Source organism: Amycolatopsis sp. NPDC024027, assembly GCF_040638975.1.
GTDB lineage: Bacteria > Actinomycetota > Actinomycetes > Mycobacteriales > Pseudonocardiaceae > Amycolatopsis.
Window position 1 is genome coordinate 1 of the sequence record NZ_JBEZYY010000025.1, and the last position, 113,032, is coordinate 113,032.

At 71.7% G+C, this 113,032-nt stretch carries 106 protein-coding genes and 1 pseudogene (1 of these 107 cut by a window edge); 40 read left to right on the forward strand and 67 right to left on the reverse strand.

The features are described from left to right. Positions 1–242 precede the first annotated feature (242 nt). Entirely contained in the window at positions 243–1,805 is a 1,563-nt protein-coding gene (dgt, locus tag AB0F52_RS41830; protein ID WP_360183289.1) for a dGTP triphosphohydrolase, read from the reverse strand. Positions 1,806–1,879: 74 nt separating this feature from the next. Between dgt and AB0F52_RS41835 the strand changes: the two genes are divergently transcribed. Further along, a complete protein-coding gene (locus tag AB0F52_RS41835; protein WP_360183527.1) occupies positions 1,880–2,245 on the forward strand; it encodes a PASTA domain-containing protein in 366 nt (121 codons plus the stop codon). Here AB0F52_RS41835 and AB0F52_RS41840 read toward each other — a convergent pair. Together AB0F52_RS41840 and AB0F52_RS41845 are read right to left on the reverse strand one after the other, a co-directional pair. After that, positions 2,242–2,877 carry an SRPBCC family protein gene (locus AB0F52_RS41840; RefSeq protein WP_360183291.1) on the reverse strand — a complete coding sequence of 212 codons (636 nt, stop codon included), beginning with the start codon at positions 2,875–2,877 and terminating at the stop codon, positions 2,242–2,244. The two genes, AB0F52_RS41835 and AB0F52_RS41840, sit on opposite strands and share 4 nt — an antisense overlap. Then, a complete protein-coding gene (locus AB0F52_RS41845; protein WP_360183293.1) occupies positions 2,874–3,224 on the reverse strand; it encodes a metalloregulator ArsR/SmtB family transcription factor in 351 nt (116 codons plus the stop codon). Before AB0F52_RS41845 ends, AB0F52_RS41840 begins: the two co-directional genes overlap by 4 nt. A 128-nt stretch (positions 3,225–3,352) precedes the next feature. Between AB0F52_RS41845 and AB0F52_RS41850 the strand changes: the two genes are divergently transcribed. Then, positions 3,353–5,020 carry a GGDEF domain-containing protein gene (locus AB0F52_RS41850; RefSeq protein WP_360183295.1) on the forward strand — a complete coding sequence of 556 codons (1,668 nt, stop codon included), beginning with the start codon at positions 3,353–3,355 and terminating at the stop codon, positions 5,018–5,020. A gap of 8 nt (positions 5,021–5,028) precedes the next feature. On the opposite strand, the gene AB0F52_RS41855 is transcribed toward AB0F52_RS41850, so the two are convergent. Then, a complete protein-coding gene (locus tag AB0F52_RS41855; RefSeq protein ID WP_360183297.1) occupies positions 5,029–5,658 on the reverse strand; it encodes a helix-turn-helix domain-containing protein in 630 nt (209 codons plus the stop codon). Positions 5,659–5,706: 48 nt separating this feature from the next. Between AB0F52_RS41855 and AB0F52_RS41860 the strand changes: the two genes are divergently transcribed. Continuing rightward, positions 5,707–6,918 (forward strand): glycosyltransferase, encoded by a 1,212-nt coding sequence (locus AB0F52_RS41860; RefSeq protein WP_360183299.1) that lies wholly within the window; start codon positions 5,707–5,709, stop codon positions 6,916–6,918. 32 nt (positions 6,919–6,950) lie between these two features. On the opposite strand, the gene AB0F52_RS41865 is transcribed toward AB0F52_RS41860, so the two are convergent. Genes AB0F52_RS41865 through AB0F52_RS41880 form a run of 4 tightly spaced genes read right to left on the reverse strand, consistent with a single transcriptional unit; the run spans position 6,951 to position 10,571 of the window. Continuing rightward, entirely contained in the window at positions 6,951–8,111 is a 1,161-nt protein-coding gene (locus AB0F52_RS41865; RefSeq protein ID WP_360183301.1) for a sulfotransferase, read from the reverse strand. A gap of 8 nt (positions 8,112–8,119) precedes the next feature. Next, positions 8,120–8,908, reverse strand: a complete 789-nt coding sequence (locus tag AB0F52_RS41870; protein ID WP_360183303.1) for an SDR family oxidoreductase — start codon at positions 8,906–8,908, stop codon at positions 8,120–8,122. Continuing rightward, on the reverse strand, positions 8,905–10,095 hold the full coding sequence (locus AB0F52_RS41875) for a hypothetical protein (protein WP_360183305.1): 1,191 nt from the start codon (positions 10,093–10,095) through the stop codon (positions 8,905–8,907). The genes AB0F52_RS41870 and AB0F52_RS41875 overlap by 4 nt, the downstream gene beginning before the upstream one ends. Further along, complete coding sequence (locus tag AB0F52_RS41880; RefSeq protein WP_360183307.1) at positions 10,092–10,571, reverse strand: nuclear transport factor 2 family protein; 480 nt, start codon at positions 10,569–10,571, stop codon at positions 10,092–10,094. Before AB0F52_RS41880 ends, AB0F52_RS41875 begins: the two co-directional genes overlap by 4 nt. Positions 10,572–10,610: 39 nt before the next feature. Here AB0F52_RS41880 and cysD point away from each other — a divergent pair, with 39 nt between their 5' ends. The 3 genes from cysD to AB0F52_RS41895 are packed head-to-tail and all read left to right on the forward strand — an operon-like array spanning position 10,611 to position 13,758. Next, positions 10,611–11,543: a sulfate adenylyltransferase subunit CysD gene (gene cysD, locus AB0F52_RS41885; RefSeq protein WP_360183529.1), complete on the forward strand. Its 933-nt coding sequence runs from the start codon at positions 10,611–10,613 to the stop codon at positions 11,541–11,543. Beyond that, entirely contained in the window at positions 11,543–13,354 is a 1,812-nt protein-coding gene (gene cysC, locus AB0F52_RS41890) for an adenylyl-sulfate kinase (protein WP_360183309.1), read from the forward strand. The genes cysD and cysC overlap by 1 nt, the downstream gene beginning before the upstream one ends. 32 nt (positions 13,355–13,386) lie before the next feature. Further along, positions 13,387–13,758, forward strand: coding sequence for a VOC family protein (locus AB0F52_RS41895; RefSeq protein ID WP_360183311.1), 372 nt, complete (start codon positions 13,387–13,389; stop codon positions 13,756–13,758). Between the two features lie 3 nt (positions 13,759–13,761). On the opposite strand, the gene AB0F52_RS41900 is transcribed toward AB0F52_RS41895, so the two are convergent. Genes AB0F52_RS41900 through AB0F52_RS41915 form a run of 4 tightly spaced genes read right to left on the reverse strand, consistent with a single transcriptional unit; the run spans position 13,762 to position 16,884 of the window. Then, the gene (locus AB0F52_RS41900; RefSeq protein ID WP_360183313.1) at positions 13,762–14,466 is read right to left on the reverse strand and encodes a class I SAM-dependent methyltransferase; all 705 of its coding nucleotides are present in this window, start codon (positions 14,464–14,466) and stop codon (positions 13,762–13,764) included. A gap of 19 nt (positions 14,467–14,485) precedes the next feature. After that, entirely contained in the window at positions 14,486–15,139 is a 654-nt protein-coding gene (locus AB0F52_RS41905; protein WP_360183315.1) for a response regulator transcription factor, read from the reverse strand. Next, positions 15,136–16,362 (reverse strand): histidine kinase, encoded by a 1,227-nt coding sequence (locus AB0F52_RS41910; RefSeq protein WP_360183317.1) that lies wholly within the window; start codon positions 16,360–16,362, stop codon positions 15,136–15,138. Before AB0F52_RS41910 ends, AB0F52_RS41905 begins: the two co-directional genes overlap by 4 nt. Before the next feature lie 57 nt (positions 16,363–16,419). Continuing rightward, positions 16,420–16,884, reverse strand: coding sequence for an Lrp/AsnC family transcriptional regulator (locus AB0F52_RS41915; RefSeq protein ID WP_360183319.1), 465 nt, complete (start codon positions 16,882–16,884; stop codon positions 16,420–16,422). 110 nt (positions 16,885–16,994) lie between these two features. On the opposite strand from AB0F52_RS41915, the gene AB0F52_RS41920 reads away from it, so the two are divergent. Further along, a complete protein-coding gene (locus AB0F52_RS41920; RefSeq protein ID WP_360183321.1) occupies positions 16,995–17,912 on the forward strand; it encodes a DMT family transporter in 918 nt (305 codons plus the stop codon). Here AB0F52_RS41920 and AB0F52_RS41925 read toward each other — a convergent pair. Beyond that, positions 17,906–18,448 (reverse strand): snapalysin family zinc-dependent metalloprotease, encoded by a 543-nt coding sequence (locus AB0F52_RS41925; protein WP_360183323.1) that lies wholly within the window; start codon positions 18,446–18,448, stop codon positions 17,906–17,908. The two genes, AB0F52_RS41920 and AB0F52_RS41925, sit on opposite strands and share 7 nt — an antisense overlap. A 184-nt stretch (positions 18,449–18,632) precedes the next feature. Here AB0F52_RS41925 and AB0F52_RS41930 point away from each other — a divergent pair. Then, a pseudogene (locus AB0F52_RS41930) lies at positions 18,633–20,656 on the forward strand (AarF/UbiB family protein). Here the strand turns inward: AB0F52_RS41930 and lepB are convergent. Both lepB and AB0F52_RS41940 read right to left on the reverse strand, forming a co-directional pair. Next, a complete protein-coding gene (gene lepB / locus AB0F52_RS41935) occupies positions 20,580–21,359 on the reverse strand; it encodes a signal peptidase I (RefSeq protein ID WP_360183325.1) in 780 nt (259 codons plus the stop codon). The pseudogene AB0F52_RS41930 and the gene lepB sit on opposite strands and share 77 nt — an antisense overlap. A 29-nt stretch (positions 21,360–21,388) precedes the next feature. Beyond that, entirely contained in the window at positions 21,389–21,721 is a 333-nt protein-coding gene (locus AB0F52_RS41940) for a YnfA family protein (protein WP_360183327.1), read from the reverse strand. A 17-nt stretch (positions 21,722–21,738) separates the two neighbouring features. Here AB0F52_RS41940 and AB0F52_RS41945 point away from each other — a divergent pair, with 17 nt between their 5' ends. Further along, positions 21,739–22,533 carry a DUF4184 family protein gene (locus AB0F52_RS41945; RefSeq protein WP_360183329.1) on the forward strand — a complete coding sequence of 265 codons (795 nt, stop codon included), beginning with the start codon at positions 21,739–21,741 and terminating at the stop codon, positions 22,531–22,533. Here the strand turns inward: AB0F52_RS41945 and AB0F52_RS41950 are convergent. From AB0F52_RS41950 to AB0F52_RS41980, 7 genes are read right to left on the reverse strand one after another with little or no spacing between them, the layout of a single operon-like run. Beyond that, entirely contained in the window at positions 22,523–22,924 is a 402-nt protein-coding gene (locus tag AB0F52_RS41950) for a metal-sulfur cluster assembly factor (protein WP_360183331.1), read from the reverse strand. The genes AB0F52_RS41945 and AB0F52_RS41950 overlap by 11 nt on opposite strands. Further along, a complete protein-coding gene (gene sufU, locus AB0F52_RS41955) occupies positions 22,921–23,370 on the reverse strand; it encodes a Fe-S cluster assembly sulfur transfer protein SufU (protein ID WP_360183333.1) in 450 nt (149 codons plus the stop codon). The genes AB0F52_RS41950 and sufU overlap by 4 nt, the downstream gene beginning before the upstream one ends. After that, complete coding sequence (locus tag AB0F52_RS41960) at positions 23,367–24,656, reverse strand: cysteine desulfurase (RefSeq protein ID WP_360183335.1); 1,290 nt, start codon at positions 24,654–24,656, stop codon at positions 23,367–23,369. Before AB0F52_RS41960 ends, sufU begins: the two co-directional genes overlap by 4 nt. A 37-nt stretch (positions 24,657–24,693) precedes the next feature. Then, positions 24,694–25,464: a Fe-S cluster assembly ATPase SufC gene (sufC, locus tag AB0F52_RS41965; protein ID WP_360183337.1), complete on the reverse strand. Its 771-nt coding sequence runs from the start codon at positions 25,462–25,464 to the stop codon at positions 24,694–24,696. A 32-nt stretch (positions 25,465–25,496) separates the two neighbouring features. Next, positions 25,497–26,669: a Fe-S cluster assembly protein SufD gene (sufD, locus tag AB0F52_RS41970; RefSeq protein ID WP_360183339.1), complete on the reverse strand. Its 1,173-nt coding sequence runs from the start codon at positions 26,667–26,669 to the stop codon at positions 25,497–25,499. A 2-nt stretch (positions 26,670–26,671) separates the two neighbouring features. Beyond that, entirely contained in the window at positions 26,672–28,120 is a 1,449-nt protein-coding gene (gene sufB, locus AB0F52_RS41975; RefSeq protein WP_360183341.1) for a Fe-S cluster assembly protein SufB, read from the reverse strand. Continuing rightward, on the reverse strand, positions 28,117–28,968 hold the full coding sequence (locus AB0F52_RS41980; RefSeq protein ID WP_360183343.1) for a metalloregulator ArsR/SmtB family transcription factor: 852 nt from the start codon (positions 28,966–28,968) through the stop codon (positions 28,117–28,119). Before AB0F52_RS41980 ends, sufB begins: the two co-directional genes overlap by 4 nt. Positions 28,969–29,088: 120 nt before the next feature. On the opposite strand from AB0F52_RS41980, the gene mptB reads away from it, so the two are divergent. From mptB to AB0F52_RS42000, 4 genes are all read left to right on the forward strand, one after another. After that, on the forward strand, positions 29,089–30,720 hold the full coding sequence (gene mptB, locus AB0F52_RS41985; protein WP_360183531.1) for a polyprenol phosphomannose-dependent alpha 1,6 mannosyltransferase MptB: 1,632 nt from the start codon (positions 29,089–29,091) through the stop codon (positions 30,718–30,720). A gap of 6 nt (positions 30,721–30,726) precedes the next feature. Continuing rightward, complete coding sequence (locus AB0F52_RS41990) at positions 30,727–31,653, forward strand: ABC transporter ATP-binding protein (protein WP_360183345.1); 927 nt, start codon at positions 30,727–30,729, stop codon at positions 31,651–31,653. Further along, complete coding sequence (locus AB0F52_RS41995) at positions 31,650–32,435, forward strand: ABC transporter permease (RefSeq protein WP_360183347.1); 786 nt, start codon at positions 31,650–31,652, stop codon at positions 32,433–32,435. The genes AB0F52_RS41990 and AB0F52_RS41995 overlap by 4 nt, the downstream gene beginning before the upstream one ends. Positions 32,436–32,522: 87 nt before the next feature. Continuing rightward, positions 32,523–32,717: a hypothetical protein gene (locus AB0F52_RS42000; protein WP_360183349.1), complete on the forward strand. Its 195-nt coding sequence runs from the start codon at positions 32,523–32,525 to the stop codon at positions 32,715–32,717. Positions 32,718–32,776: 59 nt separating this feature from the next. On the opposite strand, the gene AB0F52_RS42005 is transcribed toward AB0F52_RS42000, so the two are convergent. Then, positions 32,777–33,628: a hypothetical protein gene (locus AB0F52_RS42005; RefSeq protein WP_360183351.1), complete on the reverse strand. Its 852-nt coding sequence runs from the start codon at positions 33,626–33,628 to the stop codon at positions 32,777–32,779. 143 nt (positions 33,629–33,771) lie between these two features. Between AB0F52_RS42005 and AB0F52_RS42010 the strand changes: the two genes are divergently transcribed. From AB0F52_RS42010 to AB0F52_RS42020, 3 genes are all read left to right on the forward strand, one after another. Next, positions 33,772–34,059, forward strand: a complete 288-nt coding sequence (locus AB0F52_RS42010; RefSeq protein WP_360183353.1) for a hypothetical protein — start codon at positions 33,772–33,774, stop codon at positions 34,057–34,059. A gap of 84 nt (positions 34,060–34,143) precedes the next feature. Further along, a complete protein-coding gene (locus AB0F52_RS42015; RefSeq protein WP_360183355.1) occupies positions 34,144–35,109 on the forward strand; it encodes a COX15/CtaA family protein in 966 nt (321 codons plus the stop codon). 63 nt (positions 35,110–35,172) lie between these two features. Further along, positions 35,173–36,099 (forward strand): acyl-CoA desaturase, encoded by a 927-nt coding sequence (locus AB0F52_RS42020; protein ID WP_360183357.1) that lies wholly within the window; start codon positions 35,173–35,175, stop codon positions 36,097–36,099. A 21-nt stretch (positions 36,100–36,120) separates the two neighbouring features. On the opposite strand, the gene AB0F52_RS42025 is transcribed toward AB0F52_RS42020, so the two are convergent. After that, entirely contained in the window at positions 36,121–37,338 is a 1,218-nt protein-coding gene (locus AB0F52_RS42025) for a hypothetical protein (RefSeq protein ID WP_360183359.1), read from the reverse strand. Between the two features lie 186 nt (positions 37,339–37,524). Between AB0F52_RS42025 and AB0F52_RS42030 the strand changes: the two genes are divergently transcribed. After that, positions 37,525–37,701 carry a hypothetical protein gene (locus AB0F52_RS42030; RefSeq protein ID WP_360183361.1) on the forward strand — a complete coding sequence of 59 codons (177 nt, stop codon included), beginning with the start codon at positions 37,525–37,527 and terminating at the stop codon, positions 37,699–37,701. Here the strand turns inward: AB0F52_RS42030 and AB0F52_RS42035 are convergent, their stop codons facing one another. After that, complete coding sequence (locus AB0F52_RS42035; protein ID WP_360183363.1) at positions 37,702–38,562, reverse strand: hypothetical protein; 861 nt, start codon at positions 38,560–38,562, stop codon at positions 37,702–37,704. Further along, a complete protein-coding gene (locus AB0F52_RS42040) occupies positions 38,559–38,861 on the reverse strand; it encodes a hypothetical protein (protein WP_360183365.1) in 303 nt (100 codons plus the stop codon). Before AB0F52_RS42040 ends, AB0F52_RS42035 begins: the two co-directional genes overlap by 4 nt. Before the next feature lie 91 nt (positions 38,862–38,952). On the opposite strand from AB0F52_RS42040, the gene AB0F52_RS42045 reads away from it, so the two are divergent. Further along, entirely contained in the window at positions 38,953–39,921 is a 969-nt protein-coding gene (locus tag AB0F52_RS42045) for a quinone oxidoreductase (RefSeq protein WP_360183367.1), read from the forward strand. Positions 39,922–39,969: 48 nt separating this feature from the next. On the opposite strand, the gene AB0F52_RS42050 is transcribed toward AB0F52_RS42045, so the two are convergent. The 5 genes from AB0F52_RS42050 to AB0F52_RS42070 all read right to left on the reverse strand — a co-directional run bounded on the left by AB0F52_RS42050 (position 39,970) and on the right by AB0F52_RS42070 (position 44,921). Next, positions 39,970–40,527 (reverse strand): FKBP-type peptidyl-prolyl cis-trans isomerase, encoded by a 558-nt coding sequence (locus AB0F52_RS42050; RefSeq protein WP_360183369.1) that lies wholly within the window; start codon positions 40,525–40,527, stop codon positions 39,970–39,972. Between the two features lie 10 nt (positions 40,528–40,537). After that, positions 40,538–42,787, reverse strand: coding sequence for an ATP-binding domain-containing protein (locus AB0F52_RS42055; RefSeq protein ID WP_360183371.1), 2,250 nt, complete (start codon positions 42,785–42,787; stop codon positions 40,538–40,540). Positions 42,788–42,844: 57 nt separating this feature from the next. Further along, positions 42,845–43,444: a hypothetical protein gene (locus tag AB0F52_RS42060; protein ID WP_360183373.1), complete on the reverse strand. Its 600-nt coding sequence runs from the start codon at positions 43,442–43,444 to the stop codon at positions 42,845–42,847. Between the two features lie 8 nt (positions 43,445–43,452). Further along, positions 43,453–43,863 carry a hypothetical protein gene (locus tag AB0F52_RS42065; protein ID WP_360183375.1) on the reverse strand — a complete coding sequence of 137 codons (411 nt, stop codon included), beginning with the start codon at positions 43,861–43,863 and terminating at the stop codon, positions 43,453–43,455. 77 nt (positions 43,864–43,940) lie between these two features. Beyond that, a complete protein-coding gene (locus AB0F52_RS42070; RefSeq protein ID WP_360183377.1) occupies positions 43,941–44,921 on the reverse strand; it encodes a heme o synthase in 981 nt (326 codons plus the stop codon). Positions 44,922–45,216: 295 nt separating this feature from the next. On the opposite strand from AB0F52_RS42070, the gene tkt reads away from it, so the two are divergent. The 7 genes from tkt (at position 45,217) to AB0F52_RS42105 (ending at position 55,112) form a co-directional block, all read left to right on the forward strand. Beyond that, positions 45,217–47,325, forward strand: coding sequence for a transketolase (gene tkt, locus AB0F52_RS42075; RefSeq protein ID WP_360183379.1), 2,109 nt, complete (start codon positions 45,217–45,219; stop codon positions 47,323–47,325). Between the two features lie 58 nt (positions 47,326–47,383). Further along, entirely contained in the window at positions 47,384–48,496 is a 1,113-nt protein-coding gene (gene tal, locus AB0F52_RS42080) for a transaldolase (RefSeq protein ID WP_360183381.1), read from the forward strand. Positions 48,497–48,504: 8 nt separating this feature from the next. Next, positions 48,505–50,127: a glucose-6-phosphate isomerase gene (locus AB0F52_RS42085; protein WP_360183383.1), complete on the forward strand. Its 1,623-nt coding sequence runs from the start codon at positions 48,505–48,507 to the stop codon at positions 50,125–50,127. Next, positions 50,124–51,647, forward strand: a complete 1,524-nt coding sequence (gene zwf, locus AB0F52_RS42090; protein WP_360183385.1) for a glucose-6-phosphate dehydrogenase — start codon at positions 50,124–50,126, stop codon at positions 51,645–51,647. The genes AB0F52_RS42085 and zwf overlap by 4 nt, the downstream gene beginning before the upstream one ends. Next, positions 51,644–52,714 (forward strand): glucose-6-phosphate dehydrogenase assembly protein OpcA, encoded by a 1,071-nt coding sequence (gene opcA / locus AB0F52_RS42095; RefSeq protein WP_360183387.1) that lies wholly within the window; start codon positions 51,644–51,646, stop codon positions 52,712–52,714. Before zwf ends, opcA begins: the two co-directional genes overlap by 4 nt. Continuing rightward, positions 52,711–53,490: a 6-phosphogluconolactonase gene (gene pgl / locus AB0F52_RS42100; protein WP_360183389.1), complete on the forward strand. Its 780-nt coding sequence runs from the start codon at positions 52,711–52,713 to the stop codon at positions 53,488–53,490. Before opcA ends, pgl begins: the two co-directional genes overlap by 4 nt. 422 nt (positions 53,491–53,912) lie before the next feature. Continuing rightward, positions 53,913–55,112: a histidine kinase gene (locus AB0F52_RS42105; protein ID WP_360183391.1), complete on the forward strand. Its 1,200-nt coding sequence runs from the start codon at positions 53,913–53,915 to the stop codon at positions 55,110–55,112. Between the two features lie 585 nt (positions 55,113–55,697). Here the strand turns inward: AB0F52_RS42105 and AB0F52_RS42110 are convergent. The 6 genes from AB0F52_RS42110 to AB0F52_RS42135 all read right to left on the reverse strand — a co-directional run bounded on the left by AB0F52_RS42110 (position 55,698) and on the right by AB0F52_RS42135 (position 61,185). Then, positions 55,698–56,042, reverse strand: a complete 345-nt coding sequence (locus AB0F52_RS42110) for an RNA polymerase-binding protein RbpA (protein ID WP_360183393.1) — start codon at positions 56,040–56,042, stop codon at positions 55,698–55,700. A gap of 107 nt (positions 56,043–56,149) precedes the next feature. Next, positions 56,150–56,380 (reverse strand): preprotein translocase subunit SecG, encoded by a 231-nt coding sequence (gene secG, locus AB0F52_RS42115; RefSeq protein WP_013224669.1) that lies wholly within the window; start codon positions 56,378–56,380, stop codon positions 56,150–56,152. Positions 56,381–56,507: 127 nt separating this feature from the next. After that, complete coding sequence (gene tpiA, locus AB0F52_RS42120; protein ID WP_360183396.1) at positions 56,508–57,293, reverse strand: triose-phosphate isomerase; 786 nt, start codon at positions 57,291–57,293, stop codon at positions 56,508–56,510. Further along, positions 57,293–58,507 (reverse strand): phosphoglycerate kinase, encoded by a 1,215-nt coding sequence (locus AB0F52_RS42125; RefSeq protein ID WP_360183398.1) that lies wholly within the window; start codon positions 58,505–58,507, stop codon positions 57,293–57,295. Before AB0F52_RS42125 ends, tpiA begins: the two co-directional genes overlap by 1 nt. A 4-nt stretch (positions 58,508–58,511) precedes the next feature. Next, positions 58,512–59,516, reverse strand: a complete 1,005-nt coding sequence (gene gap, locus AB0F52_RS42130) for a type I glyceraldehyde-3-phosphate dehydrogenase (protein WP_103336099.1) — start codon at positions 59,514–59,516, stop codon at positions 58,512–58,514. Positions 59,517–59,988: 472 nt separating this feature from the next. Next, a complete protein-coding gene (locus tag AB0F52_RS42135; RefSeq protein ID WP_360183400.1) occupies positions 59,989–61,185 on the reverse strand; it encodes a winged helix DNA-binding domain-containing protein in 1,197 nt (398 codons plus the stop codon). A gap of 72 nt (positions 61,186–61,257) precedes the next feature. Between AB0F52_RS42135 and AB0F52_RS42140 the strand changes: the two genes are divergently transcribed. Further along, positions 61,258–61,902 carry a LysE family translocator gene (locus AB0F52_RS42140; protein WP_360183402.1) on the forward strand — a complete coding sequence of 215 codons (645 nt, stop codon included), beginning with the start codon at positions 61,258–61,260 and terminating at the stop codon, positions 61,900–61,902. Here the strand turns inward: AB0F52_RS42140 and AB0F52_RS42145 are convergent. After that, positions 61,883–62,227: a helix-turn-helix domain-containing protein gene (locus tag AB0F52_RS42145; RefSeq protein WP_103336278.1), complete on the reverse strand. Its 345-nt coding sequence runs from the start codon at positions 62,225–62,227 to the stop codon at positions 61,883–61,885. The two genes, AB0F52_RS42140 and AB0F52_RS42145, sit on opposite strands and share 20 nt — an antisense overlap. A gap of 35 nt (positions 62,228–62,262) precedes the next feature. Between AB0F52_RS42145 and AB0F52_RS42150 the strand changes: the two genes are divergently transcribed. Beyond that, entirely contained in the window at positions 62,263–62,745 is a 483-nt protein-coding gene (locus AB0F52_RS42150; protein WP_360183404.1) for a nuclear transport factor 2 family protein, read from the forward strand. Here the strand turns inward: AB0F52_RS42150 and AB0F52_RS42155 are convergent. Genes AB0F52_RS42155 through AB0F52_RS42170 form a run of 4 tightly spaced genes read right to left on the reverse strand, consistent with a single transcriptional unit; the run spans position 62,742 to position 70,339 of the window. Beyond that, positions 62,742–63,533 carry a TIGR03620 family F420-dependent LLM class oxidoreductase gene (locus AB0F52_RS42155; protein WP_360183406.1) on the reverse strand — a complete coding sequence of 264 codons (792 nt, stop codon included), beginning with the start codon at positions 63,531–63,533 and terminating at the stop codon, positions 62,742–62,744. The genes AB0F52_RS42150 and AB0F52_RS42155 overlap by 4 nt on opposite strands. 37 nt (positions 63,534–63,570) lie before the next feature. Continuing rightward, positions 63,571–68,052, reverse strand: coding sequence for a hypothetical protein (locus AB0F52_RS42160; protein ID WP_360183408.1), 4,482 nt, complete (start codon positions 68,050–68,052; stop codon positions 63,571–63,573). Positions 68,053–68,079: 27 nt separating this feature from the next. Then, positions 68,080–68,880 (reverse strand): hypothetical protein, encoded by an 801-nt coding sequence (locus AB0F52_RS42165; protein ID WP_043788290.1) that lies wholly within the window; start codon positions 68,878–68,880, stop codon positions 68,080–68,082. Between the two features lies 1 nt (position 68,881). After that, complete coding sequence (locus AB0F52_RS42170; RefSeq protein WP_360183533.1) at positions 68,882–70,339, reverse strand: hypothetical protein; 1,458 nt, start codon at positions 70,337–70,339, stop codon at positions 68,882–68,884. Between the two features lie 86 nt (positions 70,340–70,425). On the opposite strand from AB0F52_RS42170, the gene AB0F52_RS42175 reads away from it, so the two are divergent. From AB0F52_RS42175 to AB0F52_RS42185, 3 genes are all read left to right on the forward strand, one after another. After that, complete coding sequence (locus AB0F52_RS42175; RefSeq protein ID WP_360183410.1) at positions 70,426–70,863, forward strand: PPOX class F420-dependent oxidoreductase; 438 nt, start codon at positions 70,426–70,428, stop codon at positions 70,861–70,863. Positions 70,864–70,902: 39 nt separating this feature from the next. Then, entirely contained in the window at positions 70,903–71,736 is an 834-nt protein-coding gene (locus AB0F52_RS42180; protein WP_360183412.1) for a coproporphyrinogen III oxidase, read from the forward strand. A gap of 250 nt (positions 71,737–71,986) precedes the next feature. Further along, positions 71,987–74,551 (forward strand): PQQ-dependent sugar dehydrogenase, encoded by a 2,565-nt coding sequence (locus AB0F52_RS42185; protein ID WP_360183414.1) that lies wholly within the window; start codon positions 71,987–71,989, stop codon positions 74,549–74,551. A gap of 54 nt (positions 74,552–74,605) precedes the next feature. Here AB0F52_RS42185 and AB0F52_RS42190 read toward each other — a convergent pair whose 3' ends face one another. Continuing rightward, complete coding sequence (locus AB0F52_RS42190; protein ID WP_013224654.1) at positions 74,606–74,974, reverse strand: hypothetical protein; 369 nt, start codon at positions 74,972–74,974, stop codon at positions 74,606–74,608. Positions 74,975–75,147: 173 nt separating this feature from the next. On the opposite strand from AB0F52_RS42190, the gene AB0F52_RS42195 reads away from it, so the two are divergent. Then, positions 75,148–76,266, forward strand: a complete 1,119-nt coding sequence (locus AB0F52_RS42195) for a hypothetical protein (RefSeq protein WP_360183416.1) — start codon at positions 75,148–75,150, stop codon at positions 76,264–76,266. 71 nt (positions 76,267–76,337) lie between these two features. Here AB0F52_RS42195 and AB0F52_RS42200 read toward each other — a convergent pair whose 3' ends face one another. After that, on the reverse strand, positions 76,338–76,946 hold the full coding sequence (locus tag AB0F52_RS42200; protein WP_360183418.1) for a TetR/AcrR family transcriptional regulator: 609 nt from the start codon (positions 76,944–76,946) through the stop codon (positions 76,338–76,340). A gap of 70 nt (positions 76,947–77,016) precedes the next feature. Between AB0F52_RS42200 and AB0F52_RS42205 the strand changes: the two genes are divergently transcribed. Continuing rightward, positions 77,017–77,877, forward strand: a complete 861-nt coding sequence (locus AB0F52_RS42205; RefSeq protein ID WP_360183420.1) for a sterol desaturase family protein — start codon at positions 77,017–77,019, stop codon at positions 77,875–77,877. 3 nt (positions 77,878–77,880) lie between these two features. On the opposite strand, the gene AB0F52_RS42210 is transcribed toward AB0F52_RS42205, so the two are convergent. The 5 genes from AB0F52_RS42210 to uvrC all read right to left on the reverse strand — a co-directional run bounded on the left by AB0F52_RS42210 (position 77,881) and on the right by uvrC (position 83,886). Continuing rightward, complete coding sequence (locus AB0F52_RS42210) at positions 77,881–78,885, reverse strand: glucosyl-3-phosphoglycerate synthase (RefSeq protein WP_360183422.1); 1,005 nt, start codon at positions 78,883–78,885, stop codon at positions 77,881–77,883. A 159-nt stretch (positions 78,886–79,044) separates the two neighbouring features. After that, positions 79,045–80,037 carry a DNA-binding protein WhiA gene (gene whiA, locus AB0F52_RS42215; protein WP_086849884.1) on the reverse strand — a complete coding sequence of 331 codons (993 nt, stop codon included), beginning with the start codon at positions 80,035–80,037 and terminating at the stop codon, positions 79,045–79,047. Continuing rightward, positions 80,037–81,029 carry a uridine diphosphate-N-acetylglucosamine-binding protein YvcK gene (gene yvcK / locus AB0F52_RS42220; RefSeq protein WP_360183535.1) on the reverse strand — a complete coding sequence of 331 codons (993 nt, stop codon included), beginning with the start codon at positions 81,027–81,029 and terminating at the stop codon, positions 80,037–80,039. Before yvcK ends, whiA begins: the two co-directional genes overlap by 1 nt. A 1-nt stretch (position 81,030) precedes the next feature. Further along, entirely contained in the window at positions 81,031–81,888 is an 858-nt protein-coding gene (gene rapZ / locus AB0F52_RS42225; RefSeq protein WP_014466867.1) for an RNase adapter RapZ, read from the reverse strand. Between the two features lie 42 nt (positions 81,889–81,930). Beyond that, a complete protein-coding gene (uvrC, locus tag AB0F52_RS42230) occupies positions 81,931–83,886 on the reverse strand; it encodes an excinuclease ABC subunit UvrC (RefSeq protein ID WP_360183424.1) in 1,956 nt (651 codons plus the stop codon). A 168-nt stretch (positions 83,887–84,054) separates the two neighbouring features. Between uvrC and AB0F52_RS42235 the strand changes: the two genes are divergently transcribed. Beyond that, the gene (locus tag AB0F52_RS42235; protein ID WP_360183426.1) at positions 84,055–84,786 is read left to right on the forward strand and encodes a trypsin-like serine protease; all 732 of its coding nucleotides are present in this window, start codon (positions 84,055–84,057) and stop codon (positions 84,784–84,786) included. A 66-nt stretch (positions 84,787–84,852) separates the two neighbouring features. Then, on the forward strand, positions 84,853–85,629 hold the full coding sequence (locus tag AB0F52_RS42240) for an exodeoxyribonuclease III (protein ID WP_360183428.1): 777 nt from the start codon (positions 84,853–84,855) through the stop codon (positions 85,627–85,629). A gap of 17 nt (positions 85,630–85,646) precedes the next feature. On the opposite strand, the gene AB0F52_RS42245 is transcribed toward AB0F52_RS42240, so the two are convergent. The 5 genes from AB0F52_RS42245 to rpe form a co-directional block, all read right to left on the reverse strand. Next, positions 85,647–86,090, reverse strand: a complete 444-nt coding sequence (locus AB0F52_RS42245) for a PH domain-containing protein (protein ID WP_360183430.1) — start codon at positions 86,088–86,090, stop codon at positions 85,647–85,649. Next, entirely contained in the window at positions 86,087–86,593 is a 507-nt protein-coding gene (gene ribH / locus AB0F52_RS42250) for a 6,7-dimethyl-8-ribityllumazine synthase (protein WP_360183432.1), read from the reverse strand. The genes AB0F52_RS42245 and ribH overlap by 4 nt, the downstream gene beginning before the upstream one ends. Continuing rightward, a complete protein-coding gene (locus AB0F52_RS42255; RefSeq protein ID WP_360183434.1) occupies positions 86,590–87,918 on the reverse strand; it encodes a bifunctional 3,4-dihydroxy-2-butanone-4-phosphate synthase/GTP cyclohydrolase II in 1,329 nt (442 codons plus the stop codon). The genes ribH and AB0F52_RS42255 overlap by 4 nt, the downstream gene beginning before the upstream one ends. Next, on the reverse strand, positions 87,915–88,544 hold the full coding sequence (locus AB0F52_RS42260) for a riboflavin synthase (protein ID WP_103336063.1): 630 nt from the start codon (positions 88,542–88,544) through the stop codon (positions 87,915–87,917). Before AB0F52_RS42260 ends, AB0F52_RS42255 begins: the two co-directional genes overlap by 4 nt. A gap of 93 nt (positions 88,545–88,637) precedes the next feature. After that, positions 88,638–89,309, reverse strand: coding sequence for a ribulose-phosphate 3-epimerase (gene rpe / locus AB0F52_RS42265; RefSeq protein WP_360183537.1), 672 nt, complete (start codon positions 89,307–89,309; stop codon positions 88,638–88,640). 122 nt (positions 89,310–89,431) lie between these two features. On the opposite strand from rpe, the gene AB0F52_RS42270 reads away from it, so the two are divergent. The 4 genes from AB0F52_RS42270 (at position 89,432) to AB0F52_RS42285 (ending at position 94,071) form a co-directional block, all read left to right on the forward strand. Next, entirely contained in the window at positions 89,432–90,631 is a 1,200-nt protein-coding gene (locus AB0F52_RS42270; protein ID WP_360183436.1) for a histidine kinase, read from the forward strand. After that, on the forward strand, positions 90,628–91,287 hold the full coding sequence (locus AB0F52_RS42275) for a response regulator transcription factor (protein WP_360183438.1): 660 nt from the start codon (positions 90,628–90,630) through the stop codon (positions 91,285–91,287). The genes AB0F52_RS42270 and AB0F52_RS42275 overlap by 4 nt, the downstream gene beginning before the upstream one ends. Before the next feature lie 165 nt (positions 91,288–91,452). Continuing rightward, positions 91,453–92,859 carry an alkaline phosphatase gene (gene phoA, locus AB0F52_RS42280; protein ID WP_360183440.1) on the forward strand — a complete coding sequence of 469 codons (1,407 nt, stop codon included), beginning with the start codon at positions 91,453–91,455 and terminating at the stop codon, positions 92,857–92,859. A 102-nt stretch (positions 92,860–92,961) separates the two neighbouring features. After that, positions 92,962–94,071 (forward strand): serine hydrolase domain-containing protein, encoded by a 1,110-nt coding sequence (locus tag AB0F52_RS42285; RefSeq protein WP_360183442.1) that lies wholly within the window; start codon positions 92,962–92,964, stop codon positions 94,069–94,071. A gap of 44 nt (positions 94,072–94,115) precedes the next feature. Here AB0F52_RS42285 and AB0F52_RS42290 read toward each other — a convergent pair whose 3' ends face one another. The 4 genes from AB0F52_RS42290 to ggt all read right to left on the reverse strand — a co-directional run bounded on the left by AB0F52_RS42290 (position 94,116) and on the right by ggt (position 99,149). Continuing rightward, positions 94,116–94,622, reverse strand: a complete 507-nt coding sequence (locus AB0F52_RS42290; protein WP_360183444.1) for a flavoprotein — start codon at positions 94,620–94,622, stop codon at positions 94,116–94,118. Beyond that, the gene (locus tag AB0F52_RS42295) at positions 94,619–96,043 is read right to left on the reverse strand and encodes a transcription antitermination factor NusB (RefSeq protein WP_360183446.1); all 1,425 of its coding nucleotides are present in this window, start codon (positions 96,041–96,043) and stop codon (positions 94,619–94,621) included. The genes AB0F52_RS42290 and AB0F52_RS42295 overlap by 4 nt, the downstream gene beginning before the upstream one ends. Further along, a complete protein-coding gene (gene fmt, locus AB0F52_RS42300; protein WP_360183448.1) occupies positions 96,040–96,966 on the reverse strand; it encodes a methionyl-tRNA formyltransferase in 927 nt (308 codons plus the stop codon). Before fmt ends, AB0F52_RS42295 begins: the two co-directional genes overlap by 4 nt. Positions 96,967–97,352: 386 nt before the next feature. Beyond that, positions 97,353–99,149 carry a gamma-glutamyltransferase gene (gene ggt / locus AB0F52_RS42305; protein ID WP_360183450.1) on the reverse strand — a complete coding sequence of 599 codons (1,797 nt, stop codon included), beginning with the start codon at positions 99,147–99,149 and terminating at the stop codon, positions 97,353–97,355. A gap of 126 nt (positions 99,150–99,275) precedes the next feature. On the opposite strand from ggt, the gene AB0F52_RS42310 reads away from it, so the two are divergent. Together AB0F52_RS42310 and AB0F52_RS42315 are read left to right on the forward strand one after the other, a co-directional pair. Next, a complete protein-coding gene (locus tag AB0F52_RS42310; protein WP_360183452.1) occupies positions 99,276–100,640 on the forward strand; it encodes a hypothetical protein in 1,365 nt (454 codons plus the stop codon). A gap of 151 nt (positions 100,641–100,791) precedes the next feature. Then, complete coding sequence (locus tag AB0F52_RS42315) at positions 100,792–102,450, forward strand: CotH kinase family protein (RefSeq protein ID WP_360183454.1); 1,659 nt, start codon at positions 100,792–100,794, stop codon at positions 102,448–102,450. A 2-nt stretch (positions 102,451–102,452) separates the two neighbouring features. On the opposite strand, the gene AB0F52_RS42320 is transcribed toward AB0F52_RS42315, so the two are convergent. The 9 genes from AB0F52_RS42320 to carB form a co-directional block, all read right to left on the reverse strand. Next, positions 102,453–103,328 carry a hypothetical protein gene (locus AB0F52_RS42320; RefSeq protein ID WP_360183456.1) on the reverse strand — a complete coding sequence of 292 codons (876 nt, stop codon included), beginning with the start codon at positions 103,326–103,328 and terminating at the stop codon, positions 102,453–102,455. 41 nt (positions 103,329–103,369) lie between these two features. Next, positions 103,370–105,469 (reverse strand): primosomal protein N', encoded by a 2,100-nt coding sequence (locus AB0F52_RS42325; protein ID WP_360183458.1) that lies wholly within the window; start codon positions 105,467–105,469, stop codon positions 103,370–103,372. Positions 105,470–105,559: 90 nt separating this feature from the next. Further along, positions 105,560–106,762, reverse strand: a complete 1,203-nt coding sequence (gene metK / locus AB0F52_RS42330; protein WP_360183539.1) for a methionine adenosyltransferase — start codon at positions 106,760–106,762, stop codon at positions 105,560–105,562. A gap of 93 nt (positions 106,763–106,855) precedes the next feature. Then, complete coding sequence (gene coaBC, locus AB0F52_RS42335; protein ID WP_360183460.1) at positions 106,856–108,076, reverse strand: bifunctional phosphopantothenoylcysteine decarboxylase/phosphopantothenate--cysteine ligase CoaBC; 1,221 nt, start codon at positions 108,074–108,076, stop codon at positions 106,856–106,858. Beyond that, the gene (gene rpoZ, locus AB0F52_RS42340; protein WP_013224624.1) at positions 108,069–108,338 is read right to left on the reverse strand and encodes a DNA-directed RNA polymerase subunit omega; all 270 of its coding nucleotides are present in this window, start codon (positions 108,336–108,338) and stop codon (positions 108,069–108,071) included. The genes coaBC and rpoZ overlap by 8 nt, the downstream gene beginning before the upstream one ends. Then, entirely contained in the window at positions 108,335–108,991 is a 657-nt protein-coding gene (gmk, locus tag AB0F52_RS42345; protein WP_014466863.1) for a guanylate kinase, read from the reverse strand. Before gmk ends, rpoZ begins: the two co-directional genes overlap by 4 nt. After that, positions 108,988–109,305, reverse strand: coding sequence for an integration host factor, actinobacterial type (gene mihF / locus AB0F52_RS42350; protein ID WP_013224622.1), 318 nt, complete (start codon positions 109,303–109,305; stop codon positions 108,988–108,990). Before mihF ends, gmk begins: the two co-directional genes overlap by 4 nt. 107 nt (positions 109,306–109,412) lie before the next feature. Further along, entirely contained in the window at positions 109,413–110,270 is an 858-nt protein-coding gene (gene pyrF, locus AB0F52_RS42355) for an orotidine-5'-phosphate decarboxylase (protein ID WP_360183463.1), read from the reverse strand. After that, a protein-coding gene (gene carB, locus AB0F52_RS42360; protein ID WP_360183465.1) for a carbamoyl-phosphate synthase large subunit crosses the window boundary here: on the reverse strand, positions 110,267–113,032 show its 3' portion. It continues 564 nt past the right edge of the window; the window shows 2,766 of its 3,330 coding nt (coding positions 565–3,330); its start codon lies off the right edge, out of view; the stop codon is at positions 110,267–110,269. Before carB ends, pyrF begins: the two co-directional genes overlap by 4 nt.

A 113,032-nucleotide genomic window follows, 5' to 3' on the forward strand; every position in this document is an offset into this window, starting at 1 on the left:
GGGGCAGGCGGCACCCTGGGCGATGCGGCGCGCGACGGGCGCAGTCCGAGGCGGGCGCGGTGGGCGGGGTGCGGCGGCAGTGCGGCTGACGGCACCGCCACCGGCGGGCGGCGCGGTGGCGCGCGGTGCGGTGGGCAGCGGGAGGCGATGCGGTGCGCGGCGGTGCCGTGCGCGGCGGTGCGGCAGCGCAGCGCCCGAGCGAACCCGAATCCGGTCTCAGCCCCGCCGCCCGACCAGCCCGCTCAGAGAACGAACGAATCCGACCACGGCTGAGAAGCCCGCCCGGACAGTGCGTCCAGCAGCGTCACCGCCTGCTTGTCGGTCAGCGAGGCCACGAAGTCGACCACCGCCCGCCCGCGCGCGAGCCCGCGCACCGCGTCCGCTCCCGTCACCGGCTCGCCCGTCGCCCCCACCAGCAGCTCCGGTGCCGAGCGCGCCAGCCCGGCGTACTCCGCCCGGGCCAGCTCGACCAGGTCGTGCAGCCGGCGCGGCAACCGGGACACCTCGTCGCGGTCGAGCAGCCACGCGTCGAGCGCGTCGACCAAGCTCGTCACCACCCCCGCCTGGCCGCGCTGGTGCAGCGCGAGGTCGGGGCGCAGCAGCACGAACCGGCGGTGCACGAATTTCAGCACCTGGACCTCGTGCCACTGGGCGGGCCGCAGCGAGACGTGCCCGGTGCGGGTGGACGGCGAGGGCAGCAGGAACACGCCGTCGACCAGGCGGGCCGTCCAGTTCGCGGAAAACGCCGCCGTGGCCTGTTCCGCCTCGATCGAGCCGTCGAACTCGCCGGCCAGGAGCCCGTCGACCAGCTCCGCGCGCACCCGCGCTACCGCGGCGGCGAACGCGTCGTCGTCAACGATCCAGGCGTCCTTGGCGTGCATGCGGCGGCGGAGGCGTTCGAGCGAGCGGCCCGGGCGGCGCAGGTCCGCGTGCAGCGTCTCGTCGTCCAGCGACGCCAGCTCCGCCGCGTGCTCGAGCCACTCCCCCAGCTCCGCGGCGACCGGCGCGTGCTGCAGGACGCCGATGCGGTGGAAGTCCTGCAGGTCGTGGATGGCGTAGGCGATGTCGTCGGCGGTGTCCATCACGGACGCTTCGACCGTCTGCTGCCAGCCTTCGACGCGGCCCGCGAAGGCCGCGCGCGCCTGCTCGAAGTCGTCGAGTTCGGTGGCGTAGGCGGAGAACTTGGCCGCGCCGGTGCCCGGCAGGTCGCCCGGCTCGGCCGCCCCGCGCGGGGGCACCGCCAGCCCGGACGGGTGCGGGGCGGGGTGGTGCAGCCGCAGCCACGGGTACTTGAGGACGGCGGCGCGCACCGCGGCGGTCAGGTCCAGCCCGATCGCCGACGGCCCGCGCACGTCCGTCGTGGTGATGATCCGGAACGTCTGCGCGTTGCCCTCGAAGCCGTCGGCGAGGCCGAAGCGGTGGCGGGCGATCCGGTCGAGCGTCTGCTCCCCGAGGTGCCCGAACGGCGGGTGCCCGAGGTCGTGGGCGAGCGCGGCGGCCTCGGCGACGTCGGGGTCGCAGCCGCCGAGCTTGTCGGCCAGCCCGGCGTCCGGCCCGCCGGTGACGCGCTCGGCGATGGCCCGCGCGACCTGCGCGACCTTGAGGCTGTGGGTGAGCCGGTTGTGCAGCAGCCCGGCACCGGCGGCGCTGACGACCTGCGTCACCCCGCCGAGCCGCGCGAAGAACGGCGACGCGGCGATCCGGTCGCGGTCGATCCGGAACGGGCTGGTCGCCAGGTCGGTGAACCCGCCGACGTTCGCCACGGGATCGCGCCGGGCCGTCCGCGGGTCGGTCTCCTGATCCATGCGCCCGACCTTATCCGCAGGTTCACCTGAACGGCGGGCAGGCGCGTGGGTACCCCGGAAGCATGTCCCGACGGATGGTCACGACACTGGCGGCGCTCGCTTTCACCACGGCCGCGTGCGGCACCCCGCCCGGCTCGCCCGGCACGACGACCTCGACAGCGACCTCGACTTCGATCACGACCTCGGCTCCGGCGTCGGCCTCGGCTCCGGCGAAGCTGATCAAGGTCCCGGACGTCTCCGGCATGAACCACCAGGACGCCCAGAACGCGATGCAGCGCGCCGGGCTCTACAACCTGCGTGAGGTCGACGGCACCGGACAGGGCCGCGCGCTGGTGATCGACCGCAACTGGCGCCAGACCGGCCAGGACCCGGCGCCCGGCACGGAGGTCCCCGCCGACGCGGTGATCACCTTGACCGCGGTCAAGTACGACGACCGTTAACCCTCCGGCGGAGTCGTGTACGCCTTCAGCGTGCGATCGGCCGCCGCGCGCGCCTTGGCCGGGTCCGCGCCCGCCGCGACGTCGGCTTCGTACCAGGCCTCGTTCGAAGCCGTCATGAAGCGGATGCCGTCGGGCGACATCATCCAGGCCATCGCCGCCTCCGGGTCGACGGCCGTGCCCGGCGCGGACAGGTGCAGGACCAGGCCGACCAGCGCCCCGTCCCAGCCGATGCCGACCGCGCCCGGGCCGAACTCGTCCCAGCGCTCGTCGACGTGCGCCACGTGCTCCAGCTCGAACCGCGTGCCCGGACCCTCCGGCGTCAGGCGGACCTCGATCCAGCTGACGTTGCCGCCGAACTCCCACGTCGCGGCGAAGCTCTTCGGCGGGTCGCAGCGCTCGACCGTGCCGCCCGCGTTGCCTTCCAGCTGGTACTTCCCGCCGACCTTCAGCTCCCCGCTGACCGGCAGGAACCAGCGCGGGATGCGCTCGGGGTTCGTGCAGGCGTCCCACAGGTCGTCGAGATCGGTGTCGTAGACCTGGCTGATCGTGAGGACGCGGGCTTCCTTCCCCTCGAGCACCCGGTCGCCGAGCGTCCGGCGGACGGCACTGATCTGGTGGCTGACGTCGATCACGAACCTTCTCCTTCTTCGATGTGGCGCCGGGCCCGCTTGCCCCGGGCGATTTCGGTGGCCAGCGCGTCCAGCGGCGGTGTCCAGTACCGGCGGAACCGGTCCAACCAGACGTCGACGTCGCGCAGCGGATCGTGCCCGACCGCGTACAGCCGCCTCGTCCCGTCCTGGCGGACGACCGCGAAGCCGTTGTCCCGCAACACCTTCAGGTGCTGGGACACGGCCGGCTGCGAGATGCCGAACTCGGCCCGGATCACCTCGGTCACCGCGCCGGCGGCCCGCTCGCCGTCGGCCAGCAACTCGAGGATCCGGCGGCGGACCGGGTCGCCGAGGACGTCGAACGCGTGCACCAGACCAAGATACAAGCTTCAACTTATATAAGTCAAGGCTGAAACAGCTACGCCGATGTGGGTAATCCCCGGTGAACATCAGCCGACATCGGTTCCGCTGCGCCGCGCGACCCGCGACGATCGGGGCCGTGAAGTCGCCACGCGCGGTCCGCTTCGCCTTCCAGCCGCTGTACAGCCTCCACACGGGAGGTGTCGTGGCGCACGAAGCGCTGGCCAGGCCCGGCCGCGGCACCGTCCCCGAGCTGCTCGCGCAGGCGCGCCGCGACGGCCGGCTCGCCGAAGCCGACCTCGGGCTCGCCGTGGCCGCCGTCCGGCAGGACGCCGAAAACCCGACGTCGCTCCCCCTGCACCTGAACCTCTCCGCCCGCACCCTCGCCGCGCCACCGGCGATGTACGACGACCTCCTCGAAGAGCTCGGCGACGCGGGCCGCCGCACCCGCGACGTCGTCCTGGAGATCGGGCCGCCGTTCGCGCCGCTGCCGGCCGGCCGCGCGCTCGCCGGCATGCGCGAGCTCACCGAACTCGGCTTCCGGCTCGCGCTCGACGGACTCGGCCGCGGCGACCTGCCGCTGGGCCTGCTCGTCGAGGCGCCGGTCGACCTGGTGAAGCTCGACCGGACCGTGCTGCGCGGGCTGCCGGACGACCCGGCGTCGGCCGCGGTGGTCGAGGCGCTGCTGCACTACACGAACCGCACCGGCACGCGGCTCGTCGCGACCGGCGTGGAGACCGGCGCGCAGCTCGACGCCGTCCGCGGCCTGGGCGTCCGGATCGCGCAAGGGCACCTGCTCGCGCCGCCGACCGCCGCCGGGCCCGCGCCGGCCCTGCTCACGCGCGGCCGTCCCTCGACCGGGGCGCCGGCACCGTGCGTCGGCGACTTCCTCCGCCCGGCGACGACCCTGCCGGAAACGGCGACGTGCGACGAAGTCCGCGCGGTGCTCGCCGCGGCGGACGCGCCTTCGGGCGTGGTCGGCGTGGACGAGCTGCACCGACCGCGCTGGTCGGTCGACCGGACCCGGTTCCTGGTGGCGGTCACCGGCCCGTACGGGCACGCGCTGCACGCGAAGCGCCCGGCGGCCCGGCTCGCGGACACCCCGCACACGATCGAGGCCCGCGCCGGCGCGATGGAGTTCCTCGAGCTGGTCACCGACGCCGACTGGGGCCGCACGGGCGACGACGTCGTCGTGGTCGACGAGCTCGGCCGCTGCCTCGGCGTGGTGCTGGTGACCGAGGTGGTCCGCGGCGTGGCCGAGGCGAAGGTCGAGGCGGCCGCGGCGCTGAACCCGCTGACGCGCTTGCCGGGCAGCGACACGATCGCCCGCGACGTCGCCCGCCGCATCACGATCGGCGAGCCGTTCGTCGCGGCCTGGCTGGACATCGACAGCTTCAAGGCGATCAACGACACGGCGGGTTTCGCGGCGGGCGACAACCTGATCCGCGAGCTGGGCGCGGCACTGACCGAGCTGGCCGGTGGCCTGCGGCGGATGCGCGTGAGCCACGTGGGCGGCGACGACTTCCTGGTGGTCTGCGACGTCGACGAGATCGCCACGGTGGCGGGGGCGTTGCTGGACCGCGCGTGGTCGGCGGAGGGGCGGCCGGTGACGGTGTCGCTGGCGACGCTGGTCTGCGCGAGCGGGGCGATCGGGTCGTACCAGGAGGTTTCGCGGCTGCTGGCGCCGCTGAAGAAGCGCGCGAAGGCGGTTCCGGGGTCGAGCTGGGTGCTGAGCCGCCCGGGCTCGGAGCGGGTGGAAGTGCTGCGCGGCATCGGAACCCGCGGCCTGCAGGCCGCCGCGGGCTGAGCCGGCTCTCACTCCCAGTCAAGGGTGAGCTGCGCCTGGATCGCCGCCGCCGCCCACCCCACGTACTCCTCGTGCCGCCAGCCGCACACGTCCGTCAGGTGGTCGTAAGCCTCGTGCGACATGATCAGCCCGATCGCGTCGGCGAGCCGTCCCACCGAACCCCCTTCCGGCGCCAGGCCCGCCGCCGAGAGCCGGCCCGCGATCTCCGCCCGCCGCGCCACCGCCAGCTCCGCGCGGACCGCCGCCACCTCCGCGTCCGCCGCGGCCGCGGTCGTGAACGCGCGCCAGATCGGCAACGATCCGCGCACGCCCGCCGCGACCCGGGACACCACCGCCGGCAGGTCCGCCGGTCCGGCCGGGCCCGCCAAGGCGTCCAGGTTCATCGCGTCCGGGTCGCCCGCGAAGCCGGCGCGGAACGCGGCCAGCAGCAGCTGCGGCTTGCGGCCCGCCTGCGTCACCGTCTCCAGGCTCACTCCGGCCTCCGCCGCGATCTGCCGCATGCTCGTGCCCGCGTAGCCGCGCGAGGCGAACAACTTCCCCGCGGTCGCCACCACGTGGGCCCGGGTGCGCCGGGCGCGGGCCTCGCGCACCGGCGACGCGTAACGGCGACGCGCGCCGCCGGAATCCGGTATCGTCATCGCTATTGGATGGTACAGCGTATCGCCCAATATCGGGAGGGAGGGGCCATGACCCGGGTACTCGTCTGCGTGCAGCCCGCGCGCGGGCACGTCGGGCCGACCAAGCCGATCGCCGAGGCGCTCATCGCCGCCGGGCACGAGGTCACCGTCGTCACCGGCACGCGGTACCGGGAGACGTTCGAGAAGCTGGGCGCCACCGTCGCACTCCTGCCGCCCGAAGCCGACTTCGACGAGACCGACCTCGACGGCACGATCCCCGGCCGCGCGGGGCTGCGCGGCTTGGAGCTCGCGCGGTTCGAACTGACCCACTTCGTCCGCGCGATGCCCCACCAGCTGAGCGTCATCGACGCCCACGATGCCGACGTCGTGCTGTGCGACCCGCTGGTGATGGCCGGGCTGGCCCTGGTCCGGCGCGACCGGCGGCCACGCCTGCTGACGCTGGGGTTCCTGCCGTTCATGCCGCCGGTGCCGACCGGCCCGCCCGGGCACCCCCTGCGCGGCACCCTCCTCAAGACGCTCGTGCCGTGGGTGACCGGGCCGGCGCGGAAACTGGCGAAAGACCTGCTGGGCGGCGACCCCGGCCTGCTGTTCACCGACTGGCCCCTGCACAGCGACGGCGTGCTCCAGATGACCTGCCCGGGCTTCGAGTACCCGCGCCCCGGAGTGCCGCTGCACTTCATCGGGCCGACGACGGTCAGCGCGGCGAGCGAGCACCCGCTGCCGCCGTGGTGGGCCGACCTGGACGGCGGCCGGCCGGTGGTGCACGTGACCCAGGGGACGGTCGCGAACGACGACCTCGGCCGGCTCGTCGAGCCTGCCATCGACGCGCTGGCCGATGAGGACGTCCTGGTCGTCGCGACGACGTGCGGCGCGCCGCTGCGGCCCGGCCCGCTGCCGGCGAACGTCCGCGTGGCCGATTTCCTGCCCTACGACGAGCTGCTCCCCCGGTGCGCCGCCGTCGTCAGCAACGGCGGGTACGGCGGCGTCAACCACGCCCTCCGCTACGGCGTGCCGCTGGTCGTGGTCGGGGCGAGCGAGGACAAGCGCGAGGTCGCCGCGCGGGTCACCTGGTCCGGGGCCGGGATCGGCCGCGCCCGCGCCTCGGCCGCGCCGAGGACGCTGCGGCGGGCCGTCCGCACCGTCCTCGACGACCCGCGCTACCGCACCCGAGCGCAGGAGCTGGCCGCGGAAATGGCCACCGGCCCGACGATGGACGAGGTGGTGCAGCTCATCACGGCGCCCCGCCGCGGCTTGTCGTGAGTGGTAAGGCTGGTCCTAACCCGCCTTACCACTCACGAGCCGTGGGCCGACAGGTAGCTCGCGAACCGCTCGTCGACCTCCTCGGCCGTCAAGCCGAAGTCCGCGAGGCTGTACCGGTGCACCGGTTTCCGCTCCCCCGTCCGGCTCGCCCCGTGCACCGCCGTCATCGCCGCCCGCGCCTCCGGGGTGAACTCCAGTCCGAAGTGGTCGTACACAGTGGACACCGTGCCGATCGGGTCGGCGACGAAGTCCTCGTACCGCACGTCGCAGAACTGCGCCGGGTTGTGGCGCGCGCGGGCCCAGCTGAACTCGTCGGCTCCGCGTGCCCACAGGTCGAGCTGCCCGCGCCCGATCACTTCGCCCCGGAACTTCGAAGACCAGCCGTCCGCGGCCTTCTCGGCCAGGCTGCACATCGACGCCATGATCGTGCTCGGCGCCCGGTGCGTCTGGATCACCAGCGCGTCCGGGTAGTTCGCCATCAGCGCGTCCAGCGCGAAGAGGTGGCTGGGGTTCTTGAGCACCCAGCGCTTGCCCGCGTCCGGCAGCCCGATCAGCTGCAGGTTGCGCTTGTGCCGGGCGTAGGCGTCGGTCCAGTCCTGCTTGGCCAGCCAGCGCGAGTACCGCGGCAGGTGCGCGAGGCATTCGAAGGACACCGACCGCATCGACTGGCGCAGCAGCTGCCAGCACTCCTCCACCTGGTCGGCGGACATGTGGTGCACACCCATGAACTCCGGGTGCTCGACGTGGTGGCGTTCGTAGCCGGCCTGGATCCCCTGGAAGATCGGGTTGTCCGCCCACGACGACCGCGGCGGCCGCGGCTGCGGGACCTCGGCGAGCCACACCTCGAGACCCTGGTGCGCGGGGTCCTCGGCGAGCAGCCGGTGCAGCGCGGTCGTGCCGGTGCGCGGCAGCCCGGTGACGAAGATCGGCCGCTCCAGGCGGACGTCCGCGTACCCCGGGTTCTGCTTCCACGACGCCTCGCTGAGCAGCCGCGCCACGAGCGCGCCGCGCAGGAACGCCCGGTGCACCTTGTTGCCGTACGGCGTCAGCTCTTCGTCCGCCTCGTACGACTCCAGCAGCACGCGCAGGCCTTCGAGGTACTCGTCGGCGCCGAAGTCGTCGAGCCCGGTGAGCTTCGACGCCGAGGCGTGCAGGTCCTCGACGGTGCCCACGTCTTCGCGGCCGGGAAGCATCGATCCTCCTAGTGGTGGTACTCGCCGCCGTTGACGTCGAGGCACTGCCCGGTGATCGCGCGCGCCATCGGCGAGGCGAGGAACACCACCGCGTCGGCGATCTCGTCGGGCTCCGGCAGCTTGCGCAGGTCTGTTGTGGACGCCGTCTCGGCGTAGACTTCTTCCGGCGTGATGCCGCGTTCCTTGGCCAGGTAGGCGAAGTACCACTGGAGGTTCGGTCCCCAGATGTACCCGGGCGCCACGGTGTTGACGCGCACGCCGTCCGGCCCCAGCTCGCTGGCGAGGCTCTGGGACAGCGACAGCAGCGCCGACTTCGCCATCTTGTAGGCGCCGAACGTGCGCCGCGAGTGCCGCAGCACGGCGGAGTTGATCATCACCAGCGAGCCCTTGCTCTCCTTGAGCGCGGGCAGGAACAGCCGGGTCAGCCGGAGCACGGAGATGGCCGCGGTCTCGAAGCCCGCGCGGACGGCGTCGAACTCCACCTTGGCCAGGTCGGTCAGCGGCGGGACGGCGAAGGCGTTGTGCACCACCGTGTCCACCCGGCCGAACGCATTGACGGCCTCGCTCACCAGGTTCGCGGCGGAGTCCGCGTCGTCGATGTCGGTGCGGACCGCGACCGCCCGGCGGCCGAGGTCGGTCACCTCCTTCGCGACCTCGCCGAGCCGCGACTCGGTGCGCGCGGCGAGCACGACGTCCGCGCCCGCCTGCGCGCTGCGCACGGCGATCGACCGGCCGAGCCCGGGACCGATCCCCGAGACGACGACCACCTTGCCCTGCAGCACGTTCTCCACGCTCACCCCAGCATCCGGGCGGCGACGGCGTCCTGCCGGGCCGCGATCCTCGCCGTCCACTGCTCCGGCGTCACGCGCGCGTCGGCGTGGTAGGGCAGCCGGTCGGGCAGTTCGTCGGTCTTGACCACCTCGACGACCGGGCCGTCGTCCGGGCCGAGGTCGCGGGCGAGCCGCTGCCAGCGGATCTGCACGTACCCGCGCTCGTGCCCGGTCAGCTCCAGCCAGTTCGCCAGGCCGGGGTCGCGCTCGGCGAGCACGAACCGGATCTTGCCGTCCGGGTCGACGCGGGCCTGGTCGGCGGTGAGGCTCGTCTGGTGGTTGATGTAGTCGAGCGAGACGTACCAGAGGCTGCCGAGCTGGATGCCCTGGTACGGCGCGTCCGCGCAGCGCGGCACGGTGACGATCATCGCCTCTTCGACGCCGAGCTCGTAGTGCCCGGCCGAGGAGAACTGGGTGGTGAGCCCGCCCGGGGTCGAGCGCGGCTCGGTCATCGTGTTCACCGGCAGGTTGTCGTAGAACCACTTCGGGAAGGCCAGGAACGTCCTGAGCCGGCTCAGCAGGATCTTGCCGGTGACGCCGTAGCGCTTGGCCAGCGCGGACCGGTCCGGCACCGGCGGCGCCTGACCGGCCGTGTCGACGCACTGGATGCGGATCTCGCCGCGGCGTTCGGTGGCCCAGTCGCTGTGGACCTCGCGGACCACGAGCATCGACGAGCCCTCGCCGAGGACGAAGTAGTTCGGCCCCGGGTTCTCGCGAGCCGGGCCGAACCGCAGCTCGAACCGGCCGTCCGGGCCGATCTCGATCGCCCGGTCGTCGAACGCGGCGAGGCTGTCGGGCACCTCCACCGGCGAGTAGTCGCCGTTGAGGACCTGGAAGCTCAGGTCGGCGGTGGTGCCGCGAACCCCGGTGACGAGGTACTCGCGGTCGGCGCGGATGTTCGCGTTGAAGTACAGCGTGTCCGGGTTGTCCAGGCCCATCTTCGTGTAGGGGCCGGTGGACGCGGTGAAGTACGGGAAGTCGCGCTGGTAGGCCCAGGCCATCTGCAGCGACGCCCGGATGCTGCCCGCGAGGTAGTCGTAGCCCTCGAGCAGGCCCTGCTCGGTCTGCGCCGGCGGGGCTTCGGCGATCAGCTTCTCGGCCTCGACGATGGCGTCGGCGAACGACCGGGTCAACGAGAACTCGTTCTCGATCATGCCGGGACGGCCCAGCGGTTGGCGATCAGTTTGAAGCCCGGGATGGCGTCGAAGGACGTCATCGACTCGTAGGTCCGGACGTACCCGATGTGCGACATCCGCCAGACGCCGCCGCTCTCGCGGCGGTAGGTGTCTTCGTAGAACGCGGCGCCTTCGATGATCACCTTGTGGTCGGGCACGATGACCCGGTCGGTGAACGACCACCGCCCGGTCGCGGTGTCGCCGTCGACGTCGATTTCCGGTTGAGCCGCGTGGTGCACGGTGATGATGCCGTTGCCGAGGCTCTGGGTGAGGAATCCGACAATGGCGTCGCGGCCTTCGAACTGCTTCCCGTCCCCGCCCACGGCGTGCGTCCCGTAGTTCGCCGTGGCGTCGGCGGTGAACGTGTCGGCCACCTCGTCCCACAGTTTCAGGTCCACCCCGCGCAGGTACCGGTACTTCAGCCGCTTGATCTCTTCGAGTACGACCAGGTCCATGCCCCCAGGGTCCCCCACCGCTTGACCGATGACAAGAACATGTTCTACTTTTTTCCGGTGTCCGTGACCTCGTACGAGCTCTCGCACCTGGCCGCGCTCGAAGCGGAGGCCGTGCACGTCTTCCGCGAAGTCGCGGCGACCTTCGAGCGCCCCGTCCTGTTGTTCTCCGGCGGCAAGGACTCGGTGGTGATGCTGCACGCCGCCGCGAAGGCGTTCTGGCCCGCGCCCCTGCCGTTCCCCGTGCTGCACGTCGACACCGGCCACAACTTCGACGAGGTGCTGCGGTTCCGCGACGAGACCGTCGCCGCCCTCGGCCTGCGCCTGGAGGTGGCGAGCGTGCAGGACGACCTCGACGCCGGCCGCGTCGTCGAGGAGACCGGGCCGCGGGCCAGCCGCAACCGGCTGCAGACGGTGACGCTGCTGCGGGCGATCCGCGAGGGCGGCTTCGACGCCGTGTTCGGCGGCGCCCGCCGCGACGAGGAGAAGGCCCGCGCCAAGGAGCGCGTGTTCAGCTTCCGCGACGAGCACGGCCAGTGGGACCCGCGGGCGCAGCGCCCGGAGCTGTGGAACCTCTACAACGGGCGGCACCGCCGCGGCGAGCACATCCGGGTCTTCCCGCTGTCGAACTGGACCGAGCTGGACATCTGGCAGTACATCCGGGACGAGCGGATCGCGCTGCCGCCGCTGTACTACGCGCACAAGCGGTCCGTGGTCCAGCGCGACGGCATGCTGCTGGCGGCCACGCGTTTTCTATCCCTTTTGGACGGTGAGACGCCGTACGAGGCGACCGTGCGCTTCCGGACCGTCGGCGACGCCACGTGCACCGGCTGCGTCGAGTCGTCGGCGGCGACCCCGTCCGAAGTGGTCGCCGAGGTGGCCGCCACCCGCGTCACCGAACGCGGGGCGACGCGGGCCGACGACCGGATTTCCGAAGCAGGCATGGAAGACCGCAAGCGGGAAGGCTACTTCTGATGCAGCTGCTGAGGATCGCCACGGCAGGAAGCGTGGACGACGGGAAGTCCACGCTGATCGGCCGGCTGCTGTTCGACTCGAAGGCGATCTTCACCGACCAGCTCGCCGCCGTCGAACGCGCCAGCCGGGACCGCGGCGAGGACTACCCGGACCTCGCCCTGCTCACCGACGGGCTGCGGGCCGAGCGCGAGCAGGGCATCACCATCGACGTCGCCCACCGCTACTTCGCCACACCGCGGCGGAAGTTCATCATCGCGGACACGCCGGGGCACCTGCAGTACACGCGGAACATGGTGACCGGCGCGTCCACCGCCGACCTGGCACTGGTCCTCGTCGACGCGCGCAAGGGCGTGCTGGAGCAGTCGCGGCGGCACGCGTTCCTGGCGTCCCTGCTCGGGATCGGGCACCTCGTGGTGTGCGTGAACAAGATGGACCTCGTCGGGTGGTCGCAGGAGCGGTTCGACGAGATCCGCGAGGACTTCCGCCGGTTCGCGATGAAACTCGACGTCGCAGACCTGACGTTCGTGCCGGTCTCGGCGCTGCACGGCGACAACGTCGTCCACCGCAGCGCGAGCATGCCCTGGTACGAAGGCACTTCGCTGCTGCACCAGCTCGAAGAGGTGCACGTCGCTTCCGACCGCAACCTCATCGACGCGCGGTTCCCGGTGCAGTACGTGATCCGCCGGTCCGACTTCCGCGGCTACGCGGGCACCATCGCGGGCGGGGTGTTCAAGCCGGGTGACGAGGTCGTGGCCCTGCCGTCGGGGTTCACGTCGAAGGTGCGCGCGGTCTGGGGACCCGGCGGGCAGCCCCTCGAAGAGGCGTTCACCGGCCAGGCGGTGGCGGTGGAGCTGGCCGACGACCTGGACCTCGGCCGCGGGGCGATGCTGTGCCGCCCGGGCAACCGCGCGGAGTCGGCCCGCGAGGTCGACGCCCTGGTCTGCTGGTTCTCCGAGCGCGCCGCGCTGACACCGGGCGCGACGTACGCGGTGCGGCACACGACCACCGAGACGCGGGGCACGGTCGAGCGGCTGGAATACCGCCTCGACGTCACCACCCTGCACCGCGACGAGACGGCGGAAGCGCTGTCCTTGAACGACATCGGCCGCATCCGGCTGCGCACGCGTTCGCCGCTGCTGTTCGACCCGTACCGCCGCAACCGGGCCACCGGCGGCTTCCTGCTGGTCGACGAGCACACCGGCGACACGGTCGCGGCGGGCATGATCACCGGGGCACCGGTGTCCCCGGTCGTCTGGCACACCGCGGCGGTGCGGCGCGAGGACCGCCCGACCCGCGGCGCGACCGTGTGGCTCACCGGGCTTTCGGCGTCGGGCAAGTCGTCGGTGGCGGTCGAGCTGGAACGCCGGCTGGTCGCCGCGGGCCGCCCGGCCTACCTGCTCGACGGCGACAACCTGCGCCACGGGCTCAATGCCGGGCTGGGATTCAGCCCCGAGGACCGGGCGGAGAACGTCCGGCGCGTGGCGGAGGTGGCCCGCCTGTTCGCGGACGCGGGCGTGGTGGCGATCGCGTCCCTGATCAGCCCGTACTCGGAGGACCGGGCCCGGGCCCGGGCGGTCCACGACGGGCTGCCGTTCGTGGAGGTCTTCGTCGACACGCCCCTGGAGGTCTGCGAAGCCCGCGATCCGAAGGGCATGTACGCGAAGGCGCGCGCCGGGGAGATCACCGGCTTCACCGGCATCGACGCCCCCTACGAGCGCCCTGCGTCGCCCGATCTGGTGCTGCGCCCGGGCGACGGCGACCCGGCGGCGATGGCGGCGGCGATCCAGGTCCTCCTGGACGACCTGGGCTGAATTCGCTTGCTCGTGCCCCTAGGGTGGGCTGCATGACGTCGGTCAGGCAGGTCCAGGTCACCTTCGACTGCGCGGAACCCGAGCGCGTCGCCCGGTTCTGGTGCGAGGTGCTCGGGTACGAGCTGCACAGCTCGGGCCTCGCCTGCAGTGATCCCACGGGCGTGGGCCCGCGGCTGTACTTCCAGCGCGTGCCGGAAGGCAAGGTGGTCAAGAACCGCGTGCACCTCGACGTCCGGGTCGGCACCGGGCTCGTCGGTGAAGAGCGCCTCGCCGCGCTCGAGGCCGAGTGCGCCCGCCTGATCCCGCTCGGCGCGGTCCGCGGGCAGCTCCTGCTCGCCGACGAGGACAACGAATCGTGCCTCAACATGCAGGACGTCGAGGGCAACGAGTTCTGCTTGGACTGAGCCCTACTCGGCTTCCAGGACGAAGAAGAGGAAGCTCGGGAAGGTGTCGAGGATTTCGAAGTCGCCGGGGAACAGCTCCCGCGCGGCCGGCACCGGGTGCGGTTCGCTGACGACGGCGATCCGGAAGCCCGCCGCGGTGAACGCGTCGGTCATCGCGTGCAGCGGCTTGTTCCAGAAGGTCATGCGGGCTTTCTCGCCGTGGAGCTCGAACTCGTCGGTCCAGGTGTAGGCCTCGAAGTAGTCGGGCCGGGGCCCCTCGTGGCGGTGCGTCAGGTTGATCATCATCGGGTGGTTGACCGAGGCGATGAGCCGGCCACCGGGTTTCAGGACGCGCCGCAGCTCGGCGAGCACCGGGTCCCAGTCCCGCAGGTAGTGCAGCACCAGCGACGCCACGACGTCGTCGAACTCGCCGTCGGCGAAGGGCAGGGGGCCGGCCAGGTCGGCGACCCGCAGGTCCGCGCCGTCGCCGAGGCGCCGCCGGGCGTGCGCCAGCATTTCGGCGCTCTGGTCGATCCCGGTCACGACCGCACCCTGCTCCCGCAGCGCCGCGAACAGCGGGCCGGAGCCACAGCCGGCGTCGAGGATCCGCCGTCCGGTCGCGTCGCCGACGAGCGCCAGGGTCGCGGGCCGTTCGTAATAGGCGTTCATCAGGCTGTTTTCGTTTTCGGCCGTGTACGCCTCGGCGAAGTCGTCGTATGCGGCAGTCATGCGGCCCATCTTGCCCGAATCAGCGCGACGGCGTCACGAAGCCCGAGTCGTACGCCCGGATCACCGCCTGGGTCCGATCCCGCGCGCCGAGTTTCGCCAGCACGTTGCCCACATGGGTCTTCACCGTCTGCACCCCCACGTACAGCGCAGCCGCTATCTCCACATTGGACAGTCCGGCGGCCACCAGCCGCAGCACTTCGCGCTCGCGTTCGGTCAGCCCGGCCGAGGCCAGGCCGTCACCGGCCGGGCCGGGGGCGCGCTGGGCGGCCAGCCGGCGGATCGCCGCCGGGAACAGCAGCGATTCACCGGCCACGACGGTCCGGATCGCCGCGACGATCTCCTCGGGCCGGGTGCGCTTGAGCAGAAAACCGCTGGCTCCCGCGAGGAGTGCGTCGTAGACGTAGTCGTCGTTCTCGAAGGTGGTCACCACGATCACCTTCGGCGGTTCGTCCACAGTAGACATCAGGTGGGTGGTGGCGCGGATGCCGTCCACCGCGGGCATCCGCACGTCCATCAGTACGACGTCGGGGCGCAGCCGAGCCACCAGCCCGGGCACCTCCGCGCCGTCGGCGGCCTCCCCGACCACCGAAAGGCCGTCCTCGCTGTCGATGATCGCCCGGAGCCCGGCCCGGATCAGCGGTTCGTCGTCGACCAGCAGCACGCGCACGCTCATCGCCTGCTCCCCCACGGCACCCGCACCACGACCTCCCACTGCCCGTCCACCGGTCCGGCCGACAGCTCACCGCCGAGCACCGCCACCCGCTCGGCCATCCCGCGCAGGCCCCGGCCGCCCCCGGCCCGGCGCGAACCGCTCCCCAGCGGGTTGGCGACCCGCGCGCGGAGCTCGTGCGCCGCGACACCGACGACCACCGTCACCGGGACCTTACCGGCGTGGCGCACCGCGTTGGTCAGGCCTTCCTGCAGGATCCGGTACACCTCGCGGGACACCACCGGCGGCACGGCGGCCAGGTCGCCGCCGAGGTCGGCGGTGACGTCGGTGCCGGCGAGCCGGGTCGTTTCGAGCAGGGCGGGCAGCGCGGCGAGCGTCGGCAGCGGCGTCCGGCCGGCCGCCTCCTCCCGCAGCAGGCCGAGGACGTGGTCGAGGTCGTCGAGCGCGGTGCGGGCGGACTCCTCGATGGCGCCGAGCGCCCGCTCGGTGAAGTCCGGGTCGGTGCGCAGCGTCCGCCGGGCGGCGCCCGCCTGGACGGTGACGACGCTCAGCGCGTGCCCGACCGAGTCGTGCAGCTCCCTGGCCAGGCGGTTGCGCTCGGCGAGCTGCTCGGTCCGCCGTTCGAGCCGGGCGATCCGGTCGGCGGCGGTGGCCCCGAGCAGCCCGGTCGCGGCCCGGCGCAGCAGGCCGCCGGCCACGCTGACGGCGTAGATCAGCAGGACCAGGCCGAACAGGAGGGCCACCGGCAGCCAGACCGAGGCCCAGCCCACCGGCACGGTGACGGCGTCGCCCTCGCCGGTCTGGAAGAGCTGCCCGGTGAACACGGCGCTGATCGACAGCCCGATCGCGACGGGGGCGGCGAGGCTGAAGAAGCTGACGACGAACCCGGCACCCACGTGCAGCACGAACATCACCGCGGCGCGCAGCCGGCCCCGGCGGGTGTGCGGCTTCGCGGGCGCGTCCGGCACCGGGTCGTCGAGCAGCTCGCGGACCGCGGTGGACTCCAGGACGTGGACGGCGGGCAGGAACGCCGTCCCGGCCAGGACGGCCAGGGTGAGCAGGCCGCCGACGACGATGGCCCGGTCCGGCGTGGTGACGAACGGCAGCAGCGACGGCACGGCGACCGCGGAGAACAACAGGTAGGGCACGCTGATGGCGCCGCCGAGGACGAGGTAGACCCAGCGGCGGTAGGTCGCCTTGCTCGTCAGGGGCCCGAAGATGCGCACCGGCCGATCTTCGCAGCCCGGCACCCGGGCGCGCCTCCCTCTCGCGGTGGAACCGCCTCACCCCTCGCCGTCGGACGGCGTCACCACCGTGCGGCGGAAGTGGTTGAAGATGACGGAGGTCCGGACGTCGACGATCTCCCGGCGCTGGGTCAGCCGGTCGAGGACGAACCCGCTCAGCTGGTCGTTGTCGGCGACCGCGATGTGCAGCAGGAAGTCGTCGCTGCCGGACATGACGAACACCGAGAGCACCTCGGGCAGGCCGGTCACGAAGGCGCGGAAGGACTCGATCACGGCGCGGTCGGGCGGTCGCAGCCGCACGGCGACCATCGCCTGCACGGGCCGGCCGATCTTCTTCAGGTCGACGTCGACGGTGTGCCCGCGCACGATCCCGCGCCGGGTGAGGTCCCGCACCCGTTCGAGGCAGGTGGACTGCGCGATGTGCAGGCGGCGGGCGAGTTCCTTGTTGGTCTGCTTGGCGTCCTCCTGGAGGAGGGTCAGCAGGGCCGTGTCAAGTTCGTCCATCGGGCTCTTGCTCTCGATTTCTCATCGTGCGATTCGGCATTTTGGTTGTCCCGCCGAATCTAACACGGCGTTCGTCGTCGTGGCGCTGGCTGTTGTTTACCGTCGGCGCCATGATCACCGATTCGCCTCGTGTGGGCTCGTCCGTCTCCGCCGTCCTGGGCGCGGCGCTGATCTGGAGCAGTTCGTTCGCGGTCACCAAGGTGGCGCTGGCGGAGATCCCGCCGATGACGCTGGGCGCGCTGCGGTTCGTGCTGGCGGCGGCGGTCCTGGGAGTGGCGGTGCACACGGGCCCCGACCGCCGTCGGCTGCCCTCCCCCCGGCAGCGGCTGGCCATCGGCGCCGCGGGCCTGCTGGGGATCACGGCGTACTTCGCGCTGGAGAACGTCGGCGTCGACCTGGCGTCGGCGTCCGACGCGACGCTGATCGTCGCTTCGTACCCGATTTTGACGCTGGTCCTGTCCGGCCGCGCGGCCTTCTCCCCCGCCCGGCTGACGGGCATGCTGGTGGCGGTCGCGGGAGTGTGGCTGGTGGTCCAGGGACAACCGGGCGACTCTCACTCCCTGTGGGGCGACGGGTTCCTCATCGCGGGCGGAGTGGTCTGGGCGGCGTACAACATCCTGGCCCGGCGGGACGGCTCCGGCGCTTCGCCGATCGTGGTGACGTACTACCAGACCCTCGCGGGAGCGGGCGGGTTCGTGCTGCTGTCACTGTCCGAAGTGGACCGGTGGAGCACGCCCAGCGGGGGAACCGTGCTGCGGATCGGGTTCCTGGCCGGATTGTGCTCGGTGGCGGCGTTCCTGCTGTACAACCACGGGCTCCGGGGGCTCGATCCGAGTGTCGCGGTGAACCTGCTGAACGTCGTGCCGGTGGCGGGCCTGGTCTGGGCGGTCGTGCTGGCCGGCGAGACACTCACGATCACCCAGGTGCTCGGCGGCGCGGTCGTCATCGCCGGCGTCACCGTGGGCCTGCACCGGAAGAACAGAGGTGGCCTCCGGCGCACCGGAGGCCACCACGAACCAGCTCAGTAAGCGACCGCGCGGGTTTCGGCCGCCCGGGCCACCAGCCCGTTCACCCACAACGACTGCACCTTCGCCGCCTCGGCCGCCGAAGGCTTGGCGTTCTTGCACGCCGTGCCCGGCCCGTGGCCCGACATCAGCTCCGTGCACGGGCCGCTGTAGTGGTCCGGCAGGCCGAGGTTGTGCCCCAGCTCGTGCGCCGCGATGCGGGTCGGGTCGAAGCCCTCCGCCACCTGGCTCGTGTCCAGGTAGATCTGGCCGCGGCCGTGGCCGTTGGTGTTCGTGTACGAGCCGCCGCTGTGGATCTCGTGGAACACGATCGTGGCGCTCGTGTTCCGCTTGACCAGCTTCACGTCGGTGACGGCGGTGTTCCAGTTGGCCGCGCCCTGGTCGATTTGGGCGAGGTAGTCCGGGGCACCCGACGAGCTGTAGTACAGCGTCGTGACCGCGGCCGCCGAGGCGGCCGGAGCGGTGGCCAGGCCCAGGCCGAGCGGGGCCGCGACGGCCGTGGCCAACGCCACGACCCGGCCGATCACGCGTCCGTTCATCGTGTCTCCTTCGTCCGGTTCGCCGGAGCTCTTCACCGTGGTACGCGCGATCAGGTTAGAAGGCAACCACCGCCGCGGCCACGGCCGAAAGTCGTTCCCCCACGGGAGGGAGCCCCCTCCCGCCGCCGCGTGAGCCGCCGGTGGCGGCCGCCGTGGTCTGCTCGTTCCCGGCGAAAGGGAACCGATGGACATCCTGCTGGGCCTGCTGACCCTCCCCCTGTACGTGCTCCTGCTGTGGCCGCTCGTCGCCGCGGCCCGGCGCGTGCTCGGCGTCCGGATCGGTGCCGTGCGTGCCCTGTGCGCCGCCGCCTTCGGGTGGCTCGTCGCCGGCGGCATCGCGCAGGCGTTCCCCGGTTCGCTGCTGCACAACGGCGGCGCGGCGATCGGCCTGCTGATCCCGTTGGCGGGCAGCGCTTTCCTCGCGACCCTGATCTTCCTGTTCGTCGTGGAAATGGCGCTGCCGCACGGCGTCGGGCTCGGCCGGCTGCGGGGCCGGCTCGCCCGCACCCGCCGGTACGCGCAGATCAGCCGGATCGCGGTCAAGCACGGCCTCGGCCGCTACCTGACCGGCCGGCGCGAACCCGGCCTCGCGCGGGGGCGGCACGCCAAGCTCGCGCGCTCCCTGCGCCACGCGCTGGAGGAAGGCGGCGTGACGTTCGTGAAGCTCGGCCAGCTGCTCTCCACCCGCGCGGACCTGCTGCCCCCGGTGTTCACCGACGAGCTCGCCCGGCTCCAGGACCAGGTCGCCCCCGCCCGCGCCGACGCCGTGTGGGCCCTGCTGGCCGACGAACTCGGCGGCTCCCCCGACGACGTCTTCGCCGAGTTCGACCCCGAACCGCTGGCCGCCGCGTCGGTCGCGCAGGTCTACCGCGCGAAGCTGCGCAGCGGCGAAGACGTCGTGGTCAAGGTGCAGCGACCGGGTGTTCGGGAGCAGGCCGAACGCGACATCGCCATCGTCCGGCGCGTCGCCGCGGCGTGCGAGGACCGCGCGGACTGGGCGCGGTCGCTCGGCGTCGCCGAACTGGCCGACGGGTTCGCCACCGCGCTCGCCGAGGAACTCGACTTCACCATCGAAGCCCGCAACATCACCGCCGTCGCCGCCACCGGCTCCCCGGACGTCGGGCTGCCGAAGGTCCACAAGGGACTCTCCACCGATCGCGTGCTGGTCATGTCCCGGCTGGCCGGCCGGCCGCTCACCACGGCGAAGGACACGCTGCCCGCGGCCGAGCGCAAGCGGCTGGCGCGCTCGCTCCTGCGCTGCCTGCTCGACCAGGTGATGATCGGGGGCGTCTTCCACGCCGACCCCCACCCGGGCAACCTCATGCTGCTGAGTGACGGCCGCCTCGGCCTGCTCGACTTCGGCTCGGTCGGCCGGCTCGACAGCGGGCTGCGCGGCGGCCTGCAGAACCTCCTGCTCGCCCTGGACCGCGGCGACCCGGCGGGCCTGCGCGACGGGCTCCTCGAAATCGTCGACCGCACCGTCGAAATCGACGAACAGCGCCTCGAACGCGCCCTCGGCGCCCTGGTCGCCCGGCACTTCGGCCCCGGCCGCACGCCGGACCTCGACCTGTTCACCGGCCTGTTCCGCGTGGTCGCCGACTTCCGGCTCAGCGTGCCCCCGCCGGTGGCCGCGGTGTTCCGCGCGCTGGCCACGGTCGAGGGCACGCTGGCCGCGCTGGATCCGGGCTTCGACGTCGTCGCCGAGTCCCGCGCGTTCGCCGTCGAGCAGGTCGGCGCCGGGCTGCGGCCGGGCTCGCTCGGCCGCACGGCGGTCGGCGGTCGGCGGTCGGCGGTCGGCGGTCGGCGGTCGGCGGTCGGCGGTCGGCGGTCGGCGGTCGGCGGTCGGCGGTCGGCGAGCTGACCGCGCTGCTGCCGGTGCTGCGCCGCATCCCCCGCCGCATCGACCGGATCGGCGCGGCCCTGGAGGAGGGCCGGCTGTCGGTGAACGTCCGGCTGTTCTCCGACGAACGCGACCGCGACGTCGTCACCGGCCTGGTCCACGAAGCCCTGCTGGCCTTCGTCGGCGCGGCCACCGGGCTCATGGCGGTGTTCCTGCTGACCGGTTCGGGCGGCCCGCGCATCGCCGCGGACCTGACGCTGCACCAGGTGTTCGGCTACAACCTGCTGGTGATCAGTGCCCTGGTGGGCCTGCGGCTGCTGTTCGTCGTCTTCCGGCGCTCCGGACGAGCGTCACGATCAGCCCGATGAAGCCGGCGAAGAACAGAACGGCGCCGCCGAGCAGCCACCAGCGCAGCGCGGGGTACATCCGGTCTTCGAACGGCGCGCCCGGCAGGCCCGCGTCGGTGAAGGCGGTGGTGCGCGGCAGTGGCGCCGGGCGGAAGGCACTCCCGGTGCCGGCCACGAAGCCGGTGACCGCGGAAAGCGGCACGACGCCGAGGAAGCGCGAATCGCGGGCTCTGCCCCGCTCGTCCCCGAGCAGGAACACCTGACCTTCGTGCATGCGCACGAGGTACGGCATGGCGGCCGCCGCGTCGTGCGCGTACTCGTCTTGGCTGAGGTAGGTCTCGGTGATCGGCCGGCCGTCCACCGACAGCCGCCCCTCGGTGCAGCAGGCGACGACGTCCCCGGCGACCGCGACGACCCGGAAGACACTCAACCCGGAACTGTCCGGGTGGGCGAACGCACCGCGGTCGAACATGACCACGTCCCCGCGGTGGACCTCTTCGCCATCGCGGGCGCGCACCACGACCTCGCCGCCGGGCTTGAGCGCCGGGCTCATCGCCGGCCCCGGAACCCGGTAGGCCCGGTAGCTCAAGAAACCCGTGCCCACACCGGCCACCGTCACACCGAGGCCCAGCAGGGCGACGACGATGCCCACCACGAGGGCGGGCGAGATCCGGCGCTGCTTCGGCAGTTCGGGCGGCGCGGGCGGGAACGCGAGGTCGGTCACGACGATCTATCGCCCGCCCCCTTGCGCCGTTACCCCGCGCGCGGCGCGTACATGACCACCGCGACCCCGGCCAGGCACAGCAAAGCGCCGATGACGTCGTAGCGGTCCGGGCGGTAGCCGTCCGCGACCACGCCCCAGGCCAGCGACCCCGCCACGAACACCCCGCCGTACGCGGCGAGGATGCGGCCGAAGTGGGCGTCCGGCTGGAGGGTCGCCACGAAGCCGTACACGCCCAGCGCCACGATCCCGCCGCCGATCCACAGCAGACCCCGGTGTTCGCGGATGCCTTGCCAGATCAGCCAGGCGCCGCCGATTTCGCACACCGCCGCGGCCAGAAACAGGAGGATCGACCGCAGGACCACCCGGGGATACTAACCCCGTGCCGTTCACGCTGAGTCATCCCGCCGCTGTGCTCCCCTTGGCGCGACGTCCGCTGGTGCCCTCGGCGCTCGTCGCCGGGTCCGTCGCGCCCGACCTCTTCTGGTTCGTGCCGCGGCTCCACAGCGTGGGCCTGACGGACACCCACGAATTCACCGCGGTCCTGTGGCTCGACCCGCTCATCGCGCTCGTCCTGCTGGCCGTGTTCCACGTCCTGCTGAAGCGGCCGCTGCTGGCATTGGCGCCCGGACCACTCGCCGGTCGGCTTCCCCGCCACTTCGACTGGCGGAAGCCGCACTGGATCGCCCTCTCGCTGGTGCTCGGCGCCGCCACGCACGTCGGCTGGGACGCCTTCACCCACGAGAGCGGCGGGCCGGCGTTCCTGCGGACCCCGCTCGTCACCGGCGTCGACGTCGGCCGGCTGATCCAGCTGGTCAGCACCATCGCCGGTGCCGCGATCCTCGCCTGGTGGCTGTGGCGCTGGTACCGCACCGCGCCGGTCGCGCCGGCACCGCCGGGCACCCGCCACCGCAGGGCCGTCGCCGCGTTCCTGGCGGCCGGCACGCTCACCGGCGGGCTCGTCGAAGCGCTGCCGTTCCTGGCCCACCACGACCCGATGACCCGCGCCGGTGTGGTCGGCAACGCGACCTACCTGCTCGTCACCGGTGCCTGCAGCGGGTTCTTCGCCACGCTCGGGCTGTACGCACTGGCCTGGCACGCGCAGTATAGGGCGTTATACGTCGAGCGGACCACCTCGGAAGGTGACCCGCTCGACGCGAACGAACTCAGACGGTGAAGCCGAGGGCGCGCAGCTGCTCGCGGCCGTCCTCGGTGATCTTTTCCGGGCCCCACGGCGGCATCCAGACCCAGTTGATCCGGAAGTCCTTGACCAGCCCGCCGGAGGTCAGCGCCGCCGACGTCTGGTCTTCGATGACGTCGGTCAGCGGGCAGGCCGCGGACGTCAGCGTCATGTCGATGGTCGCGGTGTTGTCCGGCTCGACGCGGATGTCGTAGACCAGGCCGAGGTCGACAACGTTGATGCCGAGTTCCGGGTCGACGACGTCGCGCATGGCCTCTTCGACGTCTTCGAGCTTGGCGAGGTCGAGGTCCTGCGTCGCGGTGGTTTCCGCGTCCAGGTCGGCGGCGGTCCGGCCCTCGCGAGCTTCGGTGGCGGTGTCTTCGGTCATGCCTGTCCATCTCCACTGGTCGTCCGGGCGACGGCGTCCTTGAAAGCCATCCAGCCGAGGAGGGCGCACTTCACGCGGGCCGGGTACTTGGCGACGCCCGCGAAGGCGATCCCGTCCTCCAGCACGTCCTCGTCCGGCTCGATCTTTCCCTTGCCCTGCATCAGTTCCACGAAGGCGTCCATGGTGGTGAACGCCTCCTCAAGCGTGTGGCCGACGACGAGATCCGTCAAGACCGACGTCGAGGCCTGGCTGATCGAGCAGCCCTGGCCGTCGTAGGAGACGTCGGCGACCTTCCCGTCGTCGATCTTCACCCGCAGGGTCACCTCGTCGCCGCAGGTCGGGTTGACCTGGAACGACTCGGCGTCGAACGGGTCGCGCAGGCCGCGCCCGTGCGGGTGTTTGTAGTGGTCCAGGATGATCTCCTGGTACATGCTCTCCAAGTTCACTGGGCCACCCCGAAGAACTTCTGCGCCTCGCGGACCCCGGCCACCAGGGCGTCCACTTCGGACAGGTCGTTGTAGAGGTAGAACGACGCGCGCACGGTCGCCTGGGCGTTGCAGGCCCGGTGCAGCGGCCACGCGCAGTGGTGGCCGACGCGGACCGCGATGCCGAGGCTGTCGAGCACCTGACCGGCGTCGTGCGGGTGCACGCCGTCGATCACGAACGACACCGTCGCGCCGCGGTCCTTCAGATCGGTCGGCCCGATGATCCGGACACCCGGGATGGCGCCGACGCCCTCGAGGGCCGCCGCGGCGAGCTCGTGCTCGTGGGCCGCGATCCGGTCCATGCCGATGGCGGAGAGGTAGTCGACGGCCGCGCCGAGGCCGATGGCCTGCGACGTCATCGGGACGCCGGCCTCGAACCGCTGCGGCGGCGGCGCGAAGGTGGAGCCCTCCATGCGGACCATCTCGATCATCGACCCGCCGGTGAGGAACGGCGGCATCGCTTCGAGCAGCTCGGTGCGCCCGTAGAGGACGCCGATGCCGGACGGGCCGAGCATCTTGTGCCCGGAGAACACCGCGAAGTCGACACCCAGCGCGTGGAAGTCGACGGCGAAGTGGGGCACCGACTGACAGGCGTCCAGCACGGTGAGCGCGCCGACGGCCTTGGCCTTCTCGACCAGCAGCGAAACGGGGTTGACCGTGCCGAGCACGTTCGACTGGTGCGCGAACGCGACCACCTTGGTGCGCTCGGTGATCAGTTCGTCCACATCGGACAGGTCGAGCCTGCCGTCCGCGGTCACCTTGAACCACTTCAGCGTGGCCCCGGTGCGCTGGCACAGCTGCTGCCACGGCACGAGGTTCGCGTGGTGCTCCATCTCGGTGATGACGATCTCGTCACCCGGGCCGACCACGAAACGCGAAGCTTCGGGGCCGGCCGTGGCGGCGTTGCTCATCGAGTACGCGACGAGGTTGATGCCCTCGGTCGCGTTCTTGGTGAACACCAGCTCTTCGGGGTCGGCGCCGACGAACTCCGCGATCTTCGCGCGCGCGGACTCGTAGGCGTCGGTCGCTTCTTCGGAGAGCTGGTGGGCACCGCGGTGGACGGCGGCGTTCGACGTGAACACGTACTCGCGTTCGGCCTCGAACACCGCGGTCGGGCGTTGCGAGGTCGCCCCGGAGTCCAGGTACACCAAGGGTTTCCCGTCGCGGACGGTGCGCGACAGGATGGGGAAGTCGGCCCTGAGGGCCGCCACGTCGAGTGGCACAGAGCTGGCCGAGGTGGTGGTCATCGGGCCGACTCCTCTCTTCTCGGTGTAGTGGTACGTATCAGAGGGCCGCGGGCTCGGGCTTGCCCACGTACTTGACGTAGCCGTTCTCCTCGAGCTCGTCAGCCAGCTCGCGACCGCCCGACTCGACGATCTTGCCGCCGGCGAAGACGTGCACGAAGTCCGGCGTGATGTGCCGCAGGATCCGGGTGTAGTGCGTGATCAGCATGACGCCGACCTCGCTCGAAGCCTTGTACTGGTTCACGCCTTCGGAGACGACGCGCAGCGCGTCGACGTCGAGACCGGAGTCGGTCTCGTCGAGGATGGCGAACTTCGGCTTGAGCAGCGCCAGCTGCAGGATCTCGTGGCGCTTCTTCTCGCCGCCGGAGAAGCCCTCGTTGACCGAGCGCTCGGCGAACTCCTGCGAGATCTCGAGCTTGCCCATCTCCTCCTTGACCTCCTTGACCCAGTGGCGCAGCTTGGGAGCCTCGCCACGGACCGCGGTGGCCGCGGTGCGGAGGAAGTTGGACATGGACACGCCGGGCACCTCGACCGGGTACTGCATGGCCAGGAAGAGGCCGGCGCGGGCGCGCTCGTCGACGCTCATCTCGAGCACGTTCTCGCCGTCGAGCAGCACCTCGCCGGAGGTCACCTGGTACTTGGGGTGACCGGCGATCGCGTAGGACAGGGTGGACTTGCCGGAGCCGTTGGGGCCCATGATCGCGTGGGTCTCGCCCGACTTGATCGTCAGGTTCACGCCCTTGAGGATCTCCTTGGCGCCTTCGTCGGTTTCGACCGAGGCGTGCAGGTCCTTGATTTCCAGGGTAGCCATTCTTCGTTTCCTAAAGTCTGCGGTGGACGGCGTCAGGCGCCAACGGCTTCGAGCTCGGCCTCGATCGCGGCTTCGAGGCGCTCGCGCACCTCGGGGACGTCGATCTTCACCAGGATCTCGTGGAAGAACCCGCGCACGACCAGCCGGCGGGCGGCTTCTTCGGCGATCCCGCGCGACTGCAGGTAGAACAACTGCTCGTCGTCGAACCTTCCCGTCGCGCTCGCGTGGCCGGCGCCTTCGATCTCACCGGTCTCGATCTCGAGGTTCGGCACGGAGTCCGCGCGGGCACCCGGCGTGAGCACCAGGTTGCGGTTGAACTCGTAGGTGTCGGTGGCCTCGGCCGCGGCGCGGATCAGCACGTCGCCGATCCAGACGGTGTGCGCGCCCTCGCCCTGCAGCGCGCCCTTGTAGCCCACGCGGGACTTGCAGTTCGGCACCGCGTGGTCGACGAAGAGGCGGTGCTCCTGGTGCTGGCCGCCGTCGGCGAAGTAGACGCCGAGCATGTCGACGTCGCCGCCCTTGTCGGTGAAGGTCGCCGTCGGCGAGACGCGGACCAGGTCACCGCCCAGGGTGATCACGGTGTGCCGCAGCGCGGCGTCGCGGCCCAGCTTCAGGTGCTGCTCGGAGACGTGCACCGCGTCGTCGGCCCAGTCCTGGACGCTGACCACGGTGACCTTGGCGCCGTCGCCGATGACGAACTCGACGTTGTCGGCGTAGGTGCCGGAGCCGACGTGGTCGAGCACGATGACGGCCTCGGCGAACGGCTCGGCGCGGACCTGCAGGTGCCCGTAGGCGACCTGGCCCTCGCCCGGGCCGTGGATACGCAGCACCGACGGCTTGGACGCCTTCGTCTCCTTGGGCACCGTCACGATGGTGGCCTTGGTGAACGAGGAGTACGCCTGGGCGGCGATCCGGTCGCTCGGGACGCCGGCCTGGCCCAGCCGCGGGTCGTCGCGGCCGACGGTCACGATGCCCAGCTCGGGCGCGGCGTCGGCTTCGAGGGTGATCTCGCCGGTGGCGACCGCGCTGCCGTCGTGCAGGCCGCGCAGCCGCTTCATCGGCGTGAAGCGCCAGTTCTCCTCACGGCCGCCCGGGACCTCGAAGGCCTCGACGTCGTAGGAGGTGAAGCGCTCCGCGCGGGAGGCCGCCGGAATGACGGCCCCCTCGCGCAGCGCGCCGGAAACGTTGTTCTCGGTTACCGACATGACTAGCCGACGGACCCTTCCATCTGGAGCTCGATCAGGCGGTTCAGCTCGAGCGCGTACTCCATCGGCAGCTCGCGCGCGATGGGCTCGACGAACCCGCGCACGATCATCGCCATGGCCTCGGCCTCGTCGAGACCGCGCGACATCAGGTAGAACAGCTGCTCTTCGCTGACCTTCGACACGGTGGCCTCGTGGCCCATAGACACCTCGTCGTTGCGGATGTCCACGTACGGGTACGTGTCCGAGCGCGAGATCGTGTCCACCAGCAGCGCGTCGCAGACCACGCTGGAGCGCGAGTGGTGCGCGCGCTTCGCGACGCGGACCAGGCCGCGGTACGAGGTGCGGCCACCGCCGCGCGCCACCGACTTCGACACGATCGTCGAGGAGGTGTACGGCGCGAGGTGCTCCATCTTGGCGCCCGCGTCCTGGTGCTGGCCCTCGCCCGCGAACGCGACCGAGAGGACCTCACCCTTGGCGTGCTCGCCCATGAGGAAGACCGACGGGTACTTCATCGTCACCTTGGAACCGATGTTGCCGTCGATCCATTCCATGGTCGCGCCCGCTTCGCACTTGGCGCGCTTGGTGACCAGGTTGTAGACGTTGTTCGACCAGTTCTGGATGGTCGTGTAGCGGCAGCGGGCGCCCTTCTTGACGATGATCTCCACGACCGCCGAGTGCAGCGAGTCGGACTGGTAGATCGGCGCCGTGCAGCCCTCGACGTAGTGCACGTAGGCGTCTTCGTCGACGATGATCAGGGTGCGCTCGAACTGGCCCATGTTCTCGGTGTTGATCCGGAAGTAGGCCTGCAGCGGGATGTCCACCTTGACGCCCTTGGGCACGTAGATGAACGAGCCGCCGGACCACACCGCCGTGTTCAGCGCGGAGAACTTGTTGTCCCCGGCCGGGATGACCGAGCCGAAGTACTCCTCGAACAGCTCCGGGTGCGTCTTGAGCGCGGTGTCCGTGTCCAGGAAGAGCACGCCCTGCTTCTCGAGGTCCTCGCGGATCGAGTGGTAGACGACCTCGGACTCGTACTGGGCCGCGACACCGGCGACGAGGCGCTGCTTCTCCGCCTCGGGGATGCCCAGCCGGTCGTAGGTGTTCTTGATGTCCTCGGGAAGGTCTTCCCAGCTCGCAGCCTGCTTCTCGCTGGAGCGGACGAAGTACTTGATGTTGTCGAAGTCGATCCCGGAGAGGTCGGCCCCCCAGTTGGGCATGGGCTTCTTCTCGAAGAGCTTGAGCGCCTTCAGTCGCGCTTCGCGCATCCACTCCGGTTCGGACTTCTTCCCGGAGATGTCGGTGACGACATCTTCGTTCAGCCCGCGGCGGGCGGTCGAGCCCGCCTCGTCGGAGTCGGCCCAGCCGAACGCGTACTTGCCAAGGGACTCGATGGTCTCTTCCTGGCTCAGTGGCGCGGTGGTGGGAGTGCGCTGCTCGGCAGCGGCAGTCATGCGGGTTTCCCTCCATTCGGGATCCGTGCTTCCTCCGGGGACCGCAGCTGGGCCGCCCTCGGAGGCTCTGTGCTTACCGGCTCGGGATGGGCCGGCTGACCCGCCGTGACGGGTACGTGGGTGGTGCACGCGGAGTCACCGCGTGCGATGGTCGCCAGCCGCTGGACGTGGGTGCCCAGCAGCTTGGCGAACGCCTCCGTCTCGGCCTCGCACAGCTGCGGGAACTCCGCGGCCACGTGGGCGACCGGACAGTGGTGCTGGCAGAGCTGGGCCCCGGTGTTCTGCCCCGGCGCCTGCTTTTCGAGGGCACCAGCGCCGATCTGGCGGGTCGACGCAGCGTAGCCTTCCCTGCTCAGCGCGGTCGCGAGGGCCTCCGCGCGGGCCGCCGGATCACCCGGTCCGGTGATCGCGGAGCGGTGCGGGCCGACCAGCTTCTCGATGCGCTGCTCGGCGAACGCGCGGACGGCGTCTTCACCGGCGTGCTCGGCCAGGAAGCGGATGGCGGAGACGGCCAGGTCGTCGTAGGCGTGCCCGAAGCGGGCGCGGCCGGGCTCGGTCAGCAGGAAGAGCTTCGCCGGGCGACCCCGGCCCCGGGGTCCTCGCCGCGGCGCGTCCCGCGTCTCGGCTTCGCCATCCGCGAGAAGCGCGTCCAGGTGCCGGCGGACGGCGGTGGGGCTGATCCCGAGCTGCTCGGCGACCACGACGGCGGTCATGGGACCCTGTTCCAGCAGCAGCCGGGCGACCTCCTGGCGGGTCTTGCCCTCGGCGCTGACCTGCGACGGAACGTGCGGGTGCGCGGCACGCGGCAGATCGCCGCCCGCCTGGTCGCCCGTCGCCGTCTTTTTCACAACACAAGTGTGTCTTATTTCCCCGCGGTCGGCAAAGGTGGGGTGTCCGGCAGTGACCCGACTCACTCGGGGGCGGACCGATACCCTGCACGCGTGGCAGTGGGCGAACAGGAGCAGCAAGTGGCACGGCTCGAAGCCGGAAGTGCCCACCCGGTGACGCTCTCCCCGGTCCACCCCCGGGAACCGCTCCCCCTGGAAGCCGGTGAGCAGCGGGGGCTGAACGTCGTCCGCCGCTTCGGCACGGTCGGGTCGCTCTTCCTCGCGCTCGGCTCCCTCGGCGCCGGCGCCGCCCCGGTGATCAACCCGGTGCAGGAGATCCCGGTGCTGCGGCTGTTCACCCGGATCCCGACGGTTTCGCTGGCCATCGCCATCTCCGGGATGGGCATCCTGGTGCTGAGCTGGCTGATGCTCGGCCGGTTCGCCCAGCCCAGCCGCACGCGCCTGGCGTCACAGGGCCAGCTCGCGCGCACCATCGCGCTGTGGGTGCTGCCGCTGCTGGTCATCCCGCCGCTGTTCTCCCGCGACGTCTACAGCTACCTGGCGCAGAGCGAGATCGTGCACCGCGGGATGGACCCCTACACCCTCGGCCCGGCGCAGGCCCTCGGCGTCGCGGACAAGTTCACCGCGGGCGTGTCGAACATGTGGCGGGAGACGCCGGCGCCGTACGGGCCGGTCGTGCTGCGTCTCGGCGGCTGGCTCGCCCCGCTGGCCGGCAACAGCATCGCGGTCGGCGTGCTGCTGCAGCGCGTGCTCGCGCTGGCCGGCGTGGTCCTCATCGTCTGGGCGCTGCCGCGGCTGGCCCGGCGGTTCGGCGTCCAGCCCGCGACCGCGCTGTGGCTCGGCGCCCTGAACCCGCTGCTGATCTTCCACTTCGTGGCCGGTGCCCACAACGACGCGCTCGCCGTCGGCCTGATGCTCGCCGGGCTGGAGGTGGGCATCCGGCGGCTGCCGATCCGGGTGAAGGGCGACACCCCGCCCCCGCTCGCGCGCGGGGAGTTGCTGTACATCGGGCTCGGCGTCGCGATCATCACCCTCGGCGTCGCGGTGAAGCTGCCCGCGGTGTTCGCGCTGCCGTTCTTCGCCGTGATGGTGGCCCGGCGCCGGCACGGCCGGCTCAAGGACCTGTTCGTGGCCGGCGTGCCGATGGCGCTGTGGTTCGGCGTGGTCCTGGTGGCCGTCTGCTTCGGCACCGGGCTCGGCTTCGGCTGGTTCGGGGCGACGTTCAACACCCCCGGCCTGGTCCGCTCCTGGATCTCCCCGACCGCCGAGCTGGCCAACCTCTCCGGCGTCCTCGGCATCGCGCTCGGGCTCGGCAACCACACGAACGCGCTGGTGCCCATCCTCGGCGCGCTCGGCTACCTCGTCGCCGTCGGGATCACCTTCAAGTTCCTGTGGGACAGCTTCAAGTGGCGCTACCGGCCGATCATCGGGCTCGGCGTCTCGATGGGCGCGGTGATGATCCTGCAGATCAACCTCCAGCCCTGGTACGTGCTCTGGGCGGTGATCCCGCTCGCCGCCGCGGCCGGGACGTCGCGGTTCCGGGTGGCGGCGGCGGTGCTGTCGGCCGCCCTGCCGTTCCTCCTCCCGCCCACCGGCAGCACCTTCGACGGCCGCCCGTACGTGCTGCCGTTCGCCTACGTCGCGGCGATCGTCGTCTGCGGCGCGGGAATGCTGATCGTGCGGCGGCTCGCTCCCGTGTTGCTCGCCAAGCCGTCCCCGCGGGTGCCCGAGCCGGTCGACGCCGTATCGTGACCCGATGTGAGCGTCCCTGCCGTCGAGATCACCGGGCTGGTCAAAAGCTACGGCTCCACCCGCGCGGTCGACGGCCTCGACCTGCGGATGGAGCGCGGCAGCCTGCTCGCCCTGCTCGGCCCGAACGGGGCCGGCAAGACCACCACCGTCGAGATCTGCGAAGGCTTCCTCAAGCCTGACGCGGGCACGGTGCGGGTGCTCGGCCTCGACCCGGTCCGCGAGTCTTCGGCGCTGCGTCCCCGCGTCGGCATCATGCCCCAGGGCGGCGGCGCCTACCCCGGCGTCCGCGCCGGCGAGATGCTGCGCCTGGTGGCGTCCTGCGCCGCCAGCCCGCTGGACCCGGCGTGGCTGCTGGACGTCCTCGGGCTGGCCGCGGTGCGGCGGACGCCGTTTAAGCGCCTCTCCGGCGGCCAGCAGCAGCGGCTTTCGCTGGCGTGCGCCCTGGTCGGGCGCCCGGAGCTGGTGTTCCTCGACGAACCGACGGCGGGCATGGACCCGCAGGCCCGGCACCTGGTGTGGGACCTGCTGGGCGCGCTGCGCGCCGACGGCGTCTCGGTGCTGCTGACCACGCACCTGATGGAGGAGGCCGAGGCGCTGGCCGACACGGTCGTGATCGTGGACCACGGCAAGGTCGTCGTGTCCGGCGCACCGCAGTCGCTGACGACGGACGAGACGGGCAACGCGGGGCTGCGCTTCAAGGCCCGCACGCGGCTCGACACGGCCCTCCTGACCGCGGCACTGCCGGAGGGCTACGCGGTGCGCGAGTCGGCGCCGGGGACGTACACGGTGGTGGGCTCGGTCGACCCGCAGGTGGTGTCGACGGTGACGGCGTGGTGCGCGCAGCAGGGCGTGCTGCCGGAAGAACTGCAGGTCGGCAAGCGGACCCTGGAAGAGGTCTTCCTGGAGCTGACCGGACGGGAGCTGCGGGCATGAGCGTTTTCGAGCCCGGCGTCTTCACACCGGCACCCGGCCGGGGGTCCCTGGGCCGGATGCTGCGGACGCACGCCCGCGTCGAGGTGAGCCTGACGTTGCGCCACGGCGAGCAGGTGCTGCTGACGCTGCTGATCCCGCTGGCTCTGCTGATCGGGCTGTCCCTGCTGGACATCCTGCCGGCGTCCTCGCTCGGCTCGACGTCCAAAGTGGACTGGATCACCCCCCGGATCCTGGCGCTGGCGGTGATGTCGTCGGCGTTCACCGGCCAGGCGATCGCCCTCGGCTTCGACCGGCGCTACGGCGTGCTGAAACGCCTCTCGGCAACGGCGTTGCCACGCTGGCTGCTGGTGGCGGGCCGACTGGCGGCGGCGCTGGTGGTCGTGGCCCTGCAGTCGGTGATCATCGGCGTGGTGGCGGCGTTCCTGGGCTGGTCGCCGTCGCTGTCCGGGCTGTTGTCGGCGGTGCTGCTGCTGGTGCTCGGGACGCTGGCGTTCGGGGCGCTCGGCGTGCTCCTGGGTGGCGCGTTGCGCGCGGAAGCCGTGCTGGCGCTGGCGAACATCGTGTGGTTCGCGCTCCTGCTCGCGGGCGGGATCCTGCTGGCGCCGGCTTCCCTGCCTCCGGGGCTGGCGCGCGTGGTGGAGCTGCTGCCGTCGGGCGCGCTGGCCGAGGGGATGCGCGCGGCGCTGGTGGACGGGTCGTTCGCGCCCGGGCCGCTCGCGGTGCTCGCGGTCTGGGCGGTGGTCGCGGGCGCGGTGGCTTCCCGGACGACGAAGCTCACCTGAAATCCCGGGTAGAAGTGACCTCACGAACCACGCCCCACCTCTGAGAAGGTCGGCCGGACCACAGCCGGACCCGAGGGGGCAGTTCACATGGTCTCGAAAACCCGCGTCTTCCTGATCATGCTGCTCCTGCTCGCGGTGGCGATCGGGGTGCTCGTCCTGCTGATCAAGGTGGACGCGGGAACGTTCTGGCTCCGGACGGTTCCTTTGGCCGTGGTGGGGTTCGGCGCCGTCTTCGCGCAGTCGATGGGCTTCTTCCAGAAGAAGCAGAAGAAAACCGAGTGACCTTGGTCCCTTGCGCCCGCCTCGCCGGCAGCACTTCGGCAAATCGCAGGTGGACCTGATCAATCCCACCGCCAGACTATGGCGATTCTGGCTCCCGGCGGCAGATTCCGCGCCGGCAACTCGGCGTAATTCGACGACGATACGGTCAACGCCCAGGGCGACCCGACGGGCGGCTCCTCGTACATCTCCGACTCGGAACCGCCCACGTACCCCCAGCACCTACGAGGAACACTGTCGGCGGAGAATTGTACGCGAATCAGCACTTCCCGGGCACCCTGACCACTGATGGTCGTTTCGGAGAAACTGGTGTATTGCGCGGGGTGTTCATATCGGGACCGGGTGGCGATGAATCCGTACTCCCCTTCGTCCAGCGGAGTCGCCAGCAGCACGTCGATCAACAGCACATCGCCTTCCTCGGACGCGGTGACGAGCTTGACCTTGCCGAGGGTGCAGTTGAGGTAGGGCTGCACGTGGACCTTGCCGCTACCGAGGTGCGTCTCCCCTCTCCGCGCCGCAGCCCTGACGACATAGCGATCGACCCCGTCGCCCGTCGCCCTGATCCATCGTTCGGTGGTACGGGTTTCTCGCGTCCCCTTCCCGCTCACGAACGAAGTGACCACCAGGCGATCCAGGTAGATCGGGTCCCAGAGGCCGTTGTGAGCTTCACCGCGCGGAAGTGGCGTCTTCTGCGTCGCCATCCACAAGGCCCGCAACTCGTCCACGTCGCCGGCCAAGAAGCGACCGACCTTCTCGACGAGGTTCCACGTTGGCACCCGTGCCCCCCGGAGCATCTCGTTGACCGTGGTGTGACTGATGCCACCGATCCCACCGGCGATCTTTCGGGTGCTCGGCTTCCCCGCCTGAAGATGCAACTTCCGCAAGGCTGCGGCAAGGGATTCTTCGGGAGTCATAGCCGACACCTCCGCGGAGACATCGCAAATTGTAACGGCTTGTAAGATCATCGTAAACAACTGTAAGAATGATTCTTTTACATTGATCTTTCCTGGCCGCCATGCTTGGTTCGCATACTTCGCCGCGAACAAGGAACCGGCCGATGACCAAGAAGAATCGATCTTCGACCCGAGCCAGTCAGCCGCACACGTTGGTCACCGCCGGCGGAGTGGCGGTCGTCTCACTCGGCGTGACGGCATGTCTGCTGGCGTGGCTGAGCGGGGAATCGCTCCCACTCGCGATCTTGACGTCCGGAGCCGTGATCGCGGCTTCGATGAACGCTCTCGTCGCCGTGGCCACTTTCCTCGCCGGCCACCCTCGTGACGACGAAGTCCGGGGTGAGCACGGCGCGCGGAAGAACCCGACACCGGAGTCCGGCAAAACCGAGTGACCTTGGTCCCTTGCGCCCGCCTCGCCGTTCTGGGCGCCCGGACCTGCCGAAAGCGCGTTTTCCGCGCGCTCTACCATCGATGCCGTGCCGTTCACCAGCCTCGTCGCCCGCCTGCCGTACCCCTCCGCCGCCGTGCAGCGGGCCGTCGGGATCGCCGCGGTCCTCGCGCAGGCGCTGATCGGCGTCACCGGATCCATCGTGCGTGTCACCGGGTCCGGGCTCGGCTGCCCGACCTGGCCCGAGTGCGTCGCCGGCAGCCTCGTGCCGAAGCACGACTCCGGGATCGACGCGCTCAACCAGTGGATCGAGTTCGGCAACCGGCTGCTCACCGGCGTCGTCATCCTGGTCGCCGCCGTCGCGGTCGTCACGGCGTGGCGCGTGCAGATCGACCACCCGGGCCGCAAGCGCCTGGTCAAGCTGGCTTGGACGATGCCCGGCGGCGTCGTGCTGCAGGCCGTGGTCGGCGGGCTCACCGTGCTCGCGAAGCTGGAGTGGTGGACCGTCGCGATCCACTTCCTCGCGACGACCCCGCTCGTCTGGCTGGCCGTCCTGCTGCTGCGCGCGTTCCGCGAAGGCGACGAACCCGCCCGCCCGCTGGTCCCGGCGGCCGGCCGCACGATCCTGGTCCTGCTCGCCGCCGTGATGTGGCTCGTGCTGGCGGCGGGCACCACGGTGACCGGCGCCGGGCCGCACAGCGGCGACCTCAACACCCACCGCCTCGACGCCCCGGTGGAGGCGCTCGCCCAGGTCCACGGCGGACTGCTGGTGCTCTACCTGCTGCTGCTCGCGGTGTTCGGCCTCCAGCTGCTGCGTGTCGGCGCCCCGAAGAGCCTCTGGCGGCGCTACACGGTGGTGTGGGTGGTCGCCGTCGCGCAGGGGGGTCTCGGCTCGCTGCAGTACGCGCTGGGCGTGCCGGAGGCGATGGTGTCGTTCCACGTCCTGGGCGCGATGGCGGTCATCGTCGCGACGGCGTCCCTGTGGACCGGCAGCCGCGACCGCGGCCCGGTGACATCGCTGGCAGCGGCGCCCCGGGAGCTCACCGCCGCCTGACGTCAACGCGGGCTTAACTCCGCGTCGGCGTGCGCGTCCCGGCCGTGTATTACTGTTCGCGCCATGACGTCGCGCACCGCGCCCAAGCCGCTGATCTCCCACCGCCGCGGCACCGGCGAGATGATCGTGCTCAAGACCTTCCTGCTGGTGCCGTTCGCGGCACTGCTCATCGCGGTCCCGCTGGTGTGGGGCTGGGGCATGAGCTGGATCGACCTCATCCTCGCGGCGGCGTTCTACACGTTCGCGACGCTCGGCGTGACGGTCGGCTTCCACCGGTACTTCACCCACGGCGCGTTCAAGGCATCGCGTCCCCTGCGGGTGCTCCTGGCCATCGCGGGCAGCATGGCGGTGCAGGGCTCGGTGATCTTCTGGGTGGCCAGTCACCGCCGCCACCACGCGTTCGCCGACCGCGAGGGCGACCCGCACTCGCCGTGGCTGTTCGGCACCTCCCCGTCGGCCCTGCTGCGCGGCTTCTGGCACGCGCACATGGGCTGGATGTTCGGCCGCGAGGTGACCAACGCCGACCGCTTCGCCCCGGACCTGGTGGCGGACTCGGACCTGCGCTGGGTGAACCGCTACTTCTGGCTGTGGATCACGTTGAGCCTGGCCCTGCCGGCAATCCTCGGCGGCCTGATCTCCTGGTCCTGGTGGGGCGTCGTGACGGCGTTCTTCTGGGCGGGCCTGGTGCGCATCGCGTTCCTGCACCACGTGACGTGGTCGGTGAACTCGGTCTGTCACCTGATCGGCGAGAGGCCGTTCGCTTCGCGTGACAAGGCGGCGAACTTCTGGCCGCTGGCGATCCTGTCGATGGGCGAGTCTTGGCACAACTCGCACCACGCGGACCCGACTTGTGCGCGGCACGGGGTGCTGCGGGGGCAGGTGGATGTTTCGGCGCGGGTGATCTGGGCGTTCGAGCGGTTCGGGTGGGCGACCGATGTGCGGTGGCCGCGGGCCGAAAGGTTGGCCGCCAAGCGGGTCACGACTCCGTAGGGATCCGGCCGACCGGGCAAGTCACTCGTGCGGCCACTTGAAGACGATCCCGTAGCCCTCACGCGGTTGGCACGGTTTTTCGAAAGTGTGCTCCACGAAGCCGTCGGCGACCTCGAGGAGATGGCGATCGCCGTCCGGTGGTCGTCTCAACCGTTCGGGTTCGGTCTGCTCCGCATACCACCAGCAGGCATCGGGCAGGCACTGCGGATCGAAGTTCACTTGCACCGTCAGTCCGGCGATGGGGCGGCCGTGGTCGTCGAAGGCTCCTGGCGCGATGCCGTGGTGATCCACCACCACACCGATCCGTCTCTTCCAGTCCTTGGGGTCGTCGTCCCAGGTCTCGGAAACGAAGTGATGCCGGTCTCCTCGGCGAAGCACCTTCGGGAATCGAAGTCGCGCCGGGGCCGGTGACTTGGCACGCGGCGTCGAGAGACGGCAAGCCCAGAGCGCCTTCACCGGCAATTCGGACAGGTCGGCCGTCCGGCCGGCCGACGCCAGGACCTCGAACCCGTCGACTCCGTCTTCACGAGCGACGATGTCGCGTTCCGTCATGCGTCGAGAGACCAGGCGGCGACGCATGACCACTCTGATGAGCATGCGTTCCACGAACACCGGTTGCGCGCCGGGCGACGGTGCTCGGAATGGCGATTCGGCACCGCTTCGCCGATCCGAGGAGAGACGGCCAGATGCCTGCTCCGCCGCTTTCCGGCCGATCTCGGCGTAGTCCTGCCACTCCCGGCCGTCTTGCCCCAACAACTCCAGCTTCTCCGCCAAGCAGTCCGCCAGTTTGCCGACTGCCCGCCGCCACGCCTTGTGCATGGGCGTCGTCGTGGTCGGCGGCGGATCACCGAACACCCCCGGGAGTCCGGTCAACTGGCGGAAGCGGTCGTCGAGCGTGGCCTTCCATCCGGTGTCCGGGGCCTGCGGCAGCCGGAACGCTGCCATCAAGGTGTTGCGGCGGCGTGAATCCTCAGCCGATCCCAGCTTGCTGATTTCGTGGGCGATCAGCCCCCACACCGCGAACGCCCGCGGCTCCGGGGTCGCCTCCGGCATGGTCGCGGTCGGTTCGACAAGGCAGCCCAGCACCAGTGCCGACTCGCTCGCCGGGTCTTCGAGCGCGTACCGGAGGAACCGCAGCGGCTCACCTTCCTTGCGGATCGCCAGCCACCGCAACGCGGTTTCGATCACCGACGACGCTTGGGCCGGTCTCGCGACTTCGCGGTCGATCTCGACGGTCACAACGTCTCCTCCACCTCATCGTGGCGTACGACAACCCGCGACAAGAGCAGACGACGGCGCAACCGGCAACGGCACCCGCCCGGCAACGAAAGACTCCCGACGGACACAAAAGATCATGCCCGGCAACGGCTTCCGTCGGCCATCATCTACCCAGGCGTACTAGTACACCACAAAAGGGGTAGCACAGTGGCCAAGAAAATCACAGACCCGGACCGAGGCAGCTCCCGGCGAGAGCTGCCCGAGTTGGTCAAATCCGGCTTGGCCGGGATCGGCGGGCTCTACCTCGTCACCGGCTCACTGGCCGTGACGGTGATCGGCGCGGTCGTCGCGCTCGTCCTGGTGGCCGTGCAGGTGGCCCGCTGACTACGCCAGCTGCTGCCGCACCGCCGAGGCGAACCGCATGGCCGCGGCCGGGTCCGTCTGGCGGAAGCCCAGTGATGGCTCCGTCAGCTCCAGTTCCAGCAGCAACGGCTTCCCGTCCGCCCCGCGCACCAAGTCCACCCGCGCGTACAACAACTCCGCGCGCAGGATCCCCAGCAGCGCCGAAGCCGCATCGAGGACGTCCTCCGCCAGGGCCACCGCGTCGGACGGCGGCTCGGCCTTGCCCAGCTGCTCGGTCAGGTACAGGCCCGAAGAGTCCATTGTGGAACCGAGCATCGCACCCTTCGAGAACGCGTGGGAATAGACGCCGCCGAAGTAGACCAGGGCCAGCTCGCCCTCGGTGTCCACACTGGACTGGTAGGGCTGGAGCAGCGCCGTGTGCCCCTCGGCGTGCAACGCGGCCACGTGCGAAGAAGCATCAGCACCCGCCGCGAACCGGGCCGCGCCGCGGGAACCCGCCCCCACGGAAGGCTTGACCACGAACTCCGACGCGGGAAACCGGGCCGGGGAGCCGGGTGGGACCAGCGAAGTCGGCACCACCGGCACGCCCGCGCCGAGCAGCTCCACCAGGTATGACTTGTCCGTGTTCCACCGGACCACCTCGGCCGGGTTGAACAGCGACGGGACCGACTCGCACCAGTCCAGGAACGCCGGCCGTCTCGCATCGTAATCCCAGGTCGCGCGCAGGATCACCGCGTCCGCCGAGGAAAAGTCGAAGCCCGAGTCCCAGGGCGCCCACGAAACCGAGAAGCCCAGCGAGGTCAACGCGGGCACGAGGGCGTCGTCGTCGCCGTCACCCGAAGGGAGTTCCGCGCAGCTGACCAGGATCGCCGTGGGGCTCACTTGCCCGCCATCTTGCGGCGGTGCTGCGGGCCGATCTTCGCCTGGTTGACCGTCTCCGCGTCCCACGTCGCCGGCGCGAGGTCCTCGACGGCCTCGATCAGGGCCTCGCCGGTCGCCACCGACGGCACGACGACGTCGCCGAGCGCGCCGTCCGCGCCGACCAGGACCACGCGGGCGCCCGCCCGGCCGATGTTCTCCACCACCGCGCGGGACGGCTTGCCGTGCGCCTTCACGAACTTGCGGGCCGCGCCCAGCTGCGCGCTGGTCGGCGAAACGACGGTCTCTTCGGAATCAGCCACGTCCCGAACGATAACGAACAACCCGCCGGAACGCGGAACAGCGTGGCCTCGGCCATAGTTGCACCGGGAGAACCCGACCCGAGGAGGACCCATGCCCACCGCAGTGCAGGTGACGAAGACCGGCGGCCCGGAAGTGCTCGAAACGGCCGAAGTGGACGTCCGCGCCCCGCAGGCCGGCGAACTCCTGGTCGACGTCGCCGCGGCCGGGGTCAACTACATCGACACCTACCAGCGCCAGGGCATCTACCCGATGGAGCTGCCGGTCGTGCTCGGTCTCGAGGGCGCCGGCACGGTCGTGGAGGCGGGCGCCGACACCGGCTTCGCGCCCGGCGACCGCGTCGCCTGGCAGGGGTCGATCGGCAGCTACGCGGCCCGCAAGCTCGTCCCGGCGTCGGTCGCGGTGCGGGTCCCCGAAGGCGTCTCGCTGGAGACCGCGGCCGCGACCATGCTGCAGGGTATGACCGCGCACTACCTGGTCGCCTCCACCTTCGAGGTCAAGCCGGGCCACGACGTGCTCGTCCACGCGGCCGCCGGCGGTGTCGGCCTGCTCCTGGTGCAGCTGGCCAAGGCGCGCGGCGCCCGCGTCATCGGCACGGTGTCGACCGAAGAGAAGGCGAAGCTCGCCCGCGAAGCCGGCGCCGACGAGGTCATCCGCTACGACCGCGACGACTTCGCCAAGCTCACCCGGGAGCTGACCGGTGGCGAGGGCGTCGACGTCGTCTACGACGGCGTCGGCAAGGACACCGTCGACGGGAGCCTGGCCAGCCTGAAGGTCCGCGGCCTGCTCGCGCTGTTCGGCGCCTCCAGCGGCCCGGTGCCGCCCCTGGACCCGCAGCGCCTCAACTCCGGCGGCTCGCTGTACCTGACCCGCCCGACGTCCGTGCACTACACGCGCACGCGCGAGGAGATCGACTGGCGGTCGAAGGAGCTGTTCGACGCCATCCTCGCGGGGCAGCTGAACGTCCGCATCGGCGGCAAGTACGCCCTGGCCGACGCCCGCCAGGCCCACGAGGACCTGCAGGCCCGCCGCACCACCGGCAAGCTCCTGCTCATCCCCTGACGCACCGAAGGCCGCCACGGGGGACCCCCGCGGCGGCCTTCACGCACGTCAGGCGGCGGCGACCGAGACGGCGTCGGTGACGAACACCAGCGTCTCGTTCGGCTTCATGCCGTTGCCACCCTCGCCGTAGGCCAGGTCCGGCGGGATGATCAGCAGCCGGCGGCCGCCCTGCTTGATGCCCACCAGGCCCTGGTCCCAGCCCGGGATGACCTTGCCGGCGCCGAGGACGAGGTCGAACGGCTCCCGGCCGAACGAGCTGTCGAGCACCTGCTTGTCCGACCAGGTCACCAGGTGGTAGTTCATCTGGAGCTTCTGGCCGGCCTTCGCCCCGTCGCCGGTGCCCTCGGACAGGTCCTTGGTGATCAGCTTCTTCGGCGGGTCGCAGTCGTCCGGGATGGTGATTTCGGGCTTCTCGCCGAACTTCCCCGTCGTCTTGATGTCGTCCGCGGTGCACTCGCGGCCCTTGCTCTGGGTGGCCGGCGCGGCGCTCGGCGACGGCGCGGCCGACGACGGCGGCGCCGCCGTCTGGGTCTTGGGGGCCTGGCCGCACGCGGCCAGCGACAGCGCCGCCACGGCGACGACCACGATCTTCCCGATGTTCTGCATGCCGGGCACCCTAGCCAAGCACGGAGAGTGCCGGGACGTCGTCACCGGTGGCGACCACGCCGAGCCGCCGGGTCGCGCGCGTCAGGGCGACGTACAGGTCGTTGAGGCCCCTCGGCGAGCCCGCGACGACCTCGTCCGGCGCGACCAGCACCACCGAGTCGAACTCCAGGCCCTTCGACCGCTCGACCGTCAGGACGCTCAGCCGCTCGTCGTGGCCGGCGAGCAGCGCCGACACCGCGTCGAAGCGGGCCGCGGGCACCAGGACCGCCACCGTGCCACCGTCCACTTCGGACAGTTCGCGGGCGGCCAGCCCGGGCAGCTCCGCGGCCAGGTCCCCGGTCCGCACCGACCACGGCGGGACCCCGGTCTCCCGCACCGAAGACGGCGCCGAGAGGGCGGGATCCACCTCGGCCAGGACCCGCGCGGCGACGGCCATGATCTCGGCGGGGGTGCGGTAGTTCACCGTCAGCTGCTCCAGCCGCCAGCGGTCCTCGACGTACGGCGAGAGCACCTCGCCCCACGACCGCGCCCCGCCCGCCGCACCGGTCTGGGCCACGTCCCCGACCAGGGTCATCGACCGGTTCGGCGTGCGCCGCATCAGCAGCCGCCAGTCCATCGCCGACAGCTCCTGGGCCTCGTCGACGATCACGTGCCCGAACGTCCAGGTCCGGTCCTGCGCGGCCCGCTGGGCGGCGGTCAGCTCGCTGCGCTCCTGCTGGCGTTCGGCGAACAGCTCGGCGTCGAGGACGTCGGAGACGCGCAGCAGCTCCTCGTCGATGATCTCTTCGTCCTGCTCCAGGATGTCGAGCACGCCCTCGGCGTACGCGCGATCCTCGCGCTCACGGCGCTTTCGCTCGACGCGGGCCTCGGTGTCGTCGACGCCGATCAGCTCGGCGAGCTCGTCGAGCAGCGGCACGTCGGCCGGCGTCCACCGGGCGTCGCGGCCGCTCTCCAGGAGCGCGAGATCGGCTTCCGGCAGCAGCTTGCGAGCGGCGCTGCCGAGCCGTCCGCGGTCGGCGAACAGGTCGTCGAGCACCCCTTCCGGGCTCAGCACCGGCCACAGCGAGTCGATGGCGGCGGCGACCCGCTCGTCCGCGGCCAGCTCGGCGCGGATGTCGGCCAGGTCCTGCCCGTCGAGGAGGTCCTCCCCCAGCTTGCGGGCGGCTTGGCGGGTCAGCGCGTCGAGGACGTCGGAGACGAACAGGCGCCGGGCCGGGTTGTGCGGGCGCCGCGAGCGGCGGGCCCGGGTGCGGGCGTCGGTGCAGGTCTTCCGGTCCAGCCGCAGCACGTCGTGCTCGTACTCGATCTCGAGGACCGGCTCGGGCACGCGCTGGCGGTCGCGGACGGCGTTGGCCAGCACCTCGGCCATCACCAGCCGGCCCTTGACCTCGCTCGCTTCGCGCGGCTCGACGCCGTCGGCGGTCAGGCCGGGGTAGAGCTGGCCGACGGTGGCGAGCAGCACGCCGGTCTCGCCGAGCGAGGGCAGCACCTGGCCGATGTAGCGCAGGAACGTGCTGTTCGGGCCGACGACGAGCACGCCGCGGGTGGTGAGCTGCTGGCGGTGCGTGTAGAGCAGGTAGGCCGCGCGGTGCAGCGCGACGGCGGTCTTGCCGGTGCCCGGGCCGCCCTGCACGACCATGACGCCGCCGAGGGGGGCGCGGATGATGCGGTCCTGCTCGGCCTGGATGGTGGCGACGATGTCGCTCATCTCGCCGGTGCGCCGCTGCTCCAGCGCGGCCAGCAACGCGGCTTCGCCGGCCAGCCCGAGGTCCTGGCCCTGGTCGGCGGCGGTGAGGTCGAGGATCTCGTCGTCGAAGCCGGTGACCTTGCGGCTCAGCGACCGCAGGTGCCGCCGTCGCCGCACCCCTTCGGGTGACGCGGCGGTGGCCAGGTAGAACGGCCGCGCGACCGGAGCGCGCCAGTCGACCAGCAGCGGCTGGTAGTCGTCGTCTTCGTCGAACAGCCCGAGCCGGCCGATGTAGGTGGTCTCCTCGGCGCTCCCGGGGACGAAGTCGAGCCGGCCGAAGGCGAGGCCCTGCTCGACGGAGCCGAGCTGGGCGAGCCGGTCGGTGTAGAGGGTGGTGGCGACGTCGCGTTCGGTGCGTGCCTGCGGGGTGCCGCCGGTCTGCCGCAGCGTCTGGTCGAGGCGGCGCTGGGCTTCGAGGCGCTCGGCGTCGAGCTTCGAGTAGAGGGTGGTGACGTACGCCTGCTCGCGGGCGAGCTCGGCGGAGAAGTCGTCCGAGGAGACGGACAAGAGCATCCTGCTTTCGCCTCAAGGGAAAAGAGCCAACGAAGTGTAACGGCGGGCGCCGCGCGATCATTCCGCGCCGAGGGCGCAGTACGGGTAGATCTCCGCGTGCGCGGCGCCGCCGGGAAGGACCCGCTCGCCGGGTGCGCACGAGACGCTCGCCGGGGGCAGCTGCTCGCCGCCGGTGAGGTGCCCGGCGGCGTCGCGGACCAGCACGGCGGCTCCGCGGCTGGTCAGCGCCCGGCAGTTCGCCGAGCGGTAGCGGACCCCTCCCGGCACGACGGTGGCGGTCACCGGGGTGAAGCCGCCGAGTGCCTCGGGCGCGAGCCAGATCACCGGGCCGACCGCGGGCCGGTCGAGGACGACGCCGATCCGCTGGCCCGGTGTGAGCACCGGCACTTCGACGGTCCGGGAGCCGGAGGTCACGGGAATCCGGTAGGCGGCCAGTGCGCTGGTGTTCTCCAGCACCGCGGCCCCGGGCCCCTGCTCGGCGACCCGGACGGCACCGCCGTCGGGAGCCGGGCCGGGGACCGCGGTGATCCGGGCCGGGATGGCGCAGCCGCCGGTGAGCAGGCTCTCGTCCAGCGCGGGGACCTTCCCGCGGCCGAGCAGGGCCAGCAACCCGAAAACGGCGATCGCGACCGCGGCGACGCCGATCTTCCTGAGCACCGGCGGCATCAGGGGATTCCGGTGGTCGAACTGGCGACGCGGTAGAGGTCGCCGGCGTGCCCGTAGTGCGACCCGGCGACCACGTGGACCAGGATCCCCGCGTCCGGCTGCCGGAAGGCGCGCAGCTCGTCCGGCTCCGCCGGGTACGGCACCTCCGCCAGCGGCACGCCGCGAGCCGCCAGCAGCGCGCTGACCTCGTCGAAGGTCACCGCGTCGGGAAAGGGGCCGTAGCGATCGCGGATCACGCGGTTGACCGTCTCGGGATCGCCGAGCCGGAGCCGGTGTGCCTGCACCGAAAAGTGGGTCCCTGCCCAGCGCCGGCCTGCCCGCTCCCAGAAGAACTCGACCAGGCCGTGGTCGCGCCACAGGAACCGTTTCGTGCGGTTGTCGCCGTAGCGGTCGCCGAACAGCTCCGCCACCTGCTCGGGCGACCAAGTGGGGTCGGCGCCGAGGACGGTGCCGGTCTCGACGACGTCCGCGAAGAACGCCGCCGGGCTCAGAACGGCAGGCCGAGGGTCGGCAGCCCGATCGCCGAGTCGACGGCCAGGGCCACGAACACGATCATCAGGTACGTGTTCGACCGGTGGAACAGCGCCATCGGCTTGGTCTCCTCGCCGCGCCGCACCGCTGCCTGCAGGCTGTGCGCGTAGAAGAGGAACCAGCCGCCCGCCAGGATCGCGAACGTGCCGTACAGCCAGGACGTCACCGGGAGCAGCAGCAGCGTCCACGCCACCATCACCCACGAGTAGATGACGATCTGGCGGGCGACGTGCTGGGCGGTGGCGACCACCGGCAGCATCGGGACGCCGGCGCGCTCGTAGTCGTCGCGGTACTTCATGCCCAGCGCCCACGTGTGCGGCGGGGTCCAGAAGAAGATGACGCCGAACATCACGAACGCCGGCCACTGGACCGTGCCGGTGACGGCGGCCCAGCCGATCACCACCGGCATGCAGCCCGCCGCGCCGCCCCAGACCACGTTCTGTGACGTGCGCCGCTTGAGGCCGAGCGTGTAGACGAAGATGTAGAAGAGGATCGTCGCGATCGCCAGGATCGCCGAGAGCAGGTTCACCGTGAGGTAGAGCACGACCGCCGAGGCGACGCCCATGACCAAGCCGAAGATCAGCGCGCCGCGGCGGGGCACCGAGTCCTTGACCAGCGGACGGCGCTTCGTGCGGTTCATCACCTTGTCGATGTCCGCGTCGATCACGCAGTTGAGCGCGTTCGCGCTGCCCGCGGCCATCGTCCCGCCGACCAGCGTGGCCAGGACCAGCCACGGCGAGGGGATCTGACGGCCGGCGAGGAACATCGCCGGGATGGTGGTCACCAGCAGGAGCTCGATCACGCGCGGTTTCGCCAGCGCGGCGTAGGCGCCGACGACCCGGCGGATGCTTCGCCGGTCACCGTGCGGTCGATCACCGGTCGGGTGCACGGCGCTGGTGTCTTCACTGCGTCCGTGCGCAGCGTTCACCAACGACATTTCACTCCCTGCGTCAGGTTCGGGCGGGCGAGTCCGGGTAGGCAGTGGTGGTGCCGCGCAAACCTGCCGAACTGAACCCTCGAACGATGTTAGACGTGGTGAATCCCGTGGGTGATCGCGGGTCCTCGACCGGCCCAAGCACTAGGCTGGCCGCGACGGGCCGCGATTGCCCCTGCGCATGGCCGCGAGCAGGAATATCGTCCCTTCGGGATCGATTGAGATAAGTAGCCGCGCGTACGGGTAACCGGAACGAGGAAGACCAGCCGCAACCATCATGACCGGGAGTTGGAGTTCAGTGTCCGAAACCGCCACTACCAGCGAGAACAACCCACTCCTCCGGCGCAACACGCCCGCCGACTGGACCGACACCGACACCCGCGCCGTGGACACCGTGCGGGTGCTCGCCGCGGACGCGGTGGAGAACTGTGGCAGTGGCCACCCCGGCACCGCGATGAGCCTGGCGCCGCTGGCCTACACGCTGTTCCAGCGCACCATGCGCCACGACCCGAACGACCAGCACTGGCCGGCCCGCGACCGGTTCATCCTCTCGGCCGGCCACTCGAGCCTGACCCTCTACATCCAGCTCTTCCTCGCCGGCTACGGCCTCGAGCTCGAGGACCTCAAGCAGCTGCGCAAGTGGGGCTCGAAGACCCCGGGTCACCCCGAGTACCGCCACACCGACGGCGTCGAGACCACCACCGGCCCGCTCGGGCAGGGCTTGGCGAACGGCGTGGGCATGGCGATGGCGGCCCGCCGCGAGCGCGGCCTGCTGGACCCGGACGCCGCGCCCGGCGAGAGCATCTTCGACCACCACATCTACGTGATCGCCTCCGACGGCGACATCGAAGAGGGCGTCACCTCCGAGGCCTCGTCCATCGCGGGCCGCCAGGAGCTGGGCAACCTGATCGTCTTCTACGACGACAACAAGATCTCGATCGAGGACGACACGAACATCGCGCTCTCGGAAGACACAGTCGCCCGCTACGAGGCCTACGGGTGGCACACCCAGGTCGTCGAGGGCGGCGAGGACGTCGTCGCGATCGAGGAGGCCATCAAGGCCGCCAAGGCCGAGACGCAGCGGCCGTCGTTCATCGCGCTGCGGACCGTGATCGGCTACCCGGCGCCCAAGAAGATGGGCACCGGCAAGGCGCACGGCGCCGCGCTGGGCGGGGAAGAGGTCGCCGCGGTCAAGAAGATCCTCGGCTTCGACCCGGAGCAGTCGTTCCAGGTCGACGACGAGGTGCTCAAGCACACCCGCCAGGCCCTGGACCGCGGCAAGGCCGCGCACGCCGAGTGGCAGGAGAAGTACGAGGCCTGGGCCGCCGCGAACCCGGAGCGCAAGAAGCTGGGCGACCGGATGGCCACCCGCACGCTGCCCGAAGGCTTCGCCGACAACCTGCCGAAGTGGGAGCCGGACGCCAAGGGCATCGCCACCCGCAAGGCCTCCGGCGAGGTCCTCAGCGCGCTGGCCGGCCCGCTGCCGGAGCTGTGGGGCGGTTCGGCCGACCTGGCCGAGAGCAACAACACGACGATGAAGGGCGCCGACTCGTTCGGTCCCGAGAAGGCCGCCACCGACATGTGGCAGGCCAACCCGTACGGCCGGACGCTGCACTTCGGCGTCCGCGAGCACGCCATGGGCTCGATCCTCAACGGGATCGCGCTGCACGGCGGCACCCGCCCGTACGGCGCGACGTTCCTCATCTTCTCCGACTACATGCGCCCGCCGGTCCGGCTGGCCGCGCTGATGAAGGCGCCGGTCACCTACGTGTGGACGCACGACTCGATCGGCCTGGGCGAGGACGGCCCGACGCACCAGCCGATCGAGCAGCTCTCCGCGCTGCGCGCGATCCCGGGCCTCAACGTCGTCCGCCCGGCGGACGCCAACGAGACCGCGTACGCGTGGAAGGCCGTGCTGGAGGACATCCACCACCCGTCCGGCCTGGCGCTGACCCGCCAGAACGTGCCGGTGCTCGAGGGCACCAGCGCCGAAGGCGTCGCCAAGGGCGGCTACGTCCTGGCCGACTTCGGCAAGGCGGACGACGAGCACGTGGTGCTCATCGCCACCGGCTCCGAGGTCCAGCTCGCGGTCGAGGCCGGCAAGGCCCTCGCCGAGGAGGGTATCGCCGCCCGTGTGGTCTCGATGCCGTGCGTCGAGTGGTTCGACGCGCAGGACCAGGCGTACCGCGACTCGGTGATCCCGCCGTCGGTGAAGGCGCGCGTGTCCGTCGAGGCGGGCATCGCCCAGTCGTGGCACCGCTTCACCGGTGACGCCGGGGTGAACGTTTCGATCGAGCACTTCGGCGCCTCCGCCGATGCCGCCACACTGTTCCGTGAGTTCGGGTTCACCGCGGAAGCAGTCGTCGAGGCGGCCCGCCGCTCGATCCAGAACACCAAGAATTCCTGAAGGGGATGACAGTGCCGCCTCATCCCCACCACCCACCCTCAATGGAAGGGGCCCTCTCATGAGCAACGACAAGCTCGCGCAGCTGTCCGCAGCCGGTGTGTCCATCTGGCTCGACGACCTTTCGCGTGAACGCCTGAACACCGGCAACCTCGCCGCGCTCGTCCGCGACAAGCACGTCGTGGGCGTGACGACCAACCCGACGATCTTCGCCAACGCGATGTCCGAGGGCGACGCCTACGACGAGCGCACCCGGGAGCTCGCGGCCCAGGGCGCCGACGTCGAGGCGACCATCCGGGACCTGACCACGACCGACGTGCGCAACGCCGCCGACCTGTTCCGCGACGTCTACACCGCCACGAACGGCGTCGACGGCCGCGTCTCCATCGAGGTCGACCCGCGCCTGGCCAAGGACACCGACAAGACGGTGGCCGAGGCCAAGGACCTGTGGAAGACCGTCGACCGGCCGAACGTGCTGATCAAGATCCCGGCCACCGAAGAGGGCCTGCCGGCCATCACCGCCACGCTGGCCGAGGGCATCAGCGTCAACGTCACGCTGATCTTCTCCGTCGAGCGCTACAAGAAGGTCATCGAAGCCTTCTTCGCGGGCCTGGAGCAGGCGAAGGCCAACGGCCACGACCTGCGCGGCATCCACTCCGTGGCGTCCTTCTTCGTGTCCCGTGTGGACACCGAGATCGACAAGCGCCTGGAAGCCATCGGCACCGACGAGGCCCTGGCGCTGCGCGGCAAGGCCGCCGTCGCCAACGCCCGGCTCGCCTACGCGGCGTTCGAAGAGCTGTTCGCTTCGGACCGCTGGAAGGCTCTCGCGGCCGACGGCGCCAACGCGCAGCGTCCGCTGTGGGCCTCGACCGGCGTGAAGAACCCGGACTACTCCCCCACGCTCTACGTCGACGACCTGGTGGTGCCGAACACCGTCAACACCATGCCGGAGAAGACCCTCGACGCCGTCGCCGAGCACGCGAACCTCCAGGGCGACCGGGTCAGCGGCCACGGCAAGGACGCGCAGCAGGTCTTCGACCAGCTCGAGGCCGTCGGCATCGACATCCGCGACGTCTTCCTGACGCTGGAGAAGGAGGGCGTCGAGAAGTTCGAGAAGTCGTGGACCGAGCTCCTGGACACCGTGAACGGGCAGCTCGAGCAGGCGAAGGGCTGAAGCACGACATGACGACAGGCGAAAAGACCGGCGTCGAGATCGTGGACGCCGCACTGGCGGAGCGCGCCGCGCCGCTGGCCGAGCGGCTGGTCGCCGACCAGGCCGCCGCGAAGCTGGCGGCGCAGGACGCGACGCTCTGGGGACCGGACGCCGAATCCGAGGCGTCGATCCGGCTGTCGTGGACGACGCTGCACAAGTCGTCGCGGCCGCTGATCGGCGAGATCGAGGCACTGCGCACCGAACTGCGGTCCGAAGGCGTCGACCGCGTCGTGCTGGCCGGGATGGGCGGCTCGTCGCTGGCGCCGGAGGTGATCACCGGCACCGACGGTGTCGCACTGACGGTGCTCGACACCACCGACCCCGGCCAGGTGGCCGACGCGCTGGCCGGTGACCTCGAGCGCACCGTGATCGTGGTGTCGTCGAAGTCGGGCGGCACCGTCGAGACCGACAGCCACCGGCGGATCTTCGCGAAAGCGTTCGCCGACGCGGGCATCGACGCGGCCCGGCGGATCGTGGTCGTCACCGACCCCGGCTCGCCGTTCCAGGAACTGTCCGAAAAGGAGGGATACCGCAAGGTGTTCCTCGCCGACCCGCACGTCGGCGGCCGCTACTCGGCGCTGACCGCGTTCGGGCTCGTCCCGGCCGGGCTCGCCGGCGCGGACGTCGCCCGGCTGCTCGACCAGGCCGCTTCGGTGGCCGAAGAGCTCGCGGCCGACTCCGCGGACAACCCGGCGGTCAAGCTGGCCGCCGCGTGGGCCGCGGCGCACGAAGCGGGCGCCGAGAAGGTCGTCCTGGCCGACACCGGCTCCGGGATCAAGGGTTTCCCGGACTGGGCCGAGCAGCTGATCGCCGAGTCCACCGGCAAGCAGGGCACCGGCCTGCTGCCGGTCGCGGTCGAGGGCCCGGAGGCGCCCGGCTTCGCCGACGCCAAGCCCGACGCCACGCCCACCGCGGTCGGCAGCCCTCAGGGTGCGGCGAAGATCGCCGTCACCGGCTCGCTGGGCGCGCAGTTCCTGCTCTGGGAGTTCGCCACGGCGCTGGCCGGCCGGCTGCTCGGGATCAACCCGTTCGACCAGCCCGACGTCGAGACGGCCAAGAAGGCGGCCCGCGCGCTGCTGGACGACCCCGAGAAGCTGAAGGGCGGCGAAACGGCGTCCAATGTGGACGGCCCGGTCGAGATCTTCGGCAGCGACGGGGTTTCGACCGACGGCAGCCTCACCGACGTGCTGCGCGCGTTCTTCGCTTCGGCGCCCGACACGGGCTACATCGCGGTGCAGGCCTACCTCGACCGGCTCGACGACGCCTCGACGGCGGTGCTGCGCGGCGAGATCGCCAAGCGCACCGGGAAGCAGACGACGTTCGGCTGGGGCCCGCGGTTCCTGCACTCCACCGGCCAGTACCACAAGGGCGGGCACCAGAACGGCGTCTTCCTGCAGCTGACCGGCGCCGTCGAGCAGGACCTCGACGTGCCGGACCGGCCGTACACGCTGGGACAGCTGCAGCACGCCCAGGCCCTCGGCGACGGGCAGGTGCTCGCCGAGCACGGCCGCCCGGTGCTGCGCCTGCACCTGACCGACCGGGCCGCGGGCCTCGCGGCCGTCGCCCGCGCGGTACAGGAGGCCGGCGCATGAGCTGGAGCAACCCGCTGCGCGACCCGCGGGACAAGCGGCTCCCGCGGATCGCCGGGCCGTCCAGCCTGGTGATCTTCGGGGTCACCGGCGACCTGGCCCGCAAGAAGCTGATGCCCGCCATCTACGACCTGGCCAACCGCGGGCTGCTGCCCGCGGGCTTCTCGCTCGTCGGGTTCGCCCGGCGCGACTGGGAGCACCAGGACTTCGGCGAGCTCGTGCACGACTCGGTCAAGGAGCACGCGCGGACGCCGTTCAAGGAGTCGGTGTGGAACCGGCTCGCCGAAGGCATCCGGTTCGTGCAGGGTACCTTCGACGACGACGACGCCTTCGACCGGCTCGCGCAGACGGTCCGCGACCTCGACGCCGAGCGCGGCACCGGCGGCAACACCGCGTTCTACCTGTCGATCCCGCCCGGCGCGTTCCCGGTGGTGACCAAGCAGCTGGCCCGGTCCGGGCTGGCGAACGCCGACGAGAACACCTGGCGGCGCGTCGTCATCGAGAAGCCCTTCGGGCACGACCTGAAGAGCGCCGAAGAGCTCAACGCGATCGTCAACGACGTCTTCCCCGAGGAGTCGGTGTTCCGCATCGACCACTACCTCGGCAAGGAGACGGTGCAGAACATCCTGGCGCTGCGCTTCGCGAACCAGCTGTTCGAGCCGATCTGGAACGCCAACTACGTCGACCACGTGCAGATCACCATGGCCGAGGACATCGGCCTCGGCGGCCGCGCGGGGTACTACGACGGCATCGGCGCCGCCCGGGACGTGATCCAGAACCACCTGCTGCAGCTGCTGGCCTTCACCGCGATGGAGGAGCCGCTGTCGTTCGACCCGCGGGCCCTGCGCGCGGAGAAGATCAAGGTGCTCTCGGGCACCAAGCCGCTCGGGCCGCTGGGCAAGACGACCGCGCGCGGCCAGTACGCGGGCGGCTGGCAGGGCGGCACGAAGGTGCCCGGCCTGCTGCAGGAGGAGGGCTTCGCGAAGGACTCGAAGACCGAGACCTACGCCGCGGTGACCCTCGAGGTGCAGAGCCGCCGCTGGGCCGGGGTGCCGTTCTACCTGCGCACCGGCAAGCGGCTCGGCCGCCGCGTCACCGAGATCGCCGTCGTGTTCAAGCGGGCGCCGCACCTGCCGTTCGATTCGACGTCGACCGAGGAGCTGGGGCAGAACGCCCTGGTCATCCGGGTCCAGCCGGACGAGGGCATCACGCTGCGGTTCGGCTCGAAGGTGCCGGGGACCACGATGGAGGTCCGCGACGTCACGATGGACTTCGGGTACGGCCACGCGTTCACCGAGTCCTCCCCCGAGGCCTACGAACGCCTGATCCTGGACGTCCTGCTCGGCGAGCCGTCGCTGTTCCCGGTGAACGAAGAGGTCGAGCTCTCCTGGAAGATCCTCGACCCGATCCTCGAGCACTGGGCGAAGGAAGGCGCGCCCGAGCAGTACGCGCCGGGCACCTGGGGTCCGCCGTCCGCCGACGAAATGCTGGAGCGCACCGGCCGGAAATGGAGGCGCCCGTGATCATCGACCTGCCGTCCACCACGACTTCGGCACTCAACAAGAAGCTGGTGGAGATCCGCGAACAGGGCGGGCAAGTCGCGCTCGGGCGGGTGCTGACGCTGGTGATCGTGGCCGACGACGACGCCCACCTCGAAGAGGCCATCGAAGCGGCCAACGGCGCGAGCCGCGAGCACCCGTCGCGGGTGATCGTGGTGGCCAAGGGCGCCCGCACGGCCGCCCCGCGCATCGACGGCCAGATCCGGGTCGGCGGCGACGCCGGCGCGAGCGAGGTCATCGTGCTGCGGCTCTACGGACCGCTGGCGGCCCAGGGCCAGAGCGCGGTGGTGCCGCTGCTGCTGCCGGACGCCCCGATCGTCTGCTGGTGGCCCGGGGCCGGCCCGAAGGACCCGGACAAGGACCCGCTCGGCGAGCTGGCCCAGCGCCGGATCACCGACTCGGCCGCGGAGAAGAACCCGGTCAAGGCGCTGACCACGCGGGCGAAGGCGTACACCGAAGGCGACACCGATCTGGCCTGGACGCGCCTGACGCACTGGCGTGCCCAGCTCGTTTCGGCGCTCGACCTGCCGCCGTACGAGAAGATCACCGCCGCGACGGTGACGGGCGAGGCCGACTCGCCGTCGACCGAGCTGCTGGCCGCCTGGCTGGCCGAGTACCTGAAGGTGCCGGTCAAGCGGGTCAAGAGCTCGGGCGCGGCCGGGATCATCTCGGTGACGCTCGACCGCAAGTCGGGCCCGGTGGAGCTGCACCGGCCGGACGGCCGCGTGGGCACGCTGACCCAGCCGGGCCAGCCGACCCGCCGGATCGCGTTGCAGAGGCGCAGCACGCAGGACTGCCTGATCGAGGAGCTCCGCCGGCTCGACCCGGACGAGGTCTACGAAGCGGCCCTGCAGGGCCTGGGCAAGATCACGTCGGGCACGAACGGCAAGACGGGCGCGCCGGCCAAGGCGGACGTGACGTCACCGGCCGCGGCCGCCGGTTCGGCCGCTTCGGCGGCCGCGGCCGGCCCGGGTAAGTCGAGTGCTTCGGCTTCTTCGGGTAGTTCGGCTTCTTCGGGTGCCAAGAAATGAGCAAGACGGAAGTCGTCGTCTACGCGAACCAGGACATCCTGGCGGCGGCCGCGGCGGCTCGCCTGGTCACCCGGCTGGTGGACGTCCAGGCGGCCAAGGGGTCGGCGTCGCTGGTGCTGACCGGCGGCGGCACGGGCATCGCGGTGCTGTCGGAGCTGCAGGCTTCATCGGCCCGTGACGCGATCGACTGGTCCCGCCTGGACATCTACTGGGGTGACGAGCGGTTCGTCCCGGCGGATTCGGACGAGCGGAACGAGAAGCAGGCCCGCGAGGCTCTGCTGGACCACGTGCCGCTGGATCCGAAGCGGGTCCACGCGCTCGCGCCCTCGGACGGCGAGTTCGGGGACGACGTGGACGCGGCGGCCGCGGCGTACGCGGAGGTGCTGGCCTCCCAGGCGGGCCCGGAGGACCACGGCGACGTGCCGTCGTTCGACATCATGCTGCTGGGCCTCGGCGGGGAGGGGCACACCGCCTCGGTGTTCCCGGAGTCCCCGGCGGTGTACGAGACCGAGCGTTCGGTGGTGGCGGTGCGCAACTGCCCCAAGCCGCCGCCGACCCGGGTGTCGTTGACGCTGCCGGCCATCCGGCGGGCGCAGGACGTGTGGCTGCTGACGGCCGGCGAGGCGAAGGCGGACGCGGTGGCCCTGGCGCTGGCGGGAGCCGGCGAAGTCCAGCTGCCGGTGGCCGGGGCTCGCGGGCACCGGCGGACGTTGTGGCTGCTGGACCGGGCCGCGGCGGGCAAGCTGACCAAGGTGTACCAGCCGCCCACGGCTTGAGTGTGTCGGCTCGGGCCTGTCGGCTCGAGCGTTCCGGTGAAGGCCCTCTGCTTCGGCAGGGGGCCTTCGCTCGTGGGTACGACCAGCGGATTCGGTTCTCTTTTCGCCGGTCCGCGGTCCGTGGCGGCCCGAGAACTTCCGCCGGGCGACCACACGTGGGTAACATGATTCCCACGATGTGGTCATCTTGGCGCACGGTGGGAAACAGAACTCCCACCCTGGGTAGCACCCGTCGCCGGCTCTCCCCCGGACGGCCCAGCCGATTACGGAATCCGGACGCCGGAGCATCGACCGCGGGTGAAACTAACCGTCTCCCTACGTGACTTCGTTAGCATCCGCACATTTGTCTGCCCCTGCGCGTCCCGATCGGGCCCTGAGCGCCTCTCACCATCAAGTCCACAAGACGAATGGGGTCGCCAGCGATGAGTACAGAGGGACTCTCGATTCCAGGCATCTCGATCGCCGGCTCGGGGCCATCGGCCGCCGAGCGGGTGCGCAACCGCGGACTGAGCCTGTTCGGCTCGGTGCCCCGCCCCGCTGTGGTCACGTTCGCCATCGAGGCGGCCGCGGTCATCCTGGCCGTGCTCGACGTCTGGCTGGTCATTCCTGAGAAGGCCCAGCCGTACTCGATCTACCTGTCCGGCGCCGCCTGCCTCGCGGTGGTGTTCCGGCGGAAGTTCCCGTTCCTCGCCGTGCTCGTCGCGGTCCCCGGCTTCCTGGCCGGCTGGGCGCAGCTCGCGTCCATGATCACCCTCGGCATGCTCGCCACCCGCCGTCAGCTGCACTGGCAGACCTGGGTCGGCGCCGCGCTGGTGTGGATGTGCCGGTTCGTGCAGTGGCCGCTGGAAGACTTCGCCGAGCTCAGCTGGCGCGAGCACATCCTCGACGGCATCTACGGCGTCCTGGTCGCCGGCATGCCGATCGCGATCGGCCTGCTCATCGGCGCCCGCACCGAGATTTCGAACAAGCTCGCCGAGCTGGCCACGAGCCGCGACCGCGAGCGCCGCTTCCACGCCGACGCCGTCCGCGCCGAGGAACGCGCCCGGCTGGCCCGCGAAATGCACGACGTCGTCTCCCACCAGATCACGCTGATCGCCATGCAGGCCGGCGCGCTGCAGGCCCAGACCACCGACGACCGCGCGCTGGAGACGGCGCAGGTCATCCGCACGCTGTCGAAGCGGACGCTGGAGGAACTGCGTTCGCTGGTCAGCGTCCTGCGAGCCGGCTCGGACGACGACGGCCCGCGGGCGGGCATCAACGAGCTGGACCGGCTGATCCGCACGTCCGACGTCCCGGTGCACCTGACGGTGGAGCACCTGCCGGAGGCCCTGCCCAACCAGGTGTCGGCGGCGGCCTACCGGACGGTGCAGGAGTGCTTGACCAACGTCCACAAGCACGCCCCGGGCGCGACGGCGACCATCCGCATCCAGGGTGAGCACGGCGCGCTCAAGATCGAGGTCCGCAACGAGCGGGCAAGCCGCCCCACGGAGGGCTTGCCCTCGGGCGGCCACGGCCTGACGGGCCTGGCCGAGCGAGCCCGCCTGCTGGGCGGAAGCTTCGAGACGTCGGGAACGGAGGACGGCGGCTTCCGCGTCCGGGCCCGGTATCCGCTGGATCGCTGACCTCCGGCCTCCGGCCCCCGGTATCCAGCCTAGCGGCGGATACCGGCGTTTCCGGATCGCACGGCGCCGCAAGCGGCGGATTCAGGGCTGTTTCGGTCCGGAATCCGCCACTCGCGGCTTTCCGGACCGCGAACTGTCGGTGGCCGCCGGTAGCGTGGAAATCGGGGGCTGCTCAGCACCGGAACACACGAATCCTCCGCCAGCCGCGGAATGCGGCAGGATTCCGGAGCGCGGCTCGCGTGATCGGCCAGGCATTTCGTGTGACGGGAGGCATCTCGCGTGACTGAGGAGGCATCTCGCGTGTCCCGAGGGGCATCTCGCGTGATTGGGCGGGCATCTCGCGTGATCAGCGGGGCATCACGATGATGCCCCGCCAGACACGGGCGATGCCCCGCTGGTCACGAGTGATGCCGTGCTGGTCACGAGTGATGCCCCGCCAGACACGGGCGATGCCCCGCCAGACACCCGTGATGCCCCGGCAGACCCGCGTGATGCCGCGGGGGCCACGGCGGATGGCTGGTCGAGCGCGCGAAAAGCCACCTCGAGGGGTCCGCTTTCCCTCGGGGTGGCTATCGACTGCAGACGCTAGATGATTTCCCGGCGCTTGCGCAGGCGGTCGAGCGCCTCCGCCAGGATGGCCTCGCCGTCGGCGTCGCTGCGCCGCTCCTTCACGTAGGCCAGGTGCGTCTTGTACGGCTCGGTCCGCGGCGCGGCCGGTGGGTTCTTTTCGTCCTGCCCGCCCGGGAGCCCGCAGCGGGGGCAGTCCCACTCGTCGGGGATGTCCGCGTCGAGCGCGAACGATGGTCGGGCCTCGTGCCCGTTGGCACACCAGTAGGAAATACGGCGTCGCGGCGCCGACTCACCCCGTTCCGATTCGCCCGTAGGACCGGCACCCACCCGGGTGCCTCGAATCGCGTTACCGCCAACCATGAATCCTCACACCTAGGAATCGGCGGCGCGCCCCCCAATAGGCACGCCGAATCGCTGCGCACCGCCATCCGGACCCGGTCGCGGCCGACGACGGAACGCCGGACGCCTCACACCTTGAGCAGCAGACCCAGGCCCACGATGCTGATCAGCCAAACCGCGCCCAGCCCCAGGGTGATCCGGTCGAGGTTCTTCTCGGCCACGCTCGACCCGGCCAGGCTCGACTGCATCCCACCGCCGAACAGCGACGACAGGCCACCGCCCCGGCCCCGGTGCAGCAGCACCGCGACCACCAGGAAGACGCTGGTGACGATCAACAGGATTTGCAGGAACAGCTTCATGTCATCCCTTGGGCTCTAGGAGAATGCAGGGGTACGGCATGGTCGTTTCCGACCACCACCGTACCCCTGGACTCGTCCACTGCTGTGTGACGGACCGGATACACAGGCTACCCGGTCGTGGCCTCGATCAGGGCAGCGGCCCGCCCGCAGCGAGTGCGCAGAGTTTCGTGAACTCCTCACCGTCCAGGCTCGCTCCGCCGACCAGGGCACCGTCGATGTTCTCGCAGGCCACCAGTTCGCCGATGTTGCCCGACTTCACCGATCCCCCGTAGAGCACCCGGACGGACGAAGCCACCTCGTCGCCGTACTTCTCCTGGAGGGTCGCCCGGATGGCCTTGCAGACCTCTTCGGCGTCCGCGGACGAAGCGACCTTGCCGGTACCGATCGCCCAGACCGGCTCGTACGCGACCACCACGCCGGAGACCTGCTCGGCCTTGAGGCCCTTCAGGCCCTCGATCAGCTGCGTCGTGGTGTGGTGGATGTGCTCGCCGGCCTCGCGGACCTCGAGCTTCTCCCCGATGCAGAGGATCGGCGTGATGCCGTGCTTGAGCGCGGCCTTGACCTTCTTGTTGACCAGCTCGTCGGACTCGGCGTGGTATTCGCGCCGTTCCGAGTGCCCGACGGCGACGAACTTGCAGCCCAGCTTCGCCAGCATGACGCCCGAAATGTCCCCGGTGTAGGCGCCGGAGTCGTGCGGCGAGAGGTCCTGCGCGCCGTAGGTGAGCGACAGCTTGTCGCCGTCGACCAGGGTCTGCACGCTGCGGATGTCGGTGAACGGCGGCAGCACCGCCACGTCGACCTTCGCGTAGTACTTCTCCGGCAGCGCGAAGGCGATCTTCTGCACCAGCGCGATGGCCTCGAGGTGGTTCTGGTTCATCTTCCAGTTGCCGGCGATGAACGGCTTGCGTGCCACTAGTTCTTCTCCTCCAGGGCGACCACGCCCGGCAGTTCCTTGCCTTCGAGGTACTCCAGGGAGGCACCGCCGCCGGTGGAGATGTGCGAGAAACCGTCCTCGGGCAGGCCCAGCTGCCGCACCGCGGCCGCCGAGTCACCGCCGCCGACCACGGTGAACGCGTCGCTCTTCACGAGCGCCTCGGCCACGGCACGCGTGCCGCCCGAGAACGCCTCGAACTCGAACACGCCCATCGGGCCGTTCCAGAACACGGTCGCGGCGTCGGCCAGCTTGCCCGCGAACAGTTCACGGGTCTCCGGGCCGATGTCGAGGCCCTCGCGGTCGGCCGGGATCGCGGTCGCGGCGACGACCTCGTGCTCGGCGTCGGCCGCGAAGCCCGTCGCGGCCAGGACGTCCACCGGCAGCACCAGTTCGACGCCGCGCTTCTCGGCCTCGGAGAGGAAGCCCTTCACCTGGTCGAGCTGGTCGGCCTGCAGCAGCGAGTTGCCGACCTCGTGGCCCTGGGCCTTGAGGAAGGTGTACGCCATGCCGCCGCCGATGAGCAGCCGGTCGACCTTGGTCAGCAGGTTCGCGATGACGCCGAGCTTGTCGGACACCTTCGCGCCGCCGAGCACGACCACGTACGGCCGCTTCACGTCGTCGGTCAGCTTCTTCAGCACGTCCAGCTCGGCCAGCACCAGGCCGCCCGCGTACGCCGGGAGCACCGACGCGACCTCGTAGACCGAGGCCTGCTTGCGGTGGACGACGCCGAAGCCGTCGGAGACGAACGCGCCACCCGGGACGAGCGCGCCCAGCTCGGCGGCCAGCTCGGAGCGGTCCACGGCGTCCTTGCTGGTCTCGCGCGCGTCGAAGCGCACGTTCTCCAGCAGGACGACGCCACCGGCGGCCAGGCCGCCGGTCAGCGCCTTGGCGGACTCGCCGACCAGGTCACCGGCCAGCGCGACCTCGGCGCCGAGCAGCTCCGAGAGCCGCTTCGCGACGGGCGCGAGGGTGTACTTCGGGTCCGGCTCGCCCTTCGGGCGGCCGAGGTGCGCGGTGACGACGACCTTCGCGCCCGCGTCGGCGAGCTTCTTGATCGTCGGCAGCGCGGCGCGGACCCGGCCGTCGTCGGTGATGCGGTCCCCGTCGAGCGGGACGTTCAGGTCGCTGCGCACGAGTACGTAGCGGCCCTGAACGCCCTCGCCCAGCAGGTCGTCGAGGTTTTTGACGGTCATCGGTTCAGGAGAGCTTCGAACCGACGAGCTTGACCAGGTCGGCGAGGCGGTTGGAGTAGCCCCACTCGTTGTCGTACCAGCCGACGACCTTGACCTGGTTGCCGATGACCTTGGTCAGCGGCGCGTCGTAGATGCAGGACGCCGGGTCGGTGACGATGTCCGAGGAGACGATCGGGTCCTCGTTGTAGCGCAGGTAGCCCGACAGCGCGCCCTCGGCGGCGGCCTTGTACGCGGCGTTGACCTCTTCGAGGGTCGCGGCCTTGGTCAGGGTGACCGTGAGGTCGGTGGCCGAGCCGGTCGGCACCGGGACGCGCAGCGCGTAACCGTCCAGCTTGCCCTGCAGCTCCGGCAGGACCAGGCCGATGGCTTTCGCGGCACCGGTCGAGGTCGGCACGATGTTCAGCGCGGCGGCGCGGGCGCGGCGCATGTCCTTGTGCGGCGCGTCCTGCAGGTTCTGGTCCTGCGTGTAGGCGTGGATCGTGGTCATCAGGCCCTGCTCGATGCCGAAGGCGTCCTGCAGGACCTTGGCCAGCGGGCCGAGGCAGTTGGTGGTGCAGGAGGCGTTCGAGATGATGTTCTGCGAGCCGTCGTACTTGTCGTCGTTGACGCCCAGCACGATGGTCAGGTCCTCGCCCTTGGCGGGCGCGGAGATGATGACCTTCTTGGCACCGCCGGCGATGTGCGCCTTGGCGGCGTCGGCGTTGGTGAAGAAGCCGGTCGACTCGACCACGACGTCAACGCCCAGGTCGCCCCAGGGCAGGTTGGCCGGGTCGCGCTCGGCGAGGGCCTTGATGGTCTTGCCGTCGACGACGATGCCCTCGTCGCTGACGCTGACCTCACCCGGGAACCGGCCCAGGATGGAGTCGTACTTCAGCAGGTGGGCCATGGTGGCGACGTCGCCGAGGTCGTTGAAGGCGACGACCTCGATGTCGTGGCCGCTGGCCTGCACGGCGCGGAAGAAGTTGCGGCCGATGCGGCCGAAGCCGTTGACACCTACGCGAACGGTCACTGCTGCCACTCCTCTGAGGATCGGCCGGGACCCCCGGCCGTGACTTGCGGGCTCGCGGCCACCCTAGCGTGCGGGCATGCGCGTCCCTGACTGCCCTGACGAGACTTCCACCACTTGGCGAACGGGTCAAGAATCGATTAAGAAGCGAGGGCGTCACCGCGGGTGTTCCGGAGCGGACCACGGCGGACCACCGGCGGCGGGAAATCCCGGTGCCGGGACCGGTTCCGGCTGATCGCGCCGGGTGCGAGTCCGCCGGGTTGAACGCCGGTGTCAAGCCGAAGACCGAGGCTTGACCGATTCAGCCCGAAGTGGGCTCCAGCCGGGCGCGGCAGCGGTCCGCGGGACGGCACGTGAGGTCGATGACTCGACCGATCCAGCGACCCCGGAGGACCCGCCCGGCCGCGGGGATCGCCGCCACGAGGACGGCGGGAACCTCCGGCCGGAGGTTCAGCGGCCACCTGCGGCCGCACCCTCAGCCCGTCAGCTCCCGTTCCAGCGGAGTCCGGAACCGCGGCGTCGCCCGGACCTCGCCGAACCACTCCGCGCACTTCGCCGCCTCCGCTTCCACCATCGCGCGCGTCTCCGCGCCCACGTCCTCCAGCAACCTGACCACCACCTCCCCCGACGCTCGCTGGGCCCAGCCCCCGACCACCCGCCCGGACGCCCACACCGTCGGGCCGACGTTGCCGCTGCGGTCGAACAGGGCCGCGCGGTGCGGGCCGAGGAACCAGTCGCGGTCCTGCCAGCCCATCGGAGTCGGGTCCAGCGCCGGCAGGAACGCCACCCACGGCGGCGGCTCCGGCACCGGGGCCACGTCATCCGCCAGCACGACCCCGGGCACGCCGCCGAGGTCCACCTCCACCGGGGACAACGCCGCCAGCGCCTTCTTCGCCTGGCCCGCCGTCCAGCCCGTCCACCACCTCAGGTCGGACACCGGGGCCGGGCCGTACGCGCGCAGCCACCTCCGGGCCAGCTCCGCCCGGGCCTCGTCCGCGCCCCACGGTGGCAGCCCGCCCGGGAGCCACTCGTCCAGCGGGTGCCAGACGTACTGGGTGCTGAGCCAGCTGCCGCGCGGCCGGCCGCGGACGATCCGGCCGCCCGCCGCCAGCAGGAACAGCACTCGGCTCGTCACGTTGCCGATCGCCTCGTACGGCTTGCCCGCCGCCATCAGCAGCTGCTGGCGCAGGCGGGGTTCGTCCTCGCTCAACTGCTGCGCCGTCGCCGAGCCGCGGGCGCGCAGGGCCGCCTCGACCGACGCCTCGACGTCGGCCAGCCACTTCGCCGGCTCCGGCACGTTCTCCGGGTGCCCCTGCTGCCCGAGGTGCTGCTCGAGGAGTTTCCGCTGCTTCACGAGGATGTCCGCCGAACAGCCCGCCTGCACGAGCGCCGCCGTGTCCAGGTCCGTCACGAACACCGTGCGCCGCATGCCCAGCAACCTCAGCAGTGAACGGTCTTCGTAGAGGGCCCGCTCGACCTCGGAGACCGCCGGTGCCGCGAGGCGGGCGGACGCGGACAGGTGGACGGTCGCCGGGTCGGTGGCGTGCAGCGCGACGACCCCGGCGACGGCGTCCGCCACCGAGGCCGCGGGCGCGGCGAGGTGGTGGCGGACGGCGAGGCGGGCCCGGCGCTGCTCGGCGCTGATCCCAGGACGGCTGATCTTCGGAGGCACCCGCCGTTCTTACCACCGAGCACTGACAAAAACGCCTGGTCGTGCCCGGCGACCAGGCGTTAGCCTCGCGGAATGGTCTCCGGCACGCATTTCGCGGCCTTCGCCGCGCTGACGTTCCTCATGGTCGTGGTCCCCGGGCCGAGCGTGCTGTTCACGATCAGCCGCGCGCTCACCGTCGGGCGGCGTGACGCGCTGCTCACCGTCGTGGGCAACTCCGTGGGCGTGTACACGCAGGTGGTCGCGGTCGCGTTCGGCCTCGGCGCGCTGGTGACGACGTCGGCGGCGGTGTTCACCGCGATCAAGATCGCCGGTGCTAGCTACCTGGTGTACCTGGGGATCCAGGCCGTGCGCCACCGCCGGAGGCTGACCGACGCGATGGCCGCGAAGGTGCGTACCGCACCCGGACGGGTCGGGACCGTGCTGCGCGACGGCTTCGTCGTCGGTTTCGCGAACCCGAAGTCGATCGTGTTCCTGGCGGCCCTGCTGCCCCAGTTCGTCGACCCCGGCGCCGGGTCGGTGCCGGGCCAGATGCTGGTCCTCGGGCTGTGCCTGCCGGCGATCGCGCTGGCCACCGACAGCACGTGGGCGCTGGTCGCCGGCACCGCCCGCGCGTGGTTCGCCCGCTCGCCGAAGCGCCTGGAGCTGGTCGGCGGCACCGGCGGCCTCGTCATGATCGGCCTGGGCACCACCCTCGCCTTCACGGGCCGGGGTGACTGAGCACCAGGTCGAGCAGGCCCGGGAAAGCCGCGTCGAATTCGGGGCGCCGCAAGCGGTTCAGCCGTCGCGGGCCTTCGTCGCGCTGTTCGATCAGGCCCGCCGCGCGCAGCACGGCGAAGTGGTGGCTGCGGGTCGCCTTGGCCACCGGCAGGTCGAACGTGCCGCACGCCTTCGTCCACTCCGGCACGGCGGCCAGCTCGCGCAGGATGCTGCGGCGCACCGGATCGGCGACCGCGGCCAGGGCGTCCTGCAGTGAAACCGCCGCCGGGAGCGCGTGCGTGAGCCCGCGCGCCCGCGCAGTGTTCGATGATTGTCGTACACTCATCTGGTCGACCTCCGTCGAACACTCTAGGAGCAACCGTGCCCCGACACCTCGACGCCACCTTCGGCCCCGACGCGCGCAACCGGCTCGGCGAAGCGGGAAACCCCGGCCGCGAGGGTGCGCTGGCCGCGCTCGAATCGTTCTACTACGCCTTCAACCAGCGCGATCTCGACGCGTTCCGCCGGGTCTGGACGAGTGATCCGCTGGCCCAGCTGAACAACCCGCTCGGCGGCATCCTCCGCGGCGGCGAAGCGATCACCGAGCTGTACGAGCGCGTCTTCCACGGCCCGGCCCGCGTCACCGTCACCTTCGGCGACATCGTCGAGTACTCCGGTGCCGGTCACGCGGTGTTCGCCGGCCGCGAGACCGGCGAGTACCGCGTGACCGAAACCGTCCCCCTGAGCATCCGCACGACGCGGTTCTTCGCCTACGAAGCCGGTCGCTGGGTGCAGGTCCACCACCACGGCAGCATCGACGACGCCGGCGCGCTCGCCGCCTACCAGCGGGCGATCCGCGGCTAGTCCAGTGCCTTCACCAGCTCCGGCCACCACTCGCGCGGCACGCCGCCGAGCGGGACGACGACCTGGTCGGCCCCCGCGGCCCGGTACTCCCGCAGGCGCGCGACGACGGCATCGAAGTCGCCCCATACGGTCAGGCCGTCGACCAGCCGGTCCGACAGGTCCGCGATGTCGGCGTCGGTGAAGCCCATCCGCCGGAAGTTGGCCGCGTAGCCCGGCATCCCGGCCAGGAACTTGAGCGAGCCGGCCCGGGCGACTTCGCGCACCTTGGCCTGGTCGGTCGCCGCGACGACGTTCATCAGCACCGCCAGCTGCCGGCCCGCGCCCAGGATCTCCCGTGCCGAAGCGACGTAGTCCGTGGTCACCAGGTACGGGTAGGCGCCCGCGGCGCGGTCACGTGCCAGCTCGAGCATCCGCGGCCCGAGCGCCGAGAGGATCCGCGCGGCCGGCGGGACGGCCTCCTCGATCTCGTCGAGGTAGTCGTTCAACGCCGCCAGCGGACGGGCCCCGTGCGCGCCGCCGAGGCCGACGACGAACCGCCCGGCCGGCAGCTCCGCGTACGCCGACGCCACGGCAGCCGACGGCACCCGGTCGACCGACAGGATCCCGCTCGCCACCTGGATCCGCGAAGTCCCGCGGACGACCTCGGTGATCCGCGGCAGGTTGTTCCCCTGGCCGCCGGCCAGCCAAAGCGTGGCGTAGCCCAGTTCTTCCAGTTCCGCCGCCGTCTCCACGGCGGCATCGGTGTCCAGCGAGCTGTGTGTGGCCCCCAGCGGCCCCAGTTCTGTCATGCGCCCGGCAACCCCGGAGGCCGCCGGGTTGTTCCCGTCACGCCGTTTGTTCGTCCTGGGCGGAATCGGCATCGGCGTCGGCGGCGGAACCGGCGTCGAGGGCCGCCCGCGTGAACATCCGGGTCGCCGACAGCCGCGCGACGCCGTCCGGCTCGCCCAGGTCGTCCAGGGAGTTGCGGATCGTCGAGTCCACCGACAGGTACTTGCGGCCCGCCCGCAGGTCGGCGTCGTTGCGCAGCCGCACGATGAGCGGGAACTCCGACAGCGCGCCCGCGTCGAACAAGCCCGTCGTGTAGATCAGCTGCACGCCGAGCGCTTCCGCCACCGCCCGCTGCAGCTCCAGCAGGTACCCGGCCGACGCGCGGCCGATCGGGTTGTCCAGGAACAGCACGCCCGAGTGCCGGTTGCGGACCTTGCCGCGGTTGTTGGCCCGCAGCGCCGCCAGGGTGCAGTACAGGATGATCGCCGCGGTCAGCTGCTGGCCGCCCGAAAAGACGTCGCGGATCTCCGAGACGCGCTGGCGTTCGGTCCGCAGCACCGAGTCCGGCTTCAGCATGTCGACGCGGAACCCCTTGGGCGCCGCGGCCCGGACTCCGCGCAGCACCAGGGAAAGCCCGTCGCGCTTGACGTCCCGGCCGTCGGCCGTCTTGCCGACGGCCGCCTCGTCGACGACCTCGCCGAGCTTCTCGGTCAGCGCGTTGTCCTCCAGCTCGGTGAAGCGGATGCGGAGGAACTCCTGCCCGGACCAGTCGCCGAGGCCGTCCGGCAGCCGGGAGACGCGCTGCGCGGACCGCAACGTCCGCAGCGCGCCGTCGACCATGCCCTGCAGGCGGGTGATGATGCCGCCGCGGTGCCGGTCGATCTGGGCGAGGTCGTCGGTGAGCGAACGCAGCCGCGGCCGCAGCGCTTCGGCCCACTCGGCGGCGTGCACCGGGAGCTGGTCGCGCTTGACCGAGATGACCTGCTGCCGCACCGGGGTGCTCAGCTTCTCGAACCGCTTTTCGGTCGCGTACTGCGCGAGCTGGTCCGCGGCCGCGCGCACCCGGCGGTCGCCGGCGTCGGCGGCGTCCTGGGCCTGGTTGAAGGTGGCGTTCAGCCGCGCGTGCTGGGCGCGCGCGGTGTCGACGTCGCCGTCGTAGGCGGCCGCGTCCGTGTCGGTCACCAGGTGGCCCATCGACTCCGCGAGCAGCGCGAAGCCGGAGGCCGAAGTGCGCGCCGAGTCCAGCGTCGCCTCCGCCGCCGCCCGGCGTTCCTGCAGCTCTTCCCACTTGCGCGCGGCGGCCGACGCCTCCAGCCCGGCCGCGTCGATCAGCTCCAGGCCGTGCTCGATGTCCCGCGGTTTCTCGCCATTGACGCCGTTCTGCAGCGGCAGCGCGTCCAGCTCGGCGCGCCGCGTCGAGACGAGCCCGATCGCTTCGGTGCGCTCGTCTTCGAGGCCGTCGACGACCCGGCGGGCGCGGGCCAGCGCGGCCGCCCGCGCCGACGCGTCGGAACCGTCGGGGGTCTCCAGGAGCTCGGCCGCGCGGGCGCGGACGGCCTCGTCCATGGACTCGACGGCCGAGCCCGCGGCGGCTTCGGCGGACTCCGCCTGCTCCAGCTCGCTGCGCAGGTCGCTGCCGACCTCGACCTTCGCGTACGACTCGGACGCCGACAGGTAGGTCCGCCGCAGCGCGTCCACCGGCTCGGACGGCGCCGGGCCGTCCGCGGCGTCGGCCGCCCCGGGCACCTCGGCCAGTTCGGCGCGCGCGGTGCTCGCGGTCCGGCGGTGCCCGTCGGCGGTGCGCTGCTCCTCCCCCGCCTGCTCGCGCAGCCGCGCGGCCTTGCCCGCCGCGTCGGACGCCTGGAGGTCGGCGCGCTCGGCGATCTCGGTGGCGCGCTCGGCCTCTTCGGTCCACTCCGCGATCCGGGCGCTGCGGATGCCCAGCTCGCCGAGCCGCCGCGCCTTCTCCTCCGCCTCGGCGGCGGCCGCCCGCAGCTCGGGGACGCGTTCGCGCAGCGACACCGCCTTTTCGCTCAGCCGCGCGAATTCCGCGTCGGCCTGCGCCAGCGCGGTCCGCGCGGTCTCCCGCACGGTCCGGGCCGCCTGGGCCTGCTCGGCCAGGGTGGCGACGGCCCCGGCCGGGTAGTCCTCGCGCCACGTCGTGAGCTTCCACGTCAACGCGCCGTCCGCGGCCAGCTTGGCGGACAACGCTTCGAGGCGCCGCTGCCGCTCGGTGTGCCGCCGCGCCACGGCTTCCCGCTCGGCGTCGGCGGCTTCTTCGTCGTACATCGCCGGGTTCGGCGGCACGAGGAACTCGACGCCGGGCGCGGCGGGCGCCGGCGCCTGCAGTGCCTCGGTCGTGCCGACGGCGATGATCGCGCTCGGCAGCAGCCGCCGCGTCGTCAGCACCTCGCGGGCGCGATCGGCGTGCGCGGCGTCGTTCAGCAGGACGCCGGACACCAGCTGCGGCAGGCTTTCCAGCACTTCGGCGCGCCGGGAAGCGTCCAGTTTGGACAGGTAACGCCAGCCGGACCACGCGGTGATCCCGGCCTCCTCCAGGGCGTCCAGCGCGGCCTGGACGTCCTCGGGGGGCGGCAGCAGCCCGCCGGACCCCAGCGCGGCCAGTGCCCGCTCGTCGGCGGACTCCTCCATCCGCAGCGCGGTCTGCTCCTTCTCGACGGCCGCGCTCGCCTCGCGCAGCCGTTCCAGCAGCACCGGGAGGTCGCTCTCCAGGTTGACGTCGTCGGCGCCGAGCAGCTCGACCAGCCGGCTTTCGGCGGCGAGGGCGTCGGTCCGGCGGTGTGCGCGGTCGAGGTCCTCGGCGGCGCGTTCCAGGCGGTCCTGCGTGGTGCCCGCGAGCTGGTGCGCCTCGTTCACGGCCCGTTGCGCCGCCTGGAGCTCCGCGCCGACGCGGTCGAGTTCCTGTTCGCGGCGGGTCAGCTCCGCAGCGGCCTGCTCGGCGGCCGAACGCGCGGCCCGCGCAGCTTCGGCGACGTCGGCGCCCGAAGGCAGCAACCCGGCGCGGGCGGCGGCCTGGACTTCTTCGCGCAGCTCGGTGATCCGCGTGGTCAGGCCGCGCGCCTCGGCCCGGCGCGCGGCTGCGAGGTTGGCGGCTTCGTCGCGCTCGGTCTGCGCCTTCTCGGCTTCGGCACGCAACGCGCCCGCGTGCGCTTCGGCCTTGTCGGCCTGCCGCTGGGCGTCCTGCGCCAGCGCGTGCAACCCGCGTGCGAGCGCCGAAGCGGCGTCGTTGCGCGCCTTCAGGGCCGGCCGCGCCTTTTCCTCCCGGCTGCCGACGAGTTCGCGCAGGTCCTTGGCCTTGCGCGCGGCGTTCAGCTGGTTGAGGACCGTCGCCGTCTCGCGCCAGGCCTCCGCCTCGGTCTTCGCCCCGGCCAGCTCGGCGTCGACGCGCTTGCGGGCCTCCTGGGCTTCGTCCAGGCGCAGCACCGCGACCAGGCGGCGCAGTTCCGTGACGGCCGCGGCGAGCCGCCGGTGGTCGCCCTCGGCGAGCTTCTCCGCGGACTTGACCTCGGTGACGTGGTCCTCGAGCCCGGACAGCCGCGCGTTCTCGAGTTCGTTGCGCGCGACGACGCGGCCGGCCAGCTCGGCCATGTCGGCCTTGGCCGACTCCGCGATCTTCCGCGACTCCGCGGCGACGCTCTCTTCGGCGGCCAGCGGCCCCAGCAGGTCGAGCGCACCGGCGACGAAGTCGCGTTCCGACAGCAGATCTCCGCGCTGAGCCAGGTTGTGGGCATACGTCGAAACGACCTCGGCGAGGTCCTTCGGCTCGTCCTCGGAGATCACCGCCTTCAACAGGAACTCGACGAACGCGTCGTCGGTGCCGAAGGCGAACGCGTCCGCCGCTTCGCCTTCGCCCGCGTTCATCGCGCGCTGGTAGCGGAACAGCTCGGTGTCGAGGCCGAGGGAGTCGAGCCGGCCGGTCCACTCGTGGTGACGGCGGGTCCAGGACAGCTCCAGCTCGGGTTCGGCCAGCTGGGCCGCGGTGAGCTTGTCGTGGAAGCCGGACATCGTCAGCAGCCGGCCGTCCTGGGTCATCGGCAGGGAATCGAGCCCCAGCGCGGCGGTCGGGCGGAAGCAGTACCAGGAGTCGACGAGGTTCTCGGAGTCGGCGGACACGACGTGCCCGCGCCATTCGGAGACCTTGCCGGTGATGATCCGGTGCCCGCTCTCGACGTGCAGCCACTCCAGCACGACGTGCGAGACGTCCTTGGCGGCGACGAACTTCTCCAGCACCTTGGTGCTGGTGGTGCCCACGACCTGGCGGCGGCCGGGCAGCATCACCGAGAAGATCAGCTTGATGAGCACGGACTTGCCGCCGCCGTTCTCGAGGAACAGCACGCTCGCGGGGGACGGGCGGCGCAGCTCGGCCGGGCCGGTCGCGTGGATGCCGGCGCTGAACAGCGCGTCCTGCTGCGGCGCGGTGATCTTGGCGCCGACGCCGCTGAAGTCGAGCACGACGTCCTGGTAGCGGGCACCCGCCGGGCCCACCGAATGCAGGCGGACCCGCGAAAGCTCGTACATCGATTCCCCTCTACAGCGTGTCTGTCTCTACAGCGTGTCGGACGCCGCCGCGCGCAGCGTGCCCCCGGCGGTCGCGACGGCCACGACGTCAAGCGCGAGCAAGTCGTCGAAGGCGGCGTCGGCGGCGAGTTCGCGGACCTGGATCTGGTAGCGCGGCGTGGTCCGGTAGGTGCCGCCCTGCTCGTCGCTCACCGGGACCAGGAAGCCCTGGTCGGCGAGGAACCGCAGGGCGCGGGAGACCATGCCGCGGGTGGTGTCGGCGGCGAGGCGGCCGTCCTTGGTGGCCGCGGCCGCGGGACGGCGGGTGTAGGCGCGCCAGGCCTGTTCGAGCTCGGGCGCGTCGGCCAGGGGGTCGTTGTTGGCCTCGGCCGCCGCGGCGCGCTCGTCGAGCATCCGGGCGGCTTCGCGGACCATCGCGTCGACCTGCTCGACGCTGACGCGGCCGATGTAGGTGTCGTTGGCGAGGTCGTCCGGGCGCGGGTAGCCGAGCGCGGCGGTGGCCAGGTGGATCAGGCCGTGCAGCACCTTCTCGGTCTCGCGGCGCTCGCGGATCTTGGCCTGCCGGGCGTAGGAGTCCATCTTGATCTCGAAGACGGATTCGTCGGTGGCCGCGAGGACCGCACCGGCCTGCTGGTTGACCTCGAGCACCATCAGGCCGAGCCCGGCGGCGACGGCGTGGGTGAGCGCTTTGAACGCGTTGTCCTCGCCGTAGCGGCGGACGAGGTCGCCGTAGACGACGTCGCGCGCGGGCAGCTGCTTCGGCCGCATGCCGAAGGCGACCAGCCGGGCCGCGGCCTCGGCGTCCACGCTGCTGTGGGACAGCGCCATGTCAGGCGACCTCCTCGGTTTCTTCTTCGTCGGCGCGCTCGACGACGGCGGTGGACAGCAGCAGGTCGGCGCCGCCGAAGTCCGGGTCGTCCAGGAGCGTGCCGTCGTCGACGGCCACCAGCACCTGCCGGTCGCCCTGGCGCCGCGCGGCGCCGACCCCGGGACTGTAGGCGTGGACCGCGCGCAGCGCGACCAGGGCCGGGAGGCCGGGTTGGCGGCTGCGGCGGGCTTCTTCGAGCAGGCCCGACAGCCGGCGCGGCACTTCGGGCAGGTCGAGGAGTTCGTCGGCGGCGCGCCAGACGTCGTCGCCGAACTTGTCGGTGACCTCGGCGGGCATCAGCTCGGGTTCGGGGATCTCCCCGACCAGCTGGTCACGTTCCGGGGCCGGCCGCAGCAGCAGCGAGACGAGCGACGACAGGGACGGCACGACCGGGGCGGAGATGCCCGCGACGGCGTGGAAGAAGTGCTCGACCGGCGCGACCGCGTCGGCCAGCGGCAGGCCCAGGGTGGGCACGAGGAGCTGGCCGAAGAGATCCAGGGTCGCGCGCTGGGGCGGGCCGGAGAACTGCTGGCGGTCCTGCTCGGCGCGGAAGACCGCGCCCGCGTCGGCGAGCCGGGACTGCAGGCGCGTGTGCCGCCGGATGCAGTCGCCGACGATGTCGACGAGCTCGGCCGCGCGGCGCTTGCGGTCGAGGTCTTCGGTCTCGTCGCGGGCGGTGGTGATGTTCTTGAGGATGGCGTTCTCGGCGCGGAACCGGGCCTCGATGTGGCTGAGCGCGCTGTCGAGCAGCTCCGGAACCTCGCGTTCCCAGTCGACCGAGCGGACGTCACGGCGGGTCGCGTCGAGCTTCGCGCGCAGGGTCTCGCCGTACTGGACGGTCCGGTAGCGGGCCTGCTCGGCGGCCAGCTTCGCGTCGGCCAAACGACCCCGCGCAATCAGGTTCTCCAGCTTGACCTCGGCGGCGATCTGCGCGGACTCGACGTCGGTGTCCAGCGCGCCGACGAGGACGTTGATCGCCTCGTCGGTGGCGCGCAGGTAGACCTCGCCGTCGCGGGCGGCCAGCTCGACGAGCAGCTTGAAGTCGAACTGGCGCCGCTGGTAGCCGCCCGGTCCCATGGAGCCGTAGACGCGCCGGAAGCCGCGTTCGGTGGTGCCGACGTTGATCAGGTTGTCGAGGACCCACTTCGCCACGCGGACGTGCTCCTCGGGCATCCGCGACGGCGCCTGCTGGGCGATGAACGGCAGCAGCCGGTCGATGACCTCGTCGTGCCCGGCGCCGGTGTCGAAGTCCATCGCGATGGTGACCTGGTCGATCGTGTGCAGCGCGATCTCGGCCATCTGGTAGACCGTGGCGTCGGCCCAGTCGAGCTTCGCCTTGCGCGCGTCCAGGTCGTGCAGCGGCGCGGTGCAGGCCAGCGCCTTGAGGCGGCGCGTCAGCCCCTCGTCGGCCAGTCCCATCGCGGCCCTGTCGTCGTCTCGCACAGCAGGCCAGGCTAGTCGGCCACCCTCTGCGCACGCGCGGGTGACAGGCTAACGTCCCCCGCATGCGTGAGATGAGCCGTGACGAGTGGTGGAAGTTCGCGTCCGAAGGCACCCGGACCGGCATGTTGGGCCTGGTCAGGGCCAACGGCGCCCCGATCGTGACGCCGATCTGGTTCCTGCTGAACGAAGGCCCGGACGGTGACGAGCTGATCTTCACCACCGGCACCGAGACGCTCAAGGGCAAGGCCATCGCCCGCGACGGGCGCATCTCGCTGGCCGTCGACGACCAGAAGCCGCCGTTCTCCTACGTCCAGTTCACCGCCGAGGCGCGGCTGACCCACGACCTCGACGACATGCTCGAGTGGGCGACGAAGCTGGGCGGCCGGTACATGGGTGACGAGCAGGCCGAGGCCTACGGCAAGCGCAACGCCGTCCCGGAGGAATCCCTCGTCCGGGCGAAGATCACCAAGGTGATCGCGCGGGCCGACATCGCCGGCTGACCCCGGTTCGCTGGTAATCTGCCCCCGGGGGTGGGGGGTATGCCTTCAGGGGACAGACGCGACGCCGTCCAGGCGATCGTCAACGCGGGCCAGCGGGAACTGGTGGCCGAGCTGGAACGCCTCGACGGCGGTGCGCGCTTCGGCCGCTCCGGCCGCACGCGGCGGCTGGAGAACGGTGACGTCTTCGAACGCGCCGTCGTCAGCGCGGCCTTCTCGGACGAGTTCTTCACGGCCGGGCTGTCGGTCGTGCTCCACCCGCGCAACCCGTACGTCCCTGCGTTCCAGGCCCACTTCCGCTACCGCGAAACCGCGGACGCGTGGTGGTTCGGCGGCAGCGTCGACCTCCTGCCGTGCTACGGCTTCGCCTCGGACGCGACGCACTTCCACCGCGTCCTGAAGAACCACTGCGACACGCTCGACCCGGCGTTCCACGCGCAGGCGAAGCGGGCGTGCGACGACCGCTTCCGGCTCCCGCACCGCGACGAAGCCCGCGGCATCGGCGGCATCCTCTTCGACCACCTGCGCCTGCCCGGCCCGGACGGCTGGCGGCGCTCGGCGGCGTTCACGGCGGCGGGCATCGCCGCGATCGTCCCGGCGTACGTCCCCATCGTGCGGCGCCGCAAGGACCTGCCGCACGGCGAGCGCGAACGGCAGTGGCAGCTCTACCGCCGCGGCCGGTACGTGGAGTTCACGCTGGTCCACGACGCGGCGAACGCGGTGCAGGCCGACGCCGAAGCGATCCTCTCGGCGCTGCCGCCGCTGGCGCGGTGGGAAGCGGAGTTCACGCCCGAGCCGGGGAGCGCGGAGGCGGAGCTGGCGTCGTTCCTGGTTCCGCGCGACTGGGCGGCCGAAACCCCGGTGACGGCAGGCTGACGTGCAGTGAATGACTCATTCCTGGCGTCTGGCGCCAGGAATGAGTCATTCACTGCGGAGGAGTGACCCGCTGAGCGGGAAACCCTTGGCACGGTGGGTAACCCATCGTGTCGAGTATTGACAGGGCCCGCTCGGAGGGTGTGAGATCTGTCCCATAGATAGGAAACTTTCCTAACTATTGCCGCCGGTGGTCCGCCGACCCATTCCGCCCCGGTCACCCCCTGTCCCCCGACAACGCAGGAGGCTCCCAGTGGCACCCCGTCCACCGTGGCGTGCGGTACTGGCCGGTACCGCGGTCGCGGCGCTCGGCCTCACCGCGGTCAGCCCGGTAAACGCTTTCGCCGCGGACACCGACTACGAGTCCGAGAACGCCACCATCGTCCAGGGCGCGGTCGAATCGAACCACGCCGGCTACTCAGGCACCGGGTTCGTCAACTTCGACAACGTCGTAGGCAGCTACGTCGAATACTCCGTGAACGCGGCCCAGGCGGGCACGCACACGCTGACCTTCCGCTACGCCAACGGAACCGCCGACAACCGGCCGGTCAAGCTGACCGTCGACGGCGGCGACAAGGGCACCGTCGACTTCCCCGCCACCGGCGCGTGGACGACCTGGAAGACCGTCACTGCGACCGTGCAGCTGACCGCGGGTGTGAACAGGGTCCGGACCACCGCGACCACGGCCAACGGCGGCCCGAACGCCGACAAGCTCACCGACACCTTCACCGCGCCGGTGGACCCCGAGCCGCCGACGCCGCCGACGAACCTCAAGGCGAGCAACATCCTCCCCACCGCGGCCACCTTCTCCTGGACCGCCGCGACGGACAACGTCGGCGTCGTCCGCTACGAGATCAACCGCGGCGGCAACATCCTCAAGACCGTCGACGGGAACACCACGAGCGCCACCGTGGACAACCTGACCCCGAACACGGCCTACGACATCTCCGTCGGCGCGTACGACGCGGCCGGCAACCCCTCGCAGCAAAGCAACGTGGTCACCTTCACCACGCCACCGAGCAACGACACGACCCCGCCCAGCGTGCCGGGCAACCTGCGCTCCACGGGCGTCACCGCGAACAGCGTCTCCCTGGCGTGGAACGCTTCCACGGACAACAGCGGCACCATCTCGGGCTACGACGTCTACCAGGGCGCCACCAAGGTGGCGACGACGACGTCACTGAGCACGACGATCACGAACCTGAACCCGAACACGTCCTACACCTTCACGGTCAAGGCGCGTGACCCCGACGGCAACACCTCGGCCGCCAGCAACGCCGTCACCGCGAAGACCAGCGCTCCGGGCGGCGCCGGAGGCATCCCGGAGTACGACAAGGACATCGCGAAGGTCGACCTCGGCTGGTCGGTGGACTTCCTCCCGAACGGCAACGCCCTGGTGACCGAGCGGGACCGCTTCGAGGTCCTGCTGGTGACGCCGTCCGGCCAGAAGACCACCCTGGGCAAGGTTCCGGGCGCGGTGGGCACCAACGGCGAAGGCGGCCTCCTCGGCCTGGCGATCTCGCCGAACTGGGCGTCCGACCACGCGATCTACCTCTACCACACCGCGTCCGGCGACAACCGGATCGTGAAGATGACCTACGACGGCAGCACGCTGTCGTCGACGTCGACGCCGGTGCTGACCGGGATCGCGAAGAACCGCTACCACAACGGCGGCCGGATCAAGTTCGGTCCCGACGGCAAGCTGTACGCCACCGTCGGCGACGCCAAGAACAGCGACAACGCGCAGAACAAGAGCTCGCTCAACGGGAAGATCCTGCGGCTCGGCCCCGACGGCTCGGCCCCGAGCGACAACCCGTTCTACGCCACCGGCGGCAACGCCCGGTACGTCTGGAGCTACGGCCACCGCAACCCGCAGGGCCTGGCCTGGGACTCCCGCGGCCAGCTGTGGGCGGCGGAGTTCGGCGAGAGCAGCCAGGACGAGCTCAACCTGATCCAGAAGGGCGGCAACTTCGGCTGGCCCAGCTGCGAAGGCACGCAGGGCAGCTGCAGCGGCTACATCGCCCCGAAGAAGACCTGGTCGACGTCACAGGCCGGGCCGAGCGGGGTGGAGATCGTCAACGACTGGATCTACATCGCCGGCGTCACCGGTGAGCAGCTGTTCGCCACGCAGATCAACGCCGCGGGCACCGGCGTCGGCACGGTGTCGACGCTGTTCTCCGGCCGCTGGGGCCGGCTGCGCTCGGTCACCAAGACCCCGGACGGCGGGCTCTGGCTGACCTCGACGAACAACGACAAGAACGGCGGCACGCCGTCGGTGCTGGACAACGTGATCGTCCGGCTGAAGTTCCCGGGCGGCAGCACGCCCGGCGGCTTCAAGCTGACCAGCTCCGCCTTCGCCGACAACGCCACCATCCCGGACAAGTACACCTGCGCCGGGGACGGCACGGCGGGCCAGGACCCGTCGCCGCCGCTCGCGTGGGGCGAGTCCACGGGTGCGAAGGGCTACGCCGTCGTGTTCGCCGACGTCGCCAACAGCGGCAACAAGCTGCACTGGGCGATCTGGGACGTCCCGGCGGCCACGAAGTCGCTGCCGGAAGGCCTCGGCGCGGGCTACACCGTGCCCGACCAGGGTGGCGCGAAACAGAAGGCGATGGGCAGCGGGGCGAACGCGCAGAAGTTCTTCGGCCCCTGCCCGGGCGGCTCGAGCCACCCGTACACGTTCACGCTCTACGCCCTGAACACCGCCACGGTCCCCGGCCTGACGTCGTCCTCGACGATGGCCCAGATCGAAACGGCGATCAAGGGCGCGTCGACGGCGAACGTGGTGCTGCGCGGCAAGTCCAGCGCCGCCGCCTAGAAGCCGCGGCAGGGGTGACCGGAGCGGCGCCGGTCACCCCTGCCGCCCTGGGCCTCAGCCCGGCTCGGAAATCCGGCGCAGGTGGGCGTCGACGTCGAAGCCGTGTTCCTCCAGCCGGCGGCGGGCCAGCAGGAGCTCGTCGGGGGTGAACAGCTCGGCGTACTCCTCGCGGAGCATGACCGCCTCGGAGCTGCGGCCGAGCTGGTTCTTCTCCCAGAGCACGGTGAACCCGCCCGCGGTGCCGGCCCCGCGCAGCAGCAGCCGGGCCGCTTCGACGCCGCCGTGCTCGCGCACCATGCGTTCGAACTGGGCGGGCCGGTAGCCGTAATCCTTGGCCAGGACCCGGCAGCCGTCGAGCAGGTCCTCGGTGAACCGCGCGGCGAGCCGGGGATCGGCCGGGATGGATGCGGCTGGTTCGGGCATGGGGCAACCTCTCGACGGGACGGCTTCCCAGATTAATCGCGAACCGGAGCGTTTTCGCTACGCCATTCGAGCAACGAATTCGCGAAGAGCACTCTCCGTGTCGACAGAAGCGCGCAGAAGCGGGCAAAAGCGACAAACCGAAACTGTGGGTGGTCTCTGCCATGCTGGCCGGCATGCGAACCGTGGTCCACGGCGACGTTCACGTCCACTATGGACAGATCTACGTCCACGACGAGGAGGGGGAGCCGTTCGAGGGTGACCTGGCGGCGTGCTTCGCCGGACAGCGCAACGGGCTGTGCGGCGCCGCCGTGCCCGGCCACCTGTTCCTCATCACCGGGCTGCACACCGGCGAAGTCGGCTTCACCGCCGAGGTGCACGAGGCCGAGCCGCCGGACAGCGGCGCGGAAGACGTCGTCGAGGCCTCCTTCCACGCCGAGGGCCGGACTGTCCTGGTCACCTGGGGCGGCTCGGATTGGTGGGACCTCGAGCTGACGCCGGGCGACTACCGCGTCCGCTACGGCGGCACGGCGATGGACGCGGGCCGTGATCGCGACACCCGCCTCGACGGCGAGCCCCGGCTGGACAGCTACCTGCTGCAGTTCTGGCCCGCGCCGGCGGCTCCGGACGTCGTCATCCGCGAATCGAGCGCGATCGCGGCCTACTGGCACGGTTTCGCGCGGGATCTGCCCCCGCCGCCGACCGACGAGGAGCTCGCCGCCCGGTGGGCGGCGCGGTGCCGGGCCGAGGAAGAGGCCCGCGCGAAGGCCCGGCACGAGCAGCTGCTTCGCGAGTGGGGTGGCGTGCTGCCGGCCTCGCCGGTCCTCGAGCTGCCGCCAGGTTCGCTGCGGGAGTTCGCCAAGCTCGACCGCGACCTGGTGGGGGCGGCGGTCGCCGCGGGGCCGGAGCTCTGCCGCGCGCTCGCCCGGCGGGTGGCCCACCTCGCGTTCGCGCGCGCCCGGCTCGACGGCGTCGGCTGGATCGCCGACGGCCTGCGCGCCCTCGACGAGGGCATTCCGCTGCCCCCGCCGTTCGACGACTGGACCGCGGCGTGGGACCGGCTCCTGTCGGACCCGGAAGTTCCGAACACGCTGGTGCGCACGCCGGACGGACGGCACGACAACGCGTTGCAGCAGGCCATGGCGTTCCCGGCGATCTTCGCCGCGGCGCGCGAAGATGTCTCGGAGGCGCTGGGCGGCGCGCTGTCGGCGGCGGAGGTCACCTACGGCGACGACCGGCCGCGGTTCTTGGCGGAGGTGCGTGCCGCCTTGGCCGAGCTGAGCGGGAGCGGCTGAACCGGCGGCGGCTGCGGTCCGCGCGGCAATGGCCGGACCGACCCGGCCCGGCGCCCTGATCCCGCCGGGCCTCACCAGCCGAAGAGGCCGCCCATGATCCGGGCGCAGCGGGTCGTCATCGCGTCGGCGTCTTCCTCCGGCCGGTCGATCCACCAGCCGATCAGCGAGTCGACCACGCCGGTCCACACCTGCGCGACGGCCTCGATGTCCGCCGGGTCGGCCAGGCCGCGAGAGGTCAGCAGCTGCGTTGCGCCGAGCACGGCGAACGCGTCGAGCCGGCGGCGGTAGTCCGCGGCCGCCGCGGCGATGTCGCCCGTCGACGGCACCGTCGCGTCGCGCAGGAGGCGCCACGCGTAACGGTCGTGGTCGAACGTCGTGAAGATCGCCGCGAGGACCTTGAGCGGCATCTGGTCGGGCTCGCCGCCGGCCGCCATGGTCGTCGCCACGCCGTCGGTGAGCCGGCCGCCCGCGCGGTGCAGGCAGGCCAGGTACAGCCCGTCCTTCGAGCCGAAGTACTGGTACAGCAACGGTTTCGTGACCCCGACCCGGCGCGCGATCTCGACCATCGACGCGCCCGCGTACCCCGCCCGGCCGAACTCTTCGGTGCCGGCCACGACAAGCTGGGCCTCGCGCTCTTCGCGGGGCATCCCCTTGGTCCCGACCGCCCTTGACTCCGTCACAGGCGAGAGCCTACCGTGCGTAAAGTGACCCTAGGGTAAGTTACCGCATGGTCAGATCAGAGGAGGCGACGTGGCCGAGTTCCTCGCGCACCTGCGCGACCCCGTGTTGTTCGCGATTCCGGTGTTCCTGCTGTTCGTCACGATCGAAATCGTCGCGGTGCACGTGCTCGGCCACGACGACGACGTCATCGGCTACAGCGTCGCCGACACCCGGACGAGCATGCTGATGGGCACGGTCGCCGTCGGCGTCAACGCACTGTTCCGGCTGGTGATGCTGGTCGTGTTCGCGGCGCTGTTCGAGCTGGCGCCGGTCCGGCTGGATCCGCGCGACTGGTGGACGTGGGTGCTCATGCTGCTCGGCCAGGAACTCGTGTTCTACGCCTACCACCGGGCCAGCCACCGCGTGCGGCTGCTCTGGGCCGGGCACCAGGTGCACCACTCCAGCGAGCACTACAACTTCTCGACCGCGCTGCGCCAGAAGTGGACCCCGTACTTCCAGCTGCCGTTCTGGTCGGTGCTGGCGCTGTGCGGCATCCCGCCGTGGCTGATCCTGACCGGCCTGTCGATCGACCTCGTCTACCAGTTCTTCGTGCACACCGAGAAGATCGGCAAGCTGCCGCGCTGGTTCGAGTACGTCTTCAACACCCCGTCCCACCACCGCGTCCACCACGGCAGCGACACCGAATACCTCGACGCCAACTACGGCGGCATCTTCATCGTGTGGGACCGGCTGTTCGGCAGCTTCGTCCCCGAAGGCCGGCGGCCGACGTACGGGCTGACGAAGAACATCGGGACGTACAACCTGCTCAGCGTCGGCTTTCACGAGTACGGCTCGATCCTGCGCGACCTCCGCACGGCGCGGACGTGGCGCGAGCGCGCGGGTTACGTGTTCGGGCCGCCCGGCTGGCAGCCCGAACACGTGCCCACGTGAGACTTACGCCGTTTCCTGCAGGGCGTTCTCCGGCCGGATCGACGCCGGCAGGCTCTCGAGCGGCGGACGCTGCGGCGAGGTCAGGTCGGTCAGCACCAGTTCGCGCTCGACGCCGTCGGCCGAGGTGCCCCGCTGGAACTGGGCGAGCAGCGTCGCCGGCGGCACCGCCGTGACCAGCCGGTCGTAGCGTTCCAGGCGGTCGAACAGCGTCAGCATGATCTGCCCGGCCATCCGCCCCAGCGCCTGCGTGCTCTGGTGCCGGTGGACGCGGTGACCGAGGTCGACCTGGGCCAGCGCGTCGAGACCGCGCAACTCGGTGAGGTCGATCAGCTGCCCGATCTCGACGCCGTAGTTGACGACGAACGGGATGCTCTCCAGCACTTCCCGGCGGCCCGCGTACTCGCCGGCCAGCGGCTGCACGAACCCCGACAGTTCCGGCCAGAACATGTTGAGCAGCGGCCGTGCGACGAGCTCGGTGACGCGGCCGCCGCCGTCGGCCTGGTCGCCGAGCGGCCGGTGGTAGAAGCCCTTGACGTAGGCCACCGACGGATCGGTGAGCAGCGGGCCGAGCAGGCCGGTGACGTAGCTCGTGGTGAAGTCGTGGAGGTCGCCGTCGACGAAGACGACGAGGTCACCGGTCGTCGCCGCGACGCCCTTCCACAGCGCCTCGCCCTTGCCGGCCAGGCCTTCGAGGGCGGGGAAGACGGCGTCCTGCGCGACGACGTCCGCCCCAGCGGCCGCCGCGACCTCGGCGGTGGCGTCGGTGGAATGGCTGTCGACGACGAGGATCTCGTCGACGAGTGCGTGGTGTTCCTGCAGTTCTTCGCGGATGGCGGCGACGATCGCGCCGACGGTCGCTTCCTCGTTGCGCGCCGGGATGACGACCGAGACCGTGGTGCCGCGCTTGGCCGCGACGAGTTCTTCGGTGGTCCAGTCCTCGGCCTTGCTGCTGCGCCGGGCGAGCCAGGTGCCGACCGCGGGCGTCACCTGCAGGTGTGTGTTGCGCATGATCTTCCCCTTCCCTCGGTCGTCTCCGAGGCTGGGGGCTGCGCGTTTCCTCGGCTTCTTCGGAGTGCTACCGGGGTGTTACGAGATGGCCCGGACGGCACCGATCCCGTTAACCTCCGGCGGCACCACGGACGGGCGACCGCCGGCCGTGGGAGCTGGTCAGGCCTCTTCTTCCTCGAGCATCTCGGGCGTGACCGCCGACTCGGTGTCCGGGATGTTGAGGTCCTTGGCCCGCTTGTCCGCCATCGCCAGCAACCGCCGGATCCGGCCCGCCACCGCGTCCTTCGTCATCTGCGGGTCCGACAGCTGGCCCAGCTCCTCCAGCGACGCCTGGCGGTTGGACAGCCGGAGCCGGCCCGCCGCCAGCAGGTGGTCCGGGGCCGTCTCGCCGAGGATCTCCAGGGCCCGCTCCACCCGGGCCGCCGCCGCCACCGCCGCGCGGGCCGAGCGCCGCAGGTTCGCGTCGTCGAAGTTGGCCAGGCGGTTCGCCGTCGCGCGGACCTCGCGGCGCATCCGGCGCTCTTCCCACTGCAGGACGCTCGTGTGCGCGCCCAGGCGGGTCAGCAGCGCCCCGATCGCGTCGCCGTCGCGGACGACCACCCGATCCGCTCCGCGGACCTCGCGGGACTTCGCCTGGATGCCCATCCGGCGCGCGGCGCCCACCAGGGCGAGCGCCGCCTCCGGGCCCGGGCAGGTCACCTCGAGCGACGAGGAGCGGCCCGGTTCGGTCAGCGACCCGTGGGCGAGGAACGCGCCCCGCCAGGCCGCTTCCGCGTCGGCCACTCCGCCGGACACCACGGCCGCGGGCAGCCCGCGCACCGGGCGGCCGCGCTGGTCGATCAGCCCGGTCTGCCGGGCCAGGCCCTCGCCGTCCTTCACCACGCGCACGACGTACCGGGTGCCCTTGCGCAGCCCGCCGCTGGCGGTGATGACGTGGACGTCCGAATGGTGGCCGTACAGCTCGTGGATCTCCTTGCGCAGCCGTCGCGCGACCGAGCCCGTGTCCAGCTCCGCCTCGACGACCACTCGGCCGGCCACGATGTGCAGCCCGCCGGCGAAGCGAAGCAGCGACGCGACCTCCGCCCGGCGCGGCCCGATCTTCGTGATCTCCAGCCGGCTCAGCTCGTCCTTCACCGCGGCGGTCATCGCCATTACTGCCCCTCCCTGCCTTTCGCTCCTCCCCCGTGCTCCCCGTCCCTGCCGAGACCGAGAGCCTCCCGCATCGTCCGCGCGAGCGCATCAGGATCATGCCGTCCCGGCACTCCGGGGTCGGCCACCGCCCCCAGGTGCGCCCGGCCGCCCAGCCGTTCCGCCGCGCGGCGGAGATTCGCCGGGTCGGGGACGGAATCGCGGTCCGCGATCACCGCGTCGACCCGCAGATCGGGCGCGTGCTCGAAGAGTACGTCGAGGTGACGCTCCGGCGAGAATCCCGCGGTTTCCCCCGGCTGGGGGACAAGGTTGAGCACGAGCACCTTCGTCGCGGCCGTCTGCACGAGCGCGTCGTGCAGCCCCGGCACGAGCAGGTGCGGGAGAACGCTCGTGAACCACGAGCCCGGCCCGAGGAACACGACGTCGGCGGCGAGCACGGCCTCGACGGCCTCCGCGCACGCCTGCGGCGGCCGGCCCGACCGGCCCGGCGTGTGCAGGCTGACGCGCTGCACCTGCCCCGGCGTCGAGGCCACCGCGACCTGGCCGCGGATCGTGCGCACCGCGGCCGGGTCCTCGCTGTCGAGGCCGCTGACCTGCCCCTCGATTTCCAGCGGCTCCGGCGACATCGGCAGCACGCGGCCGGAGACACCCATCAGCCGGCAGGCCTCGTCGAGCGCGGCGACCGGATCGCCGAGCACCTCGAACAGCCCGGCCAGCAGCAGGTTCCCCACCGCGTGCCCGGCCAGTGCGCCGTCACCGCCGAAGCGGTGCTGGAAGACCTCGGCCCACAACGTGCCGCCGTCTTCGGCGGCGAAGGCGGCGAACGCCTGCCGCAGGTCGCCCGGCGGCAACAGCCCGAGTTCGCGCCGCAGCCGGCCGGACGATCCGCCGTCGTCGGCCACCGTCACGACCGCGGTGACGTCGGGGGTCACCCGCCGCACCGCGGACAGTGTGGCGTGCAGTCCGTGGCCACCCCCGAGGGCGACCGCGCGCACGTTATTCACGACCAAGGTCGCGGTGCACCACCTTCACGGCCATACCATCCTCTTTGGACAGACGCTCGGCGAGTTCGACGGACAGCGCCACGCTGCGGTGCTTGCCACCGGTGCAGCCGACGGCCAGCGTCAGGTACCGCTTGCCCTCACGCTTGTAGCCGGCGCCGATCAGCCGCAGCAGCTGGTGGTAGCGGTCGAGGAACTCCTCCGCGCCCTCCTGCGAGAGGACGTAGTTGCGGACCTCGCCGTCGAGGCCCGTGTGTTCGCGCAGCTCCGGGATCCAGAACGGGTTCGGCAGGAACCGGACGTCCATCACCAGGTCGGCGTCCATCGGCAGGCCGTACTTGTAGCCGAAGGACAGCACGGTGACCCGGGTCTGGGTGCTCGCCTCGGAACCGAACGCGTCTTCGATCTTGGCGCGCAGGTCGTGCACCGACAGCGACGACGTGTCGAGCACCAGGTCGGCTTCTTCGCGCAGCGGCTCCAGCAGCGTCCGCTCCGCCGTGATGCCGTCGGCGAGGCGGCCGTCGCCCTGCATCGGGTGGCCCCGGCGGACGGCCTCGAACCGCCGCACCAGCACCGCGTCGGTCGCCTCCAGGAACAGCACCCGCGGCTTGTAGCCCCGGGCGTCGAGGTCCTTGATCACCGAGGCCAGGTCGTCGGTGAACGCGCGCGAGCGCACGTCCATCACCACCGCCACCTTCGTGATCGCGCCGCGCGCCTGCGCGCCCAGCTCGACCATGGTGGCGATCAGCTCCGGTGGCAGGTTGTCGACGACGAACCAGCCCAGGTCCTCCAGGCACTTGGCCGCCGTGCTGCGGCCCGCCCCCGACAACCCGGACACGACGGCGACCTCCATGCCGGAGCCGCGGATCTCCTCTTGCGCACTCACTGTGTTTCCCTACTCCCCTGCTTCTGTGCCGTTGCCGGCGCCGGACTCCCCGGCCAGCGCGGCGACCACGGCCTCCGCGGTGCGCCTGCCGAAGCCGGGCACCGCCTCGATGTCTTCGATCCTGGCCTGCTTGAGCTTCTTCACCGAGCCGAAGTGCTTGATCAGCGCGGTGCGGCGAGCCTGCCCCAGCCCGGGCACACTGTCCAATTCGGACGTCACGAGCCGCTTGGACCGCTTCTCGCGGTGGTAGGCGATGGCGAAGCGGTGGGCTTCGTCACGCAGCCGCTGCAGCAGGTACAGCCCCTCCGACGTCCGGGGCAGGATCACCGGATCGGGGTCGGCGGGCAGCCAGACCTCTTCGAGCCGCTTGGCCAGCCCGATCACGGCGATGTCGGTGATGCCGAGCTCGGCCAGCACGTCGGCGGCCGCGGTGGCCTGCGGGCCCGCGCCGTCGACGACCAGCAGGTTCGGCGGGTAGGCGAACTTCTTCGGCCGCCCGGTCTCCGGGTCGAGGCCGGGGGTGCTCGACTCCTCGGCGGTTTCCTTGAGGTAGCGGTAGAACCGGCGCCGGACGACCTCGGCGATCGAGGCGACGTCACCCTCCGTGGCCGCCTCCCGCAGCGCGAAGCGCCGGTACTCGGACTTGCGCGCCAGCCCGTCCTCGAACACGACGAGCGACGCGACGACGTCACTGCCCTGGATGTGGCTGATGTCGATGCACTCGATGCGCAGCGGCGCGGTGTCGAGGGCGAGGAACTCCTGCAGCTCGGTGAGGGCCGCCGAGCGGGCCGTGAGGTCGCCGGCGCGGCGCAGCTTGTGCTGGGTGAACGCCTCCCCCGCGTTGCGCTGCACGGTCTCGGCCAGCGCCTTCTTGTCGCCGCGCTGGGGCACCCTCAGCTGGACCCGCGAGCCGCGCAGGCCGGTGAGCCACTCCGCGACCGCCTCGGCGTCCGCGGGCAGCTCCGGGACCAGCACCTCGCGCGGGACCACCGGCCCCGCGTCGACGTCGTCGCGGGCGTCGAGTTCGGCCTCGTCGCCGTAGAACTGGGTGAGGAAGTGGTCGACCAGCGCCGGGACGTCCATCTCCTCGGCCTTGTCGATCACCCAGCCGCGCTGGCCGCGGACCCGGCCGCCGCGCACGTGGAAGACCTGGACCGCGGCTTCGAGATCGTCGTGGGCGAACGCCACGACGTCGGCGTCCGTGCCGTCGCCGAGCACCACGGCCTGCTTCTCCATGGCGCGGCGCAGGGCGCCGAGGTCGTCGCGCAACCGGGCGGCGCGCTCGAACTCGAGCTCTCCGGACGCGGCGGCCATCTCGGCTTCGAGGCGCTTGATCATGACGTCGGTCTTGCCGGCGAGAAAATCACAGAAGTCCTCGACGATGTCGCGGTGCTCGTCGGCGGAGACGCGGCCCACGCACGGCGCGGAGCACTTGTCGATGTAGCCGAGCAGGCAGGGCCTGCCGATCTGGCCGTGGCGCCGGAACACCCCGGCCGAGCAGGTGCGGGCCGGGAAGACGCGCAGCAGCAGGTCGAGCGTCTCGCGGATGGCCCACGCGTGCGCGTACGGGCCGAAGTACCGGACGCCCTTCTTGCGCGCGCCGCGGTAGACGTGCAGGCGCGGGAACTCCTCGTTCAGCGTCACCGCGAGCATCGGGTAGCTCTTGTCGTCGCGGTAGCGGACGTTGAACCGCGGGTCGAACTCCTTGATCCAGTTGTACTCGAGCTGGAGGGCCTCGACCTCGGTGGTGACGACGGTCCATTCGACGCTCGCGGCCGTGGTGACCATCTGCCGGGTGCGCGGGTGCAGGCCGGAGAGGTCGGCGAAGTAGGAGTTCAGCCGGCTCCGGAGGCTTTTCGCCTTGCCGACGTAGATGACCCGCTTGGCCGCGTCGCGGAATTTGTACACGCCAGGGGCATCCGGGATGCTCCCCGGCGAGGGACGGTAGGTGGTCGGGTCAGCCACCACCCCAGCCTATGGGCCACCACCGACAGTTCTCGGTGGGCCCCCGCTGTCCGATCCGCCGGAAGTCGGGTCTTCGCCCGGTTCCGACCTTCGTCGGTGTCCGGACCTGTGACGCGGTGGTTACTTTCCGACCGGCCGATCGGTCCCCCCGTCGAAAGGATCACCGCCGTGACCTCTCTCCGTCTCCTCGGTGCCGCTTCCGTGGTCTCCACAGTCGCTGTCGCGCTGACCCTGGCCGGCGGCGCGGTCGCCACCGCGGGCGTCCAGCCGAACATCGTCGGCGGCACCACCGCGCCCACCGTCTCCTGGGGTGCTCAGGTGTACGTCAACACGCCCGGGCGCGACTACCAGGGCTTCAACTGCTCGGGCACGGTCATCGCGAGCCGCTGGGTGCTGACCGCGGTGCACTGCCTCGACCAGGACGGCTCGGGGATGTACGTCCGGGTCGGCAGCAACACGCTGCTCTCGGGCACGAAGATCGCCGTCGACAACGAGTACGAGTCCCCGAACGGCGACATCGCGCTGCTGCACCTGGCGTCGGCGACGAGCGCCGCGCCGATCTCGCTGGGCAGCTCGGACCCGGCCACCGGCAGCACCAACCAGATCTACGGCTGGGGCCGCACCACCCCGGCCGGCCCGCCGGCGACGGCGCTGAAGACGGCGAACGTCCAGGTGACCGGCCGCTCCACGGACGCCTACGGCGGCCGCGCGATCCAGAGCGTCGGCGTCAACGGCTCGGCGTGGAAGGGCGACTCGGGCGGCCCGGAGGTCGCGAACGGCGTCCAGGTCGGTGTCGCGTCGACGGTCCAGAACCAGAGCGGGTCGAACACGCGCGGCACGAACAACTACGCCAGCGTGGCGGCGAGCCGGTCCTGGATCCGGACGACCGCGGGCGTGTGATCTCCGCCGGGGCGGCGCTCCGGCGCCGCCCCGGTTTTGTCGCCTGTGTGTGGGATGCTCGCGGGCATGCGGATCGCCACCTGGAACGTGAACTCCATCGTCCCCCGCCTGCCGCGCGTGCTGGGTTTCCTGGAGGAGACGGCGCCGGACGTGCTGTGCCTGCAGGAGCTGAAGAACACGACGGAGGCGTTCCCGGCGGCCGAGATCGAAGCGCTCGGCTACGAGGTCGCGGCGTACGGGCTGGGGCGCTGGAACGGCGTCGGCATCGTGTCGCGGGTGGGCTTGTCGGACGTCGTGCGCGGGCTGCCGGGCGAGCCGCAGTTCGACGGCGCGTCGGAGGCCCGCGCGATCGGCGCCACGTGTGGCGGCGTGCGGGTGTGGTCGGTGTACGTGCCGAACGGGCGCGAGCCGGACAACCCGCACTACGCGTACAAGCTGGAGTGGCTGGAGTCGTTGCGCTCGCTGGTGGCGGCCGAGGTGTCCGAAGGGCCCTTCGCGGTGCTGGGCGACTTCAACGTGGCGCCCACGGACGCGGACGTCTGGGACATCGCGCTGTTCGCGGAGTCGACCCACGTGACGAAGCCGGAGCGCGACGCCCTGGCGCGGCTGCGGGACCTCGGCCTGTCGGACGTCTTCCCGCGGCCGCTGAAGTACGACCACCCGTTCACGTACTGGGACTACCGGGCGGGGAACTTCCCGAACAACAAAGGCATGCGGATCGACCTGGTGTACGGGAACGCCGCGTTCACGGGCGCGGTGACGGATTCCTATGTGGACCGGAATGCGCGCAAGGGGAAGGGTCCTTCGGACCACGCGCCGATCGTGGTCGACCTGGACCTCTAAGGCGCCGAGCCACCGCGTCAGCCGCCAGTCGCCGCGCGGTGCAGTTTCCGCAGCGCGCGCACCGCTTCCACCGCCCGGTCCCGGTCCACGGCCTGCACCGCCATCACCGCGTGGTACTCGTCGTCCGGCAGCTCCAGCCGCGCCCACGAAGCCCCGTCCGGGAAGCTCACCGACAGCACGTCGCTCCACGCGAAGCGGCGGGTGACCAGCACGTTCCGGACCTCGATGCCCTCGGCGTCGGCCCGCACGCGCGCGATCGCGAACAGCATCACGCCGCACGCCAGCAGGATCCCGATGCCCACCATCGCCGCCTGGTCGGAGCGCTGGAAGCGGACCCCGGTGTCGCCGTTGCGCAGCAGGACCGCCACCACCACGAACACCGCCAGCAGCGCCACCGCCAGCACGCTGCACATGATCATCGCGCGCCGCGGGCGGACCACCAGGAGAGTCTTCACGGTCACACGAAACCCCGCTCGGTCCACGGCTGGCGCAGGCTCCGCAGCACGTGCGCGGAATCCAGGGCCGCCACCGTCGCCTCGTAGCCCTTGTCCTCCTTGGCGCCCGGACGGCCCGACCGGTCGACGGCCTGCTCGTGCGTGTCGCACGTCAGGACGCCGTTGCCGACCGGGGTGCTCTCGTCGAGCGCCACCCGGGTCAGGCCCGCCGTCACCGCGTCGCACACGTACTCGAAGTGCGGGGTGCCGCCGCGGATGACCACGCCGAGCGCGACCACCGCGTCGTGGTTGCGGGCCAGCGCCTGCGCCACGACCGGGAGCTCGATCGCGCCCGCGACGTGGACCACCGTCGGATCCTCCTCCAGCTCGGCTTCGCGAGCGGCGGCGAGCGCGCGCTCGAGCAGGACGTCGGTGATGTCCGCGTTCCACCGCGTCGCCACGATGCCGAGCTTCAGGGACTTGCAGCCGGTCAGGTCCAGCGAATCGTCCGGACGGCCTTCGCCGCTCACAGTGTTCCTCCATCGGCGTGCTCGGGGCCCGCGCCGACCTGGTCGTAGTGCTCCAGCTGGGCCAGGTCGTGGCCCATCCGGTCGCGCTTGGTCCGCAGGTAGCGCAGGTTCTCCGGGTTCGGCGAGATCGGCAGCGGCACCCGCCCGGTGACGCGCAGGCCGTAGCCCTCGAGACCGATCCGCTTGGCCGGGTTGTTCGACAGCAGCCGCATGGTGCGGACGCCGAGGTCGCACAGGATCTGCGCGCCGGTGCCGTAGTCGCGGGCGTCGGCCGGGACGCCGAGCGCGAGGTTCGCGTCGACGGTGTCCGCGCCGTCGTCCTGCAGCTGGTAGGCCTGCAGCTTGTGCAGCAGGCCGATGCCGCGGCCCTCGTGGCCGCGGATGTAGAGCACGACGCCGCGGCCTTCGGCGGCCACCGCTTCCAGGGCCGCCTCCAGCTGCGGGCCGCAGTCGCAGCGCAGGGAGCCGAAGACGTCGCCGGTCAGGCACTCGGAGTGGACGCGGACCAGGATGTCCTGGCCGTCGCCGATCTCGCCGTAGACGAACGCGACGTGCTCGATGCCGTCGAGGAGGGAGTCGTAGCCGACCGCCCGGAACGTGCCCGCGGCCAGCGGGATGCGGGCTTCGGCGACCCGTTCGACCTGCTTCTCGGTGCGGCGGCGGTAGGCGATCAGGTCGGCGATGGTGATGATCGCCAGGTCGTGGTCGGCGGCGAACACCTCGAGCTCGTCGCGGCGCGCCATGTCGCCTTCGTCCTTCTGGGACACGATCTCGCAGAGCACGCCGGCGGGGGCGAGCCCGGCCATCCGGGCCAGGTCGACCGACGCCTCGGTGTGCCCGGGCCGGCGCAGCACGCCGCCTTCCTTGGCCCGCAGCGGCACGACGTGGCCGGGGCGGCGGAAGTCCTTCGCCGTGGACGCCGGGTCGGCCAGCAGCCGGATCGTGTGCGCGCGGTCGGCGGCGGAGATGCCGGTGCTGATGCCCTCGGCCGCGTCGACCGTGACGCTGTACGCGGTCCCGCGCGCGTCCTGGTTCGTGTGGTACATCGGGGGCAGGTCCAGCCGGTCCGCTTCGGCCTCGGTCAGCGCCACGCAGACGTACCCCGAGGTGTAGCGGACCATGAAGGCCAGCAGCTCCGGCGTCGCCTTCTCGGCGGCGAAGATGAGGTCGCCCTCGTTCTCGCGGTCTTCGTCGTCGACCACGACGACCGGGCGGCCCGCCGCGATGCCCGCGATCGCCCGCTCGATGGCGTCGGCGTCGAACACCGCTCCGCTGCCGCACGGGGTCCAGCCCGCTTCGGGCTCTGCCGCGCTCGTTTCACTCATGACCGCTCCTCCGTGCCGCCGTCCCGATTGTGCGCCTGGTCGCGGATGTGGGCCTCGGCCAGCTTTTCCACGTACTTCGCGACCACGTCGACCTCGAGGTTGACCAGGTCGCCGGCTTCCCGGCGGCCGAGGGTGGTCACTTCGAGGGTGGTCGGGATCAGGGCCACCGCGAACTGGTCGGCGGTGATCGCCGCGACCGTCAGCGAGACGCCGTCGACCGCGATCGAGCCCTTCTCGACCACGTACCGGGACAGGTGCGCCGGCAGCGCGAACGTCGTCACGCCGTTCTCGTCGCGGCCGAGGAACACCCCGGTCCCGTCGACGTGGCCCTGCATGATGTGCCCGCCGAGCCGGCCGCCGGCCGGGGTGGCGCGTTCGAGGTTGACCCGGTCACCGACCGCGACCTTGGCCAGGCTCGACCGCTGCAGCGTCTCGTTGACGACGTCCACGGTGAACTCACCGCCCGCCACCTCGACAACGGTCAGGCAGACCCCGCTGACCGCGATCGAGTCGCCGTGCCCGGCGTCGCTGGTGACCAGCGGGCCGCGGACGCGCAGCCGGGCCGCGTTGGTCAGCTGCTCGACCGCGGTGACTTCGCCGATCTCCTCGACTATGCCGGTGAACACGTGCGCTGCCTCCTCGTGAGCCGGTCTGTGAGCCGGTCCTTCCATCCAACACCCGCCGCGGCCCGGTGGCTTCTCCGGTGCCGGTGCGCAAGTTCAGCCGGCCCGGCCGCGGGCCGCCTGTTCGCGCAGCGCGGCGACCGCCTTGCCCGGGTCGGTGGCGCCGTAGACGGCGGAGCCGGCGACGAAGCAGTCGACACCCGCCTCGGCGGCCTGCTCGATGGTGTCGGCGTTGATCCCGCCGTCGATCTCGACGAGCAGCTTCAGGTGCCCGGTGTCGACCAGCCGCCGCGCGGTGCGGACCTTCTCCAGGACGTCGGCGATGAACGACTGCCCGCCGAAGCCCGGCTCGACCGACATGACCAGCAGCGTGTCGTAGTGCTTGAGCGCGTCGAGCCACGGCTCGAGCGCGGTGCCCGGCTTGATCGACAGGCCGGCCTTCGCGCCCGCGGCGCGCAGGTTCTTCGCCAGCGCGACCGGGTCCTTCGCGGCCTCGGCGTGCACGGTGACGTTGTAGGCGCCGGCCTCGGCGTACCCGATCGCCCAGCGGTCCGGGTCGTCGATCATCAGGTGGCAGTCGATCGGCAGGTCGGTGCTGTCGATCAGGGCCTTGGCCACGGGCAGGCCGAGGGTCAGGTTGGGCACGAAGTGCGCGTCCATGACGTCGACGTGGACCCAGTCGGCGCGGTTCTCCCCGGCGCCGGCCACGGCGGCGATCTCTTCGCCGAGCCGGGCGAAGTCCGCCGCGAGGATGCTGGGTGCGATCAAAGGTCGGTCTGCCACGTCCCGAGTGTAGGAGGACGGGGCTAACGCCCACTAACCGGTTGTGACCAGGATCTGGCTCCGGAGAGGGAGGTCACGGGGCACCGGCGCGCCTTAACCTCGACCGCATGTCCGGATTTCCGCGTTCCCTCCTGCGTCCCAGTGGCTACCTCGGTGTGCCCTTCGCCCTGCTGGGAGCGACGCTGACGCTGCCGGCCTTCCCGTTCGCCCTCGTCGTGGCACTGCTGCCGGGTCCGCCCCAGCTGCACTTCGTGCTCGCGCTGGCCGTCGTCGCCTTCGTCATGGGGCTCGCCGGGCTGGCCGGGCCGACGCGGCGGTTCGGGGTGGCCGCGGCCAACGGCATGCTCGGCCTCGACCTGCCCGCGCCAGGACGCGCCCGGCCCCCGTGGCCGGCCCGATTGCGCTCGGCCGCCTGGCTGGTGCTGCACGCGGGGCTGGGCGGGGTGCTGCTCGCGGTGGAAGGCGTGCTGCTGCTCGGCGTCCTCATCCCGGTGCTGTGGCTGGACGGCGACCAGGGGCAGTTCGAGTTCTTCGGCCTGCGGGCCTCCGCCGGGCCGTGGACGGTACCGGTCGCCCTGGTCATGCTGGTGGTGGCGCTGCTGCTCGCGGCCGCCGCCACCCGGGGGTTCCGGGCCGGCGCCACGGCCCTGCTGGGCCCGTCGGCGGCCGAGCGCGCGGCGCTGGCCGAACGCCGCTCGGCCGTGCTCGCCCAGCGCAACCGGCTGGCCCGCGAGCTGCACGACTCGATCGGGCACACGCTGACGACGTCGACCATCCAGGCGGCGGCCGTGGCCGAGCTGGTCGAGGCGGACCCGGCCCAGGTCCGGCGCGCACTCGGCACGATCGAAGAAGCTTCCCGCAGCGCGCTCGAAGACCTCGACCACGTCCTGGGCCTGCTTCGCGAGGAGCCGGCGGCGAAGGAGCCGACGCGCACGCTGACCGAGGTGGACGTCCTCACCGTGCGTGCCCGCGAAGCCGGGCTCGACGTCCGGCTGGCCGTCACCGGGCCGGTCGCGGCACTGCCGGCCACGGTGTCCCGCGAGGGCTACCGGATCGTCCAGGAGGGCCTGACCAACGCGCTGCGCCACGCCGGCCCCGGCTCCGTCGACGTCCGGGTCGAGGTCGGCCCGGACCGCCTCGGCATCGCGGTCGTCAACGCGCTGCCCGGCGAGGGGCCGCGGACCGGGCGCCGCGGGCTGGCCGGGCTCGCCGAGCGCGTGGAAGCCCTGCGCGGCGAGCTCGACGCCGGTCCCGACGGGCCGCGGTGGCGGCTGAACGCGTCCATCCCGCTGCGAGCGGGCGCGTGACGCCGTCGGTGCTGCTCGCCGACGACGAGCCGCTGGTCCGCACCGGGCTGCGGGCCCTGCTGGAGCAGCAGGGCCTGCCGGTGGTCGGCGAGGCGGCCGACGGCGGCGAGGTCCTGGCCGCGGTGCGGCGGACCCGGCCGGACGTCGTGCTGATGGACGTCCGGATGCCCGGCACGGACGGCATCGAGGCCACCCGGCAGGTGCTCGCGGCGCTCGCCGAACCCCCGAAGATCCTGGTCGTCACGACGTTCGACAACGACGACTACGTGCACGAGGCGCTGCTGGCCGGGGCCAGCGGGTTCCTGCTGAAGCGGGCGCGCAAGGAGGAGATCGCGCACGCCGTGCGGACGGTCGCCGCCGGCGAGTCCCTGCTGTTCCCGGAGGCGATCCGGCGGCTGGTGCGCGACCGGCCCGCGGGCGGGAAGCACGCGCGGGCGGCGAAGACGCTCACCCGCCGTGAAGCCGAGGTGCTCCGGCTCATCGCCACCGGATTGTCCAATCAGGACATCGCGGCGGCGCTGGTGATCAGCCTGGAGACGGTCAAGACCCACGTGGGCAACATCTTCGCCAAGCTCGGCGCCGGCAACCGCAGCCAGGCCGTGGTGATCGCGTACGAAGCCGGGGTCGTCAAGCCGGGGCACCTCGCCGGTCAATAACCGACGTGCTCCCGGTCACCCGCGGGAAGTCATGAGTTCGGCCAGCGGCCACTCTCCGGTCACCTTCAGTCCCTTCGCGGCACACATGCGGGAGGACTAATAGCCCGTGTCCGATATCCGGGCCGTACTTCCCGAATTCCCCGAAGTTCCCGAACGAGGAGAAACATGGCTTCGCTGTTCGCCGGCCGCCGCCGGTGGCTGGTCGCGGGCGCGCTCGGCGCCGCACTGATCGCCGCCGCCCCCGTCGCCCTGGCCACCAACGGCTCCGACAGTGGTTCCGGCGATGCCGACGCGCGCTCGTCGGCCGGCACCGGTGACCGCACCGCCGACGTCCGTGCCGCGATCCAGGGCGGCCACGCCCGCAACGTCATCCTGTTCCTCGGCGACGGCATGGGCCAGTCGGAGATCACCTCCGCCCGCAACTACGAGCGCGGCGCCGCGGGCCGGCTCGCCATGGACGAGCTGCCGCTGACCGGTGACTACACGACCTACGCGGTCGAGCAGAACAACCCGGGCAAGCCGAACTACGTGACCGACTCGGCCGCGTCCGGCACCGGCTGGGCCACCGGCACCAAGACCTACAACGGCGCCATCTCCGTCGACGCCTACGGCAACGACGTCCCGACGATCCTGGAGATCGCCAAGCGCAACGGCCTGCGCACCGGCGACGTCACCACCGCCGAGGTCCAGGACGCGACCCCGGCCGTGCTCGGCGCGCACGTCGTCAACCGCGACTGCAAGGGCCCGGTCGAGACGACCGCCAAGTGCGCGAAGAACGCCAAGGAGAACGGCGGCCTCGGCTCGATCGCCGAGCAGCTGGTGCAGACCCGCCCCGACGTCCTGCTGGGCGGCGGCGCGAAGTACTTCAACCAGCAGGTGACGGCGGGCAAGTTCCAGGGCAAGACCGTGCTGGACCAGGCCAAGGCGGCCGGCTACTCGGTCGTCAACACCGCGGCGGACCTGGCCGCGGCGAAGAAGGGCAAGCCGGTCCTCGGCCTGTTCGCCGACGGCAACATGCCGGTGAACTGGACCGGCCCGGCGGCCGTGCACGGCGGCACCGCGCCGGCCCGCTGCACGCCGAACGCGAAGGTGCCCGCCACCCAGCCGAAGCTGGTCGACCAGACCCGCAAGGCGCTGGAGCTGCTGGACGACCGCCGCAGCGACAAGGGCTTCTTCCTGCAGGTCGAGGGCGCGAGCATCGACAAGCAGGACCACGCGGCCGACCCGTGCGGCCAGATCGGCGAGACGATCGACTTCGACGCGGCGATCGCGGCGGGCACGGCGTTCGCCCGCAGTCACCCCGACACCCTGGTGCTGGTGACCGCCGACCACGGCCACAGCAGCCAGATCGTCGAGCCCACCGCCACCCCGGGCCTGACCGCGACCCTGATCACCAACGAGGGCGCGAACATGACGCTGGCCTACGGCACCGCGGAAGCGGGCGGCTCGCAGTCGCACACGGGCACGCAGGTGCGCATCGCGGGCCTCGGCCCGCAGGCGGCCAACATCGTCGGCCTGACCAACCAGACCGACCTGTTCGGCACCCTGAAGCGCGCCCTGAAGCTGCGCTGAGTGGTGGGGCAGGCCCCCGGGTTTTTCCGGTGGTCTCCCCGATACCCCCTGGTGTCCGGGCCCCCTAGCGTGGGGAACACCGAGACACCAGGGGGTTTTCTCATGCGGAAGTCATTGCGGGCCGTCACCGCCGGCACGCTCGTCGTGCTGCTCGCCGCCACCACGGCGGCACCGGCACTGGCGGCATCGGCACCGGCGGCGGCGAGCCCGGTCCAGGCGAGCCTGGACGTGCTGACCGCCCAGGACGGCGTACCGGGGGCGGTGGCGGTCGTCCAGGACGGCCGGCGGACGCAGGTCACCCGCAGCGGCACGGGCGACGTCGCCACCGGGAAGCCGTTCCCGCGCAACGGTTCGTTCCGCGCGGGCAGCGTCACCAAGACGTTCGTGGCGACGGTGGTGCTGCAGCTGGTCGCGGAGGGCCGGGTGCGGCTGGACGCGCCGGTTTCGCGGTACCTGCCGGGGCTGCTGCCCGACCGGCGGATCACCGTCCGGCAGGTGCTGCAGCACACGAGCGGGCTCTACAACTACACGGACGACCTCGAACTGACGGACCCGGAAGCGTTGCGGCACCGCGGCGCCGAGCCGGCCGAGCTGGTGGCGATGGCGCTGAAGCACCCGGCGCTGTTCCCGCCCGGCACGAGCTGGTCGTACTCGAACACGAACTACATCGTGGCGGGGATGCTGGTGGAGCAGGTCACCGGGCACGCGCTCGGCACCGAGATCGCCCGCCGGATCACCGGGCCGCTCGGCCTGCGCGACACGTACCTCCCCCGCCGCGGCGACGAGCGGCTGCCCGCACCGCACGCGGTCGGTTACGTTCCGGTCGGCGGCAAGCTGGTGGACTTCAGCGACTTCGACGCGACGATCGCGGGCGCGGCTGGCGGCTTGGTCTCGACTCCCGCCGACCTCGACCACTTCTACGGCGCCCTCCTGAGCGGCCGGCTGCTGCGTCCACCGGAGCTGGCGGAGATGCGCCGGGCGGTGCCGGCCGACCTCGGCATCCCGGGCGCCGGCTACGGCCTCGGGCTGGGGAGCGTCCCGGTGTCGTGCGGAGTGGTGTGGGGACACGAAGGAGGAATCCCCGGCTTCACGAACTTCGCGGGGGTGGGCCCGGACGGCCGCCGGGCAACGGTGGTGCTGAACGAGAACCCGACCCCGGCGGACACGAGCGGCCACCTGCTCGCGGCTGTGGACGCGGCGGTGTGTTCGTAGCCCGGCGGCCCGGAACTGTCGGTGGTCACCGGTAGAGCACGGCCTCACTGAGCTGAAGGCAGCAAGTCCAAAACCCCGGTCCACGGCCGCCCGACGTCAAGGCGGTGCAGCGTCACCCCGGCGCCCGCGAGGGTGTCGAGGTGGCGCTGCCACGCCGGGTGGTGCTTCCGGGTGTCCTGGATCTGGTACGCCACCACCACCGTGATCCCCGGCGCGCCCAGCACGTCGCCGAGGACCGTCAGCGCCTGGTTGTCCGCGATGCCCAGCGCCAGCTTCGCGACCGAGTTCGCCGACGCCGGCGCGAACAGGAACACCGACGGGTCCGGATGCGGCCGCGGCTCGCCCGGCAGCCGCGACACGCTGCGGACCGGCAGGTCGGTGCACGCCGCGAGCTCGTCGAGTGCGCCGGCCGACTCCAGCCAGCGCATCGCGGCCGGGGTCAGCGTGATCGCCGGGCGCCAGCCGCGCTCGGCCGCCGGGCGGGCCAGCTCGGCGGCGAACCGGACGTCCAGCCCGCCGCACGAGCTGGCGACCAGCCCGAGATCCCTCACGGTTTGCGCAGCACGGCGCAGAACATCGCGTCCGTGCCGTGGCGGTGCGGCCACAGCTGGACGTACGGGCCGTCACCGAGCTCCGGGACGCCCGCGAAGAACTCGCGCGCGTCCACCACCTCGGCCTTGAGCCGCCGCGCCGTCTCCGCGAAGACGCCTTCGGTCTCGGCCAGGTGCGGTGAGCAGACGACGTAGGTCAGTGCGCCGCCCGGCCGCAGCAGGTCGTAAGCCGCGGTGATCAGCTCGCCCTGCAGCTTCGTCAGGTCCGCGACGTCGGACGGCTGGCGGCGCCAGCGCGCCTCGGGCCGTCGCCGCAGCGCGCCGAGCCCGCTGCACGGCGCGTCGACGAGGATCCGGTCGTACCCCGGCTCCAGGCCGCTCTCCCGCCCGTCGGCCACGTGCACCTTCACCGGCAACCCGCTCGTGGCCTTCTCGACGAGCTTCGCGCGGTGCGGCGCCTTCTCCACGGCGTCGACGGCCGCCCCGCTCAACGCGGCCAGCGCGCCGAGCAGCGCCGCCTTGCCGCCGGGACCGGCGCAGAGGTCGAGCCAGCGTTCGTCGGTGCCTTCGATCGGCACCTTCGTCGCGGCGATCGCGCAGAGCTGGCTGCCCTCGTCCTGCACCGCGGCCAGCCGCTCGCGGACCGGTTCCACGTCGGCCGGGTCGCCGGCGCCGGCGGGCAGGCGCACGCCGTAGGGCGAGTACGGCGCCGGGTCGCCGCCGGTGATCGCGGCGAGCTCGTCGGCGCTGATCTCGCCGGGACGCGCGACGAGGTGCACCTCGGGGCGCGCGTCGTCGGCTTCCAGCGCGGCCTTGAGGCCGGCACCCTTGTCACCCAGTGCTTCGGCGAACGACCGCGCGATCCAGCGCGGGTGCGCGGTGCGCAGCGCGTAGGCCCCGATCGGGTCGGCCGCCTCGTCCGGCGCCAGCTCGTCGAGCCATGTCGTTTCGTCCTTTTCGGACACCTTGCGCAGGATCGCGTTCGCGAAACCCGTGGCCCACGAACCGGCTTCCGCGCGCACGAGGTCCACAGTGGACGTCACGGCGGCGTGCTCGGGGATGCGCGTGCGCAGCAGCTGGTAGACGCCGAGGCGCAGCGCGTCGAGCACCGCCGGGTCGGTCTGCTTGAGGGGGCGCTCGGCGCAGGACTCGATGATCGCGTCGAGCAGGCCCTGGGCGCGCGACGTGCCGTACGTGAGTTCGGTGGCCAGCGCCGCGTCCCGGCCGGTGATCCGCCGCTCCCGCAGCAGGTCCGGCAGGACGAGGTTGGCGTAGGCGTCCTTCGTCCGGACGGCCGCGAGGACGTCGAACGCGGCCTGCCGGGCCGGGTCGACCTCCGGCGGGCGGCGCGGCCCTTCCTTGCGCGGTGCCGGCCGGCCCCGCTGCGGCCGTGACGGGCGTCGTTCCCTGTGGTCGTTCACCGGAGGCGTTCTCCCTGGTCGATCCTTGTTCCACGCGCCCAGTCGGTGGCCGCCATCCGTTTCTTGCCGGGTGCCTGGACTTCGCCGAGCCGCAGCGGCTTCGTCGCCGTCCCGACCAGCACCCGTTTGCGTTCGACCACGATCTCGCCCGGCGGCGGGCCGGGTTCGTCGAGCACCGTGACCGGGCCGAGCTTGAACCGCTCGCCGCGGAACTCCGCCCAGGCGCCCGGCTCCGGGGTGACCGACCGGATCAGCCGGTCGACCGCCGGCGCCGGGTCGGCGAAGGACACCCGCGCGTCCTCGACCGTCACCTTCGGCGCGTAGCTGACGCCCTCGGCGGGCTGCTCCCGCGCGACGAGGCTGCCGTCGGCGAGACCGTCCATGGTGGACAGCAGCAGCTTGGCCCCGGACTCCGCGAGCCGCCCGAGCAGGGCGCCGGCGGTGTCGGTGGCCCCGATCGCCTCGGTGACGACGCCGTAGACCGGGCCGGCGTCCAGTTCCTTGACGATCCGGAAGGTCGAGGCGCCGGTGATCTCGTCCCCGGCGCGGATCGCGGCCTGCACGGGCGCGGCCCCGCGCCACGCGGGCAGCAGCGAGAAGTGCAGGTTCACCCAGCCCAGCCGCGGAATGTCGAGGGCGGCCTGCGGCAGCAGCGCCCCGTAGGCGACGACGGGGCAGGCGTCCGGCGCGAGCTCGGTGAGCCGCGCGAGAAAGGCGGGATCCCCGGCGCGCGCTGGCGTGAGGACCTCGATGCCGTGTTCGTCGGCGAGGGCACCGACGGGCGACCGCACGACGCGCCGGCCACGCCCGGCTTGCGCATCGGGCCGCGTGACGACGGCGACGACCTCGTGCCGCCCGGAGTCGAGCAGGGCGCGCAGGGCGGGGACCGCCGGGTCGGGAGTGCCGGCGAAGACGAGCTTCATCGGCCCACCCCCGGCGGAAGCAGGGTTTCAGGTGGCTGGAACATCGGGGCCGAGTCTAGAAGGCTCCTCCCGGCCGGGCGCGCCAGTGCCCCGATGTGCCGATCCGCAGCTCACGCGGGGTTGTCCACATCAGGGTCGTGATGTGGACAACCAGACCGCCGGCGCGGGATTCCCCGGCTTTTCGTCCGCCTCGCTCGATACGCTGGACCCGGGGGGCGCCCCCGGGAGGTGGGCCGGCGAAGTCGATCGCCGCGACCGGCCTCCGTTCGGGGCCGCTCGGGGCCGAGCAAAGCTGCCGGTGCCGCGAATGACTCATTCGGGACCTCGGAGGTCCCGAATGAGTCATTCGCGACGTTCCCGGCCAGGGGATACGGGCGACCTCGGCCCTACCAGCGCGCCGGCCACACCACCTGCGCCGCACCCTGGCCACGCCGCACCGGCTCCGCCGCCGCCAACCATCGGCCGTCCCGCAATCGCTCCACGCCCGTCGCCGCGCCGATCTCCGCCGGGGCCGTCGAGAAGCCCTGGCCTCGGGCCTGCAGCACCGCCGTCTCCGGCTGGTCCAGGAATGCCTGCTCCACCTGGGCCTGCGCCGAGTTGCGCTGCGACGCGCGCGGGGCCGCGATCGCGTCCTCCAGTGACAAGCCGCGGTCGAGGCGGCCGAGGATCACCTGGAGCACCGTCGTGATGATCGACGCTCCGCCCGGGGAACCCGTCGCGAAGAAGGGGCGTCCGTGGTCGAGGACGATCGTCGGGGCCATCGACGAGCGGGGGCGCTTGCCCGGGCCTGGGAGGTTCGGATCCGGCACGCCCGGCGTCACCGGCGTGAACGAGAAGTCGGTCAGCTCGTTGTTCAGCAGGAACCCGCGGCCCGGCACGACGATGCCGCTGCCACCCTCCTGCTCGATCGTCAACGTGTACGCGACGACGTTGCCCCACTTGTCCGCCACCGTCAGGTGCGTCGTGTTCTCACCCTCGTACGGAGTGGGAGCCGCCGCAGAGCTCGCGGCGCACGGGGCCGGGTGCCGGGGGTCGGCCGGGGCGACCGGGCTGGTCGCCGCCTTGTCCTTCGAGATCAGGCAGGCCCGGGTGTCGGCGAACCGCTGGCTCAGCAGCTCGCGCGCCGGGACGTCGACGAACGCCGGGTCGCCGATCCAGCGGTTGCGGTCGGCGAAGGCGAAGCGGGTCGACTCCAGGAAGTACTGCAGGTAGTCGGCCTTGCTCGCGTGCTTCAGGTCGAAGTTCTCGAGGATGTTGAGCGCCTCGCCGACCGTCAGCCCGCCCGACGACGGCGCCGGCATGCCGTAGACGTCGAGGCCCTCGTAGCGCGCGTGGGTCGGGTCGCGCTCGATGGCTCGGTAGGCCGCGAGGTCGCCGGTGGTGAGCTTCCCGGGGCGGACGTTCAGCGTCGAAGCCGGGTCGACCGGCGGCTTCTGCACGGTCTTGGCGATGTCCGCGCCGATCGGGCCGCGGTACAGCGCGTCGACGCCGGAACGCTCGAGCTGCGCGTACGTGGCCGCCAGGTCGGGGTTCTTGAAGACCGTCCCCGGCGCCGGGGGCGCGCCACCCGGCAGGTACAGCGATCGCGTCGACGGGAACGCGGAGAACCGCGCGGCGTTGTTCGCGATCTGCGTCTGGAACGTCTGGTCGACGACGAAGCCGGTGCGCGCGAGGTTCTCGGCGGGCCTCAGCGACTTCGCCAGCGACCGCGTCCCCCACTTGCGCAGGGCTTCGGCCCAGGTCGCGGGCGTGCCGGGCACGCCGACGCTCAGGCCGCTGGTGACGGCGTCGGCGAACGCGAGCGGCTTGCCGTTTTCGACGAAGAGGTTCTCGTCGGCGGTCTTCGGCGCCGTCTCGCGGCCGTCCAGGGTGTGCACGCGGTGGGTCTTGGCGTCGTAGTAGACGAAGAACCCGCCGCCGCCGACCCCGGCCGAGAACGGGTCGGTGACGCCGAGCGCGGCGGCGACCGCGACGGCCGCGTCGACGGCGTTCCCGCCGTCGCGCAGGACCTGCGTGCCGATCGCGGTGGCGTCGGCGTCGATGCTGGCGACAGCGCCCCCGAAGCCGACGGCGACCGGCGACTTCGGCGTGGGCGTGGCGGCGGTGGCGGGCACGGCGGCGCCGGCGGTGAGCACGGCGGCGACGGCCAGGACGAGCGTGGTGCGGCTCCAGTGCGCGGGCATGCGAGCGAGTCTGCCCCTTGGTCAAGGCGGCTTCAAGACGTCATCCCACCTTATGCACGCTTCTCGGATCGCTTTCCGACCGGAAGACTGGGTGGCGGAGATCGCTCAGCGACGTGGAGGAAACCCGTGCGCCTTTCCGCCCTGCTCCCCTTGCTCTCCGCCGTGCCGATGTTCGTGCTCCCCGGCGTCGCCGCGGCCACGCCGGCGCGGAGCTGCTTCGACGCGGCCGTCCCGCTGACCGTGGAGGAGCAGCGGCTGACCGCGACGATGCCGTCCGGCAGGCCCGCCGTCGGCCCCGAGCTGGTCCGGCTGGCCGGGCTGGCCCCCTTCGTCGCCGAGGTCGAGCACGACCTCTGCGCCGCACGCACACCGCGCCGGGCCGAACGGGTGGTCACGCGGGCCGGTGACCGGCTGTGGCGGACCGCGGTCGACCGCGCCCAGGGCCGCACGCCCGGCCTCGGCACGCTCGACCGCTTCGACGACCGGCCGCTGTACTGGGCGCGGCTGCAGCTCAGCAGCGCGGTGCGGCAATGGCGGCCGTCCTTCCCGCTTCCGGCGTCGCAGCGGGTGTCGCTGCTCACGGCGTTCGATCGCGGGTCGCGCGGCCTCGACGACGTCCGGTTCCCGCTCGGGAAGACGCGGCGGGTCATGGTGAGCGGCTTCGACCCGTTCCAGCTCGACGGCGCCGGTGTCCGGATCTCGAACCCGGCCGGCGCGGCGGCCCTGCAGCTGGACGGGCGGATCCTCGCCACGCCGTCGGGGCCGGCCGTGGTGCAGGCGGTGAACTTCCCGGTCGTGTGGGGCTACTTCGACGCGGGCATCGTCGAAGCGGCCTACGGCACGGCGTTGCGCGACCGCGCGCGACGGCCGGACGTGATCATGACCATCAGCCAGGGGCGCCCGGGCCGGTTCGACATCGAGCGCTGGGCCGGCGCCTGGCGCGGCGGCTTCCCCGACAACAACAACGTGTCGATCACCGGAGGCGTGCCACCGGCCGCGGGCTGGCCGCAGCCGGACGTCCAGTTCATCGAGACGACGCTGCCGTACGACCGGATGCTGGCCGCACCCGCCGGCGCCTATCCGGTGAACTTCAACCAGGCGTTCTGTATCTGGCCGGACGCGGCCCACCCGGGCACCGGAACCCCGGTGTGCCGCTCGGACGCCCCGGCCGCGGGCGAGATCGCCGCTTCCGGCGGTGGCGGGAACTACCTGTCCAACGAATCGATGTTCCGCAGCAACCGCGTCCGCACCGGCCTGGGGCTGACGTCGGTGGCCGGCGGGCACCTGCACACACCGGTGCTGGGCCAGCCGACGGCCCCGGACGCGCTGACGGACGCGGATTTCGAAGCCCGCCGCCAGGCGATCGCGGCCCAGGTGCTCACATTGACGACGGCGGCCGCGACCGGCCCCGGCACCGCCGCTCCGCCCGGAGTCACGGAATCGCCGCGTGCCGCCGTGGAATCGTTGCCGGGCACGGTCCTGCCGGGCTGAGCAGCGCACGATTCGCCGTGGGGGACGCCGGCCACTCCGGCGCTCCCTCACCGGCTGCCCGCACAATGGGTGACACACCCACCCGAAATCGGATCGATCACGGATTTCCGCGTGCATTCTTGAATCCGGTTTCCGGTCGTACACTGAGCGGATGGGCAGCCAGGAGCAGCACGCACTCGATTCCCTCTACGCGATCGACAATGTGCTGACGATCGATATCACGCTGCCGCCGGCGGACTGGGACGCCGTGCGCACCGAGCAGCCCGCCGGTGGGGTGTGCAACTTCGACTGGGCCGGCGGCAGCCGTTACACCTGGCGGAAGGCGACGTCGGTCGAGCTGTCCGGGACGAAGTTCCCCGCGCGGACGGCGTTCCCCGACGTCGGGATCAAGAAGAAGTCGTTCTGCGGTTCGATCAACAGCGACAAGCCCTGCCTGCACATCGACTTCGGGAAGTTCCTGGACGCGAACAAGGATCCGGTCCGCGAGCTGATCGGGTCGCGGTACCTGACGCTCAACAACTCCGTCCAGGACCTCTCCTACGTCCGGCAGCTGCTCGGCTACAAACTGTTCGAGCTCGCCGGTCTCCCCCATTCCCGCGGCAATTACGCTCAGGTGCGCGTGAACGGCGTGCCGATCGGGCAGGGCGTGGCCGGCGTCGACAGCCCCGGTGTCTTCGTCAACGTCGAGCCGATCATGCCGCGCTACATCGAGCGCAACTTCGGCCACCTGAACGGCAACCTCTACGAGCTGGAGCACCAGGACGACTTCGTCGCCGACCGGGTGCCGCTCATCGGGGTGGAGGCGCTGTCGAAGTTCGACGACAAGGCCGATCTGCGGTTCGCCGTCGACCACATCGCCGCGCACGGAGTGGCCGGGGCGAGCGAAGTCTTCGACCTCGACCAGTTCATCAAGATCTACGCGATGGAGTTCTTCCTCAAGCACTGGGACGGCTACTCCCGCAACACCAACAACACCTACGTCTACAACGACGTCGACGCCGTCGCCCAGCCGGGCGTCGGCGACATCGACTTCAAGCTGATCCCGTGGGGCCTCGACCAGACCCTCCAGCCCGGCCGGCACTTCCGGCTCGACACCGTCGGGCTCCTCGCCAAGCTCGTGCGCGACGACCCGGCACGGCGGGCCCAGGTGGTCGACCAGATCCGCCGGTACCGCGAAACCGTGTTCGGCTTCCGGACCCAGCAGGACGTGCTCAAGCCGTTGCTCGACGGGATGGGGACCGTTTTGGCCGGGCTCGGCGTGCCGGACCCGCTCACGCAGCTCACCGCCGTGCGGAAGCAGCTGCGGCTGGCCGCGTCCGCCGGTTACCTCCGCGGCGGCCTGCCCGGCGCCGAAGGCGCCTACGTCCGCGACGACGTCACCAACGAGTGCCTGCACGCCAGCGGCAGCGAAGCCATCCCGGCCACGGCGGCCGAGCCCGGCGGGGGCGAGGTCGTGCACCGGCTGCGGCCGGGAGGAGTCGACGACACGGACCTGTGGTGCTTCGCGCCGCTCGGCACCGGGCAGTCGGTGGCCAGCAAGGCGTCCGGCCGGGTGCTCCACGCGACCACGACGACTTCGAGCCAGGGCCACGAACTGCTCTGCACGCGCGCGGCCGGCGACTCCGCCCACGCCGACGAGTTCTCGGTGACCGCGATCGACCCGGTCGGCGACGAATTCGCGTTCAGCGGCTATTTCACGATGACCAGCGTCCGGACCGGGCTGGGCGCGGCTTTCGGCACGGATACGACGGCGGCCGGGAAACCGCGGGTCCACCAGGATCCCACGCCGTCGACGCTGTACTTTTCCTGAAATCAGAGAACCGCGTAGCCACCGGCGTCGTCGACGATCAGGATCCGCCGCCCGCCGTCGACCGGAAACGTCGTGACGCCCTCCGGCTTCGCGGTCCGGTGGAAGGTGACGTCGAGCAGCCCGGCGTGGTCGTCGGCGCGGTGCCACGTGCCGAGCCGGAAGGGCGCGTCGCCGTGACTGGTCGAACGCCCGAGCAGCAGCAGGAAATCGCCGGTGGCCGCGTCCCCGGAAATGTCCCGGATTCCTTGCGTCCCCTCCGGCCGGGGCAGCCGCAGGTGGATCAGTTCGGGCTGTCCCAGTGACGCGGTCGTCCACCGGGCGCCGCCGACGTCGGCCGGCACGCGGACCAGCGTGACGCGGCCCGGGCTCGCCGGTCCCCGCAGGCCGAACAGCAGCGCGCTCGCCTTCCGGTCCCAGGTCAGGCCTTCCACGTTCAGCCCGCCCGCGTCCGGTTCCCGCCGCCCGGCCGCGGCGAGCGCGGGTTCGCGGGCGAGCAGCCAGTCCCGGAACCCGTCCATCGGTTCCGCGGGCAGCTCACCGTGGGGCGAGTACCGGACGCGCACGAGGCCGTCGCAGCGCCGGTTTCCGTCCGCGACGCACAAAGACGATGAGACGACGAGGAAGATTTCGCCGTTCACGTCGACCCGGGTGAGGCCTTCGGGATCGCGCAGCATTCCCGTGCCGACGCCGGCCAACGGGCGCCGGCGAATCCGCTCGACCGCGACGATGCCGGGATCGAACGTCATTTCGAACAAGGCCGTGGGGTCTTTGTTGTCGATGAAGACGAACCGCCGGAAATCCACCTGCACGACCCCGGAAGCGTTGAACGGCTCTGTGCCGTTCCGCTCCGGGAAAGGTACCGGCCTGACCTTCGCCATGAACCCAAAATACCGCCATCGCGCGGCGGAAATCCGGAAAATCAGATCAGGTCGAGCGGATCCACCTGGATGCGGATCGGTTCGGTGGCCTTCCGGGCGTCGCGGCGGGCCGCCGCCGCGTGGATCGATGCCGCCAGGGCCTTGCCCTCCGCGCGGGACACGCGCACCAGCGCCCGTTCCCGGTCCGCGTTGCCCTCCTCGTCCAGCTCGCCGATCGGGACCGGGCCCAGCACCTCCCCGGACGACGGCAGCGGCAGGTCGTCCAGCAGGGCCGCCACCGCGTCCGGGCTGCCCTCCACGCTCGCCATCCGCATCGCCGGCGGGAAGCCCAGCTCGCGCCGCTCCCCCAGCTCCTGGGCCGCGTGCCAGGCCGGGTCCCAGCGGACCAGGGCCTGGACCACCCCCAGCCCCGCCTCCGCGCCGACGATCACGCGGCCGCCCGCCGCGGCCGGGCGGACCAGGGCCGCCGCCGCCATCCAGCGGCGCAGGGTCTCCTCGCCCGCCCGCAGGTCCTGGCGGCCCAGCAGCGCCCAGCCGTCCAGCAGGAGGGCCGCGCCGTAGCCGCCGTCGGCCACCGGCTCCGCGCCCGGCGTGCACACCACCAGCGCCGGTTTGCCCGGCACCGACTCCAGCACCTCCGCTGCCCCGGACGTGCGGACCGGGATGCCCGGGAACGCTCGGCCGAGCTCCTCCGCCGTCCGCTTCGCGCCGACGATCACCGCCCGCAGCCGGACCGAGCCGCACGCCGTGCAGCGGAACGCCGTTTCGGGGACACCGCACCAGCGGCAGGCCGGCGGTTTCGGCTGCCCGTCGAGCGAACCGCCGGGCAGGGCCAGCGGCCCCGCGCACCGGCGGCAGTGCGCCGGTGTCCGGCACTGACCGCAGGCCAGGCCGGGCACGTACCCGCGCCGCGGCACCTGGATGAGGGCCGGGAGGTCCGCCGCGAACGCCTGGCGCGCCGCCTCGAAGGCCACCGCCGGCAGGCGCGCCACCCGGGCGGCCTCGTCCCGGGCGACGTCGAAGTCCTCGCCGACCGGGGTGACGCGCGGGGCCGCCGCGCGCAGCGTTACGCGGTCGGCCAGGACCGCTGCGGCCCAGCCGGACTCGACGAGCAGCTGGGCCTCGGCCGTCCGGGCGAAGCCGCCGACCAGCAGCGACGCCTTCGCCGCGTGGGCGCGGTCCATCAGGACGTCGCGGACGTGCGGGTACGGCGCGTGCTGGTCGAGGTGCAGGTCGTCGCCGTCGTCCCAGACGGCGAACAGGCCGGGGTCGCGGACCGGCGCGAACATCGCCGCCCGCGTCCCGACGACCACCCGCACCGCGCCGCGCAGCACGGCCAGCCAGCGCCGGTAGCGCTCGGCGGGCCCGAGCCCGGCGATCAGCGCCACGACGGCGTCCTCGCCCACGACCGCCGCGCAGGCCGCGTGCACCCGGGTCAGGTCGCGGTGGTCCGGCACCACCAGCACCGCGCCCCGCCCCGCGGCGGCGACCGTGCCGGCGGCCTCGGCGAGCCGGCGCGGCCAGTCCTCGCCCGGCAGGGCCTGCCAGACGGCGTTCGCGGGCTTGCCCTCGGCGAGGGCCTCCACGAACGCCGGACCACGCTGGTAACGCGCCCAGGCCGTCGCGTCCGGCGCTTCCGGTGGTCCCGCCGGCGGGACCGGCGGCTCGCCTTCGGCCTTGGCGTGCCGCGGCGGGATGGCGAGCCGCAGGACGTCGGACAGCGTGCCGCCGTAGCGGTCGGCGACCGCCCGGCACACCGCGTGCAGCGACGGCGGCAGCACCGGCTCGGCCGACGTCACGCGGTCGAGGAACGCCAGCTTGCTGCCGTAGTCGCTGGTCTCGCCGCGTTCGATCAGGTAGCCGTCGACGAGCTGCCCGGCGAACCGGACGCGGACGCGGCAGCCCGGCACGGCGGTGTCGTGCAGCTTCTCCGGCACGAGGTAGTCGAAGGTGCGGTCCAGGTGCGCCAAGGGGATGTCGACGACGATCCGCGCGACCGGCAGCTCGGGTGCGGGCGACTGGGCGCCCTTCGCCTTCTCCCCCGGCTTCGGCGCCTTCTTCCGGGCACGCGAGGGCGCCGCCTTGGCGGCGGGCGGCTTCTCCGGGAGGTCCCAGAGAGCTTCGGGCTCGGAACTGCTCACGCCGTGATCTCTACCAGACCCCACCGACAGCCCGGACACGAGGAAGGCCACCCCGGGAGATCCGCGGGGTGGCCTTCACCGGATCGTGCGTCAGGCTCCCGCGGCCGCCTTGAGGGCCTCGGCGCGGGCCGTGCTCTCCCAGGGGAGGTCCAGCTCGGGCCGGCCGAAGTGGCCGTACGCCGCCGTCGGGGCGTAGATCGGGCGCAGCAGGTCGAGGTCGCGGATGATCGCCGCCGGCCGGAGGTCGAAGACCTCGGTGATGGCCTGCTGGATCTTCGACGGGTCGACCGTCTCGGTGCCGAACGTCTCGACGAACAGGCCGACCGGGGCCGCCTTGCCGATCGCGTAGGCGACCTGGACCTCGGTGCGGGAGGCGAGGCCCGCGGCGACGACGTTCTTGGCCACCCAGCGCATCGCGTACGCGGCGGAACGGTCGACCTTGGACGGGTCCTTGCCGGAGAACGCGCCGCCGCCGTGGCGGGCCATGCCGCCGTAGGTGTCGACGATGATCTTGCGGCCGGTCAGGCCGGCGTCGCCCATCGGGCCGCCGATGACGAACCGGCCGGTCGGGTTGACCAGCAGGCGCGCGTTCGAGGTGTCGATCCCCAGGTTCTCGAGCTCGGGGCCGACGACGTGCTCCTTGACGTCGACGCTGAGCATCTTCTCCAGGTCGATGCCGTCGGCGTGCTGCGAGGAGACGACGACGGTGTCGAGGCGCACCGGCTGGTCGCCGGCGTACTCGATGGTGACCTGGGTCTTGCCGTCCGGGCGCAGGTACGGCAGCACGCCGTCCTTGCGGACCGCGGTCAGGCGCTTCGAGAGGCGGTGGGCCAGCGCGATCGGCAGCGGCATCAGCTCGGGGGTGTCCGAGCAGGCGTAGCCGAACATCAGGCCCTGGTCGCCGGCGCCCTGGCGGTTGATCTCGTCTTCGTCGGACTCGACGCGCGACTCGTACGCGGTGTCGACGCCCTGGGCGATGTCGGGCGACTGCGAGCCGATCGCGACGTTGACGCCGCAGGAGTTGCCGTCGAAGCCCTTGGCGGAGGAGTCGTAGCCGATCTTGAGGATGACGTCGCGGACGATCGTCGGGATGTCGGCGTACGCCTCGGTGGTCACCTCGCCGGCCACGTGCACCTGGCCGGTGGTGATCAGGGTTTCGACGGCGACGCGGCTGCGCGGGTCCTTCGACAGCAAGCCGTCGAGGATCGAGTCGCTGATGGCGTCGCAGATCTTGTCGGGGTGCCCTTCGGTCACCGACTCCGAGGTGAACAATCTGCTGCTGGACGCGGTCACGGTGGCCGTCACTTCCTCACCTAGTCGTCGGATGCCCCGAAAGTTAGGCACCCCTTAGCTATGCAAGCGTACTGACTATCGCTCGGGGGACGGTCAACGCTTCATGAAGCTCACAACAGCGTCCCACAACGTGGACGCCAGTTCAGCCTTCGCGCCGAGAGGTATAGGGATTTCCGTGCCGTCGGACCCGAGCAGCCAGCCCGAATTGTCTTCGGTGCCGAACGCTTTCCCGTCACCGACGGCGTTGACCACCAGCAGATCCGCGCCCTTGCGCTTGAGCTTCACGCGGGCGTGGTCGAGCACGCCGCCCTGCGCGTCGCCGGTTTCCGCGGCGAATCCCACGACGACCTGACCGGGACGCCGGTTTCGCACCAATTCGGCGAGGATGTCGGCGTTGCGGTCCAGCGTGATGACCGGATCCGGCTGGTCGTCGGACTTCTTGATCTTGTGGTCGGCCCGGTTCGCCGGCCGGAAGTCGGCGACGGCGGCGGCCATCACGACGACGTCGGCGCTTTCCGACGCCGCGTGCACGGCCTGCCGCAGCTCCTCGGCCGTCGAGACGTGCTCCACGGTCGCGCCCGCCGGGTCCGGCAGCGCGACGGTGTGCGCGGTGACCAGGGTGACGTCGGCGCCGCGCTGGGCGGCGACGCGGGCCAGCGCGTAGCCCTGCTTGCCGGACGAGCGGTTGCCCAGGTAGCGCACCGGGTCGAGGGGCTCGCGGGTGCCGCCGGCCGAAACCACCACGCGGACGCCTTCGAGGTCGCGCGGGAGGGCGTCCGGGCGGGCCAGCAGCAGCCGCGCCAGGTCGACGATCTCGGCCGGGTTCGCCAGGCGGCCCTTGCCGGTGTCGACACCAGTCAGCCGGCCGGAGTCGGGCTCGGTCACGACCAGGCCGCGCGAGCGCAGCAGGGCGACGTTGTCGCGGGTCGCGGGGTGCTCCCACATCTCCGTGTGCATCGCCGGGAAGAAGGCGACCGGGCACCGGGCGGTGAGCAGGGTGTTGGTCAGCAGGTCGTCGGCGAGGCCGTGGGCGGCCTTGGCGAGCAGGTTCGCCGTGGCCGGGACGACCAGGACCAGGTCGGCTTCCTTGCCGACGCGGACGTGCTGGACCTCGGGGACCTCGGTGAACACGCCCGTGTGCACCGGGTGCCCGGAGAGGGCTTCGAAGGTCGCCGCGCCGACGAAGTTCAGCGCGGCTTCGGTGGGGACCACGCGGACGTCGTGACCGGATTCGGTCAGCCCGCGCAGGACCTCACACGCCTTGTAGGCGGCGATGCCGCCGCCCACGCCCAGGACGACGCGGGGCTTACTCACCCTCGGTGTGCTCGAGCAGGCCGCCGTGGATCTCGCGCAGCGCGATCGAGAGCGGCTTCTCGCGCGGGCCCGGCTCGACGAGCGGGCCGACGTACTCGAGCAGACCCTCGCCCAGCTGGGCGTAGTAGTCGTTGATCTGGCGGGCGCGCTTCGCCGAGTAGATCACCAGCGCGTACTTGGAGCTGACCTTCTCGAGCAGGTCGTCGATCGGGGGGTTGGTGATGCCCTCGAGCTCTTCGGTCAGGGCTACCTGGGTGGTCACTCGTGGTGCTCCGCTTCGTCGGAAAACTGATCAGCTGTAATCAAGTTTAGCAAGTGCTCGGCGGCCTCCCGCACGTCGGCGTTGACGAGGCGGTGGTCGAACTCCCCCGCCGCCGCCAGCTCGCGCTCCGCTTCGGCCAGCCGGGCCTGCACGGCGGCCTCGTTTTCGGTGCCGCGCCCGGTGAGCCTGCCGACCAGTTCCTCCCACGACGGCGGCATCAGCATCACCAGCCGGGCCTCCGGCATCGCCGCGCGGACCTGGCGGGCGCCCTGCAGTTCGATCTCCAGGACGGCCGGGCGGCCCTCGGCGAGCGCCTTCTCGACCGGCTCGCGCGGGGTGCCGTAGCGGTTGCCGGCGAACTCGGCCCATTCCAGCAGCCGTCCGTCGGCGACCATCGCGTCGAACTCCGCGCGGTCGACGAAGTGGTAGTGCGCCCCGTCGACTTCGCCGGGACGCGGGTGGCGGGTGGTGACCGAGACGCTGAACCAGACGTCGGGCTCCAGCTTCCGCAGCTCGCCCACCACGCTCGACTTCCCGACTCCCGAAGGCCCCGATACGACGGTGAGCCGGTGGCGGGAGAACTCCCCCGCCACCGGCTCACTGCCTCGGTCGGCGCCCCGGCTCACCGGGTAGTCACGACCGGCGCCGTTCACTCGCCGCTGAACTCGGCCAGCAGCGCCTTGCGCTGCCGGTCGCCGAGGCCACGAAGGCGACGGCTGGGGGCGATCTCCAGTCGTTCCATGGTCTGCTGCGCGCGGACCTTGCCGACGCCCGGGAGGGCCTCGAGCAGAGCCGAAACCTTCATCTTGCCGAGGACTTCGTTCTCCTCGGCCTGCTTCAGCACGTCGACCAGAGTGGTACCGCCCCGCTTCAGCCGCTCCTTCAGCTCAGCACGGATCTTGCGAGCGGCGGCGGCCTTCTCCAGCGCCGCAGCGCGCTGTTCCTCTGTCAGCTGGGGAAGTGCCACGTTTTCCTCCGGTAGTTCTCAAAACTGGGTGGGTGACGCGACGGTACCCACCCGTGAGCACCGGCCACAATGCGGGGGTGCCTGGTGGGGGCCCGTTCCGGCCCCTGCTATTGGCCGTTTTCCTGCGGGTCGGCCAGCACTTCGGCGACCCGTTCGACCGCTTGGCGCAAAGCCGCTTGCTCCGGACCGTGCTTCAGGATGTCCCGGGACGACGCGGGCAGCACGCCCGGCAGGGACGCACCGAACAGGGCCCGCAAATCGGCCACAGTGGCTCCCTGGGCCCCGAAACCGGGCGCCAGCACCGGACCGTTCAACCGCGAGAGATCGAGCTCTCCCGGCGGAACGGTGGCCCCGACGACGACACCCACATCGCCGAGCGGTTCCGCGCCTGCGTTGAGTGCCGCGGCCGAGTCGACGATCGCCTGCGCGACCGTGCGCCCGTCGGGCAGCTTCGCGTTCTGCACTTCGCCCGCTTCGGGATTCGAAGTCCGCGCGAGCACGAAGAGGCCGCGCCCCGCCGAGACGGCCGTTTCGGCGCATTGGGCCAAAGAGCCGAAGCCGAGGTACGGCGAAACGGTGATCGCGTCGGCGGCGATCGCCGCACCCTCGGCGACGTACGCGGCGGTGTAGGCGCCCATCGTGGACCCGATGTCGCCGCGTTTGACGTCCAAGAGCACCAGCGCCCCGGCGGCGCGGGCGGTCTCGACCACCCGCGCCAGCACCCGGACACCGGCCGGCCCGAAACTTTCGAAGAACGCCGACTGCGGCTTCACGATCGCCGCGTGCGCCGCCAGGACCTCCGTGGCGGACAGCGCGAACCGTTCCAGGCCCGAGACGTCCACCGGGAGCCCCCAGGCCTCGATCAGGCCCGGGTGGGGGTCGATCCCGGCGCACAGCGGGCCGCGGGCCGCGACGGCCTTGGCCAGCCGTGCCCCGAACCGCTCCCCCGCCGAAGACGCCGTCACGACTTCGCCTTCAGCGCCGCCTGCAGCTCCTGCAGGGACTTGACCCCGATGTCGCCCCGGATCAGCGCTTCGATGCCGTGCACGGCCGCCGCGGCGCCCTGCACGGTCGTCACGCACGGGATGTCCCGCGACACCGCGGCGGTGCGGATTTCGTAGCCGTCGACGCGCGGACCACTGTTCCCGTAGGGAGTGTTGATCACCATGTCGACATCGCCGTTCAGGATGACGTCCACGATGTTCGGCTCGGCCTCGGTCGAACCCTCGTAGTGCTTGCGCACCACCGTGCACGGGATCCCGTTGCGCCGCAGCACTTCCGCGGTGCCGGAGGTGGCGAGGATCTCGAACCCGAGGTCCGCCAGCCGCTTCACCGGGAACACCAGCGAGCGCTTGTCGCGGTTGGCCACCGAGACGAACACCCGGCCGGACGTCGGCAGCGAGCCGTACGCGGCGCTCTGCGACTTCGCGAACGCCTTGCCGAAGGAGACGTCGACGCCCATCACCTCGCCGGTGGACTTCATCTCCGGACCCAGCAGCGAGTCGACGCCGTGGCCTTCGGGGGTGCGGAAGCGGTGGAAGGGCAGCACGGCTTCCTTCACCGCGACCGGCGAGTCGGCCGGCATCCGCCCGCCGTCGCCCTCGGCCGGGAGCACGCCGCTGCCGCGCAGGTCCTTGATCGTCGAGCCGGTCATGATCAGCGCGGCGGCCTTGGCCAGCGGCACGGCGGTCGCCTTGGACACGAACGGCACCGTCCGCGACGCGCGCGGGTTGGCCTCCAGGACGTACAGGACGTCGTCCTTGAGCGCGTACTGGACGTTCAGGAGCCCGCGCACGCCCACGCCGCGGGCGATCGCCTCGGTGGAGCGCCGGACGGCCTCCAGGTCGGTGTGCCCGAGCGTGATCGGCGGCAGCGCGCACGAGGAGTCACCGGAGTGGATGCCGGCTTCCTCGATGTGCTCCATGACGCCGCCGAGGTAGAGCTCCTCGCCGTCGAACAACGCGTCGACGTCGATTTCGATGGCGTCGTCGAGGAACCGGTCCACCAGCACCGGGTGCTCGGGGTTGATCTCGGTGGCGCGGCTGATGTAACCGGCGAGGGTCTCCTCGTCGTAGACGATCTCCATGCCGCGCCCGCCGAGCACGTACGACGGCCGCACCAGCACCGGATAGCCGATCTCGTCGGCGATCCGCTTGGCGCCCTCGAACGACGTCGCCGTGCCGTAGCGCGGCGCGGGCAGCCCGGCCTCGGTGAGCACCTCGCCGAACGCGCCGCGGTCCTCGGCCAGGTGGATCGCCTCCGGCGGCGTGCCGACCACCGGCACCCCGGCGTCGGCGAGCCGCTTCGCCAGGCCCAGCGGGGTCTGGCCGCCCAGCTGGACGATGACGCCGGCGACCGTGCCGGACGCCTGCTCGGCGTGCACGACCTCGAGCACGTCCTCGAAGGACAGCGGCTCGAAGTACAGCCGGTCGGACGTGTCGTAGTCGGTGGACACGGTTTCCGGGTTGCAGTTGACCATCACGGCCTCGAACCCGGCCTCCCGCAACGCGATCGCCGCGTGCACGCAGGAGTAGTCGAACTCGATGCCCTGCCCGATCCGGTTCGGGCCGCTGCCGAGGATGAGCACCTTCGGCTTGTCCGACTGGACGGCCACTTCGGACTGGGCTTCGGGGTCGGACTCGTATGCCGAGTAGTGGTACGGCGTCTTGGCGGCGAACTCGGCCGCGCAGGTGTCGACGGTCTTGAACACCGGCCGCACGCCGAGGCGGTGGCGGAGGGTGCGGACGCCGTCCTCGCCGGCCAGTTCCGGCCGCAGGGCGGCGATCTGGCGGTCCGACAGCCCCGTGCGCTTGGCGCGGCGCAGCAGTTCGCCGTCGAGCACCGGCGCGTCGCGGACTTCGGCGCCGACCTCGCCGATGTAGGCGATCTGGTCGATGAACCACGGGTCGATGCCACTCGCTTCGTGGACCTGCTCGACGGTGGCGCCGAGCCGCAGGGCACGCTCCACTTCGTACAGCCGGCCTTCGTGCGGCGTGCGCAGCTCGTCCAAAGTGGACTCCAGCGTCGCGCCGGCGGGGTCGGGCAGCGTCCAGAAGCCGGTCGCCTTGGTCTCGATCGACCGCATCACCTTGCCGAGCGCCTCGGGGAAGCTGCGGCCGAACGACATCGCTTCGCCGACGCTCTTCATCGTCGTGGTCAGCGTCGGGTCCGCGCCGGGGAACTTTTCGAAGGCGAACCGCGGCATCTTGACGACGACGTAGTCCAAAGTGGGCTCGAACGCGGCCGGCGTCTCGCCCGTGATGTCGTTCTGGATCTCGTCGAGCGTGTAGCCGATGGCGAGCTTCGCGGCGATCTTGGCGATCGGGAAGCCGGTGGCCTTCGACGCCAGCGCGGAAGACCGCGACACCCGCGGGTTCATCTCGATGACGACCATCCGGCCGTCGCGCGGGTTGATCGCGAACTGGATGTTGCAGCCACCGGTGTCGACGCCGACCTCGCGCAGCACGGCGATGCCGACGTCCCGCATCACCTGGTACTCGCGGTCGGTGAGGGTCATCGTCGGCGCGACGGTGACCGAGTCGCCGGTGTGCACGCCCATCGCGTCGATGTTCTCGATCGAGCAGACGACCACGACGTTGTCGTGCTTGTCGCGCATCAGCTCGAGCTCGTACTCCTTCCAGCCGAGCACGCTCTCCTCGATCAGCACCTCGGTGACCGGGGATTCGGTGAGCCCGGTGGAGGCGAGCCGTTCGAGGTCCTCCGGCGT

What these genes read in the sequence shown, in the direction of transcription:
- dgt (WP_360183289.1), bottom strand. Translation starts at nt 1,805, where the DNA reads ATGGATCAGGAGACCGACCCGCGGACGGCCCGGCGCGATCCCGTGGCG.
- AB0F52_RS41900 (WP_360183313.1), bottom strand. Translation starts at nt 14,466, where the DNA reads ATGACTGCCGCATACGACGACTTCGCCGAGGCGTACACGGCCGAAAAC.
- AB0F52_RS42320 (WP_360183456.1), bottom strand. Translation starts at nt 103,328, where the DNA reads ATGGCGAAGGTCAGGCCGGTACCTTTCCCGGAGCGGAACGGCACAGAG.
- AB0F52_RS42270 (WP_360183436.1), top strand. Translation starts at nt 89,432, where the DNA reads ATGTCCGGATTTCCGCGTTCCCTCCTGCGTCCCAGTGGCTACCTCGGT.
- sufC (WP_360183337.1), bottom strand. Translation starts at nt 25,464, where the DNA reads ATGGCTACCCTGGAAATCAAGGACCTGCACGCCTCGGTCGAAACCGAC.
- AB0F52_RS42160 (WP_360183408.1), bottom strand. Translation starts at nt 68,052, where the DNA reads ATGTACGAGCTTTCGCGGGTCCGCCTGCATTCGGTGGGCCCGGCGGGT.
- AB0F52_RS41895 (WP_360183311.1), top strand. Translation starts at nt 13,387, where the DNA reads ATGACGTCGGTCAGGCAGGTCCAGGTCACCTTCGACTGCGCGGAACCC.
- AB0F52_RS41995 (WP_360183347.1), top strand. Translation starts at nt 31,650, where the DNA reads ATGAGCGTTTTCGAGCCCGGCGTCTTCACACCGGCACCCGGCCGGGGG.
- AB0F52_RS42255 (WP_360183434.1), bottom strand. Translation starts at nt 87,918, where the DNA reads ATGAGTGAAACGAGCGCGGCAGAGCCCGAAGCGGGCTGGACCCCGTGC.
- AB0F52_RS42240 (WP_360183428.1), top strand. Translation starts at nt 84,853, where the DNA reads ATGCGGATCGCCACCTGGAACGTGAACTCCATCGTCCCCCGCCTGCCG.
- AB0F52_RS42045 (WP_360183367.1), top strand. Translation starts at nt 38,953, where the DNA reads ATGCCCACCGCAGTGCAGGTGACGAAGACCGGCGGCCCGGAAGTGCTC.
- whiA (WP_086849884.1), bottom strand. Translation starts at nt 80,037, where the DNA reads ATGGCGATGACCGCCGCGGTGAAGGACGAGCTGAGCCGGCTGGAGATC.
- AB0F52_RS42175 (WP_360183410.1), top strand. Translation starts at nt 70,426, where the DNA reads ATGCGTGAGATGAGCCGTGACGAGTGGTGGAAGTTCGCGTCCGAAGGC.
- rapZ (WP_014466867.1), bottom strand. Translation starts at nt 81,888, where the DNA reads ATGGAGGTCGCCGTCGTGTCCGGGTTGTCGGGGGCGGGCCGCAGCACG.
- zwf (WP_360183385.1), top strand. Translation starts at nt 50,124, where the DNA reads ATGAGCTGGAGCAACCCGCTGCGCGACCCGCGGGACAAGCGGCTCCCG.
- AB0F52_RS42110 (WP_360183393.1), bottom strand. Translation starts at nt 56,042, where the DNA reads ATGGTTGGCGGTAACGCGATTCGAGGCACCCGGGTGGGTGCCGGTCCT.
- AB0F52_RS42170 (WP_360183533.1), bottom strand. Translation starts at nt 70,339, where the DNA reads ATGGGACTGGCCGACGAGGGGCTGACGCGCCGCCTCAAGGCGCTGGCC.
- phoA (WP_360183440.1), top strand. Translation starts at nt 91,453, where the DNA reads ATGGCTTCGCTGTTCGCCGGCCGCCGCCGGTGGCTGGTCGCGGGCGCG.
- AB0F52_RS41875 (WP_360183305.1), bottom strand. Translation starts at nt 10,095, where the DNA reads ATGATCGAGAACGAGTTCTCGTTGACCCGGTCGTTCGCCGACGCCATC.
- AB0F52_RS41855 (WP_360183297.1), bottom strand. Translation starts at nt 5,658, where the DNA reads ATGACGATACCGGATTCCGGCGGCGCGCGTCGCCGTTACGCGTCGCCG.
- cysC (WP_360183309.1), top strand. Translation starts at nt 11,543, where the DNA reads ATGCAGCTGCTGAGGATCGCCACGGCAGGAAGCGTGGACGACGGGAAG.
- sufD (WP_360183339.1), bottom strand. Translation starts at nt 26,669, where the DNA reads ATGTCGGTAACCGAGAACAACGTTTCCGGCGCGCTGCGCGAGGGGGCC.
- AB0F52_RS42210 (WP_360183422.1), bottom strand. Translation starts at nt 78,885, where the DNA reads ATGCGCAACACACACCTGCAGGTGACGCCCGCGGTCGGCACCTGGCTC.
- AB0F52_RS42055 (WP_360183371.1), bottom strand. Translation starts at nt 42,787, where the DNA reads ATGCTCTTGTCCGTCTCCTCGGACGACTTCTCCGCCGAGCTCGCCCGC.
- AB0F52_RS42010 (WP_360183353.1), top strand. Translation starts at nt 33,772, where the DNA reads ATGACCAAGAAGAATCGATCTTCGACCCGAGCCAGTCAGCCGCACACG.
- AB0F52_RS41915 (WP_360183319.1), bottom strand. Translation starts at nt 16,884, where the DNA reads ATGGACGAACTTGACACGGCCCTGCTGACCCTCCTCCAGGAGGACGCC.
- AB0F52_RS42285 (WP_360183442.1), top strand. Translation starts at nt 92,962, where the DNA reads ATGCGGAAGTCATTGCGGGCCGTCACCGCCGGCACGCTCGTCGTGCTG.
- AB0F52_RS42070 (WP_360183377.1), bottom strand. Translation starts at nt 44,921, where the DNA reads ATGTCGTTGGTGAACGCTGCGCACGGACGCAGTGAAGACACCAGCGCC.
- AB0F52_RS41920 (WP_360183321.1), top strand. Translation starts at nt 16,995, where the DNA reads ATGATCACCGATTCGCCTCGTGTGGGCTCGTCCGTCTCCGCCGTCCTG.
- AB0F52_RS42145 (WP_103336278.1), bottom strand. Translation starts at nt 62,227, where the DNA reads ATGAGTGTACGACAATCATCGAACACTGCGCGGGCGCGCGGGCTCACG.
- AB0F52_RS42000 (WP_360183349.1), top strand. Translation starts at nt 32,523, where the DNA reads ATGGTCTCGAAAACCCGCGTCTTCCTGATCATGCTGCTCCTGCTCGCG.
- AB0F52_RS41950 (WP_360183331.1), bottom strand. Translation starts at nt 22,924, where the DNA reads ATGACCGAAGACACCGCCACCGAAGCTCGCGAGGGCCGGACCGCCGCC.
- cysD (WP_360183529.1), top strand. Translation starts at nt 10,611, where the DNA reads ATGTTCTACTTTTTTCCGGTGTCCGTGACCTCGTACGAGCTCTCGCAC.
- AB0F52_RS42020 (WP_360183357.1), top strand. Translation starts at nt 35,173, where the DNA reads ATGACGTCGCGCACCGCGCCCAAGCCGCTGATCTCCCACCGCCGCGGC.
- AB0F52_RS41960 (WP_360183335.1), bottom strand. Translation starts at nt 24,656, where the DNA reads ATGACCACCACCTCGGCCAGCTCTGTGCCACTCGACGTGGCGGCCCTC.
- secG (WP_013224669.1), bottom strand. Translation starts at nt 56,380, where the DNA reads ATGAAGCTGTTCCTGCAAATCCTGTTGATCGTCACCAGCGTCTTCCTG.
- AB0F52_RS41860 (WP_360183299.1), top strand. Translation starts at nt 5,707, where the DNA reads ATGACCCGGGTACTCGTCTGCGTGCAGCCCGCGCGCGGGCACGTCGGG.
- AB0F52_RS41880 (WP_360183307.1), bottom strand. Translation starts at nt 10,571, where the DNA reads ATGGACCTGGTCGTACTCGAAGAGATCAAGCGGCTGAAGTACCGGTAC.
- fmt (WP_360183448.1), bottom strand. Translation starts at nt 96,966, where the DNA reads ATGAAGCTCGTCTTCGCCGGCACTCCCGACCCGGCGGTCCCCGCCCTG.
- ggt (WP_360183450.1), bottom strand. Translation starts at nt 99,149, where the DNA reads ATGCCCGCGCACTGGAGCCGCACCACGCTCGTCCTGGCCGTCGCCGCC.
- sufB (WP_360183341.1), bottom strand. Translation starts at nt 28,120, where the DNA reads ATGACTGCCGCTGCCGAGCAGCGCACTCCCACCACCGCGCCACTGAGC.
- AB0F52_RS41905 (WP_360183315.1), bottom strand. Translation starts at nt 15,139, where the DNA reads ATGAGCGTGCGCGTGCTGCTGGTCGACGACGAACCGCTGATCCGGGCC.
- AB0F52_RS42315 (WP_360183454.1), top strand. Translation starts at nt 100,792, where the DNA reads ATGGGCAGCCAGGAGCAGCACGCACTCGATTCCCTCTACGCGATCGAC.
- AB0F52_RS42140 (WP_360183402.1), top strand. Translation starts at nt 61,258, where the DNA reads ATGGTCTCCGGCACGCATTTCGCGGCCTTCGCCGCGCTGACGTTCCTC.
- AB0F52_RS42155 (WP_360183406.1), bottom strand. Translation starts at nt 63,533, where the DNA reads ATGACAGAACTGGGGCCGCTGGGGGCCACACACAGCTCGCTGGACACC.
- AB0F52_RS41925 (WP_360183323.1), bottom strand. Translation starts at nt 18,448, where the DNA reads ATGAACGGACGCGTGATCGGCCGGGTCGTGGCGTTGGCCACGGCCGTC.
- AB0F52_RS42085 (WP_360183383.1), top strand. Translation starts at nt 48,505, where the DNA reads ATGACGACAGGCGAAAAGACCGGCGTCGAGATCGTGGACGCCGCACTG.
- AB0F52_RS41835 (WP_360183527.1), top strand. Translation starts at nt 1,880, where the DNA reads ATGGTCACGACACTGGCGGCGCTCGCTTTCACCACGGCCGCGTGCGGC.
- tal (WP_360183381.1), top strand. Translation starts at nt 47,384, where the DNA reads ATGAGCAACGACAAGCTCGCGCAGCTGTCCGCAGCCGGTGTGTCCATC.
- AB0F52_RS42190 (WP_013224654.1), bottom strand. Translation starts at nt 74,974, where the DNA reads ATGCCCGAACCAGCCGCATCCATCCCGGCCGATCCCCGGCTCGCCGCG.
- AB0F52_RS42195 (WP_360183416.1), top strand. Translation starts at nt 75,148, where the DNA reads ATGCGAACCGTGGTCCACGGCGACGTTCACGTCCACTATGGACAGATC.
- AB0F52_RS42165 (WP_043788290.1), bottom strand. Translation starts at nt 68,880, where the DNA reads ATGGCGCTGTCCCACAGCAGCGTGGACGCCGAGGCCGCGGCCCGGCTG.
- pgl (WP_360183389.1), top strand. Translation starts at nt 52,711, where the DNA reads ATGAGCAAGACGGAAGTCGTCGTCTACGCGAACCAGGACATCCTGGCG.
- AB0F52_RS42180 (WP_360183412.1), top strand. Translation starts at nt 70,903, where the DNA reads ATGCCTTCAGGGGACAGACGCGACGCCGTCCAGGCGATCGTCAACGCG.
- AB0F52_RS42125 (WP_360183398.1), bottom strand. Translation starts at nt 58,507, where the DNA reads ATGACCGTCAAAAACCTCGACGACCTGCTGGGCGAGGGCGTTCAGGGC.
- AB0F52_RS42105 (WP_360183391.1), top strand. Translation starts at nt 53,913, where the DNA reads ATGAGTACAGAGGGACTCTCGATTCCAGGCATCTCGATCGCCGGCTCG.
- AB0F52_RS42005 (WP_360183351.1), bottom strand. Translation starts at nt 33,628, where the DNA reads ATGACTCCCGAAGAATCCCTTGCCGCAGCCTTGCGGAAGTTGCATCTT.
- AB0F52_RS42050 (WP_360183369.1), bottom strand. Translation starts at nt 40,527, where the DNA reads ATGCAGAACATCGGGAAGATCGTGGTCGTCGCCGTGGCGGCGCTGTCG.
- AB0F52_RS41865 (WP_360183301.1), bottom strand. Translation starts at nt 8,111, where the DNA reads ATGCTTCCCGGCCGCGAAGACGTGGGCACCGTCGAGGACCTGCACGCC.